Here is a 113,229-nt window from a genome sequence, read left to right as displayed (position 1 = left end):
CGGGACGACGTAGGTCATCAATTGCATGATGATCGATGCCGAGATGTACGGCATGATCCCCAGTGCAAACACGGTGAAGCGCGAGAGCGCTCCGCCCGAGAACATGTTGAACAGGTTGAGAATGCCACCCTGTTGGCTATTGAACAGCTGCTGCAACTGGTTGGGATCGATACCAGGCACCGGAATGTGAGCTCCGATGCGGTAGACGATCAGCGCCAGCAACAGAAAAACCAAACGACGACGCAGATCGCCGTATTTACCGGTCTTTGCAATAGTTGCGGTGTTCGTAGCCACTGATGAATCTTTCAGAAAGTGTTAGGCGACGCTACCGCCAGCAGCTTCGATCGCAGCCTTGGCACCAGCGGTGGCGCCAATGCCGTTCAGCTTGACAGCCTTGGACAGAGCACCGGTGTTGATCACCTTGACGACCTTGGCGCGTTGGCCAACCAGACCGGCTTGCTTGAGCACTGCCAGATCCACATCCGCAGCACCCAGCAGCTCGAGAGCAGCCAGGGAGACTTCGGCGTTGAACTTCAACGTGGTGGACTTGAAACCGCGCTTGGGCAGGCGACGCTGCAAAGGCATTTGACCGCCTTCGAAGCCTACCTTGTGGTAGCCACCCGAACGCGACTTTTGACCCTTGTGACCACGGCCGGCGGTCTTACCCAGACCCGAACCGATACCGCGACCCACGCGACGCTTGGCGTGCTTGGCACCTGCTGCAGGCTTGATGCTATTGAGTTCCATCATCAATCCTTTCAGAGAACCTTCACCAGGTAGGCGATCTTGTTAATCATACCGCGCACTTCGGGGGTGTCCTTCAGTTCGCTGATGCTGTTCAGCTTGCGCAGACCCAGACCACGCACGGTGGCGCGGTGGTCTTCTTTGGTACCAATCGGGCTACGCACCAGTTGGACCTTCACAGTTTGTTGCGTTGTCATAGTGACTCCGATCAGACGAACAGGTCTTCAACCGACTTGCCACGCTTTGCAGCCACTTCCGCAGGGGTCGTGGAGTTGTTCAAAGCGTCGAAAGTGGCGCGAACCATGTTGTAGGGATTCGACGAACCATGGCTCTTGGCCACGATATCGGTGATACCCAGAACTTCGAAGACGGCGCGCATGGGGCCGCCGGCGATGATACCGGTACCCTTGGGGGCAGGAGCCAACATCACGTTGGCAGCGCCATGGTGACCCATCACTTTGTGATGCAGGGTGCCGTTCTTCAACGAAACCTTGATCATGTTGCGACGGGCTTCTTCCATAGCCTTCTGCACGGCAGCAGGCACTTCCTTGGACTTGCCCTTGCCCATGCCAACGCGGCCGTCACCATCGCCAACCACGGTCAGTGCAGCGAAGCCGAGAATACGACCACCCTTCACAACCTTGGTGACGCGGTTGACCGCGATCATTTTTTCGCGCAAACCGTCGTCATTCGCCTGGTCTTGCACTTTGGGGGAAAATTTAGCCATTTCTATCCACTCCGCTTAGAACTGCAGGCCGGCTTCGCGGGCTGCATCAGCCAGAGCCTTGACGCGGCCGTGGTAGGCGAAACCTGCACGGTCGAATGCAACCTTCTCAACGCCAGCTGCCTTCGCCTTTTCAGCGATGCGCTTGCCGATGAGAGTAGCTGCGGCGGTGTTGCCACCCTTGCCAGCTGCGCCCAGGTTGCTGCGCACTTCGGCTTCTGCCGTAGATGCGGTTGCAATCACCTTGGTGCCGTCGCCGGAAATGATCGTGGCATAGATATGGAGGTTCGTACGGTTCACCGTCAAACGCGCAACGCCTTGGTTGGCAATGCGGATACGGGTTTGCAGGGAACGACGAAGACGCTGCTGTTTCTTGTTCAACATGATGCAGCTCCTTATTTCTTCTTAGTCTCTTTGATCGTGACCTTCTCATCCGCATAACGGATGCCCTTGCCCTTGTAAGGCTCGGGAGGACGAACGGCACGAATCTCAGCTGCCAGCTGACCAACGCGTTGGCGGTCAGCACCCTTGATCACCACTTCCGTAGGGGTAGGGGTGGCCACGGTGATGCCAGCAGGCATTTCAAAGTTGACTGGGTGGGAATAACCAACGCTCAGGTTCAGCTTGCTGCCAGAAGCAGCGGCCTTGTAACCCACGCCGACGAGAGACAGCTTCTTCTCGAAGCCCTTGCTCACACCAACCACCATGTTGTTCACCAGCTGACGCATGGTGCCGCTCATGGCATTGGCTTCACGGGAGTCATTCACCGGCTCGAAAGCCAGCTTACCGTCGTTGTTGGAAACCTTGACCAGGGCGTTAGGGGTCAGCAGCAGCGTGCCGCCTGCGCCCTTGACGCTGATTTGGTCTTCCTTGATGGAGACATCCACACCTTGGGGGATGCTCACAGGCATTTTTGCTACACGGGACATGTCAGTATTTCTCCTTCAATGCCGCGTTAAGCCACATAGCAAAGCACTTCACCGCCGACACCGGCAGCGCGCGCTTTACGATCGGTCATCACACCCTTAGGCGTGGTCACGATTGCAACACCCAGGCCGTTTTGGACTTGAGGAATTGCAGTGCAGCCCTTGTACACACGCAGGCCAGGACGGCTTACGCGCTCGATACGCTCGATCACTGGGCGACCGGCGTAGTACTTCAAGGTAATTGCGAGTTCAGACTTGCCATCTTCGGTCTTCACTTCGAAGCCATCGATGTAACCCTCGTCCTTCAAAACCTGTGCAATGGCAACCTTCACTTTGGAGGAAGGAACCAGCACGGTGGCTTTGGACACCATTTGTGCGTTACGGATACGGGTCAGCAAGTCAGCGATTGGATCACTCATGCTCATGTTTAATCTCCTGACTGCTTACCAGCTGGCCTTGGTCACGCCAGGGATGGCGCCGACGAATGCCAGTTCACGAATCTTGGCGCGGCCCAGACCGAATTGACGGAAAGTGCCACGGGGACGACCCGTGATTTCGCAACGTGCACGTTGACGAGTGGGGTTTGCATTGCGAGGCAGCTTTTGCAGGCCCAGACGGGCTGCATCACGCTCTTCGTCGGAACGCTTTGCGTCGCCGGCGATGGCCTTCAGTTCTGCATACTTGGCTGCGTACTTGGCAGCCAGCTTTTCACGCTTCAGTTCGCGTTGGATCAGTGCTTGTTTAGCCATGCATCACCTCAGTTCTTGAACGGGAAGCGGAAAGCCTGCAACAGTGCCTTGCACTCGTCGTCATTCTTCGCAGTCGTCGTAATGCTGATATTGAGACCACGCAGTGCGTCGACTTTGTCGTACTCAATTTCAGGGAAGATGATTTGTTCTTTGACGCCGATGTTGTAGTTGCCACGGCCATCAAAGGCGCGGCCAGAAATACCACGGAAGTCACGCACGCGGGGCAGAGCCACGGTGACGAAACGGTCCAGGAATTCATACATCTGAACGCCACGCAGGGTCACCATGCAGCCGATAGCTTGGCCTTCGCGGATCTTGAAACCAGCGATAGCCTTCTTGGCCTTGGTCACCACAGGCTTCTGACCAGCAATCTTGGTCAGGTCAGCCACGGCGTTGTCCATCACCTTCTTGTCGGAGACGGCTTCGCTCACACCCATGTTCAGGGTGATCTTCGTCAGGCGAGGCACTTCCATGGAGGAGGTGTAGCCGAACTTCTTCATCAGTTCGGGAGCGATTTGCTCACGGAATTGTTTTTGCAGTCGTGCAACGTTTGCCATGTCTTACTCCTTAGGCTGCGATTTCAGCGCCATTGGACTTGAACACGCGAACACGTGCGCCGTCGGCGTTCACCTTGATGCCCACGCGATCAGCCTTGCCGGTTGCCGCATTGAAGATAGCCACGTTGGATTGGTGGATAGGCATGGCCTTTTCCACGATACCGCCGTTGGTGCCCTTCATGGGGTTTGGCTTGACGTGCTTCTTCACCATGTTGATGCCTTCGATCACCAGGTGGGAGTCATCCGCACGCAGGGTCACGGTGCCACGCTTGCCCTTGTCACGGCCGGTCAGCACGATAACTTCGTCGCCCTTGCGAATCTTGTTCATAGTGCTATTCCTTTAGAGAACTTCGGGGGCCAGCGACACGATCTTCATGAACTTTTCGGTACGCAGTTCACGGGTCACGGGGCCAAAGATGCGGGTGCCGATAGGCTCCAGCTTGGCGTTGAGCAACACAGCGGCGTTGCCATCGAATTTGACGAGCGAACCGTCAGCACGGCGAATACCCTTTGCGGTACGCACCACCACTGCACTGTAGATCTCGCCTTTTTTGACGCGTCCACGTGGAGCAGCTTCTTTCACGCTCACCTTGATAATGTCACCAACGCTCGCATAGCGACGGTGCGAACCACCCAGCACTTTGATGCACTGGACAGACTTCGCGCCGGTATTGTCGGCAACCTCGAGTCGAGATTCTGTCTGGATCATTTCAATATTCCCAACTTGCACCAGCAGACCAGACAGCCCAATAAGAATTAATCCTCATGGACAGCCAAGCAGCCAGTCAGTCTTGGGCCCGTCGTCCACACCGCAACCATTTACGATGCTTCTCCTGGGCAGAAACCTCGCGCATTAAACGCGAAGCCCTCCATTGTGTCAGAGCTAGCACACCTCGTCAAGGGCGCGCACCCAAACCAGCGGTAAATTTGTATTTTTACGCCACTTTTTCGCCGGCGTACTGCTGCGCCAGCACCAGGAAGGCGGTCAGGGCCGTATCCGACCCCAATTCTTCCTGCAAGATCTCGGCCACGCGCGGGGCCAGCTTGGCGGCCAGGCGGGCATCCAAAAACAGCAGGCGGCTGCGGCGGGCAAGCACGTCTTCGACAGTGCGTGCATATTCATAGCGCGCAGCAAAACGCACCATGGCCTCGCTCAGGCCATTGGCCAGCCAGACATCGGCACCCGGCAGCGTGGCAACAAACTCGGCCTCGCTGCCATAGGAGTGCATACCTTGGGCCATGTGCATGCTGTGCTGGGCGCGGCCCGATGCGGGCGTGCCCACCAGCGGCAGCTTCACGGTCACGCCACCGGGCTTGCGCGGCAGGCGCTGGGCATCGAAGCAGGCGTTGAGCACGTCTTCTGCCATTGCGCGGTAGGTGGTCCACTTGCCACCGGTCACCGTCACCATGCCGGACTTGCTGGTCAGCACCGTGTGCTCGCGGCTGATGCCCTTGGTGTTTTCGCCATCGTCATCCTGCGGCTTGACCAGCGGGCGCAGGCCGGCCCACATGCTGCGCACATCGGCCATCGTGGGGGCGCGGCTGAGGTACTTGCCCGCCTCGCTCAAGATGAACTTCAGCTCTTCGTCAAAAGGCCGGGGTTCGCGCGCCAGGTCATGGCGCGGGGTGTCGGTCGTGCCCAGAATCACCTTGCCCAGCCATGGCACCGCAAACAGCACCCGGCCGTCGGCCGTCTTGGGCACCAGCAGGGCATGGTCCGAGGGCAGGAAATCGCGGTCCACCACCAGGTGCACGCCCTGGCTGGGCGCCACCATGGGCTTGACGGGCTTGCCCATCATCTCGGCATCCTGCTGGCGCAGGTGGTCCACCCAGGGCCCCGTGGCGTTGACCACGCAGCGCGCACGCACCGTGTAGCGCTGGCCGGACTCGGCATCCTTGCAGACCACGCCAGCGACCCGGCCCTCTTCCTGGATCAGCTCCATCACCGGGCAGTAGTTGACCAGCAAGGCGCCCTTGGCTGCGGCCGTGCGGGCCAGCGCGATGGCCAGGCGGGCATCATCGAACTGGCCGTCCCAGTATTTGACGCCGCCCTTCAAACCCTTGTCCTGCACCGTGGGCAGCAGGCGGCGCGTGGCGCCGGCCGACAGAAACTGCGTGGATCCCAGGCCCGCCTTGCCCGCCAGCGCGTCGTACATCTTGAGGCCAATGCCATAGAACGGCGTGTCCAGCATCTTGTAGGACGGCATCACAAAGGCCAGCGGCTGGGCGATATGCGGCGCGTTGTTCAGCAAGGTCGTGCGCTCATGCAAGGCCTCGCGCACCAGCGAGATATTGCCCTGCGCCAGGTAGCGCACACCGCCATGCACCAGCTTGGTGGCGCGCGACGAGGTGCCCTTGGCAAAGTCCATCGCTTCAAGCAGCGCCACCTTGAAACCGCGCGCGGCCGCATCAAGCGCCACCCCCAGCCCCGTGGCCCCGCCCCCCACCACCACCAGGTCAAATACCGGCGTGGCGCCCAGGCGGGCCAGCAAATCAGTACGGTGAACAGACAGCGGAGCAGCAGCAGTGGACATGCGAAATAGAAAAGAAGGTCTGAGGGTTGCGGCGCGCCAGGTCTGGCCAGGAACGCCGCAAAGTGCCAAAGCCTGGAAGCGAGATTCGCTTTTGCGCTTTTGTCTCTAAATTTTATTCGTTTTTGATCTTTTTTGTTCGTTATTGGCAAATTTGCTGTGGGCGAACCCCAAGATCTCAGCGGCGCAGCATGCCAGCCTGGCATGCCAATCTGATGACAAAACCAGCCGCCAGCCATGGGCTGCTGCGGTGGCTGCGCCCGGGGGCGGGCGGCAGGCACCCCGCCGAACTGTTGCGTTTTGCACTATATTGGCGGGAGTTTTCGTTTTTATTCGTTTCAGACCCACGCCATGACGGAGCTCTACAACAGCAACCCTCGCCAACTGCTGCTCTTGCAAGAGGTGCAGCGCCGCAGCTCGGCCACCGTCGAAGAGCTGGCCGCCTTTCTGGGCGTGACCCTGCAGACCGTGCGCCGCGATGTGCAGCGGCTGTCCGAAGCCGGGGTGCTCACGCGCTTTCATGGCGGCGTGCGCGTGCCCAACTCCACCACAGAAAATCTCGCCCACCAGCAGCGCGAAGCCCTCAATGCCGACGGCAAGACCCGCATCGCCCAGGCCGTGGCTGCCCAGGTGCCGCACAACTGCTCGCTGATCCTGAACATCGGCACCACGACCGAGGCGATTGCCCGCGCGCTGATGCAGCACCGGGGGCTGCGCATCATCACCAACAACCTCAATGTGGCAGCGACCTTGAGCAGCAATGCCGATTGTGAAGTGATCGTCGCTGGCGGCGTGGTGCGCGGCCGCGACCGGGGCATCATCGGCGAGGCTGCGGTGGACTTCATCCGCCAGTTCCGCGTGGACATTGCGCTCATCGGTATTTCCGGCATTGAATCGGACGGCAGCCTGCGCGACTATGACTTCCGCGAAGTGAAAGTGGCCCAGACCATCATGGACCAGGCACGCGAGGTCTGGATGGCGGCCGACCACAGCAAGTTTGGCCGCCCGGCGATGGTCGAGGTGGGCCCGCTCTCGCGCATCGACCGGCTGTTTACCGATGCCCCGCCGCCCGATCCTTTCCCCCGGCTGCTGCAGGAAGCCCATGTGCGCTGCACCGTCGCCTGACGGTGGGGCACCGCCCCCGGCCCCTTTGTTGACTTGATTGAATACCGGCTCAGACCGGCCTTGAGACATGACCTATCTGCTCGCTCTGGACCAGGGCACCTCCAGCTCCCGCACCATCGTGTTTGACCGCCAGGGCGCCATCGTGGCCCAGGCGCAGCGCGAGCTACCGCAAATCTACCCCCGCCCCGGCCATGTGGAGCACGACCCGATGCAGATCTGGGGCACGCAGCTGGCCACCGCGCAAGAAGCGCTGAAGGCCGCCGGCATCAGCGCCAGCCAGGTCACCAGCCTGGGCATCACCAACCAGCGCGAGACCACCATCGTCTGGAACCGCAAGACCGGCCAGCCCATCCACAATGCGCTGGTCTGGCAGGACCGCCGCGCCGAGCCCGTCTGCGCCCAGCTGCGCGCCGATGGCCATGCCGCGCTGATCCAGGAAAAAACCGGCCTGCTGGTCGATGCCTATTTCTCGGGCACCAAGCTGCAGTGGCTGCTCGACCATGTGCCCGGCGCGCGCGCCGCTGCCGAGCGCGGCGAGCTGGCCTTTGGTACGGTCGACACCTGGCTGGTCTGGCAGCTGACCCAGGGCCAGCGCCATGTCACCGATGTCAGCAACGCCAGCCGCACCATGCTGTTCAACGTGCACAGCAATACCTGGGACCAGGAACTGCTGGACCTCTTGCACATCCCGCGCTCGCTGATGCCCGAGGTGCAGCCCTCGGCCAGCCATTTTGGCGATACCGCCGCGCAGGTACTGGGCGCGGCCATCCACATTGGCGGCATGGCCGGCGACCAGCAAAGCGCGCTGTTTGGCCAGGCCTGTTTTGCGCCGGGCATGGCCAAGAACACCTATGGCACCGGCTGCTTCATGCTGATGCACACCGGAGCGCAGTTCCACCCCTCGCGCAATGGCCTGCTGACCACCAGCGCCGCGCAGACCGACACCACCCCGCAGTTTGCACTCGAAGGCAGCGTCTTTGTCGGCGGCGCCGTCGTGCAGTGGCTGCGCGATGGCCTGCGCGCCATTGAGCACAGCGGCCAGGTGCAGCAGCTGGCCGAGAGCGTGCCCGACAGCGGTGGCGTGATGATGGTGCCCGCCTTTACCGGCCTGGGCGCGCCCTACTGGGACGCCGATGCCCGAGGCACCATCACCGGCCTGACCCGTGGCACGACGGTGGCCCATATTGCGCGGGCTGCGCTGGAATCCATTGCCTACCAAAGCGCCGCGCTGCTGCAGGCCATGAGCCTCGATGCCGTCGCCAACGGCGGCCAGCCGGTGACGGAATTGCGTGTGGATGGCGGCGCCAGCGTCAACAACCTGCTGATGCAGTTCCAGGCCGATCTGCTGGGCATTCCGGTGGTGCGCCCGGCCTGCGTGGAGACCACTGCGCTGGGCGCCGCCTACCTGGCGGGCCTGACCACGGGCATCTACCAAAACAGCGAAGAGCTGTCGGCGCTATGGAAGGCCGAGCGCCGCTTTATGCCCACGCAGGACAAGGCGCGCGCCGATGCGCTGATGGCACGCTGGGAACAGGCGGTGCGCCAGACCACGGCGCGCTAAACGGCTTTTCCCAAAACGACAACAGGGGCCGCAGCCCCTGTTGTTGTCTATGCCTTCAATGGGATCCGCTTATTCCTCGTCGCCACGCAGCAAGGCGCGGTGGATCAGCGCACCGATCACGGCACCCACAATCGGCGCCAGCCAGAACAGCCACAGCTGCTCCAACGCGATGGCGGGGCCAAACAGCGCAGGACCGGTGCTGCGTGCAGGATTCACCGAGGTATTGGTCACGGGGATCGAGATCAGGTGGATCAAGGTCAGGCACAGGCCAATGCTCATGCCGGCAAAGCCCACGGCCGCCTTCTTCGTGGTCGAGCCCAGGATCACCAGCAGGAACACCGCCGTCAGCACCACCTCGGTCAGCAGCGCGGCCAGCATCGAGAACTTGCCTGGCGAGTGTTCACCAAAGCCATTGGTGGCCAGATCGGTGACCTGCGCGCCTGCCTTGCCGCTGGCAATCAGGTACAGCAGGCCGGCCGCCACGATCGCACCCAGCACCTGGGCAATGATATAGCCCGGCAGGTCCGAAGCCTTGAAACGCCCGGCCACCGTCAAGCCGACCGAGACGGCCGGGTTGAAATGGCCGCCCGAGATCGGGCCAAAGGCATAGGCGCCGGTCAGCACCGTCAGGCCAAAGGCCAGCGACACGCCCAAAAGGCCAATACCCAGCTCAGGAAAAGCAGCGGCCAGCACCGCGCTGCCGCAGCCGCCAAAGGTCAGCCAGAACGTACCCAGGCATTCTGCCGACCATTTTTGCAGGTTGGATGTCATTTCTCTTACCCCTTCATCAGTCAGACCCGCGGCATGCAACGCACACACAGGCGAGCCCTAGTAGCCGAGATGATAAGGAGCGAGTCGCGTTTGAAAATGTCAACAATTGCCGGTGCAACAAGCGCGCTACACTTGCTGAAAATGCTATGAAAATCAATATTCAAATACATTATTCGTTCGGTCTATTCAACGCGCTGTCGCTCTCTGTTGTGCTGCTGCTTTTGACTGGCTGCAAGACCTCTCCCGAGCCCGCCCAGGCCCCCATCTCTCCATCCCCCAACACCCCAGGTGCCGTCGCCTGCCATGCCCCGGGCAGCCCCGCCTTGCAGCTGCTGGGCGAGCAGCGTTGGCCACTGGACACCCACTGGGCCGGTGTGCCCATCGGCGGGCTCTCGTCGATCGATTACAACCCTGCCGATGACAGCTACTACCTGGTAAGCGACGACCGCTCGGCCAAGGACAGCGCCCGCTGGTACCAGGCCCGTATCCGCTACAACACCAGCGGCCTGCAGCAGGTCAGCATCACCGGCCAGCAGTACCTGCAGACACCGGCAGGCAGGCCCTACCCCAGCAGCCGGACGGCGGCAGCGGACACGGCCGTGCCTGACCCCGAAGCGCTGCGGCTGCTGCCCGGCGGGCGCAGCGTGGTCTGGAGCAGCGAAGGCGACTTTGCACGCGGCTTTGGCCCCTCGCTGCAGCAGGCCGGGCTCGATGGCAGATGGCAAAAAACCTGGCCGCTGCCCGCGCTGCTGCAAGGCCCGCTGCAGCCCGAAACCGGCCGGGGCCCACGCAACAACATGACCCTGGAGGGCATCGCAATCAGCGACGACCAGCGCAGCCTTTGGCTATCGATGGAAGGCGCCTTGCGCCAGGACGGCCCGCTGCCGCGCCGGGGCCAGACTGGCGGGCCGCTGCGCATCACCCAGTACGACCTGGCCAGCCAGCAGCCTGTGCGCCAGATCGCCTATATCCCCGACGCGCTGCCCAAGGACAACCTGCTGCTGCCGCTCATTGCGATCAATGGCGTGAGCGAAATCCTGGCCGATGGGCCCGACCACCTGTTGGTGCTCGAGCGCGCCTATGTGCTGGGCGCCGGTTTTTCTGCACGCCTCTACCGCATCAACACCCAGGAGGCCAGCGACACCTTGGCCATCGATGCGCTGCAGGACGCGGCATACACCCCCGCCCACAAGGAGTTGCTGCTGGATTTTGCGCAGCTGGGCCTGCGCACCGTGGACAACCTCGAAGGCATGACCTGGGGCCCGCGCCTGGCCAGCGGCGAGCGCGTGCTGCTGCTGGTCAGCGACAACAACTTCAACCCAGCCCAAGTCACGCAGTTTCTGGCGCTGGTCGAGACACCGGTCTGCGCCAGCGCATCGGGCAACACATCCGGCCAGGCCGAGCAATCGCATCGCAATTGAAATTGATAGCAAAACCTGTGCGCCCCGCATGGCTTGCCGCGCCAGCGGTTTGAGCTTTGCGCGGGCCGCCGCTATAGTGGCAGCCACAGCAGCACGCGCTGGTTTTTGCCCCTCTCTCTTTGTTTGCACCTGCCGCCATGTCCACTACCGATCTGTCCCAATTTCCCGCCATCGCCTTCATCGGCGGCGGCAACATGGCCAGCGCCATCATCGGCGGCCTGATCCGCCAGGGCCTGCCCCAAGACCGCATCCAGGTCGTCGAGCCCTACGAGCCCCAGCGCCAAGTGCTGCAGCAGCAATTTGGCATCACCGCGCTGCCCGCCGCTGACAGCAGCCTGGCGCAGGCGCAGGTCATTGTCTGGGCCGTCAAGCCGCAAACCTTTGCCCAGGCCGCTGCCGCCGTGGCCGACCACAGCCGCCATGCGCTGCACCTGAGCGTGGCCGCCGGCATCCGCAGCGACAGCATTGCCCAGTGGCTGGGCAATGACCAGATCGTGCGCGCCATGCCCAACACCCCGGCGTTGGTGGGCCAGGGCATGACGGGGCTGTTTGCGCGCCCGCAGGTGAGCGCTGCCCAGCAGCAGCTGGCCGAGCAGATCATCACCACCACCGGCCAGCTGGTCTGGGTGCAGCAGGAGTCGCAGCTCGACGCCGTCACCGCGCTCTCGGGCTCGGGCCCTGCTTATGTGTTCTATTTCCTCGAGGCCATGCAGCAAGCCGGCGTGGAGATGGGCCTGCCCGCCGAGCAGGCGCTGCAGCTGGCCATCGGCACCTTCAGCGGCGCATCGGCCCTGGCCGCGCAGTCGGGCGAAGCCCCTTCGGTGCTGCGTGAGCGCGTTACCAGCAAGGGCGGCACCACCTTTGCTGCGCTGGAGCACATGCGGGCTGCCGATATCGCCGCCCACTTCATCGGCGCCATGCATGCCGCCGAGCGCCGCGCCAAGGCGCTGGGCGACGAGTTCGGCGGTTAAAACGCCGCAGCCAGCGCGCCGCCCCGGGTGAAGGCGGCGCGCCCTGGCATTGCGGCCTGGGGCCTGGCCCCCCGGGCCTGCAAGGGCCACCGTGCCATCTGCGACAAATTAAAAACGCATTGCGTATATTTCACACAGAAGTCAAACGCAAAGCGTATAATTCAGCCGCATTCACACCTTTGCACGGAGCCAGGTCATGGACAGCCAACAGGATTTTCTTCGCGACGCAATGCGCCGTTTGAACTTGACGCGCGACGCTTTTGCCGAGCGCCTGGGCGTGCGCCGCCGCACCTTGGACACCTGGCTGCTGCCCGAGGCCTCGGGCGAAGCCCGCGCCATGCCCGACATGGCACAGAAGTTTGTCTCCGAGATCCTGTTCCGCGAAGCCGAGGGCCATGACGCCCAGAAGCACCACCGCCCGCTGGCCGAGCGCATGTCGGCCGATGGCCGGCCGCAGCTGCTGTCGGTGGCCCAGCTCGAGCGCGAAAGCCTGGAAGAATTGTTCCGCATCGCCGATGTGATGCAGCCCATTGCCCGCCGCCACAAGGTCTGCCGTGTGCTCGAAGGCGCCGTCATGGGCAGCCTGTTCTTTGAGGCCAGCACCCGCACCCGCGTGAGCTTTGGCGCCGCCTTCAGCCGCCTGGGCGGCTCGGTCTGCGACACCACCGGCTTTACCTTCTCGTCGATGGCCAAGGGCGAATCGATCTATGACACCAGCCGCGTGATGGCCGGCTATGTCGATGCGCTGGTCATTCGCCACCCCGAGCAAGGCTCGGTCGCCGAGTTTGCACGTGCGACCAACATCCCCGTCATCAACGCCGGCGACGGCCCCGGCGAGCACCCCAGCCAGGCGATTTTGGACATGTACACCATCCAGCGCGAGTTCTCGCGCCTGGGCAAGCTGATGGACGGCGCCCATATCGCGATGGTGGGCGATCTGAAGTACGGCCGCACGGTGCATTCGCTGATCCGCCTGCTGTCGCTCTACAAGGGCATGAAGTTCACCCTGATCTCGCCCAGCTCGCTGGAGATGCCCGCCTACCTGATCGAGCTGGCCTCGACCAATGGCCATGTGGTGGAGGTCTCGACCTCGCTGCAAGACCTCAAGGGCGCCGACGTGGTCTACGCCACGCGCATCCAGAAGGAGCGCTTTGCCGGTGAGAACATCGAGGGCTACACGCCCGAGTTCCAGGTGCAGAAATCGCTGGTCGATGCGGTCTGCAAACCGGACACCATCATCATGCACCCGCTGCCGCGCGATGCCCGCGCCGGTGCCAACGATCTGTCCACCGATTTGAACCTGGATCCGCGCCTGGCGATCTTCCGCCAGACCGACAATGGCATCCCTGTGCGCATGGCTTTGTTTGCCGTTTTGATGGGCGTCGAGAGCCAGATTGCCCGTAATTTGCGCGATGTCACCTGGCGTTCTCCGGCTTTTGTAGGCCCGGATGATGCAGTGTTTGATACTTTGGATTAAACTCTGCCTTACACAACACCATGATTTGAGACATTTTTTCGAAGCCTCCACGACCTGCTTCGAAAAAATTAACGTTTTTTTCCTGCGACTCCAGTGTTAGCGGCCATCTATCGATGGCCGCTTTTTTGTCTGCGCTCGGTGCGTTTTTCGCCGCTACCCCACGGCCAGCCCGGCATGAAAAAAGGACTTGCAAGCAAGTCCTGGGTAGCGGGTGAGCCCCTGCGGCCGAGGGCCGCAAGGGCTGCTTGCGCTTAGCGGCTCAAACCGAGGCGGCGGCGGCCCGCAGCCAGCAGACCCAGCAAGCCGCTCAGGCTCAGCAGGCTCCACAGGCCCAGGGTCGGCACCGGCACAGCGCTGCCAGCGCCTGGCGTGCCGGGACCGACGGGAGTGCCTGGATCGACCGGCACATCGGCCAGCCAGCCAGCACCACCTGGATCCGCGATCTGGCCGTTCGCAACCATGTCGTCATCACCATCACCACCATCGACGATCTGCACGGTCAGCGTATTGCCGTTTACGGTCGATGGCAGGTTGTACCAATGCGGCGTGGTGTTGGCCTTGGTGGGGCCGTACTTCCAGTACTTGGCATTGGCCGGCAGGGCTGCTGGGTACTCGATGCTCATCGTGCCATTGCCACCCATCGCGCAGCCGGTGGCCGTCCATTGCAGGGCGCCGTAAGGCACGCTCAGGCCTTGGGGCAAGGTGCCCAGCGAGGCAGCCGAAACAGCGACCGGGGCTTGGGCCAGGCGGCAGGCGTCCGCGCTGGTCCACTGCACCGCAGCGCTGCCGCCAGCGGCTGGCAGCTCCACCTCAAAGTTCTGCTCTGGCTCGGGATCGACAGGCCTGCCCTCCAGGTTCAGGCCCAGCACAATCGGGTTGTGGTCGCTGGAGCGGTAGGCATCGGCCGCGTAGAACGAGCTGACTTGCGCAGCGCTCTTGAAGTTGGTGTTGTAGTCGATGACCGGAGGCTCTTCCGCATTGATCTGCCACTTCACCACATTGCCCACCTGGCTGGCGAGCGCCGAGCTGACCAGCACATGGTCGAGCGATCCCCACAGCGTCTGGAAGCTGTACGAGTACTGGCCCGCGCCCAGCTTCTGGTAGCCATGACCTTCCAGATAGGAGATGGGGTCTTCCTTGGCATAGGCGTTGAAGTCGCCCATCAGCACATTCTTGCCATTGCCCGCTTGCGTCGGGTTGCCTTGCAGCCAGGCTTGCAGCTGCTCGACGGCACGTTTGCGCGACTGGTTGTTGGCACCCTGGCCGTCACCGATATCGGGATCGTTGACACTGCCCTTGGACTTCAAGTGGTTGACCACCACGGTGAACTGGTCCTTGCCGCCGCCGGCCAGCGTCTTCTCGAAGGTCTGGGCCAGGGGCACGCGGTTGCCATAGGTGGCGTTGAAGGCATCGTACTGCGCCTCATCGGGCACGGCCGGCACGCCCACGGGGGCGACGCGGTCCTTGCGGTAGATCACCGCGACGGAGATCGCATCATGGCCGGCAGCGACTGCCGTCTTGCCGCCACCCGCATTGAAGGGGCCCTTCACATAGTCATAGACCTCGCTGCCATGCTTGTCGTTCAGGGCTTTGGTCAGCGCAGCCAAGGCACTGCCGGCACCAAAGCCGTTGTTCTGGATCTCCATCAGACCGTAGACATCGGCATCCAGACCCAGCAGGTTGCTGACGATCTTGTCGGTTTGGCGGGTCAACTCAATCGCATTGTCCGCACCCCGGCCTTCCAGCGAATCGCCATAGGGGTTGCTGAACTTGGTGGTACCCAAGGTGCTGAAATAGTTCAGCACATTGGCCGAGGCCACCTTGACCGTGGGGCTGCCGATGGCCTGCTGCAGGTCCGCCACCGTGGGGCGCGCTGCGCCGGTAAAGACCGGCTTTTGCAGCGGCTGCACGCGGTAGCTGGTCTGGTGGGCGCCGACCGTCGTGTCGACGAACTGGTCCAGAATGCCCTCAATCGCCGGGGTGCTGTCGCCCGCACGCAAGGTGTTGCTGGCACTCAGATCCTGGCCATTGCGCCCCAGTACGGTGGCCGGGTTTTGCTTGCTGCTGCCATCGTCCAGCACGATATGGCTGCGCTTGACGGTCTCCATGTAGGCGCTGTTACCCGCCACACTGGGCGCATTCAGCTCGGTGTACTGCACCAGCTTGGCGGAGTCACTCAGGCTGACGGTGCCATAGCGGCCCAGGTAGTAGTTGTCCGTCACCACCAGCGGGCCGGTGCTGCCGGTGATGCGCACACGCATGCCTTCGTAGCGCTCCCAGTTCGCATAGGCGGGCATCGGCAGACTCAGCTCCACCATCGCAGGCAGCGCCTGCTTGGCGCCGCCATTGAGCACGCTGAAGTTCAGAATGCTGCCGCCCAGTTGGGTCAGGCCCCTGTACTCGGTGACCGAGGCGGTCAGTTGCACAGCCTGGCCTACGCTGTCGGCGCTGATGCCGGCAATGGGCGTGTTGCCGTAGAACACAAACACGGCTTCGGAGGTCTCGACATTCTTGTCGTCGTCTTCAGGCAGCGACTGGATGTAGAAGCCGCTGAGGTCAGGCAAGTAGGCGGTCACGATGCCGCGCACCGTTACAGACTGGCCCATCAGTGGCGACTCATCGCCCGAGCCTTGCACGGCCGAGATGGGGGTCGTGACCACGGGCGCCAGGTTCTGCGCGTAGCCGGGCGAGCCAATGTTGGCGGGCGTCGAAGGCTGGGCAAAGCCGTCAAGCACACCGACAGCAGCAGCGGTATAGCGCGGCTCGGACGTAGACTTGCCATCCCAAACGGCCGACACCCCATTGCCTACCGTGGTGCCCGCATTGCGCACCGCAGCGCCAGCGTGGTCACTGGTCGAGACGGCCGTTCCGCTGGAATTCTTGGCAGGCGCCACAGTCGAACCGTCAGTCGCCGGAAGTGCTTTGTTGCCATAGTTCATCGCCGCAGCAACGAAGCCATTCGCGTCGTACACCAGGACGGCATCACCCTTGCCCAGGCCTTGGCCGGCGACCAGGATGACGGCCGTGCCGGCATCCAGACCCCAGGCAGTGCGAAAGGCTTCGGGCGTGGTCTCGTTCAACACCACCAGTCGCGCACCGGCCGCCAGGCTGGTGCCGACAGGGAAGCTGCTCGGCACTGCGCCGCTGCTGTCGGTCCAGCCCCAGTTCGTCAGGTCCACGGGCGTGGTGCCGTAGTTGTACAGCTCAAAGAAATCGCCACCATCGGCATTGGAGTTGACCTCGGAGATCAGCACCTTGGCAGTCGCTGCCACGGCATTGCTGATGGTAAAGCTCAGCTTCTGCTCGGCGGCCAAGGCATTGCCGGCCGTGTCCTGCACCGCAGCGGCGGGCAGCACCAGGCTGTAGGTCTTGCCGGGCTGGTAGCCCGCGCTGTACTTGAAGCTCAGCGCGCTGCCATCGATGGTCACTTGCGCATCGGTCATCGGCACCGTGGCGACCACCGTGCTACCGTCCATCAGCGAGATATTGCCGCTGCCGCGCTGCACGGTTTCGCTGAACTGCAGGCGCACCACCGCCGTCTTGCCGACCTCCACCGCATTTTGCAGCGGGCTGGTGCTTTGCAGCACGGGGGCGGTGGTGTCGGCAGCGACGGGGCCACCGAGCTTGACGGTATTGCCCTGGAACTGCTGGTCTGCAAAAGGCAGATCCTTGGAGACCGAGCCCTTGCCCGGCCAGATGGTGTCGCCATTGTCCTGCAGCAGCTGCACGGTCGTGCCTTGCGCGGTGCTGGTGGGGCTGACCAGGGTCTCAAAACTGCCGCCGGTGCTGCGCAGCAGGTTGTCCAGCACATTGTCCAGTTGCTGCACAACGGTGGTGCCCGGGCCATCCCAGACAAAGAATGCAAAGTTCGTGTTGACAGCGGGATCGGCCTTGCCCGGAGGGCCGGCCAGGATCAGGAACTTGCCGTCATCGGTACGCTGCATATCGCGAATGCCGCGCCCGCCCAGGTTCAGCTCGATGGGCGCGCCCAGCACAGGCGCCGTGCCCGCCACCATGGCGGCAGGGTTGGTGATCGGGATGATCAGTGCGCGGTTGCGCAGCTGCGCGCTGGCCAGCGGCGCGCGGAAGCCCAGCAGCAGCTGGCCATCAGCAGTGGCCGCCATGCCTTCGATCGAGAAACCTGCAGCGGACTCGGGTGGCACCTTGTCGGCCGACGAGGCCACAAAGCCGTAGTAGTTGGCGCCCTTGCCATGGGCATTGGTGCGGTCCCAGGTGGTCAGCTGCGTCTCCAGAGCACCGTAGGAGCCTTTGAAGGTAAATTCCGTGTTGGCGCCGGTGCCCGATACATCGACCGCAAACAGGTGCTCGCGGTTGTCTGCCTCGCTGCCATCGGACTTGTTGCTGTGCGAGCCGGTGAAATACAGCGTGTTGCCGATGCGCGTGCCGGCCTCCAGATCCAGCTCCTTGCTCAGCCCCAGCAGGCTGCCAAATTCCCACTCCTTGATCGCCACACCGCCGCCACGGGGGTAGACGCGCAGCACATTGCCTTCGTCGTCACCCACCACCATGTAGCTGGCATCCAGCGCAATGCCGGCAGAGGCGTCCGAGCTGCCGGCCGTGGTGGCGGGCAGCGGGGTGAACATTGCCGTCTCACCAGCATCCGGGTCGACCACGGTCATCGCCGTAGGCGCCGTGCCGCCACCCTTCCAGTTCGCGGCGGTGCTGATGGCAGACAGCAGCTCGGTGGCGGTGCCTTCAGTAGCGCCCTTGGTGGTGTCGTAGGCAAAGTTGTTTTGTTTGACCAGTGCAATCGCGGTACTGCCATTGACCAGACCTGGTGGCAACGCCGAGGTGTTGGTATTGGTGGCATCGCCGTCCCAGGTGCCGCCCGTCACGTTGTTCAACGCATACAGAAACTTGGGAGCTGCCTCATCACCCTGGTAGACCAGCAGACTGTCGCCAGAGCCGGACAGATCGAAGGCGCCCTTGACTGCGATAGAGCCATAGTTGACGGCGCGAGGGTTCTTGTCTGCGGAGGTAATGGTTACGACCGTGCCAGCAGACAGTGCCGTGGTAGCCTGCCAGGTCAGCACGCCTTCGCCGGTACGAAATGCGCCAGCACTGGTCCAGCCGTTATCAGTAATACGGATCTCGGTACCCGCCTCCACATCACGCAGCAAGACCAAGCTGACCGAATCGGGTGAGGTAGAAGCAAAACCGACAACAGCCACTTCACCAGCGGCAAGGGTGGTCTGTGCAGAAGCGGGCAGCACGCTGGCAGCCAGCAGCAAGGCAGCGGCGAGCGACAGGCCCTGGGATGCACGCACGCTGGCGCGGCATGCAGACGAAATGGAGCGAAGAGCAAACATGACAGCTTAGGAGGGAGTGGCAAACAACCTCCGTTTGTCGCCGCTGGCGATGAAAGCTCCGTGTCAGGAACTGTAAGCGTTCCCAAAAACCGACATTGCCGCCCTTGTCACCACCCGGTCACAGCCAGGTCACAGCGCAAAGGCAAGCGCCACACCGGCAAACAGGCTCACTCCAATCCAATGGCTTTTGCTGAAGGCCGTAAAGCAGCCTTCGCGCGTGCGCTGGCGGATAAGGCTGTAGTGCCACAGCATCTGCGCGGCTGCCACGGCCACACCCAGCCACCAGGGCCAGGCCAGCTGCAAGGGAGCCAACGCCAGCACCGTCAGGCCCAGGCAGACCACAAAGAAGGCCATGATGGCGGCAACATCAAAACGGCCCAAGGTGATGGCCGAGGTCTTCATGCCGATTTTCAGATCGTCATCGCGGTCGACCATCGCGTACTCGGTGTCATAGGCCAGCACCATGCACATATTGGCGAGCCACAGCAGCCAGGCCATCATCGGCACCTGGCCTTGCACGGCAGCAAATGCAATCAGCACCCCAAAGTTGAAGGCGATACCCAAGAACGCTTGGGGCATTGCAAAGAAGCGCTTGGTAAATGGGTAGAGGATGGTGAACAGCACCGCAGGCACCGACCAGGCCACCGCTTCCCAGCGCGTGGTCAGCACCAGTGCCAGCGACAGCAAAGTGAGGACCACGCCGACCATCGCCGCCTCGAACACCGAAATCTTGCCCGTGGTGATGGGGCGCTGCGCCGTGCGTTTGACATGCAGGTCGAACTTACGGTCGGCAATGTCATTGATGCAGCAGCCGGCGCTGCGCATCAGAAATGTGCCCAGCACAAACACCAGCACCAGATGCCAGCCCGGAAAGCCCCCCGACGCCGCCCACAGCGCCACCAAGGTAGGCCAGACCAGCACCAGCCAGCCGGCAGGCCGGTTGAAGCGGATCAGATCCAGGTACAGCGCAAAGCGCTCAGACAGCGAGATGGAGGGATGGGCAGCAGCAGACATAGGCGGCAAGCATAGCCTCACAGCGCTACCCTGTGCCCTCTCTTTGTCAATTTTGGCGCCCGCCCCGCCCCAGCACGATGGCCGCCAGCGCGCACCAGGCCAAGCCCAGCAGCGCGCCCGCCAGCACATCGCTGGCAAAGTGCGCCTGCAGCAGGATGCGGCTGAGCGCGATGGTGGCCACCAGGACAGCGCAGACCCAGGCCAGAGCGCGGCTTGCAGCAGGCGAGAGCCGGCCGCGCAGCACCAGCCACAGCAGGCCATAGACCACCACGGCGCCGGAGGTGTGGCCGCTGGGAAAGCTGGCGCCCGATGTCAGCATCTCATGGAGCACCTCGGGGCGGGCGCGGTCCAGCAGGTTTTTCAAAAGGCGCACCGCCAGGCCATTGAGGCCGATAAAAAACACCCAGGCCCACAAGGCATGCCACTGCGCGCCCAGCGCCAACCAGCCCGCCACCAGCAGCACCATGACCACCAGCCAGCGCACATCGCCCGCAGCGGTCAGCACATGCAGAACCTCACGCACCGGCGCCGAGACATGGTCTTGCGCCCACTGCTGAGCCCCTGCATCGGCCGCCATCAAGCGGGCATGGCCGGCATGCTCCGGGTAGACCACCACCCAGGCCAGCATCGCAAACACCAGCAGGCAGCCCGCTGCCACGCTCAAGGGCATGCCCACGGACTGCTTGGCGGCATACAGCACGGCCGTCTGCCTGCGCGGCAGCCAGCGCCAAACCAGCGCCCCTGCCAGCAACCAGGTAACCAGCAGCGCCGGCATCCAGGCATCCAGCATGGCCAAGACCTGAAAGACAATGCCCGATCCCCCAGGCAGCTGACTGCTCTGGGCCATCGCTTGCTCGGCACCGAAAAGCATCAGAGCAGCAAAACTCAGACCCTGGCGGCACAGACCTCGGCCGGCGGCCAACGACAACAGCCGCCGCAGCGGCAACAACACAGACAACACGTTCACAACACCCCAGAAAATACAAAACCCCATGCAGGCATGCCGTGCATGGGGTCCAAAAGAAACCGTGCAGCGCGCTTTAGGCTTGCAGCATGGTCACGCCTGGCAGGTTGCAGGCGAAGATGGCATTGCGCAGCGCGGCAATGGCTTCGTAGCGGGTAAAGCTGCGGCGCCACACCAGCACCACGCGGCGCTTGGGTGCCTCGTCGTTGATCTCGTCGGTCAGCGGGATGTAGCGGATATGGGTCTCGTCCGACTTGCGGCGGCGCACACCCTTTTCCAGCGCATCCTTGGGCACCGACAGACGCGGCACCAGGGTCACACCCATGCCGGCAGCCACCATGTGCTTGATGGTCTCGAGCGACGAGCCTTCAAAGGTGCGGCGGATGCCTTCGGTGTTGCTGGAGTAGCGGGCGAACTCGGGGCAGACTTCGAGCACATGGTCACGGAAGCAGTGGCCAGCGCCCAACAGCAGCATGGTTTCGTTCTTCAGCTCGCTGGCCGAGATGCTGTCACGCGTGGCCAGCGGGTGCACGCTGGGCACGGCCGCAAAGAATGGCTCGTCATACAGCGGGGCCATGGCCAGACCGGTATCGGGGAAGGGCTCGGCCACGATGGCGCAGTCGATCTCACCGGTACGCAGCATTTCCAGCAGCTTGGCGGTCATGTTCTCGTTGATCATCAACGGCATCTGCGGCGTGCGCTCAATCGACTGGCGCACCAGCTCGGGCAGCAGATAAGGGCCGATGGTATAGATCACACCCAGGGTGAGCACACCGGCGAGCGGGTCCTTGCCGCGTTTGGCAATTTCCTTGATCGCTGCGGCCTGGTCCAGCACGATTTGCGCCTGGCGCACGATCTGGTCACCCAGACTGGTGACCGACACTTCCGAGGCACTGCGTTCAAACAGCTTGACCTCGAGTTCTTCCTCCAGCTTTTTGATGGCGACAGACAAGGTTGGTTGCGACACGTAGCAGGCATCAGCGGCGCGGCCGAAATGCCTTTCACGGGCGACAGCAACAATATATTTGAGCTCTGTAAGTGTCATGTCAGTTTTTAGTGCGAATCGCGTATTGTGCATGGCCTGTGCACCGCCTGGCTATAGCGCCAAGAGGACAAAGTGCCACACTGTGTTTCATCAGAACCGCAAGCTATGAGTTGTACTCTATTCCGGAGCACCATGGGTACCAATGATCGACAACAAAAATAGCATTAATCTATTATGCGTCAAATGCAAGCGCTTGCTCACCGCCCACGTAGGTAAATATGGATGCTGGTATTTACACAATGCTACATAGTCATGCACCTACTTGCTTCGCTACCTCCCTGTTTCATAAGACATATTTGCGATTTTTGCCACCGCAATACGCCATAAATCCAGTGACAGGATGCGTTTACCATCCTCTATTCAAGCAACACCATCATCATTTTGCGCAGCACCCATAGCACGAATCAATCAATATTTACCTAAATTTCGTCGTGTTTTTGCAACTTTTGAATCTTGTTTGCAATGCTGCCATGCAACCTAACTGGTAGCTATGTACTAGTTTTCAAGCTTTGAGGTACTCGGCCTTGCCGCCCAGCCAGCGCAAAACATGGCTGGCCGCCAGATCCGGCCAGCGGTCCAGCATATGCGGTGCCAGCTCCCGCGCCCATTCCAGCAGATGCTTGTCGGCCTCCAGATCGGCAAAACGCAGCAACGGCGCCCCCGACTGGCGCGCGCCCAGAAACTCCCCCGGCCCCCGGATTTCCAGATCGCGCCGGGCAATCTCGAAGCCATCCGAGGTTTCGGCCATCGCCCGCAGGCGCTCCTTGGCCGTTTCGCCCAGTTTGCCGTTGTCTCCCACCGCGTACAGCAGCACACAGGCCGATGCGGCAGCGCCCCGGCCCACCCGGCCGCGCAGCTGGTGCAGCTGGCTCAGGCCAAAGCGTTCGGCATGCTCGATCACCATCAGGCTGGCATTGGGCACATCGACGCCCACTTCAATCACCGTCGTGGAGACCAGCACGCCCATCACCCCTTCGCTGAACAAAGCCATGACCGCCTTTTTCTCGGCCGTCGGCATGCGCGAATGCAAGAGACCCACCATGACCCCGGGCAGCGCCTCGCTCAGATCGGTATGGGTCGCGGTGGCATTGGACAGGTCCAGCGCCTCGCTCTCCTCGATCAAGGGACAGACCCAGTAGACCTGCCTCCCTTGGGCAATCTGGTCGGCGATGCGCGAGACCACCTCATCGCGCCGGCTGTCGCTGATCAGCTTGGTGACCACCGGCGTGCGGCCCGGCGGCAGCTCGTCGATGGTGGACACATCGAGGTCGGCGTAATAGCTCATCGCCAAGGTGCGCGGGATGGGCGTGGCACTCATCATCAGCATATGCGGCTCCATGCCGGTGGACAGCAGCTTTTGCCGCAGCGCCAGGCGCTGGGCCACGCCAAAGCGGTGCTGCTCGTCGATGACGGCCAGCCCCAGCTTCTGGAACTGCACCTGGTCCTGGATAACGGCATGCGTGCCCACCACCAGCGCAGCCTCGCCGCTCTCGACCAGCGCCAGCATCTCAGCGCGCTGCTTCTTCTTTTGCGCACCGGCCAGCCAGGCCACCTTGAGGCCGCGTGGCGCCAGCAGGGGCTCGAGCCAACCCACCAGCTTGGCAAAGTGCTGCTCGGCCAGGATTTCGGTCGGCGCCATCAACGCGCACTGCCAGCCCGCATCGATGGCGATCACCGCCGACAGCGCCGCCACAATGGTCTTGCCCGAGCCCACATCGCCTTGCAGCAGGCGGTGCATCGGTATGTTGCGCCCTAGGTCGCGCGCAATTTCCTCGCAGACCCGGCGCTGCGCCCCGGTCAGCGCAAAGGGCAGCGCAGCCAGAAACTGCTCATGCAGGTTCAGGCTGCCATCGGCCATGCGCTGCGCCACCAGCGCCGGTGCGCGCAGGCGGTCACGCTCGCGCTTGGCCGTCAGCTGCGACAGCTGCTGGGCCAGCAGCTCCTCGGCCTTGAGGCGCTGCCAGGCCGGGTGGCTGTGGTCCTCCAAGGTCGCCAGCGCCACATCGGGCGTGGGGTGGTGCAAAAACTGTAGCGCCTCGCGCAAGGTGTAGGCACGGCCCAGGCCGCCCTCGCCCTGGTAGCGGGCATAGGGCAGGTCCACACCGGGTGGCAGGGTTTCGCTCAGGTCCGCGCGCTGCACGCCGCTGATCACCGCGCGGCGCAGATAGGGCTGGGGCAGCCCAGCCGTGGTGGGGTAGACGGGGGTGAGCGACTGGGGCAGCTCGCCACCGGCCAGGCGAAAGGCCGGGTGCAGCATTTGCCGGCCCCAAAAGCCCCCCTTGACCTCGCCCCGGATGCGCAAGGTATTGCCCACGGCCATGGTCTTTTGGTGCGAAGGGTAGAAGCTGAAAAAGCGCAGCTCGCAGGGGTCGCCATTGGCGTCTTCCACCCGCACCACCAGCTGGCGGCGCGGGCGCAGCTGCACATCGGCCGACACCACCGTTGCCTCGATCTGCGCGACCTCGCCGTCGCGCGCATTGCGCAGCGCAATGATGCGCGTCTCGTCCTCGTAGCGCAGCGGCAGGTGCAGGGCCAGATCGATATCGCGCGTCAGCCCCAGCTTGGCCAGCGCTTGCTGGGCCGGGTTCTTGGCAGGGGTCTTCGCTGGGCCATTTGCGGTATTGGTGGCGCTGGCGGCAGGCGCTGCACCAGGCGTCGCCACCGCTAGCTTGCGCGGCCGGCCAGGCTTGCGCCCCTTGGCGGGCGCGGCGTCATCAGCAGAGTTGGCGGGCGTGGCAACAGACATGGAGGCAGTTTCAGCAATGCTGCATTCTGGCATGCTTTGCCGCACGACTGGTTAAAAAGACAGTGCCTCTGCAGGCCGCCCGCAGCATCAGCGCCGCACGCGACGGCGCCGCAGATAGCGCTCCCAGAGCTCAAACACCAGCTCAGACAGCAGCGCCAGCGCCGCAGCCGGCAAGGCGCCAGCCATCATCAGCGCGCTGTCGTTCAGTGCCAGACCCGTCACAATGCGCTCACCCAGGCCGCCTGCACCAATAAAGGCCGCAATCGTGGCCGTGCCAATGCCGATCGCGCAGGCGGTGCGGATACCCGCCACCACGGTGGGCATCGCAATCGGCAGCTCCACCCAGCGCATGCGCTGCGGCCGCGTCATGCCTAGGGCCGAGCCCGCGCTGCGCAAACCCGGCGATACCTCCACGAGGCCCGCGCAGGTGTTGCTCAGAATAGGCAAGATGGAATAGGCCGTCAGCGCCACCAGCGCCGGCAGCCGCCCGATCACGCCAAACCAGGCGATCAGCACCGCCAGCAGCGCCAGCGACGGAATTGTCTGCAGCACCCCGGCAGCGCCCAGCGCCAAGGCCCGCGAGCGTGCATGCGGAAACAGCATGATGCCGGCAGGCACCGCCATCAGCGCCGCCACCCCTACCGATATGAGCACCAGCGCCAGATGCTGCGCGGTCAGCCGCCACAGATCGGGGGCGACCAGACGCGCCCACAGCCTTGAGGCAAAGCTGGGCTGTGCTGCAGCCTTCTGGTCGCTTGCCGTCGATCCCTGGGCTTGGGACGCCCCACCCGCCAGAAACTGCTTGGCAATCTCGGCAAAGCCCTGGCCCTGCAGCTCGGCCTGGGCGTTCATGCCAATCATCGCCGCTTCGCTGATCCGGCCCTGCAGCTTTTGCAAGGCCGCCCAGGCCACCGGCTTTTGCAGGGGCAGGTCCTGGCGGTAGAGCAGCAGCGCGTCATAGCGCGGGAAATAGGCCTTGTCATCCTCCAGCACCAAGAGGCCCAGGTGGTCGATCTTGGCATCGGTGGTGTAGATATCCATCACATCGATGTGCTGCTGCGTGATGGCTTCATAAGCCAGGCCATGGTCCAGCCCCTGGGGCTTGGCCTGCAAGCTATAGCGCTGGGCCAGGCCCGGCCAGCCGTCACCCCGGCCGATGAATTCGTTCGACAGGCCATAGCGCAACTCGCTGTGGCGCGCCAGATCGCCAAGCGTGCGGATGCCCAGCTCCTCGGCCTGCTTGCGGCGCATCGCCAGCGCATAGCCGTCGTTAAAGCCCAAGGGCACACCCACCGCCAGGCCCTGCGGCGCCAGCGCTTCGTTCAGCGATGCCAGGTCGCTGCCCTTGGCATGCTTGGCAATCTCCAGTGCAATGGTGCCGCTGTACTCGGCATAGACATCGATCTGGCCGGAGCGCAAGGCCTCGTAGACGATGGCGGTATTGCCCAGACCCTGGCGCACCTGGGTCTTGACGCCAGCGGCCTGGGCCTGCTGCGCCATGATCTCGGCCAGCACATAGGATTCGGTAAAGCGCTTGGAGCCCACGCGCAGCGTTTCCTCCTGCGCGGCACTGGCAGCGGGGCCCGCCAGCGCGCCCAGAACCCAGACCAGCCAGACGGTCATCAAGTGGCGAAGAGCTTGCATCGGGCAACTATAGCAACTGCGCCGCCACAGCACGTAGGAGGCCGCCACCAACACCCCCAAGCCCGCGCAGCCTGCTACGCCTCTGCGGCGGTGGCACAATCGCCCCCTTGTTTTGATCCCTGTGAGCTGCGGGTGTGTTCCGCCTGCATGAGCCAACGATGACTGCCTTCTCCGGTGCCCGCCGCACATTTCAGCTGAGCGATTTCGATTTCGACCTGCCCGAAGCACTGATTGCCCAACACCCGGCTGCCGAGCGCAGCGGCTCCCGCCTGCTGGATGCACGCGAGCCCGGCCTGCTGGACCGCCGCTTCCACGAGCTGCCCGATCTGTTGCAGGCCGGTGACCTGTTGGTCTTCAACGACACCCAGGTGATCAAGGCGCGCATCTTTGGCGAGAAATCCAGCGGCGGCAAGATCGAGCTGCTGATCGAGCGCGTGCTGCAGGACAACGAAGTCGTGGCCCATATGAAGGTCAGCAAGAAGCCGGCCGTGGGCGGCGTGCTGCACATGATGGGCGGCAAGAAGGCCGGTGGCTTTGACGCCACCTTGCTGGGCCGCTGGCCCAACGAGATGGGCGCACTGTTCCGCCTGCGCCTGAGCGGCCCCAACGGCGAATCGCCCTGGGAGCTGATGCAGCAGCACGGCCACATCCCCCTGCCCCCTTATATAGAGCGCGAGCAGCAGACCGGCCAGGACCCCAACCAGGCCGAGGACGAGCGCCGCTACCAGACCGTGTTCGCCAAGAACCCCGGCGCCGTGGCGGCCCCTACCGCGGCACTGCACTTTGATGAAAAGGTGCTGGCTGCCTTGGAGGCCAAGGGCGTGGAACGCGCCAGTGTGACCCTGCATGTGGGCGCGGGCACCTTCCAGCCGGTCAAGACCGAGAACCTCAAAGACCACCAGATGCACAGCGAGTGGTACAACATTCCCCTGCCCACCTTGGCAGCGCTGGAGCGTTGCCGCCTGCGCGGTGGCCGGGTCATTGCGGTGGGCACCACCACGGTGCGCACCCTGGAATCCTGGGCCCGCACCGGCCAGCTCTCGGACGACACCAACATCTTCATCACGCCCGGCTTCCCGTTCCGCGTGGTCGACATGCTGGTGACCAACTTTCACCTGCCCAAGAGCAGCCTGATGATGCTGGTCAGCGCCTTTGCCGGCTACGAGCACATCATGGGTCTGTACCAGCACGCGATTGCGCAGCAGTACCGCTTCTTCAGCTATGGTGACTCGATGCTGCTGCAGCGCCAAAAGGAGCCGGCTGCGGCCGACGCGGCCACCGAGCAGCCGCCTGCTGCGTCCTGACGACCACGGCCGGGTTCCAGCCGGTCCCAGGCCCACTCAAGCCCGGCCACTGCCCAGCGCAGGCCCGGGCTGCCCCTGCGCGGCCGATCCCTGCAGGATATAGAGCTGGAAATCGCCGATCTGCACCACATCGCCGGCGAAGAGAATCTTGCGTTTGACCGGCACGCCGTTGACCAAGGTGCCATTGGTGCTGCCATGGTCCTCGATGGTCAGCACACCGGCGCGTTCGCGCAGAAAAAACGCACCGTGGCTGCGGCTCACACTGGGGTGGTCCAGCACAAAGCGGCTGCCGGGGTCGCGGCCAATGGTCGAGAAGCCCTCCTCCACGCTCCAGGTGTGCAGGCTCAGTCGCTTCTTGTCCTTGACCAGAATATCTTTTGCCATCGCAGGTGCCTTCTGTGGTTGCCGTTGCAGGGTGGCATGCGCCGCCGCCAATCTACCAAACAAAGGCGCAATTCAGAAATAGTCGCAAAAGCGGCGTCCGCCCACCTCATGCACCTGCACGGGGATTTCATAGAGGTCGCTGAGCACCTCGTCACGCACAACCCGCTCGGGCGGGCCTTCGCAGTACAGCGCGCCAGCCTTCATCGCGATGATGTGGTCGGCATAGCTGGCGGCAAAGTTGATGTCATGCAGCACCACCACCACCGTCTTGCCGGCATCCTGCACCGCCTGGCGCAGCAGCTTCATCATGCCAACGGCGTGGGCCATGTCCAGGTTGTTGAGCGGCTCGTCAAACAGGATGTAGCGCGTGTTCTGGCACAGCACCATGGCGATGTAGGCGCGCTGGCGCTGGCCGCCAGAGAGCTCATCGAGAAAGCGCTCGGCCAGCGGCTGAAGCTTCAAGTAGTTCAGCGCCGCATCCACATGCACGCGGTCCTCTTCGGTCAGCCGGCCCTTGGAATGCGGAAAGCGGCCAAAGGCCACCAGATCGCGCACCGTCAGGCGCAGCGCGCTTTGGTTGTCCTGGCGCAAGATGGCCATCACGCGCGCCAGCGCATCGCTGGCGGTGGTCGTGATGTCCTGGCCCTCGATGCGCACCGAGCCCGAGGTCATCGGCATCAGCCGGCTGATGAGCGACAGTGCCGTCGATTTGCCCGCGCCGTTGGGCCCGATGATGGCGGTCAGCCGGCCTTGGGGAATGCGCAGGCTCACATCATGCAGCACCGTCGTGGTGCCATGGGTCTTGCGCAGCTTGTCGGTTTCAATCATGGCTGGTCACCGCGCTCAGCTCTTGGCCTTGCGCACTAAAAGATAGATAAAGGTCAGTCCGCCCAGGAACTCCACCACGATGGACAGCGAGGTGTTGAAGCCAAACAGGCGCTCGAGCACCATCTGGCCGCCCACCAGCAACAAGCCCCCCAGCAGCACCGAGCCGGCCAGGGTGTAGCGGTGCTGGTGGCTGTGCATCAGCTGGTAGGCCATATTGCTCACCAGCAGGCCAAAAAAGGTCACCGGCCCGACCAGCGCGGTCGAGATGGACACCAAAATCGCCACCACCACCAAGACGCCCATCACCGAGCGCTGGTAGTTCACGCCCAGGTTGACGGCCACCTCGCGCCCCAGCGCCAGCACATCGAGCAGATGGCGCTGGCGCCAGACCCAGACGCCCACCAGTGCAATCGCCGGCAGCGACAGCAGCAGCAAGGGCAGCGAGACGGTGTTGAAGTTCGCAAACAAGCGGTCTTGCAGCACGGTGAACTCATTGGGGTCCATCACGCGCCAGACAAAGTTATTGAGGCTGCGAAAAAAGATGCCCGCGACAATGCCCACCAGCAGCAGCAAATGCAGGTTGCTGGCCTGGCCCCGGAACAACCAGACAAAGAGGCTCGTCGACAGCAGCACCATCAGCCCCACATTCATGCCAAAGCGCGAGAGCTCCGGAATCTGCATGGCCGCTGCGCCCAACGTAAAGGCCAGCACCGACTGGATTAGCTGGAACAGCGCGTCAAAGCCCATCACCGCCGGCGTCAGGATGCGGTTGTTGGTCACCGTCTGGAACAGCACGGTGGAGACGCCGATGGCAAAAGCCACCGTCCACATGGTTGCCAGCTTCTTGCCGCGCAGCGGCAGCACAAAGCTCCACTCGGCCTGCACCTGGCTGGTCATGAAGTAGAGGCTGGCGAGCAGCGCCAGCGCCAGCAGCAGCCACAGGCGCCGCGCCGGGGTGCCCAACCAGGACACGGGTGCAGGTGTGGGCGCCGCCACCGCAGGCGAGGTAGACAACGTATTCATCTCAGCCTCCCATGCGCTTGCGGCGCGACAGCAGCAGCGCCAGGAACATCGCACTGCCCAGCACCCCCATCACGGTGCCGATCGGTATCTCGTACGGGGCGATGACCACGCGGCCAATCAGGTCACAGGCCAGCGCCATCAAGGCCCCCGCCCAGGCCACCCAGAGCACCGATTTGCGCACGTTGTCGCCCACCACCAGGCGCACCAGGTTGGGCACGATCAGGCCGACAAAGGGAATGATGCCGACGGTGACGATCACCGAGGCGGTGACAACGGCCACTACCAGCACGCCCTGGGCCACCAGGCGCTTGTAGTTGAGCCCCAGGTTGGTGGCAAATTCCTGGCCCATGCCGGCCACCGTGAAGCGGTCTGCCGCCAGCATCGCCAGCAGCGTGATGCCCAGCGACAGCCAGAGCATTTCGTAGCGGCCCTGCACGATGGCCGAGAAATCAGCCGTCATCCAGGAGCGCGCCGCCTGCATCAGGTCAAAGCGGTAGGCGATAAAAGTGGTGGCCGATTCGATCACGCCCGACAGCACGAGGCCCACCAAGGGCACGATCAGCGCCGAGCGCAGCCGTATGCGGCTGAGCACCGCCAGGAACAAGGCCGTGCCCGCCAGCGCAAACACTGCCGCCAGGCCCATCTTGCCGAACACCGGCATATCGGGCCACCACAGGATGCCGAACAGCATGCCCATACCGGCCGATTCGGCCGTGCCCATGGTCGTGGGCTCGACATAGTGGTTGCGCGCCAGCATCTGCATCAGCAGGCCGGCCACCGCCATCGCGCTGCCGGCCAGCAGCAGTGCCAGCGTGCGGGGCACGCGGCTGGCCACCAGCACCTGGGTGGCCAGGTCATCGTCGTTGTGGGAGAACAGGCGCAGCAAGGTCGTCACCGACACATCGCTGACGCCCACCAGCAGGCTGACAAAGGCCAGCAACGCCAGCAAGGCGATGGCTGGCAGCGCAAAAGCCAGCGGCCGCAGCGCAAGGCCGCGCCCGCCGCCTGGCGCTTTCTCAATCGTGGTCGTCATGCTGTGGCTCGCAACAGGGGCTGGCTCAGCACGCCAATCAGGCCTTGGAGAAGGCGTTGATCAGCTGCGTCACATCGTCATGCAGCGAGCCGGGGCTGGCATTGCCCAGCAGGTACCAGTTGGCCGAGTTCAGGTAGACGATCTGCTTTTTCTTGGCCGCCTTGGTAGCGTTGACCAGCGGGTTGTCCAGCAGCTTGGCAGCCGATGCGCCTTCGCGGCCAATGGCGGCATCGCGATCCAGCACAAACAGCCAGTCCGGGTTGGTCTTGAGGATGAACTCGAACGAGATCGCCTGGCCGTGGCCGGCCACCTTGATATCCTTGTTGGCGGCGGGAATACCATAGACATCGTGCAGCATGCCAAAACGCGAGCCCGGGCCATAGGCGCTGAGCTTGCCGCCATTGGTCATCACCATCAGGCCGGCGCCCTTGTTGGCCGTCAGGCCCTTGAGCTTGTCGATATCGGCCTGCATCGCGGCCATCAGGGTCTGGGCCTGGGCCTCGTTGCCTACCATCTCGCCCAGGATCTTCAAATGCTTGAAAGCGCTGGCCACCGGCTGGGTGTTGTCCACCGTCAGGTCCAAGGTCGGCGCAATCTTGGCCAGCTCGGCCACCTTGGCGGCCGAGCGGCCACCGGCGACGATCACATCGGGTTTGAGTCCCTTGACCACCTCGTAGTTGGGCTCGAACAGGCTGCCGATGCGGGTGTAGTCCTTGCTGGCGTACTGCTCCAGCACCGGCGGGAACTTCACGACCTCGGGCACGCCCTTGACCTCGGCGCCCAGTGCGCGCAGGCAGTCGAGCGCGGCCAGGTCAAACACCAGGATGGTCTTGGGCTTGACCGGGATCTGCACCGGGCCGCCCGCTTGCTGCACCGTCAGGGTCTGCTGCGCCAGTGCGGTGCCTGCCGCCCAGGGCAGGGTCACCAAGGCACCCAGTTGCAGCAGCGACTGGCGGCGGTTGACGGTGGAGCGAGCGGAGCGCGACATGGAACATCCTTTGGTCGGAAAGCCGGCAGCCCCTGCATGCACCCGACCCAAGACCGTATCGCTACTGTTTTTCTTGCGCCCGCACGCTGAGCCCCAGCGGTTGATGGAATGGAGATATCGCCTGATGCCTGCCAAGCTGCTGCGCCCGGGGGCTTTACACAACTGACACATTTGCGAATCGTTCTCATTTGAATGGTAACACGCTGTTTTGTTCCCCTCGGTTCAAGGCGGGTACAAACCCGCAGAAGGATCCAGCAGCCGCCGGACTGTCCCTGATCGGACAGTGGGGCGCAAAAAACTGCAGCCACAGCGCCACGCCGGGGCCCCCAGCAGACATCCGCTTTCTACAATGGAGCTACACCAAGCCAGCCCTTCGACTCCGCAGGAGACCGGCCGCCGCATGGTGCCCCTGCCCGCGTGACTCCCCCGACAGCCCCTGCCACTGCCTCTGCCCCACCCGGCAAAGGCCTGATAAGCCCCCCCACCCTTGCCGCGGACAGCGCCGCCCGCCTGCCCGAGACGACCCGCACCCCGCCCCCGCGCCGCCCTGGTGAAGGCTCGGCCCTCACCGGCATTGTGCTGACGGTGTTTGCCTGCGCCTGTTTCTGCCTGCTCGATACCGGCTCCAAATATTCGGGGGCGCTGCTGCCGCTCCTGATGGCGTTGTGGCTGCGCTATGTATTGCAATCGGTGTTCACCGTCGGCTGGGGCGTCTACCAGTACGGCAGTGCGGCGTTTCACACCAGCCATCCGCGCTTCCAGGTGGTGCGCGCTGCGCTGTTTTGCGGCAGCAATGCCTGCGCGATGATGAGCCTGCGCTACCTGCCGCTGGCCGAGTTCACGGCCGTCGTCGCGATGACGCCGCTGGCGATGACCCTGGTGGCAGCCCTCTGGCTCAAGCAGCCCGTCAGCCCGCTGCGCTGGGTGCTGGTGGCCATGGGCTTTCTGGGCACCGTGGTCATCATCCGCCCGGGCAGCGCCAATTTCAGCGGCGGCGCGCTCATCTGGCCGGCGCTACAGCTGGCAGCCAACACGGCCTACCAGATCGTCAGCAGCCAGATGGCCGGCCGGGAGCGGCCGGTGACCACGCAGATCTACACCAGCTTGCTGGCGCTGGTGCTGACCAGCGCCAGCCTGCCCTGGTTCTGGCAGATGCCGACCACCACCGCCCTGTGGCTGGCGGCGCTCGCCATGGGCGTGGGCAGCACCATTGGCCACCTGATGCTGCTCAAGGCCTATGAGCATGCCAAGCCGGCCACGATATCGCCCTTTCTCTACAGCCAGATCCCCTTTGCCGTGTTCTCGGGCTGGCTGCTGTACGGCCATATCCCCGACCACTGGGCGGTGCTGGGCATGGTCGCGATTGCACTGGGCGGCGCGCTCAGCGCCTGGCTGTCGGTGCGCGAATCACGCTGATCCCGGCGGGCGCATACCGACGCAAAAAAAGCGCCACCGAAACCAGTCCGGTGGCGCCCTGGGTGTGTTTAGGGCTCTGTCTGCGCGTCAGTAGGCAACCGCCTGGCCATCCTTGCGCGGATCGGAGCCGGCCACATAGTGCCCGCCTTCGCGCAGGATCAGCTGCGCACCGCCAAAGGCGAACACGCCATGGCCTTCTTCGATGGTCACTTCATGGCCCAGCGCACGCAGCGCGGCAATCACCTGCGGATCAAAGCCGAGTTCGACAGAGACCTGGTTGCCTCCGGTCACGCGCCAGCGCGGCGCGTCAGCAGCGGCCTGCGGGTTCTGGCCATAGCGCAGCACGCGCACAGCCATCTGCACATGGCCCTGGCTTTGCATCGGGCCGCCCATCACGCCAAAGGCCATCTGGGGTGTGCCATCGGCATGCATAGCAAAGGCAGGAATGATGGTGTGCGAAGGGCGCTTGCCCGGTGCCACCTGGTTGGCGTGGCCCGCCTCGGTGCTAAAGCCTGCCCCCCGGTTTTGCAAGCTGATGCCAGTGCCCGGCACGACCACACCCGAGCCAAAACCCATGTAGTTGGACTGGATGAAGGACACCATCATGCCGCTCTCGTCGCAGGCCGTCAGATAGACCGTGCCGCCCGGCTTGGGCGCGCCGTAGCTGGCGACGCTGGCCTTGCTCGGGTCAATCAATTTGGCGCGTTCAGCCAGGTAGGCGGGGTTGAGCAGGTCTTGCTGAGGGTGGACACGCATATGGTCGATATCGGCGTTGTACTGGGCCAGGTCGGCCAACGCCAGCTTCATCGCCTCGATCTGCAGATGCACGGTCTCGGCGCTGTCCAGCGGCTGGTCGCCCATGCCGATGGCATCGAGCAGGCCCAGCGCGATCAGCGCGGCAATGCCCTGGCCATTGGGCGGAATCTCATGCACCACCGAGTCGCCAAAGGGCTGGGCCACCGTGCCCACCCAGTCGCAGCGGTGGGCGGCCAGGTCCTCGGTCGTCATCACGCCGCCGTTGGCCTGGCTGTGCGCCGCCATCTTTTGCGCCAGTGCGCCCCGGTAAAAGGATTCACCCAGGGTCTCGGCGATCTCTTCCAGGGTGCGGGCATGGGCCTCGCTTTGGAACCAGCTGCCCGCCTGCGGAGCCTGGCCGCCCGGCGCAAAGCATTCCTTGAAACCGGGCTGGTCGCCCAGCTTGGCCAGGCCCAGTGCCCAGAGCTTGGCAATCGTGGGCGATACCGCAAAGCCGTGGCGCGCATAGTCGATCGCCGGTTGCGCCACCTGCGCAAAAGGCAGCTTGCCAAAGCGCTTGGACAGCTCCACCCAGCCCGAGACCACGCCGGGCACGGTGACCGCATTCCAGCCTTTTTCCGGGATACCGCCGAGCTTGTCAAAGTACTCCGGCGTCCAGCCCGCTGGCGCGCGGCCCGAGGCGTTCAGGCCATGCAGCTCCTGGCCGTCCCAGACAATCGCGAAGGCATCGCTGCCAATGCCGCAGCCCGTGGGCTCCACCACCGTCAAGGTCATCGCCGCGGCCAGCGCCGCATCCACCGCATTGCCGCCTGCTTGCAGCATGCGCAGGCCCGCTTGCGCGGCCAGTGGTTGCGAGGTGCTCACCACATTGCGGCCCAGGATGGGCGAGCGCTGCGAGGCATAGGGCTGGGCCCAGTCTTTCACGGTGGTCATGTCTTGTCTTTCTGAATGCAATCGGGAGGGCAGCCGGGGCGGCAACGACCGCCCCGGTCTGGTGGTGGCAAGGCTTATTCGAGCGTGATGTGGTTGTCCTGGATCACCTTGGCCCAGCGGGCGCTGTCAGCCTTGACCAGGTCCGCAAACTGCGCAGGCGTATCGGGCTTGGCCACATCGGCGCCCAGCTTGGCCAGGCTGGCCACCACATCGGGATTTTGCATGGCCTTGTTGAAGGCGGCATTGATCTTGGCGGTCAGCTCGGGCTTGAGGCCTGCCGGCGCATAGACGCCAAACCAGGTCACCGACGAATAGCCGGGCAGGCCCGATTCGGCCACCGTGGGCAGCTGGGGCGCGAGCTGGGTGCGCTCGGCGCTGGTGACGGCCAGCGCACGCAGACGGCCGCTGGCCACATGGGGCATGCCGGTGGGGATGGAGTCAAACAGCAGATGCACCTGGCCGGTGGCCAGATCGCTGATCGACTGGGCCGTGCCCTTGTAGGGCACATGGGTCAGGGTGATGCCCGCCTGGGCCGCAAAGGCGGCGGTGTTCAGGTGCACGATGGTGCCATTGCCGCTGGTGGCGTAGTTCAGCTTGCCGGGGTTGGCCTTGGCATAGCTGATCAGTTCCTGCACGGTCTTGACCGGCAGCGAGTTGGTGACCAGCAGCACGCTGGCCGCATCGGCCACATGGGCGATCGGTGTGAAGTCCTTGTCCGCACGGTAGGCCAGCTTGGGCATCAGGTGCGGCGAGATCGCATGGGTGCTGCTGGTGGTGAACAGCAGGGTGTAGCCGTCAGCGCTGGCCTTGGCAGCCTCGGCCGTGCCGATAGTGCCGCCCGCCCCCGGGCGGTTGTCGATCACCAGCGACTGGCCCAGATCCTGCGACACCTTTTGCGCCACGACACGGGCCACCAGATCGGTCGCGCCACTGGGCGGAAAGGGCACGATGACGCGGATAGCGCGCTCAGGCCATGGGCCGCCCTGCGCAGCGGCAAACGGGGACAGCACAGCCAGCGCCGTGCCAGCCACCAGGCCGGCGAGCAGTGTCCGGCGGCCAGGCATGCGAGAGAAAAGAGAAGAGGTAGTTGGCATGGTGGTAAGCGTGTTGCAAAACATCTGCGAAGCACTCTGCGCTTGTGGCGCGGGCCAGAACAACCGGTTCTTTGCGCCCATGGCGGGTGTGCCATGCGCGCTGGGGCAAAGGCGCCTGCGTGAAGCCTTGCATATTAAAAGCCTGTGACAGCAGGCACCACCACCGATTTGGCAAGGTAGGTTTGCCGATACGGCAATGGGTTTATGCTTAGACCATTCATTTGCGCAATACCACCATGCCCAACCGCCCGCCTACCCATCTGCAGGACACCGCGCTGCGCTACTTCCACGAGGTGGTGCAATGCGGCTCGGTCAGCGCTGCATCCCTGCGCCTGCATGTGGCCAGCTCGGCCGTCAGCCGCCAGATCAGCGGGCTGGAGGCCCAGCTGGGCACGGCGCTGTTCGAGCGCCATGCGCGCGGCATGCAGCCCACGGCGGCCGGGCAGATTCTGGCCGAGTTGGCGCGCCGCATCAGCCTGGATGCCGAGCAGGCCATCGATGCCATCCACGCCCTCGACAGCCTGCGCGCCGGCATGGTGCGCATCGCCACCTCGGATGCCTTTGCCAATGAGCTGCTGCCCCAGGCCTGCGTGGCCTTTGCGCGCCGCCACCCGGGCTTGCGCTTTGAGGTGAGCATGGTGCCGACCTTGCAGGTCTCAGCCAAGCTGCTGGCCGGCGAGGCCGATATTGGCCTGCGCTTCAGCATCTCGCCGCTCAAGAACATTGCCGTGGTGCACCGCCAAAGCGCGCCGGTGCTGGCCGTGTTGCCGCCCGGCCATGTGCTGGCGCGCCAGGCATCGCTCACTTTGGCCGAGCTGGCCCGGCATCCGCTCGCCTTGCCGCCGGCCGAGACAGCGATCCGCCAGATGATCGACCTGGCCTGCAGCCGCCAGGGCCTGCAGCTGGACCCGGTGCTGACGACCAACCATGCCAAGACCTTGCTCAATTTCGCGCTGCATGGCGGGGGCGTGACCGTCTCCAGCGAAGTGGGGGTGCGCCATATGCTGGCAGCGGGCAGCCTGGTGGCCCGCCCCTTGACTGACGCCGGCCTGGACCTGCGCGATATCGAGGTGCAAACCCTGGCGGGCCGCCAGCTGCCCGCCGCCGCCCAGGCCTTTTTGGGGCTGCTGGTGCAGGAGCTGCAGGCGCTGCCGGGCCCGCGCTAAAACAGGTTCTTACAGACCCAGCTGCTTGCGAAACGCCTGCGCCTGGCTGAAGTGCCCATTGCCGATAAAGGGCACCGGTGGGCGCAGCGCCGACAGCGGCGAGGGGTGGTTGCTGGTCAGCACCAGGTGGCCCCGGTCCTGCGGGATCAGCACGCGCTTGCTTTGCGCATGGCTGCCCCAGAGCATGAAGACCACCGGGTTGTCGCCCTCGGCCACCTGGCGGATCAGCGCATCGGTGAGCAGCTCCCAGCCCTTGCCACTGTGGCTGGCGGCCTGGCCTTCTTCCACCGTCAAACAGGTGTTGAGCAGCAGCACGCCATGGGTGGCCCATTTGACCAGGCTACCGCCTGGATCGGGGAAAGGCGGAAAAGGCACGCCCAGGTCGCGCTGCATCTCCTTGAAGATGTTCTGCAGCGATGGCGGCAGGCGCACACCGGAGGCCACGGAAAAAGCCAGGCCCTCGGCCTGGCCGCGCCCGTGGTAGGGGTCCTGCCCCAGGATGACCACGCGCACGCTCTCGGGCGGGGTCAGGCGCAGAGCGCGCAGCGGCTCGGGCGGGAAGACCACCGCGCCTTCGTCTAGGCGCTGCTGCAGGTACTGCGACAGCTGCTGGCCCTTGGAGCTTGCAAAGAATTGGTCCACCGTGGCTTGCCAGCCGGCAGCCACCTGGTGGTCATGGAGCGCTTCAGATGTCAGTTGCATGCCCGCATTGTGCACGCTGCGCGGGCGCCTCTGCACTATCGCCCTTGGCAGACGGCTTGTTGCCTAGGCAGTGCTGCGGGGTTGAGCAGCGCCACCAGGCCGCAGGCGATGGAGCCCTGCCAGTGCACATAGTCGTGGCCGGTGCTGTGCTCCCGCTGGGTCACGCGGTAGCCCTGGGCGCGCAGCACATCGCCCAGCTCGCGGCTGGTCTCCAGAATGCCAGCCTGCCCGCCGCGTGCGCTTTCGTAGAGGCCCGCATCCAGGTAAAAACGGATGTCCTTGCGGGGCGCTTCCGCCCACCAGCGCGCCATCGCATTGGGCGCTTCAGCCTCCGGCGCCCACCAGTAGGAGCCCGACAGGCTCAGCACATTGCCAAAGCGCTCCGGATGGCGCAGCGCCATATAGCTCGATGCCAGCCCGCCATAGCTGGAGCCGGCAATCACCGTGCGCGCAGCGGGCACATCCAGCCCTTGCGTGGCCAGCCAGGGCATCAGCTGCAGGCCCATGAAATCGGCAAACGCCGGGTTGGGCGGCAGCTCGGTATTGCGCAGCTCGCTGCTGGCATTGGCCACCAGCACCACGGCCGTGGCCGGGATCAAGCCCTGCGCCTGCAGCCGCTCGGTGATCTGCGGCGTGGGCACCTGGCGCAGATAGGCATGGGCATCGAACAGCACCAGCAAGGCGCGCTGCTCCGGGGCGGTCTGGGCCCAGCTAGCCGGGCGGTAGATCCAGACATCACGGCCATGACCCAGGGCCGCCGAATGCAGCCAGTGGCGCTGCAGATCGCCCGGCAACGGCCCGTTGGCCGGCTGCGACCAGGGCTGCGCCGGCGCATCGGGCAGCTGCAGTACCGAGCGGCCCTGGTATTGGTCCACCGCTGCAGCGCCATCGTCCGACGCGGCCCAGCTGCGCGGGTTCAAGGGGTCGCGCTGCAAGGTCGCCAGAATGCTGCGGCGCTGCTCAATGGCCGTGCCTTCGATATTGGGCACATCGGGCGCCATGCCATAGCTCAGGCGCGCATCGCTGGGCATCACAAAGCTGCTCCACCAGACATCCGAGTTGCCCAGGCGCTGCAGCGATTCATGGTTGCCCGAGGGGCTGCCAAACAGGCGCACGCTGTGCTGCGCGCCCCGCCACAAAAAGGTGACCAGCCGCTTCTTGTCGCTCCAGGGCTCCACCAAGGGCGTGCCGCTCTTGGCCATCTCTTGCCAGAATGCATCGCTGCTGCCGCCACCTTCCAGGTCGCGCGCCAGGGCCTGCAGGCGCGGGCTTTGCAGCGGCTGGTTGGGCAAGGCCACCGACTGGTCGGCGCGCGGGACCCAGGCGCGTTGGATCTCCAGGCGGTAATGCCCGGCAGTCGCCTGCGCGGGCAGCTGGCCGGCCTCGGCGTTGCTGCTGGCATAGGCCACTGCCGGCTGGGCATTCCAGTGCAGCAACAGCTGGTCGCCCGCCTGGGCCTGCCAGGTAAAGCCCTCCCCCACACCATCGCTGCGCAGCAGGCGGCGCAGATGCCGGCCTGCCGCATCTTGCAGATCCAGCTGCACACCGCTGCCATCCACCTCCGCACGCACCACGCTGCCGGCGGGGACCTGCTGGGCGTCGAGCTGCCAGCGCTGCTGGGCGCCAGGGGCCAGCTGGCCTTGCACCGTTTGCCCGATGTGCAGCAGCTGCGCAGGCGCTGGGTGCTCGGGTGCGCTGGCGCAGCCGCCCAGCACGGTCAGCCCCAGCGCTGCACTGGCAGCGAGCCCGCGCAGACGCGATGGTGGTAGGACAAAGGCGCTGGGCGCTGGGGGGACTTGGCGATCATGGATACTCATGGACAAACAAGGGCAAACAGGCCGGCGCCCCTTGCTGAGCAGGGGGCCGCTGGCCAGGTAGGAGGGGATAGAGGCGAAGAAAAACCCATTTCTGAGTTTAGAAATGGGAATTATTCGCAATTGATACTAGCACAGCGCCTGCGCTGCCAGACCCACCACACTGCTTGACGCGCTATGCCCCAACAACGATACCCCTGGAGCCAGGCCCTGGCGGCAGCCTGTTTGCTGTACAGCCTGGCAGCCGGCGCGCAGACCGCCAGCAGCGACACCAGCACCACCGAGCGCGAGATTCATGCGCTGTTCAAGGCCTTGCAGCAGTCGGGCTGTGAATTTGCCCGCAATGGCCAGTGGTACAGCGCCAGCGAGGCCAGCGCGCATTTGCAGCGCAAGTACAGCTACCTGCAAAAAAGAGCATTGGCGCCCACGGCCGAGGACTTTATTGCGCGTGCGGCCAGCCAAAGCAGCATGTCGGGCAAGCCCTATCTGGTGCGTTGCCCCGGCCAGCCTGAAACGCACAGCCAGCGCTGGTTTGAGGACCAGCTGGCCAAGGCGCGCGCTGCGCAGTAGCGGCCTTGCACCGCTACCGGTTGCTTTGCTGCTTTAGGCGAACAGCTTGGCCAGTGCGTCGCCCGGCTCATCGGCGCGCATAAAGGCCTCGCCCACCAGGAAGGCGTGGATGCCGGCCTCGCGCAGCGTCTTGACATCGTCCGGGCTGGCAATGCCCGACTCGGTCACCAGCAGGCGGTCGGCAGGCACCTGCTTTTGCAGATCCAGGGTGGTCTGGATGCTGACTTCAAAGCTGCGCAGGTTGCGGTTGTTGATACCGATCAGCGGCGTCTTGAGCTTGAGCGCACGCGCCAGCTCGGCGCCGTCATGCACTTCAACCAGCACGGCCATGTCCAGGCTGCGTGCGATCTGCTCCATCTCGGCCATCTGGGCGTCGTCCAGGCAGGCGGCGATCAGCAGCACGCAGTCGGCGCCCATCGCCCGCGATTCATAGATCTGGTAGGGATCGACCATGAAATCCTTGCGCAGCACCGGCAGCAAGGTGCTGGCCCGGGCCTGCTTCAGAAAATCAGGCTCGCCCTGGAAGAACTGGCGGTCCGTCAGCACCGACAGGCAGGCGGCGCTGGTCTTGCCATCGCCCACCATATAGCTCTGGGCAATGTCGGCCGGGTCAAAGTCGGCACGGATCACGCCCTTGCTGGGGCTGGCCTTTTTCACCTCGGCGATCACGGCGGCCTGGCCTTGCGCGATCTTGGCGCGCAGCGCGCCGACAAAGTCACGGGTCAGCACACGGCTTTCGGCGTCGCGGCGCATGGCCTCGAAGGGGATGCGCTTCTTGGCGTCGGCCACTTCGATAAGCTTGGCGTCGCAGATGGTTTTGAGAATATCGGACATAGTTTTCCTTGTGTAGGGCGGCCCGCTCAGGCGGCCAGTTGGCGCGTCAGCGCCACCAGGTCCTGCAGTTTTTGCAGCGCCGCACCGCTGTCAATGGCGGCGCGGGCGCGCTGCAGGCCATCTTCGATCGAACTGGCCACATTGGCCGCATAGAGTGCCGCGCCGGCGTTGAGGCAGACGATATCGCGGGCGGGGCCCAGCTCGCCTTGCAAAATACCCATCAACATGGCCTTGGACTGCTCGGCATTGTCCACGCGGAAGGCGCGGGTGCCCACCATCTGGATACCAAAGTCTTCCGGATGGATCGCGTATTCGCGCACCACGCCGTCCTTGAGCTCGCCCACCAGCGTGCTGGCACCCAGGCTGATTTCGTCGAGGCCGTCGCGGCCATAGACCACCAGCGCATGCTCGGCGCCCAGGCGCTGCAGCGCACGCACCTGGATACCGACGAGGTCCTCGTGGAAGACGCCCATCAGGATATTGGGTGCGCCGGCCGGGTTGGTGAGCGGGCCCAGGATATTGAAGATGGTGCGCACCCCCAGCTCCTTGCGCACGGGGGCCACGTTCTTCATCGCCGGATGGTGGTTGGGCGCAAACATGAAGCCGATGCCCACCTCGGCAATGCTCTGGGCGATCTGCTCGGGGCTCAGCTGGATGTTGACGCCCAGCGCTTCCATCGCATCGGCACTGCCCGATTTGCTCGAGACACTGCGCCCGCCATGCTTGCTGACCTTGCCGCCAGCCGCGGCAATCACAAACACCGAGCAGGTCGAGATGTTGAAGGTATTGGCGCCATCGCCACCGGTGCCAACGATGTCGACCAGGTGCTGGCGATCAGCGACATGGACCTTGTTGGAGAACTCGCGCATCACCTGGGCGGCGGCGCTGATCTCGCCAATGGTTTCCTTCTTGACGCGCAGGCCCGTCAGGATGGCGGCAGTCATCACCGGGGAGAGTTCGCCCTGCATGATGATGCGCATCAGGTGCAGCATCTCGTCGTGGAAGATTTCGCGGTGCTCGATGGTGCGCTGCAGCGCTTCTTGGGGAGTAATCGACATGGGGTTCTCGCTGTATCTGGGGGGGAGGTCAGGCACTGGGCTTGTCGCTCAGCGCCAGCTTGAGGCCAAAGCCAATGAACATGGCGCCGGCCGCGCGGTCGAGCCAGTGCAGCCGCTGGCGCAGCCAGCCCGCGCGCCGCGCCATGCCAGCACCCATCCCCACCCAAAGCACATTGACGGGTATGGCGTTGAGGTTGAAGAGCAGCCCCAGCGCGGCAAAGGCCAGGCTCTTGTGGGCATAGTCAGCGGCGATGAACTGCGGAATAAAGGCCAGAAAGAAGATCGCGACCTTGGGGTTGAGCACATTGGTCCAGAAGCCGCCCCAGAAGATGCGCGCCAGGCTGGTATCGGGCTCGGACAAGCCCGGCTCCGTACCGGCAGGTGACACCAGCTTGCTATTGTTTTTGCTGCGCAGCATCTGCACGCCCATCCACAGCAGATAGGCCGCGCCCAGCCACTTGAGCACGCCAAAAGCCGTGGCGGAGGCCGCCAGCAAGGCACCGACGCCCAGCGCAGCGGCCGCCACATGCACCATGCAGCCGGCGGTGATGCCGGCGCTGGCCACCAGGCCGGCACGCCAGCCCTGGCGCGCCGCATGGCTGAGCATGTAGAACACGTCCGGGCCCGGGGTGAGGTTGAGCAGCCAGCCAGCTGCCATGAACATCAGCAACTGGTGCAGCTCGATCATCAGCGCTGCTCCAGAAAGTTCTTCAGCATCGCGTGGCCATGCTCGGTGAGGATGCTCTCGGGGTGGAACTGCACGCCCTGGATCGGCAGGCTCTTGTGGCGCACGCCCTGGATTTCGCCATCTTCACTGGTGGCAGTCACCTCTAGGCAATCGGGGCAGCTGCTGCGCTCGATCACCAGCGAGTGGTAACGGTTGACGGTGAATTGTTCAGGCAAATCGGCAAACACGCCCGCTTGCGTGGTCGTGATCACGCTGGTCTTGCCATGCATTTGCTGCACGGCCCGCACCACCTGGCCGCCAAAGGCCGCGCCAATGGCCTGGTGGCCCAGGCACACGCCCAAAATCGGCAGCTTGCCGGCAAAGTGCTGGATCGCCGCGATGGAGATACCGGCTTCAGCCGGCGAGCAGGGCCCGGGCGAGATGACTAGCCAATCGGGCTGGTGGGCAGCGATGGCCTCGAGCGAGGTCTCGTCATTGCGCACCACGACGACCTCGACCCCCAGCTCACCGAAGTACTGCACGATGTTGTAGGTGAAGCTGTCGTAGTTATCGACCATCAACAGTTTTTTCATCGTCACTCCCGGGGTGTGCCGCCCGCCTGCAGGCGGGCCAGTTCGCGGTGCTCGTAGGCGATATAGGCCTCCATCATCGCGCGGTAGATGGCCTCGATCACATCGGGCTGGCCGCCTTCGAGCGCCGCGCGTTCACGCACGCGGGCAACGATGGTTTCGATGCGCTCTTCGTCGCGCACCAGCTCGGGGTTGTTCTTGACCTTGGCGGCCTGGGTCATGTAGCCGCCGCGCTCCACCAGCAAAGGCACCAGGATGTCGTCGAGCGCATTCACATTGCGGCGCACATCGGCCATGGTGTTGCAGTCTTCTACTTTGTCGATAGCGCGGGTCATTCCAGTCCTTCCTCAACGAGTTCAGCGGCACGCAACAGTGCGCGCGCCTTGTGTTCAGTCTCTTTCCACTCCAGCTCGGGCACCGAGTCGGCGACCACGCCGGCCGCAGCCTGCACATAGAGCATGCCGTCCTTGATGACGCCGGTGCGGATCGCAATGGCCAGGTCCATGTCGCCGGCAAAGCTCAGGTAACCGCAGGCGCCGCCGTAAATGCCGCGCTTGACCGGTTCAAGCTGGTCGATCACCTCCATCGCATGCACCTTGGGTGCGCCCGACAGGGTGCCGGCCGGGAAGGTGGCCTTGAGCACATCCATGCTGGTCATGCCGTCGTTCAAAATGCCTTCGACATTGCTGACGATGTGCATCACATGGCTGTAGCGTTCGACCGCAAAGGCCTCCGTCACCTTGACCGAGCCAGTCTTGGCAATGCGGCCGATATCGTTGCGCGCCAGGTCGATCAGCATCACATGCTCGGCGCGCTCCTTGGGGTCGTTCACCAGCTCCTGCTCGGTGGCCCTGTCTTTCTCTGGCGTGGCCGCGCGCGGGCGGGTGCCGGCCAGCGGGCGGATGGTGATCTTCTGCCCTTCTTCGACCTGCTCCTGGCGCACCAGAATCTCGGGGCTGGCCCCCACCACCTGGAAATCGCCAAAGTGGTAGTAGTACATATAGGGGCTGGGGTTGAGCGAGCGCAGCGCGCGGTACAGCGACAGCGGGTTCTCCGTGTAGCGCTTCTGGATGCGCTGGCCCACCTGCACCTGCATGAAGTCGCCCGCGGCAATCATCTCCTTGGCGTCGAGCACGGCCTGGAGGTAATCGGCTTTCGCAAAGCTACGCTCGGAAGGGTAGCTGTCACCGGCCTTGATCTGCGGCACGCTGACCGAGTAGCGCAGCTGCTCCTTGAGCTGGCGCACGCGCTTCTTGGCCTTTGAATAGGCCTCGGCCTCGGCCGGGTTGGCGTAGACGATCAGGTAGAGCTTGCCCGAGAGGTTGTCGATGACGGCGACTTCTTCGCACTGCAGCAGCAGGATGTCGGGCGTGCCCAGGCTGTCGGGCGGGCAGCTGTTCTCGAGCTTTTTCTCGATGTAGCGCACCGCGTCATAGCCAAAATAGCCGGCCAGACCGCCGCAAAAGCGCGGCAGGCCGGGCGACAGCGCGACCTTGAAGCGCTTTTGGTAATCGGCAATGAAATCCAGCGGATTGCCCGCATGGGTCTCGACCACCTGGCCATCGGTGACGACCTCGGTGCGGGCCTCGGCGCCAAAGCCGCTGGCGCGCAGCAGGCTGCGGGCGGGCAGACCAATAAAACTGTAACGGCCAAAACGCTCGCCGCCGACGACGGATTCGAGCAAAAAGCTGTGCTTGCCATCGTCATGCGTGTGGCATAGCTTGAGGTACAGGGACAGAGGGGTTTCCAGATCCGCAAACGCTTCTGCGACGAGAGGAATGCGGTTGTAGCCTTGGTTGGCCAGACTTTTGAATTCGAGTTCGGTGATCACGAAGAACCATCCCCAGCTTGAGCAGCGCACGCTGGATGTGTGCGTATCGTGCGCTGCAGTTCATCTTTGGTGGACTGGTCTTGCAACCAGCCCTCGGGCGCACGCTGGGGCGTGTTACCCAGCGGCAGTCAAACAGTCATAGATACAGGCTTACGCCAGGGCCAAGCTCCCCGGTCGGAACGACCTGTAATGACTGCGTGATGGATGAACATGGCGCCTAGTGTAGCAAACGAATCTGCAAACGACGGTGTAAAAACCAGAAAACCGGGGATTAACCAGAAAACGGGGGATTTCAGCGCGGCAAGCCGGCAGTTGCCCCCCCGCTGGCCTGCAGACTGCCCCGCTGCAGCCGCTGGTGCTGGCAGCGCATAGGCTGCAAGGCGCCCACCAAGCGATCGACGACCTGCTGCGCCTTGGCCGAGTTGTCGCCCGAGAAATTGCAGACATAGACATCGAGCGTGACATGGCCCAGCTCCGGCCAGGTGTGGATCGCCACATGCGACTCGGCCAGCAGCACCACGCCAGTGACGCCGCCGGGCTGGCCGTTGTGGCTGGGAAACGGCACCCAGCTGTCATGCATGCGCGTCAGCCCCGCATCGGCCACTGCCTGGTTGCACAGCGCAGCGAGCGCCTGCGCATCGACCAGCCAGGCCGCAGGGCACTGGCAGTCATACAGGTCGGCGGTCAAATGCAGTCCGTCCACGTCTTGCTCTTCTCAGTACCGGTCTGGGCGGCGGGGCCGCCTTAGGCCTGCAGCTCGCTGAGCGCATCGACATAGCCGGTCGCCGCCACCTGGCGGATCGGCTGGCCATGGTTGTAGCCATAGCTCACCAGCACCACCGGGCAGCCCGCGTTGTGCGCCGCCTCGGCATCGTTGCTGCTGTCGCCCACCATCAAGGTCTGGGCCGGCTTGCTGCCCAGCGCCTCGCAGGTCTTGAGCAGCGGCAGCGGATCGGGCTTCTTGCGCTCAAAGGAGTCACCGCCAAACACATGGTCAAAATAGTCGCGCAGGCCCTTGGCGCGCAGCAGCGGCTCGGCAAAGGACAGTGGCTTGTTGGTCAGACAGGCCATCTTCAACCCCTTGGCGCGCCATTGCGCCAGCCCCTTCTCCACCCCGTCATACACGCGGGAGAAGCGGCCATTGATGGCCAGGTAGTGGTGCTGGTAGCGCTCCCAGGCCTGGGCATAGCGGTTGTCGATCTCGGTGGCCGGCACCGGCTGGCCGATCGGTTGGTGCACCTGGGCCAGCACATGGGTCAGCACCGCCCGCAGCAAATGCTCCGAGCCCTTGCCCACCATGGGCTCGATGGTCTGCACATCAATCGCCGGCAGCTGCAGATCGGCCAGCATGCGGTTGAGCGCCTCGGCAAAGTCCCCCATGGTGTCGACCATGGTGCCGTCGAGGTCGACGATGACGGCTTCGCAGCCAGGGAGCATTTTCTTCAGATCAAACATGGCATTCAGCCCACGCAGGGGCTCGGTAGACAGTGCCGCGCCATTCTGCCCCAGTTTGCGTAGAGGCTGAGAAATATCTCCCCAGCGCTGCGCTGCACCGTTTATCACGCCGAAGCCGCCACTGGCTCCGGCCGGTCACCCATCTGCGCTCGATTGCTTTAATGTCACCAAACTCGCAAGTTATAACAACATAGCTGTTATCAATAAACAAAGTCATGGTGATTGCATGATCCGCAAGCTCTCCTCCACCCGACCCTGGCAACAGGGCTTTACGCTGATTGAAGTCATGATCGTGGTGGCAATCATCGGTATTCTGTCCGCCATTGCACTGCCCTCATACCGTGATTACGTGACACGAGGACGCATCCCCGAGGCCACGGCAGCCCTGTCCACCTACCAGGTAAAGATGGAGCAGTGGTTCCAGGACAACCGCAAGTACCGCAATACCGACAGCGCTTGCGGCGCACTGCCAGCAGACAACAACAGCGGCAAGTATTTCAATATCAGCTGTTCGGCCAGCTCGGATACCGTTTACACCTTGACCGCGACCGGCAAGGGGCCCATGAGCGGCTTCACCTATACCGTGAACCAGGCGGGAGGCAAAGCCACGACGGCCGTGCCCAGCCGCTGGACCACCTCCGACACCTGCTGGATCACCGGCAAGGGCGGCACATGCTAGGCCTTGTGCGTCCACGTGCCCGGTCGCGCATGCGCGGCATGACCTTGATTGAGTTGATGATCGGTCTGACCATCGTGGCTATCGTGCTGATGCTCGGCATGCCATCCATGGTCGTGTGGATGAAGAACTCCCGCATCCGCACCGCCGCCGACAGCCTGCATAACAGCATGCAGGCAGCCCGGGCCGAGGCCGTGCGCCGCAACCAGGTAGTACGCGTTCAGGTGGTGGACAACTTGAACAATGACTGCAGCCTTAGCTCCAGCGGTCACTATTGGGTTACCAGCCTGGGATCCGCATCCAACCCTGCATCCAGCTGCGCCAGCGCCATCGATGACAGCACCGAGCCCAAGATCTTGCAAAAGGGCGCCGTCGCCAATTCTGCCAACGTCAAGGTCAATGCGTCGCAAACCGTATTTGCGTTCAATGGTCTTGGCCAACAGGCCAGTACCACCGAACCCACCACCACGGCACCGGAAGCCATGACTGTGCAAATCACCGCCACCGAAGGCAGCTGCGTCCAAGCAGGTGGCGAAATCCGTTGCCTCAACATCACCGTCAGCCCCGCAGGTCAGGTGCGCATGTGCGACCCGGCCATTTCGACGGCAGGCGACGCGCTCAAGTGCTGAAGGAGAGTGCCATGAAGTCATCCATCCCTTTGCCGCGCATGCAACGCCGCCAGCAGCAGCCTTCCCAGCAGCGCGGCGTCTTGTTGCTTGAAGCACTGATCGCCATTCTTATCTTCTCGCTGGGGATTTTGGGCGTGGTGGGCCTGCAAGCGGCGTCGATCAAACAGGCTACCGCTGCGGAAGACCGCGCCAAGGCGGCGTCCCTCGCCAACGACCTGATCAGCCGCATGTGGTCCAGCAACCATGCCACGCTCAGCACCAACTTCAGCTCTACCGGAGATGGCTTTACCCATTGGCTCACGACGGTAGAGAACTCGCAGCTGCCCGGCGTCAAAGGCAGTGACAGCTTAAAGCCCACCATCAGCTTTACCGATGGGCCCGCCAGTGCCACCGGCATTGCGGTCAGCACACAGGCGGAGATCGTCATCAAGTGGCAGGCCCATAACGAGAGCTCCGCGCACCAATACACCGCTATCGCTGTCATCAAATGACTACTTCCCTCTCTCGCTCGCGCCAAGCGGGCTTCAGCCTGATCGAAATCATGGTGGCCGTGGTGATTGGCATGATCGGGGTCATCATCATGACCCAGGTGCTGATGCAATCCGACGGTGCCCGGCGCAACACCACCAGTGGTGACGATGCCCAGATCAATGCCTCCATTGCATTGTCGGGTCTTGAGCGCGATATCCGCATGTCCGGCTATGGACTCAACTCGCTGAACCTGCTGGGTTGTACCTTGACTTTTACACCGTCTAAAGAAAGCGGTGTGCTTACCACGGGCCTGAGCATTGGGCCGGTGGTCATCAATCCAGCCACGAACCTGGTGCCCGCTGGTGATGCGAACACCGACACGCTGCTGGTGATGTACGGCAGCAGCAACAGCCCAGGGGAAGGCGATGCCCTGATAGCGGCCAGCTCCAGCACCAGCTACAAGATGACCACCGCCCCCTCCTTCGCGGAAAATGACAGGACCATCGCTGTATCCCTTCCGCGCACTGCGACCTGTGCCGTCAAAACCGACCGCGTTACCAATGTTCCCGGCGATGGGACCATCGCCGTGGCAGCCGGCGTGAGCGGTATCAAGGCTGGCGACGTTATCTACAACCTGGGGGCAAGGCCCGTTGTCCGCGCCTACGCAGTACGCAATGGCAATCTCACAGTCTGCGACTACACCGCCTACAACTGCAGCAAGACCTCGTACACCAGCACACTCAACAGCGATGTCTGGGTTCCGGTAGGCAACAACGTCGTGAGCTTGCGTGCGCAATATGGGCATGACAAGACTGCAGGCACGATGACCGGAGTGGTGACGGATTTTGACCGAACGACCCCCAGCTCCAGCACCTTTCCCGCCTGCGAATGGGCTCGTCTGCTGACCTTGCGCCTGGCCGTGGTAGCCCGTGGCGGTCAGTACGACAAGGAGGTGGTGACTGATGCCGTGCCCACCTGGGCCGGCAGCGAAGGCATTGCTTTCACCTTGGGCGATGGCTCCGACTGGAAGCACTACCGCTACAAGACCGTGGAGACCGCCGTACCCTTGCGCAACATGCTCTGGCAGGGCGGCCAGCCCAGTTACCAAGGAGGAGAAAGCGGATGCTGAATCGCTCCCATAGCTTTGTACGCCGTCAAGAACGCGGTGTCGTCATGATTGTTGCGCTGATCGTGCTGGTGGCACTGATCCTGGGCGCCCTGGCGCTCACCAAGTCGGTGTTCACCTCCAACCTGATTGCCGGCAATCTTTCTTTCCAAAAGGCAGCCACCAACTCGGCCGACCTGGGCGTGGAAAACGCCATCTCCTGGCTTGAGCAACAGAACGGCAAGGCAGGCAGCTGCGACCCGGGCACCAAGGTGCTGGCCTGTGACCACAAATCCAACGGTTACCTTGCCGTGGCACAAAACCCCACGGCGGGAGAATCCTGGTCCGACTTCTGGGACAAGACATTGGTACCCGCCAATGCCGTCAAGACACTGTCGGCCGATGGCGCGGACAACACTTCGGCCTACGTGATTCAGCGCATGTGCAGCGCCGCTGGCGACAGCGGCAGCACAGGCGTGTTCTGCTCCACCTCGCCCAATTCCTCAGGCGGCACCTGTACCAGCGGCAGCAGCTGCGACACGCAGGGCATCAACCTGTACTCCGTCAGCCAGGTGTACTACCGCATCACCGTGCGCGTGCAGGGCCCCAACCATACCGTGAGCTTTGTCCAAGCCATGGTGGCCATGTAGACCCATTTTTTTAGCATCTATCTTTGGATCCGCTGCCATGACCTATTTATCTACCCCGATGGCACTCGGCAGGCCCTTAATGCAAGCCATCAGTGCGGGCATGTTGCTCATCGCCGTACAGGCTTTTGCCTCTACTGATCTAGCCACCGCTCCGCTGCAAACCTCGACCGCCACCCAGGTCAAGCCCAATATCTTCTTTGTGCTGGATGACTCGGGGAGTATGAAGTGGGACTTCATGCCCGACTGGGTCAATCAGGGCCAGGGCGACGACACCGCCAATCCTCCAGAGTTGATTCGCAACAGCGGCTATAACGGCATCTACTACGATCCGGCCATCACCTATACGCCGCCTAAAAAGTACGATGGAACCAGCTTTGCGAGCTATACCTCGGGCTGGACCCGGGTTCCTTACGACGGTTTCGGTGTGCAGACTGCTGCAACCCAGTTCTCAGACCGGAACTCCTCCGTGCAGCGCAACCTGTTCACGCGCACCGATGCCGGCGCTACGCAGGATCTGACGGGCACCACGTATGCGGCTCAGCACTACACCTTTGTGTCTGGCGAATACTGCAAGTCCGCGAACCTGAAGGAGTGCAACACCCAGACGACAGCATCGACGGAATACCCGATTGCTGCCAAATTGCGCTGGTGCAGTGATGACACCATGACGGATTGCCAAGCCTCTCGCATCGAGACAGACCCAGGCGATGGCAAGACCTATACCATTGCGCGCTATCCGGGCAAGCCCATTGCGGCTGCCTCAGCGACTGCACAGTTGACGGTTTCACAAGCCAGCAGCAGCCGCAGCGTTAGTAGCATCAAAGTCAATGGTCTTGAAATTCTGTCGTCCAGTGCCAGCGGCAGCAGCAATAACAACCTTGCGGCGTCCATTGTCACCATGATCAACCGTTGCACTGCGAGTATTCCTCTGTTCAGCAGTTGTACCGTCGCCGGTTACTCAGCGACCAGAAGTGGCGCCGTAGTGACCATCACCGCACCAAGCAGCCTGGGCAACCTGACAGCCACCCCGGCGGTGACGAAGACCAGCAGCTTGACCGTCGATGCCACGGCATTCTCGGGTGGCAGAGCCACCTCGAATGTACCTGGCCGCAATATCCTCACCAACATCGTCAGCGGCAGCACCTACCCGTATCCAGGTACCACCGCCAAAGCATCCTCCCGCAGCGATTGCGCTGGCAATGTCTGTACCTACAACGAGGAGATGACCAACTACGCCAATTGGTGGGCCTACTACCGCACCCGCATGCAGATGACCAAGACGGCCACATCCAATGCGTTCGCCACACTGGATGACAGCTTCCGCCTGGGCTACATGACCATCAACAACAACAATGGCAACAACAGCAATACCGGCAGCAAGAATACGGACGACGCCAACAGCGACTTCTTGAATGTCAATACCTTCAACGCCGAAGCAGGTCAGCAAAAGTCTAAATGGTACGCAAAACTCACTGCTGCTGTACCCAATAACGGCACGTCGCTGCGTGTGTCGCTGTCGGTTGCAGGGCAGCTCTATGCGGGCAAGCTCAATGGCGTGCAACAGCTGTGGACGTCAGCATCAAGCGGCAAGAAATCAGGTGTTACCGTCACCGACCCCATGCAATATGCCTGCCAGCGCAACTACACCATGCTGTCTACCGATGGCTATTGGAACGGTAGTGGCGGCACCCAGGTGGATGGCAGCACCAGCATCGGCGATGAGGACGGCAGTGCAGCGCGCCCTTACAAGGATGGCAATAACCGCTCCAACACCTTGGCGGACGTCGCCGCGTACTACTACAACACGGACCTGCGCACCACGGCGCTGAACAATGCGACCGGCAGTGGTGGCACCGATGTTGCCTCAAACAATGTGCCCGATGGACAGCAGCGCATGTTTACCTCCACCGTGGGTCTGGGTGCGTCAGGCTACATGCGCTACCAGAGCAACTACGCCAGCGCTACCAGTGGCGACTATTACGACATTCTCAAAGGAACCCAGACCTCGGCGGAGACCCGCGCCAAGGGCATTTGCAGCTGGCAAAACTCAGGCCAGTGCAATTGGCCCACGCCCGTCTCCGACACCCAGACCACCATCGATGACCTCTGGCACACCGCCGTCAACGGCCGCGGAACCTATTACAGTGCTAGCAACCCTGCCGCGCTCAAAACAGGCCTGAGTAACTTCTTGCAAAGCGTCTCGGCGGCTACCGGCAATGCTGCAGCGGCCACCACTAGCAATCCCAATACCGTTCAGGGGGATAACTTCGTGTTCCAGTCCACTTTCCGGTCGGTCGACTGGTATGGCGAACTGGCACGCTATCGCCTCGATTTGGACACGGGCGCCCAGATCCCCGATGCCGATTGGTCGCAGTCGGGCACCGTCTATTCCAACGCCGCCAACCGTACTCTGGCTACCCCCTCGCTGGACAACCGGACTTACAGCCAACGCAGCATCTACACCTACGATGGCAGCGCTCGCGTCGCTTTTGACTGGTCATCCATGGGTGCGACCATGCGCAACCTGTTCAATCTCAGCGCCATCAGCTCGCTGTCCCAGATGTGCGACGCCGGCGATACCTGCCTGGATGCCGCAGCCAAGGCCAACAGCACCACCGCCGGCACCACCACAGGTGCAGCAGGTATCAACCTGGTGAACTTCCTGCGCGGTGACCGCAGCAATGAAGGGCCGGACAAGACCACTTACTACCGCCAGCGCGCACATGTGCTGGGCGATATCGTGGATTCGCAGGCTGTCTACATCAAGCGCCCGATGTACAACTACGCGGACACCGGTTACACCACCTTCAAGTCGGACAAGGCCAGCCGCCAGGGCATGGTGTATGTCGGTGCCAATGACGGCATGCTGCATGCATTCAATGCCGACAATGGTTCCGAATCCTGGGCCTATATTCCGTCGATGCTGCTGTCGCGCCTCTACAAGCTGGCCGACAAGAACTACAGCAACAACCACCAGTACTATGTCAATGCCACCCCCCAACAAGGCGATGTCTATTACGATGATGCTTGGCATACCATTCTGGTGGGCGGCTTGGGCCGTGGTGGCCGCGGCTTTTATGCACTGAACGTGACAGACCCCGCTGCACCTGCCGTGTTGTGGGAGTTCACTGCTGACACCGCAGCGGGCAATGGCTATACCCGTGATGCCGATCTGGGCTACTCGTTTGGCACGCCGGTCATCACCAAGCTCTCGGATGGCACCTGGGTGGTGCTGGTCACTTCGGGCTATAACAACAACGAGGCCACCAATGCCACCGGCGGCGGCTTTGTCTGGGTGCTGAACGCCAAAACCGGCGCCATCATCAAGAAGATCTCCACCGGAGAAGGCTCACGAGCCAACCCCTCGGGTCTGGCGCGCATCCTGGCCTATTCAGAAACGGCCATGACCAACAACAAGGCCACCACCGTGTATGGCGGTGATCTGTTGGGCAATGTCTGGCGGATGGACATCAGTGCACTGACCTCCGCCGGCGGCGATGCACCCGTCACCAAGCTGGCCACCTTGCAGTACAGCAGTACGGCACAAGCCATCACCGCCCGCCCGCAGGTCAGCAAGGTCGGAGACGCCCGCGTCGTCTTTGTCGGAACCGGTCGCTACCTCGGTGTTTCCGATATCGCCAATACCGATGTGCAGTCGATCTACGCGATCAAGGACGCCAATAGCGCCTATGGCAATCCACGTGAAAGCACCTGCTCGGGCACCAGCAAAGTCAACTGCTTTGTCAAACAGACCTACACCGACAGCAACAACAAGCGCACAGCCAGCTCGACGGTCAGCTATGACGTGGACTTCGACACCATGCGCGGCTGGTATGTGGATCTGCCGACCTCAGGTGAGCGCGCCAATACCGACCCCGCCTTGCAACTGGGTACGCTGGTGTTCACGACCAATGTGCCGAGTGACGACAGTGCCTGCAGCCCTGGCGGTACCAGCAATATCATCTATGTCAATTACCGCACGGGTCTAGCGGTGCCCGGCAGCAACGACATCGGTGGTCTGCTGTCGAGCAACGGCATCTCGGCGCTGGCCAGTGCCGCCACCTTGGTGCGCCTGCCCAATGGCAAGGTGGTGGCCGTCATCAACCTGTCCAATGGCACCACGGTGACCATCGAGATCCCGGTGGCATCTAGCAACCAGAAGACAAGACGCGTCTCCTGGCGCGAGCTGATCACCGGCCAATAAGGGGCATTCCCCAAAGCAAAACCGCAGTTCATGGCTGCGGTTTTTGTTTTTTACGGCTGCCAACAGCCTGCCCCCTCAGGGGCTCAGTTCTGGCCTACCCCAACGCCCCCCGCATCTGCTCAATCACCCCCTTGTAATCAGGCTTGCCAAAAATCGCACTGCCCGCCACAAAGGTGTCCGCCCCCGCATCCGCCACGCGGCGGATATTGGTTTCCTTGATGCCGCCGTCGACTTCCAGGCGGATGTCCTTGCCGCTGGCGTCGATGCGCTTGCGCGTTGCTTCGATCTTGCGCAGGGTCGAGTCGATGAAGCTCTGGCCGCCAAAGCCGGGGTTGACGCTCATCAGCAAGACCAGGTCGATGTCCTCGATCACCCAGTCCAGCACGTCCAGTGGCATCGCCGGGTTGAACACCAGGCCAGCCTTGCAGCCCTGCGCCTTGATGGCCTGGATGCTGCGGTGTACATGGGCCGAAGCATCGGGGTGGAAGCTGATATAGTCGGCGCCTGCCTGGGCAAAGGCGGCGGCCAGCTCGTCCACCGGCTGCACCATCAGGTGCACATCGATAGGTGCCGGCGTACCGTCAGGCTTGATCGCATGGGGCTTCAGGGCCGCGCAAATCATCGGCCCGAAGGTCAGATTGGGCACGTAATGGTTGTCCATCACGTCAAAATGTATCCAGTCCGCGCCAGCGGCCAGTACGTTGCGCACTTCCTCGCCCAGGCGGGCAAAGTCTGCAGACAGGATTGAGGGGGCAATTCGGTAGGTGGAGCTCATCCCTCTATTGTCGCAGTTAGTATTTCTACCTGACTTCAATCCAGTTTCACATGCCAAAGTTCCAGTTTGAGGTGTCGGTGACACCACAGTACCTGCCTGAGCAGTCCCTGCCCGAGGCCGGCGTATTCCACTTTGTCTATAGCATCATCATTCGTAACAGTGGTGAGGTTCCCGCGCAGCTGATCGCGCGGCACTGGATCATCAAGGACGCCACCGGCTTGGTCCAGGAGGTCAAAGGCCTGGGGGTGGTGGGCCACCAACCGCTGCTCGCTCCCGGCGAATCCTTTGAGTACCAGAGCCAGTGCCGCCTGGCCACCCCGCAAGGCAGCATGGAAGGCAGCTACCTGTGCATCAGCGATGAGGCCCAGACCTTTGACTGCCCGATCCCCCGCTTCACGCTCGACGCCACACAGTACCCCGCCCAAGACGACGACCTGGCGCAAGGACGAGTGCTGCATTGATGTTCAGCAAGAAGAAACCAGATCCGCTGGCGCAGCTGCTCGCAGCGCTCGACCCTGATGCCCCGCTGGCCGAGCGCAACCTCTGGATCATCGAGATCGCCGCCTGGATTCGCGGCCAGCAAAACTCGGTCGACGCGGCCGTGGCCCGCGTGAGCCAGTTGCTGGACGCCATCGATGGCGATGCCGCGCTGCGGGACAAAGTGCAGCGCTGGTGGGCCGTGCAACTGCAGACGGTGGACCTGACGGCGCTGCTGGCCGATTTTGGCTTTGCGCCCCGCACCGCCTTCTTCAATGAGCTGGCCGAGCGCCTGCGCTGGAAGCTGCTGCCCTCCACGCCCGAGACGATCGACGCCACCGTGCTGTTCTCGATGGTCCTGCACACGCCTTTCGATGCCCAGTGGCTCAAGGCCATGGACAAGCCCTTGCTCGAGCGCATCGCCCAGCTGCTGTCGCCCGGCTTTGTGTCGCTGGAGGTGATGGTCGTCCCCACGCAGATTGCGCAAAGCGATGTCGATGCCGGCAGCATTGCCGGGCTGGAGCACTACGGCAACCGCCTCTCGCCCTGGCAGCACCTGGTGCTCAATGCCCTCACCTATTGCGCCGGCCAGATTCTGGCGGCCGGCTTTGCGCCGGAGCTGCGCCTGCGCATGAGCGGCAGCGCCAAGAACACCCAGCCCTTCTACAGCCTGATCAGCGGCGTCGAAGAGCTGCGCCGCGCGATGCTGCACCCCAGCCCCAAGGCCGCCGATGTGCTGGAGGCCGAAGAAAACGTGCGCCGCAGCCTGGACGAATGCCGCACCGCCGTGGCCTCGATCTACGAACACTTTGAAGACAATGGCGTCTCGGTCGGCGTCGTGTTCCGGCTGCGCCAGCTGCGCATGCGCATCTTGCGGGTGCGCGAGCTGCTCGACTGCCTGCTGTCGGCCAACCCCAAGGTCATCACCGCCAAGCTGCTGGCCCACCTGGTGGCCGTGGGCCTGGAGCGCCAGAGCATCCGCGCGCTGATCTCGTCCAACTCGTCGCTGCTGGCCTCCAAGGTGGCCGAGCGCAGCGCCGAGACCGGTGAGCACTACATCACCCGCGACAAGCGCGAGTACGCGCAGATGGCGCGCAAGGCCGCGGGCGGCGGCCTGGTGATGGCCTTCACCACCTTGATCAAGTTCGCGCTGCATGCGGTGGCCATCTCCGCGTTCTGGGGCGGCTTCATCGCCGGCTTCAACTATGCGATCAGCTTTGTGCTGATCCAGCTGCTGCACTTCACCGTCGCCACCAAGCAGCCGGCGATGACGGCACCGGCGATGGCCGCCAAGCTCAAGGAGTCGGGCGATACCGAGGCCGGCATTGCGTCCTTTGTCGACGAGGTCAGCTACCTGGTGCGCTCCCAGGTGGCCGCCGTGCTGGGCAATGTGTTCACCGTCTTCCCGATGGTGCTGCTGCTCACCTGGGGCTGGGCGCGTGCCACCGGCTCGCCCTTCATCGACCAGCACGAGGCCGAGCAGACGCTGAAGTCATTGACCCTGCTGGGCCCCTCGGTGTTCTATGCCGCGTTTACCGGCGTGCTGCTGTTCTCCTCCAGCATCATCGCCGGCTGGACCGAGAACTGGTTCGTGCTGCACCACATGGATTCGGCCATCCGCTACAACCCGCGCATCACCGGCTTTTTGGGCAAGGCACGCGCTGCGCGCTGGGCGGGCTTTATGCGCCGCCATATCTCCGGCTTTGCGTCCAACATCTCGCTGGGCTTCATGCTGGGGCTGATTCCGGTGGTGGCACAGTTCTTTGGCCTGCCCATCGATATCCGCCACGTGACCCTCGCTGCCGGTCAGATCGCCGCAGCCGCCACCAGCATGGGCTTTGAGGTGCTGCACTTCCACGGCTTCTGGCTCTGCGTGGCGGCCCTGCCCTTGCTGGGCGGCTTCAACATTCTGGTGAGCTTCTATCTGGCGTTCCGCCTGGCCCTGCGCGCGCAAAACGTCAGCAATGTCGAGCGCTCGCACATCTACAAGGCGCTGCTCAAGCGGGTGCTGACCCGGCCGCTGAGCTTTTTGCTGCCGCTGCGTTTGAGCCGCAACGCCAGCCCGGGAGGGCGCTGAGATGGCACAGGGCGAGTTCGAACTGATTGCGCAGTACTTCCAACGGCCGGTGCAGCGGGCCGTGCTTGGCGTCGGTGACGACTGCGCCTTGCTCGCGCCCCGGCCCGGCATGCAGCTGGCCATCTCCAGCGATATGCTGGTGCAGGGCCGCCACTTCTTTGCCGATGTGGACCCGCGCACCCTGGGCCACAAGGCGCTGGCCGTCAACCTCAGCGACCTGGCTGCCACGGGCGCCCAGCCGCTGGCCTTTACGCTGGCGCTGGCCCTGCCCGCTGTCGATGGGCCTTGGCTGCAAGCCTTCTCGGAAGGCATGTTTGCCTTGGCCGATGCCCATGGTTGCGAGCTGGTGGGTGGTGATACCACCCAGGGCCCGCTGAACATCTGCATCACCGTGTTTGGCGAGGTGCCAGCCGGCCAGGCGCTGCTGCGCAGCGGCGCCCAGCCCGGCGACGACATCTACGTCAGCGGCCAGCTGGGCGATGCCCGCTTGGCGCTGGAGGCCTTGCTTGGCCAGGTACAGCTGCCCGCCGCTGCGCTGGCCGCAGCCCGCCAGCGGCTCGAAAGCCCCAGCCCGCGCGTGGCCCTGGGCACCGCGCTGCGCGGCATTGCAAGCAGCGCGCTGGACTTGAGCGATGGCCTGGTCGGCGACCTGGGCCATATCCTGCAAGCCAGCAAGGTGGGTGCCGAGCTGCAGGCGGACCGGGTGCTGGCGTGCATGGCAGCGACCGCAGGCGCTCCGGGCGCGGCACTCAACCTGCCCATCGACCTCCAACTGCAATGCTGCCTGGCGGGTGGCGATGACTACGAGCTGTGCTTTACGGCCGCCGCAGACCTGCGCGATGCCGTGCAGCAGGCCAGCCTGGCCGCGCAAACCCCCGTGCAGCGCATTGGCCGCATCACCGCCGCAGCAAGCCTGCGTGTGCACGATGCGCAAGGCCAGCCACTAGCGCAGCACTGGGCCTCGTTTGACCATTTCAAGGCCTGACGGGTCTGGTGGCCCGGCGCTGGCTGGTGCTGCACAGCGCCTTGCCGCAGGCTTATGATGGCGGGCATGAGCGACTCGCCCTTTTCCCCTTCCGCGCCCGGCGCAGCAGGCCCCGTTGCGGCGCCCCGCCGCGCCAACTGGTCCTTCATGCTGCGCAATCCCCTGCACTGGATGGCGCTGGGCTTTGGCTCGGGCCTGAGCCCGGTGGCACCGGGAACGGTGGGCACCTTGTGGGCCTGGGTGGCCTACCTGGTGTTGCAGCTGTGGCTGACGCCAGCGGCGATTGGCTGGGTGATTGGCGCATCGCTGGTGCTCGGCTGGTGGGCCTGCACGGCCACCGCGCGCAACCTCGGCGTGGCTGATCCGGGCGCCATTGTCTGGGATGAGATCATCGCCTTCTGGCTCATCTTGTGGCTGGTCATGCCCACGGGCTTCTGGGGCCAGCTGACCGCTTTTGTGCTGTTCCGCTTTTTCGATGCCGTCAAACCCCAGCCGGTGCGCTGGGCGGATCGCTGCTTCAAAGGCTTTGGCTGGGGCGGCGGTTGGGGCATCATCTGGGACGATCTGGTCGCCGCTTTCTGCACCTTGCTTGTCATCGCCATCGGGAGACATCTGCTATGAACGCCACCGCTGCCTTGCTGACCAAAGATGGGCTGCCCATCCCGGAAACCGTGGCCCAGCTGGCCCAGCACCTGAGCCACCGGGGCTGGATGATGGCCACGGCCGAGAGCTGCACCGGCGGCCTGATTGCCGGCGCCTGCACCGAGCGGCCCGGCTCCAGCCAGTGGCTCGATTGCGGCTTTGTCACCTACTCCAACCGCGCCAAATCCGCGATGCTCGATGTGCCCGCTGCGCTGATCGCCGCCCATGGCGCTGTCAGCGAGCCGGTCGCCCGCGCGATGGCCCAGGGCGCGATTGCGCAGTCCCAGGCCCAGGTCAGCGTGGCGGTGACCGGCGTGGCCGGGCCCGATGGCGGCAGCGCCAGCAAGCCCGTTGGCACCGTCTGGTTTGGCTGGCAGGTGGCCGGGCAGCTGCACAGTGAAGTGCAGCGGTTTGACGGCGACCGCCACGCAGTGCGCCAAGCCACCGTGCAGCATGCGCTGCGCCGCCTGCTGGCGCTGGTGCAAGCCATTACCAACCCATAGAAAAATGAGATCGCTGTTAGGTTGGATACATCAGTTAGGGATCTTTTGCGAAGACACTGATTTCAGAGCTGAGAGTTAGCGCACTGTCGATTTTAAGCCGCAGTGCAGTTTTACATTAAGAGTCTATATGGACGCCCCGGTTTGCCAAGCCTTCAATTCGTGATGCCGTGAAGGTCAAGAGTGCACGCGTATATCCGGACTTTTGCGGCAGCTCGCTGCTGCGGTCCCTGATGGAATTCGCTGACCAAGGTCCCATCGGCTACGCGCACTCGAAGTGCTGTACTCTTATCGAACTGTCTTGGCCCCGGTCTGACCTGTCTTGCCATCACTGCATGACTGCCTGAGCAATCGGTGGTATCTTCTCCCGGTTCGAAGTTGATCGGGCAGAGCCTTCAGTGTTTCAAACGCTGGTTGTTCTACCCCGTTCGTCATAGTCCTTGTCCCCGCGAGCAAGGCCCAGCAGATTCGTGCGTTCTTGTTGGCTAACGCCACGGCAGCGATGTTCTTGTTGTGTCTCTGCGCAACCCCGCACACCCACTGACAGGTGGCACTTGCCGCCTCTCGATTTGGCTGGTCTGCGTGATAGACCACTGACCGAGCCCCTTGTATCAGCAGCGTGCGCAGGTAAGTGTCGCCAAGCTTGCTGATGCCCAGCATATTCTGTTTGCCGCCGCTGGAATGCTGTTTGGGCACCAGGCCCAGCCCCGCGGCAACCTGCCGGCCATCCTTGAAGTTTCTCGCGTCGCCCAGAGAGGCAATCAACGCACTTGCGGTTATCGGGCCGATGCCGGGGATCTGTTCGAGTCGTTTGCTGGCCGCATTGCTACGGTGCCAAGTAAGGTGGGCTCACTGTGCTCCGATAAAGGAGGGGCGTCCATTCCATTGGCAAATGCCATCTGTCCACGACAGCGCGCATAAATGATCGCAGCGGCCAACTTCTGCAGTGCTTCGTGGCTGTCCAACCGTCTTTCAATCCGGATTTATAGCTTGCCAAAGCCGGCAAACCCGCTGTGCGGTCTCTCCATCTCCCAGTGGTGCAGGCCCAGGCGCTCGCTGCCTTTCAACCCCACCTCTACCGATCCGGCTGGCGATACTCCTTTGCCTCAGGTGCGGGCAACGTTTGTAGTCGTAGCCCTTGTCGGCATGCAAATTTGCAGGCCTCTTTCGTGCGTCCAGACACAGCTGAAATCACTTGGATTGAGCCCCCACACTCCTCAAACATCTTGGAGTCAGCCGATGGCCACACCGAGCAAGGTCACCAGCGAGATGCCTCTAGCATCTACAACGATGTGCCGCTGGAGCTAAGCTTTCCTTTGCCCGTGGGGCTTGGACCCGTTTACTGGCCCCCCGGGGGCTTGGTACCCAGGAGCCATCAACGCTCGCCCGGCTCCAATCAACCTGGCCATGCTCACTCAAGCGAGTGAGCATGGCTTGTTGCAACTGATCCCGGACACCAGCAGCGCTCCAATCGCGCAGGCGCCGCCAGCAAGTCATGCCACTGCCATACCCAAGAGATTGGGGAAGGTCTTCCCACGCAATACCTTTGTGCAGCACAAACACAATGCCGTTGAGGACATCTTGGTCGCTCTCAGCTAGCTTGCGCGCACCGTCTTTGGCAGAGGGCACAAAGGCTGGAATCAGGGGTTGTAGCTGTCGCCGCTGCTCCTTGTTTACGGGTCGTCGTGCGATGAGGGAAGCAAGCATAACTAGGGAATCCCAGCCCCATCCATAAGATAGGCAAAACAAACATCGTTTGCAGATTTTTATGCTTTTGAATTCAGTGATTTTGCAGAACCTCCCTAAACCTGCGCAGCTGTGAATGCTTTTTCATCCAATAACGGAGACCCAACTATAGAATTGAGTAAATCATTTGACAAATCGATTAAAAAATCCACAACTAACCCTCTAAAAAAACGCCTGCACTTCAACAAGCAGGCGAATTTAGCGAGTATTAGTTTAATTTTTAATGATTGTCAAATAATTGTATCTTTTTACGTTGTAATAAGTCTTTTTACCATAAGCGGTATAGGAATTAAACGACGACACACAGTCCTCAGATGGCGTGAATATCTCACTTATAGACCATCCATTTCGTATCAACTTATCGTTCACCTCTGGTGTATGGCAAACATTTACCCTTGCCCCCTTTGGTATTGATGGATCACTGATGTCAACATAAGCTTTTCTCAATATCTCATACGGCTCTCTTCCTTGTATCGGGCAGCTCATAATACTACTCATCGAAGTTTTGGTGAATGCATAGCGCGAGTCATTCCATAACGGATCGGGAACACATCGCCCCCAATATTCATATTTAAAATCATAATATGTGGGACTCCATATTTTCACACCTCTCGCCCTCCCTCCCTCAACATTGGGCGAAAAATTATCCATCACCAATGTGACATATACATCTCGCCGCTTGTAGTTGTTTCCACGGCTTGCATTTTGTGCAACATCGTCTGGCACAGAAACCCAACCAGAATAACCATGTGCGGTAGTTCCCCCGCAGACCTGCGCTAAATCTGCACGTTCCTGGTTTGCTGGCAATGCGGAGATAAACTGATTATTAACTGTGAAATGCACCCAACCTGTTGCATGAGGCTGATTAGGATCACATGCCCAACCTTGCAGGTAGATTTGACCAGGTGAGTTATCAATTACGTTATCCACCCATCCTGCTGCATTTGCAGAAGTTCCAATCGCAAGCGTAATTAGAGAGAGATTTTTTAGCAACATAGTACCTCCATTTCGTTACCAGAGATCTCTTTATACCATTTTCCAAAATTCAAATATAGAGAAATGTTATTTTTTGCAAACCTCAATCATCAATAACCGATCGCCCTCCACCCACTGGAAATAGATACAAAGATTTCATTCTATTTCTGATATATCAACACAATATATCCATCATTATCCGATATGAATAATTATATTTATACTTATTAGAGCATAGGGGGAGTTGATAACTAAAATTAGTTCAATCCATAAATTCACCAAATTATTCTGATTTCACAAGACCCCAGACTCGCAGCCAATGACACAGACTCGCAGCCGGGCTTACATATTCTGACTTTAGTCAACACCGTCATGAACGACTAGAAGCTGCTACAGTTACACGACGCCATGGTCAATATCACCCTGATGGCAACACCCAGCCGACCAAGAATGCAAACAGTGAGTGTGAGCAGTAAAAACACAGGGAGCAAGTAAGGCAACCATTCGCTCCTCGCCTGAAGTACAGAGTTTTACGTCTCCCGAATTCCGGACGCTTGAAACTACAGTTGAACTTGCTCCCGGGCTGTGCTAAACGGCGCCAAGGAGAAGCAATGAAGACGTCAAATTTTCCGACGAGCAGGCATTGTGCTTGGTTGAGGCAGGCACACGCATCGCCAATTTCTTTTGCCAGATGGGTGTATCCGAGGCAATGTTTATGCCCTGAAGAAATATGGAGAATTTGGCATTACTAACGAACTCAAAGGGCTGAATGGGATATTGCCGGTTTCAGGGACACCTTGTTAAGGCGGAAGATGAAACAGGAGGTGGCGAAGCACAGAGAGGAATGGCCGGTCAATCTGATATGTGTGGCGCGATGTGCTGGAGCAGGGCCAACCTTGTGGCCCGTACCGCATCAAGCGGCTCGTGTGAGAGCAGGCTCTTCGTGCCCTTCCCAGGCGCCGGGGCTTACCCAAGGACTGCGGCGAGCGCTGCGTGGAGGCCGACAACGTGCGGGTCCGCCAGTTCCAGGCCGATGCACCGAACCGGAAATGGGTGGCCAACTTGCGCCGTCATCTGGACAGCCGAAGGCTGGCTGTAAGTGGCAGCAGTGCTGGACATGTACTCGCGTCGCATCGTGCGCTGGTATGCAAGAGAGCATGACCTCGCAGTTGGTGGTGGACGCGCTGATGATGGCAGTCTGGCGCCGGGGAAAACGGGTGGCACTGCTGCATCACTCGGACCAAGGAAGTCAGTACACCAGCGCGCACTTCCAGAGATTGCAGCGCGAACAGGCATCACCTGCAGCATGAGCAGAGCATGTGAGGTCTGGGATAATGCGGCGATGGAGAGCTTCTTCAGCTCAATGAAGACCGGGCGCAAGGCCAGGAAGGTGTACTGCGGCTCGCCCCGACGTGTTCGACCACATCGAGCGCTCCTACAAGCCAACGCGGCGGCATTCGATGCTCGGTTACCTCAGTCCCGTACAGCTCGAAAAAGCACAACAAGCTTAAATCGGTCTCAACGAGACCAGCAGCAGCCTAAACCTCTTTCTGAAACCGTGGAGAACACTTCAAATAGAGGCTAAGCCGCAGAAACCCTACGGGTATGCCCAGTAAGCGCTGTCCCACACCCAAACTTAGCCTTGGCCGATGCGGCAAGCGCGTGCGCTGCGCCACACTTCAACCATGGCAATCCGGTTTGCAGCACTCTTCCGACTGACAGCCGATGCGACCAAGAGGAGAACCCTAATGAAACGACTTGCAATCACCACCGCTTCCATCGTGCTGGCGCTGAGCGGCCTGACCGCTTGCTCCAGCAACCCCACCAATGCCCAGATCGGTACCGGCGTGGGCGCCGTGGCCGGTGGTGTGCTGGGTGATGCCGTGTTCGGCTCGACCCTGGGCACCATTGGTGGTGCAGCAGCCGGTGCCTATTTTGGCAACCAGGTCGGCGACAACATGGATGGCAACCGCCGCCGTCGCTAAGCACTGAACACCAAAGGGGTGTTCCACCCCCTGCATCCTGCCCTCTTAACGGCTGGCTGCCATCAGTAACACCAGTACCAAGAGCACCGCCAGTGCGGTGAACAGAATTTTTACCCAGCTATAGGGTTGCTCACCGGCCAACTGGCCGGTGTAGCCATTGGCAAGAATCTGGTAGCTCTTGCTGCCATAGGTATAGCCCACCAGCCATACGGGCACCAGCACATGCTTGAAGCTGCGGCCCTGGTACTGGCGCTGCACCTGCAGGTTGCGGTAAGTGTCGCCCGGAATCTGGCGCGCACACAGCGCCTGCACCTGCTGGTCCATATCCCCTTCGTTGATCGTGGCGGCCCGGTTCAGGTCGACCTGGTAGCGCTCGACGGTCCAGCCGCGCACAAACTCGGGCGAATAGGGTTTCAGATCCGTCCGGGTCGGGAAAGGCTCCACCTTCTGCAGCAGCCCCTGGTGCACCCCAACCGTGCCAGCGACCAGTTCATCGTCAAAGAAATGCTGCAGGCTGCCCGAGGCCGGCTCCCAGCGCACATGGCGTACCTGGCGCGTGCTGATATTGCCATTGGCATCGCGGTACTGCTCGGTGGTGTAGTAGTAAAAGCCGGCGTCCGCCCGCCACTGGGCCTGCACATGGGCGTCAAAGGTCCAGTACGGCAAGTAGATGCCTTTGAGGGTATCGGTCAGCGCCGCGTTCTTGAACTTGTTGGGCGCAAACCAGCGGCTGCCATACCATTTGCGGATCAGGTCGCGCACCTGGCCGTCGCTCACCTTGAACGGCAGCAGGCTTTGCGGCGTGATCGCGTCGTTGCGTTCTTCATGCGCCTGGATCGCGGGTGAGCCGCAGAAATCGCAGCGCGACGCGACCCGCCCATCGACAAACACCGAAATCGCGCGGCAGTTCTGGCACTGGTACTCGCGCCGCGCTTCGCCCCAGCCGCGTCCGCTGGCGGGGTTGGCCAGCGCGGCGGCCAGGTCCTGCTCGACGATCTCACCCCCCAGCTGTTGCTGCTGCTCCTCGGTCCAGGGCACCACCGTGCCGCAGTAGGGGCACTTGAGCGACTGCGCCTTGGCATTCCATTCCAGATTGCCACCGCATTCGGGGCAGACATGCTTGGCCACCATCGAGGTCGGTGGCGGCGCAAAGGGGTCAGTGGCGGGAGTGGGTGAATTCACGGTCAAACTCAGCGTTGGCGCACAGCAGGTCTGCGCCACAGGCTCTCAAAACGGGGTCACACCAACGCGCATGCACCGGCCAAGGCAGCGGTGCATGTGCAATCAGCGCAAATTTATCCGCGCAGGAATTCGTTCAGCGATTCCTGCGAGATGCGCCAGGCGCTGCCAATCTTGCGGCCCTTGAGCGCGCCCGACTCCAGCTCGGTCACGACATCCTGCACCGTCACGCCCAGCGCCTGCGCAGCCTGCTCGGGCGTCAGCACCTGCAGGCCGGCGCCGGCAGCCGCAGCAGCAGCGGGGGCCGCTTGCGCCGCCTGTGCGGCAGCGGGCGAGAAGGGGTCGCTGGCAGCCCCACCGGACGGCTGCTGCATGCCCTTCATCATCTCCTGCGCCATGCCAAAGCCCATCGCCATCGTCGCGGGGATGGTGGCCGCTGCCGCGCCTTCGCCGCCATTGGCCATGGCCTGGCCCATCTGGTACTTCACATAGTCGTTGAGGTTGCCGATCGCGCTCATCGACGAGCGCTTGTCGATCGCCTGTTCCACCTCGGGCGGCACGGAGACGTTTTCCAGCAGGAAGCTGGTGATCTCCAGGCCGTACTTTTCGGTGACGGCCGGGTTGATCAGCTGCAGCAGCGCATCGCCCATCTCGGTGTAGCGCTGGGCCACATCGAGCACGGGCACCTGGGCCTTGGCCAGCGCTTCGCTGAAGATGCTGACAATGCGCGAGCGCATCGTGTCGGCAAACTCGTCGAGGCGGAAGTTCTGGTCCGTGCCCGCCACTTCCTTGAGGAACTTGGCCGGCTGCACGATGCGGAAGTCATAGGTGCCGAAGGCGCGCAGACGCACGACACCAAAGTCCTTGTCGCGCATCATCACCGGGTTGGAGGTGCCCCATTTGTTGCCGGTAAAGAGGCGCGTGTTGATGTAGTAGACATCGCACTTGAAGGGCGAATTGAAGCCGTACTTCCAGCCGCGCAGGGTCGACAGAATCGGGATGTTCTGCGTCGTCAGCTGGTGGCGGCCGGGGCCGAACAGGTCGGCAAACTGGCCTTCGGAGACAAACTGCACCTGCTGCGATTCGCGCACGATCAGCTGGGCGCCGTTCTTGATTTCCTTGTCCTCATCGGGCCAGCGGTACGACAAGGTATCGCGCGAGTCATCGGTCCACTCGATGATCTCGATCAGTTGCTTGGTGATGATGTTCATGAGGTTCATCGGTGATCCTTGGCCAAAAGAGGATGAAAACCAGGCCATTCTAGAGCCACTGCCCGTCCATGGCGATGACCCTGAGCGGCCTGACGGCAAAACAGCCGCAAAAGCGGCTGTTCTCAGAGCGGATGGTGAACGCCTGCTATCAGGCGCCGCAACATTTCTTGAACTTCTTGCCGCTGCCGCAGGAGCAGGGGTCGTTGCGGCCGGGCACCTCGCCCTTGACGATGGTGGCCTGGCGCGGGCCCATGCTCTTCCAGATCTGGCGCAGGTCATACACCGCCCAGATCGCTTCGCCAAAGGTCTCCACGCGCTCCTGGCTGGTGCTGGCCGGGCCATTTTCGTCGTACATGCAGACCGTGGGGGTGCCGGTGTCGTCCTCGGTCAGGGCCACCACCGATTCGAGCGCATCGTTCAGCCAGCGGGCCGCTTCCTTGTCGCGCGGTGCGGTCCACTCATCGGCCCAGTTTTCCACGACGAACATGAAGCCCAGCGCCCAGACCTGTCCAAACGAGGGGATCTCCTGGCCGTCCAGCTCCTGGCGCTCTTCCTCGGGCAGGCTGGCAATGGCGCCGCGCATGTCCATCGCATCGGGCTGGAAGGTGTCGTCATCTTCGAGGCTCTTGACATCGGCGTCGAGCTGGGCAGTCACCTCGTTCCAGCGGATCTGCCAGAGCTCCAGAAAACGGTCCTGCTGGGCCTGGTCCTGGAAGGCCGGCAGCTGCGGCAGCTTGCCGTCCGCATCGCGCTCCAGCAGCTCGCCATCGCCCACCAGCATCGGCAGAAACTCTTCGACCGGCACCGCGCGGCGCGTGCAGACCAGCGCGGTGAGCGCGCCGTCGGCAAATTCCCACTGCGGAATTTCTTCGGCGCGCGTGCGCATGTCTTCCAGGATCTGGTCAATCTCGGTCAGCTGGTCGTCATTCAATCCATCGGGGATCTGGGGCTGGGTCATCGGAGCTCTCTCAATAGGGGGCCGCACAGCACAAACCCCTGCACGCTTGCAATGCCACCAGCGCCCCCTATGATGGGTCTGGTTTTGTAACAACATTGCAATGGCAGACGGCCGCTGCGCCAGGCAGGGCCTGCAGTGTAGCGCCAGCCAGGCGCCTGTGCTGCAGCCCGGGATTTGTGCGCGCTTTTGGGCGGTCTGACCTGCACCCCACACCCCATGAACCAGCTCAACAAGATTTTCCCCGTCCGCTACACCGTGATGGCGCTGTGCATGCTCTTGCTGGTCGTCGGCATCATTGCGCTGGTGCTGCAGGCCAGCGCCTGGTGGTGGCTGGCCGTGCTGGCCGGCGCCGCACTCACGCTGCTGGGCCTGCGCGACCGGCGCCAGACGCGCCACGCCATCCTGCGCAACTACCCGGTCATCGGCCATATGCGCTTTTTTCTGGAGTTCATCCGCCCGGAAATGCGCCAGTACTTCATCGAAAGCGATACCGAGGCCCTGCCCTTCTCGCGCGCCCAGCGCTCGCTGGTCTACCAGCGCGCCAAGGGCGACCCGGACAACCGCCCTTTTGGCACTTTGATGGATGTGGGCGCACGCGGCTATGAATGGGTCAACCACTCGATGGCGCCCACGCGGCTGGACGGCCATAACTTCCGCGTCTGGATCGGCGGCTCGCCCGATGCGCCGTCGCAATCGGTCGCGCCCTGCACCCAGCCCTACCATGCCAGCGTCTTCAACATCTCGGCGATGAGCTTTGGCGCGCTGTCGGCCAATGCCATCCTGGCGCTGAACAAGGGCGCGCAGATCGGCGGCTTTGCCCATGACACCGGCGAAGGCTCGATCAGCCAGCACCACCGCGTGCATGGCGGCGACCTGATCTGGGAGGTGGCCTCGGGCTACTTTGGCTGCCGCAACGACGACGGCAGCTTCAGCGAAGAGCGCTACATTGCCAACGCCACCCAGCCCCAGGTCAAGATGATCGAGCTCAAGCTCAGCCAGGGCGCCAAGCCCGGCCATGGCGGTGTGCTGCCCGGCGCCAAGGTCACGCCCGAGATCGCGGCGGCACGCGGCATTCCGGTGGGCATAGACTGCATCTCGCCGGCCCGGCACAGCGCCTTCTCCACGCCCGAGGAGATGATGCATTTCATCGCCCGGCTGCGCACGCTCTCGGGCGGCAAGCCCACCGGCTTCAAGTTCTGCCTGGGCCACCCCTGGGAATGGTTTGCCATCGTCAAGGCCATGCTCAAGACCGGCATCACGCCGGACTTCATCGTCGTCGACGGTGCCGAAGGCGGCACTGGCGCAGCGCCGGTCGAGTTCACCGACCATGTCGGCGTGCCGCTGCAAGAAGGCCTGCTCTTGGTGCACAACACCTTGATCGGCGTGAATCTGCGCGACCGCATCAAGCTGGGCGCCGCCGGCAAGGTCATCACCGCCTTTGACATCACCCGCATGATGGCGCTGGGCGCCGACTGGTGCAATGCCGGCCGGGGCTTCATGATGGCGCTGGGCTGCATCCAGGCCCAGACCTGCCACACCGGCAACTGCCCCACTGGCGTGACCACGCAAGACGGCGTGCGCCAGCAGGCCCTGGTCGTGCCCGACAAGGCCACGCGTGTGGCCCAGTTTCACAAAAGCACCTTGCATGCGCTGCAGGAGCTGGTGCAGGCCGCCGGCCTCCAGCACCCTTGCGAGCTCAATGCCCACCATATCGTGCGCCGCATCAGCGACACCGAGGTGCGCCTGCTGTCCAACCTGCTCTTGCAGGTGCGGCCTGGCGCGCTGCTGGACGACCTGGCGCACCAGCACGACGTCTTTCGCACCTACTGGCCGCTGGCCAGCGCCGAGAGCTTCCAGCCACTGGCGCAGCCCCATGTCAAACCCTCGGCACCGGCCGACCACCAGGACATGGTGCCCCAGGCGGCCGAGGCCTCTTGAGCGGGCAGCGATAATGCAAGGTTTTCACTGTTGCTGGAGTGGCCGCTGCGGCGTGCGCCCCGCTTGCGCATGACCGATACCGCTTCCCCCTTACAGCCCCCTGCCCCCGCTGGCGCCCCGCCCGGCACCTTGCCCGCCGAGCGCCCGGACTATGCCGCGTTTTTGCAGCAGCATCTGGCCAGCCAGGCCTTCAATGTGGTGCGCTATGAGCTGCCGGGCGAATCGGTCTGGCTCAAAAAAGCCGGCCCGGCGATAGCGGCCTGGCGCTACCGGACCTTGGGCCTGCTCTCGCGCCTGCTGGATGTGCCGGTGCTGCAGCCCGTGGTCAACCCCGGCGGGCAAGCCGCCATTGCGACAGAGGTGCGGCGCCTGCGCGACCTGCATGCACGCGGCCTGCGCGTGCCGCTCGTGCTGGCCGATGCGCCCGAGGGCTTTCTGATGCGCCACCTGGGCCTGCCCGGCGGCGATACGCCGTCGCTCAGCGACGAGATCGAGGCCGCCGCGCGCCAAGCCCCCGCCAGCACCTTGGCGCTGTGGCAGCAGGGCTTTGCCGCGCTGCAGCGCGTGCATGCCAGCGGCACCTGCCTGAGCCAGGCCTTTGCCCGCAACATGGTGCGCTGCCCCGATGGCGTCATCGGCTATATCGACTTTGAGGACGACCCGCTGGCGACCTTGCCGCCTGCGCTGTGCATCGTCAAGGATGCGCTGTGCTATGCGCATTCCACCGCGCTGTTCCTGGACAATGCCGGCACCCTGGAGGCCGCGCGTGCCGACTGGCATGCCTGGCTGGCGCAGACCGAGCCTGCCGTGCGCGCCGCGCTGGAACGCACCGTGCAGCAGATGCGCTGGGTCGGCAAGCTGCCCAACCAGCGCAAGCTGGGGCGCGATACCCTGCGCCTGCGGGCGATGTATGGCCTGCTGCACCCGCTGCCCTGAGAAACTTTTCTCTGCATTTCACAGACAAAGAAATGGCCTGCATCTGCAGGCCATTCCTTTTGGAGCGGGGTGTTGATCAGCCCTTGGCGGTATCCACCACGGGCACCTGCACGGGCGCGTTCTCCAGCACCGGCTCGTTGTTCAGCACCGCGTTGAGCTTGGTGTAGTCCAGCGCGTTTTCCCAGCGCGAGACCACGACGGTGGCCACGGCATTGCCGATGAAGTTGGTCAGCGAGCGGCATTCGGACATGAAACGGTCCACGCCCAGGATCAGCGCCATGCCGGCCACCGGCACTTCCGGCACCACGGCCAGGGTAGCGGCCAGCGTGATGAAGCCCGCGCCGGTCACGCCCGCAGCGCCCTTGGAGCTCAGCATCGCCACCAGCAGCAGCGCAATCTGGTGTCCCAGGGTCAGGTGGGTGTCGGTCGCCTGGGCGATGAACAGCGCCGCCAAGGTCATGTAGATGTTGGTGCCATCGAGGTTGAACGAGTAACCGGTAGGCACCACCAGGCCCACCACCGACTTGCTGCAACCGGCCTTTTCCATCTTGTGCATCAGCGATGGCAGGGCCGATTCGGACGACGAGGTGCCCAGCACCAGCAGCAGCTCATCCTTGAGGTAGCGGATCAGCTTGAGCACCGAGAAACCGCAGGCACGGGCCACGGCACCCAGAATCACCAGCACAAAGAGCAGCGAGGTGATGTAGAAGGTCGCGACCAGCTCGGCCAGGTTCAAGAGCGAGCCCAGACCGAACTTGCCGATCGTGAAAGCCATCGCACCAAAGGCACCGATGGGGGCGAGCTTCATCACGATGTTGACCAGCTTGAAGACGGGCTTGGTCAGCGATTCGAGCAGGTTGAGCACGGGCTTGCCGCTGTCACCGACCATCGCCAGCGATACGCCGAACAGCACCGCCACCAGCAGCACTTGCAGAATGTTGTCGCCGACAAAGGGGCTGATCAGGGTCTTGGGGATGATGTCCATGACAAAACCGGTCAAGGTCATGTCATGCGACTTGGCCACGTAGGAGCTGACTTCCTTCTGGTCCAGATCGGCCACATTGATGTGCATGCCGGCGCCCGGCTGCATCACATTGGCCACGATCAGGCCCACGATCAGCGCCAGCGTCGAGAAGGTCAGGAAGTACACCATGGCCTTGCCAAACACACGGCCCACCGTGCTCAGGTGCGTCATGTTCGCAATGCCGGTCACGATGGTCAGGAAAATCACCGGAGCGATGATCATCTTGATCAGCTTGATGAAGGCATCGCCAAAGGGCTTCATCGCCGCACCATATTGGGGCTCGAAATGCCCCAACAAGACACCGATGGTGATGCCGATAATCACCTGGAAGTACAAAGTCCGGTAAAAAGGCGGTGCCTGTACAGGCGCCTGGCTGGCGGTGGTATCGATCTGCATGGTGGGGCTCCAAAGATTCTCGGCACCAACTCGGTGCGCTGAGGCGCGTTTGTATCCCAGCCCTTACAGATTGCCCATTAGACATTAGTATTAGGCGTTGCCTTCCCAGAGCTACGGAAAACCCAAACCCAGGGAAACTACCTAGCCCGTTGTTACACCTTAGCCATGATTCCCCGCCGCTCCCTGCGATCCCTGTGGACCTTCTGCGCCGTGCTGCTGAGCACGGCCGCTGCTGCTGCGGGCGCCTGGCACTGGATGCTGCAGCACAGCCTGGCCGAGGAAAACCTGCAGGCCCACCGCCAGCTCGTCCTGTATGCGCAGGCGCTTAGCCAGCGCCTGGACCGCTACCGGGTGCTGCCCGATGTGCTGGCGCTCGATGCCGAGCTGCGCGAGGCGCTCACCCACCCGCAAAGCCCCGAGCAGGTGGTACGCCTCAACCGCAAGCTGGAGCAGGCCAACGGCGCCAGCCTGGCCTCCACCCTCACCTTGATCGATGCCCAGGGCGTGGCACTGGCCGCCAGCAACTGGCGCACGCCGTCCAGCAATGTGGGCGAGGACTACAGCTTTCGCCCCTATGTGCAACTGGCGCTGGCGCAGGACAAGGGCAGCTTCTACGGCATCGGTGTGACCACCGGCGAGGCCGGTTACTTCCTCTCGCGCGCCATCAGCAGCGATGCCGGTGGCCAGCACCGGGTGCTGGGCCTGATCGCGATCAAGATCGTGCTGCTGGAGCTCGAGCGCGAATGGATCCAGAACCCCGACATCGTGCTGGCCAGCGATACCAACGGCGTCGTTTTTCTGGCCAGCAACGAGGACTGGCGCTACCGCAAGCTCAAACCCATCGATGCCCTTGCGCAGCAGGAGATGGACCGCACCCAGCAGTACCGCAGCCAGCCGCTCAAGCCCATGCGCTATGCGCAGGAGCAGCCGCTGGACGAAGGCGGCGCGCTCGTGCAGTGGCAGGACCCGGCCGTGGGCCGCAAACTCTGGCAAACGGTGACCTTGCCCGAAACCAGCTGGCAGCTGCATATCCTGCACGATGTGGACAACAGCCTGGCCTCTGCCTGGTGGGCCGCAGGGGCGGCGGGCGGCAGCTGGCTGGCGCTGTCGCTGCTGCTGCTCTATGCGCGCCAGCGCCAGCGCCTGTCGGCCTTGCGCCAGCGCAGCCGCGAAGAGCTCGAAGCGCTGCTCAAGCAACACGCCCAAGAGCTGCGCAGCGCGCAAGATGGCATCGTGGCCGCTGCCCACCAGGCCGATGCCGGCCACAGCCAGAGCCTGGAACACCTGCCCCAGGGCGTGGTGGTGATCGATGCCGCGCTGAACCTGGTCGCCTGGAACTCGCGCTACATGGAGCTGTTCCGGCTGCCAGCGGGGCTGTTGAAAGTGGGCATGCCGGTCGAGGAGCTGTACCGCTACAACGCGCGCCGGGGCCTGCTGGGCACCGGGCCGATCGACGAGGCCATCGAGCGGCGCATGCAGTTTTTGCGCAGCGGCAAGCCCCATGCGCGCGAGAGCGAAAAGGCCGACGGCACGGTGCTGGAGATCCGGGGCAACCCCCTGCCCGATGGCGGCTTTGTGACGAGCTACGCCGACATCACCAGCTACAAGAACGCCGCGCGCGAGCTGCGCTCGCTGGCCGATGCGCTGGAAAAGCGCATTGCCGACCGCACCGAAGACCTGGCCCAGGCCAAGCGCGAGGCCGAGCAGGCCAACCGCTACAAGTCCAAGTTTGTCGCTGCCGCCGTGCATGACCTGCTGCAGCCGCTGAACGCTGCGCGCGTGTTTGCATCGCTGCTGCGCCAGCATGTGCAGAGTGACAAGGCCTTGCAGCTGGCCAGCGATGTCGAAGGCGCGCTGGCCTCGCAGGACGACATCCTGAACAGCCTGCTCGATATTGCACGCATGGAATCGGGCCAGCTTGAGGTGAACCGCCGCGACTTTGCGCTGCAGCCCATGCTGGCCCAGCTGGGCAGCAGCCTGGGCGTGCTGGCCCAGGGCCATGGCCTGCAGCTGCAGGTCGTTCCCTGCCGCGCGGTGGTGCACAGCGACGAGGCGCTGCTGCGCCGCATCGTGCAGAACTTTCTCTCCAACGCCATCCGCTACACGCGCCAGGGCCGCATCGTGCTGGGCTGCCGCCGCGTCGGCCAGCATTTGCGTATCGAGGTGCATGACCAGGGCCCGGGCATCCCCGAGAGCCTGCACCGCGAGATTTTTGAAGAATTCCGCCGGCTGGAGACAGGCCGCCAGCATGAGCGGGGCGCCGGCCTGGGCCTGGCCATTGTCGAGCGCCTGGGGCGCCTGTTGCAGCACCCGATTGGGCTGCGCTCGGCGCTGGGCCGGGGCTCGGTCTTCTGGGTCGAGGTGCCGCTGAGCCAAACCGCCTTGGCCCCGGAGCCCGCGCGCGAGCCCCCGGAGGCAGCACCTGCGGTCGCCAACGCCGCACCGCTGCAAGGCGCCAGCGCCTGGTGCATTGGCCCGGCCGCCATCGCCGGCGCCGCCCCACTGCTGCAGCGCTGGGGCTGCCAGGTGGTGCCGCAGGCCGATGCCGAGGCGGCCTTGGCACAGGCCCAAGGCAGCCAGAACGCATGGCCGGCCTTATTAGTGGTGGATGCGGCGTATGCCACGCCAGCAGCGGTCCGCGCCTTGCAGGCCTGCGGGCCCAAGGCACCGGGCGTCGTCTGGCTCAGCACGGATGCGGACAGCCAAGATGCCGCCAGCCAGCAGGCCATTGCGCTGGGCTGGGGGGTGCTGACGCAGCCTGCGCGGCCGGCGGCGCTGCGTGCACTGGTCGGCCAGCTGCTGCTACGCCAGCGCTGAGTCGTCCGTGGGCAGGCCGCCATCGGCCTCCAGGTTGCGCACCAGCACGGCGACCTGGGTGCGGCTGTGGCAGCCGAGCTTTTTCAGGATCGCAGTCACATGCACCTTCACCGTGTGCTCGGTCACGCCCATCTCCTGCGCAATCTGCTTGTTGAGCAGGCCATCGGCCAGGTACAGCAAGGTCTTGAACTGGTGCGGCGTCAGCTGCGCCATGCGCGCAGCCAGCTCGGCATCTTCCTGCGACAGCTCGGCGGCCATCGAGGGAAAGACGGTGTCACCCTCCAGCACCGCCTCGATCGCTGCGGTGATCGCGTCGGCCGCTGCGGCCTTGGAGATAAAGCCCGAGGCGCCAAACTGCTGGGCGCGGCGGATGATGCGCGGATGGTCGTTGGACGAGATGACCACCACCGGCAACTGTGGGTAGGCGCCGCGCACATGCAGCAGCGCCGAAAAGCCATGCGTGCCCGGCATCGTCAGATCGAGCAGCACCAGCTCGATGCCGGGGTGGGCCGCCAGCGCTGCGCTGAGCGAGCTGGCACTGGAGGCTTCGAGCACCTCGAAGGCGCCAAAGCGCCCTCGGATCACCTGCACCACGGCAGCGCGAAACAGGGGGTGGTCATCGGCAACAAGCAAGGCGGGAGGGGACATAGGCGCTAGTCTGCCATGGCTGGGCTTCTCCTGTACTGCGCCACCTCCCTGAAGTCCCGCTAAAGCGCTGTGTTTTCGCGTCAATCCATCGAGATCTTCGCCGCATCGACAATCGATTTCCAGTGCGCCGCATCGCGCGCGAGCAGCGGCTTGAACTCCGCCGGCGTCGAGCCCACAGGGATCAGGCCCATGTCCAGCAGGCGCTTGCTGATCTCGGGCATCTTGACGATGGCAGCCAGCTCGTTGCCCAGCTTGTCCACAATCGGCTGCGGGGTGCTGGCCGGCACAAAATAGCCAAACCAGCCATTGGCCTCAAAGCCGCTGTAGCCGGCCTCGGCCATCGTTGGCACATCGGGCAGCGCGGGGTGGCGCGGCGCGCCGGTCACCGCCAGGATGCTGACCTTGTCCGATTTGATATGTGGGTAGGCAGCGGCCGCATCGATAAAGGCCGACTCCAGCTGGCCGCCCAGCATGGCCGCCATCTCCGGGCCCGAGCCCTGGTAGGGGATGTGCACCATGTCGATGCCGGCCTTGAGCTTGAGCTGCTCGCCATGCAGGTGCGACGAGGTGGCATTGCCGTAGGAGCCGAAGTTGAGCTTGCCGGGTTGGGCCTTGGCCTTGGCGACAAACTGCTGCAGGCTGGTGATACCCGAGCTGCGCGGCACAAACACCAGGTCGGCCGACTTGACCGCCTGCGACACGGGTGCCAGGTCACTCAGCTGGTAGGGTACCTTCTTGTACAGCGCGGGGATCTGCACCAGCGCGGTGATGCCCAGCAGCACCGTGTAGCCGTCGCCGGGCGCCTTGGCCACCAGGTCGTTGCCCATCATGCCGCTGGCACCGGGCTTGTTGTCCACAATCACCGGCTGGCCCCAGCGCTGCGACAGCTGGGTGCCCATCAGGCGGGCAATGATGTCGGTGCCGCCCCCTGCCGGGTAGGGCACCACCAGGCGGATGGGCTTGCTGGGGTAGTTGTCGGCGGCCAGGGCGCTGCCGGTGGCAAGCACCAGGGCAGCGCAGGCGGCAGTGGTGAGCACACGGCCCAGGGCCGAGCGGCGGTTTTGCATGGTTTGTCTCCTTGTTGCTGGTTATGCCGCTGGCGCGCTCTGTGGCGTGCTCGGGGCGCTGGTCATGGTCAAAGCGTTCGGGCAATGATTTCCTTCATGATCTCGTCGCTGCCGCCGTAGATGCGGCCAATCCGGGCATCGGTCCAGGCCCGGCCGACCTGGTACTCGGTCATGTAGCCGTAGCCGCCGTGCAGCTGCAAAAATTCGTCAAGCAGCTTGTTTTGCAGCGCCGTCGCATTGAGCTTGACCATGGCCGCGCGGTCCGGTGTCAGCTCGCGCGTCAGGTGCAGGCGCATGCAGTCATCGACAAACACGCGCAGCATCGTCGCCTGGGCCTTGGCCTCGGCCAGCTTGAAGCGGGTGTTCTGGAACTCGAACACCGTCTGGCCAAAGGCCTTGCGCTCACGGGTGTAGTCCACGGTCTTCTGCAAGAAGGCCTCGATCGACATGGCAGCGCGCACCGCCACCACCAGGCGCTCCTGCGCCAGCTCGTGCATCAGGTACTTGAAGCCCATGTTCTCTTCGCCCAGAAGGTTGTCCACCGGCACGCGCACGTTGTCAAAGAACAGCTCCGAGGTGTCCTGCGCCATGAGGCCAATCTTCTCGAGCTTGCGGCCCTTGGCAAAGCCGGGGGTGCCGTCTTCGACGACGATCAGCGACACGCCCTTGGCCCCCAGATCGGGCGCCGTCTTGCAGACCACGACGACGATCTCGGCATTGATGCCATTGGTGATAAAGGTCTTGGCGCCATTGATCACATAGTGGTCGCCGTCGCGCTTGGCCGTGGTGCGCACCGATTTGAGGTCGCTGCCCGCGCCGGGCTCGGTCATCGCAATCGCGCCGATCATCTCGCCCGCTGCCATCTTGGGCAGCCAGCGGTCCTTTTGCGCGGTATTGCCATAGGCATGGATATAGGGCGCGACGATGTCCGAGTGCAGCGGAAAACCCAGGCCGCTGGCGCCTGTGCGGGCAATCTCCTCGATCAGCACCGCCGCATGGCCAAAGTCGCCACCGCTGCCATAGGGCTCGGGCAGCATGGTGTTCAAGAGGCCCTCGCGGCCGGCCTTGCGCCAGACCTCCTTGGGCACAATGCCATCGCGCTCCCACTGCGCATGGAAGGGCACGATCTCCTTGTCAAAGAAATGGCGGACGGCATCACGAAATTGCACATGGTCTTCGCGGAACACGCTGCGTTGGGTCAGGTCTTGCATGGTGGTCAAAGGGTGAAATGAAGTGGAATGAATGAGGGGCATCAGCCCTGGGCGCCGCTGCTACTGCGCAGGCCAAAGCCCGCCTGCGGCGCCTCCTTGAAACGGTCCTTGAGCACGCGGCGCAGCAGCTTGCCGGTCTCCAGCCGGGGCAGGCTGGGCTCGAACACCAGGCGCTGGGGCCGCTTGACCTTGGACAGGCTGCCAGCGGCCTGGTCGACAATCGCGCGTGCCATGGCCTCGTCGGGCGCAAAGCCGGGCTTGAGCACCACGACGGCCAGGGTCTGCTCGCCAAAGTCCTCATCGGGCACGCCGACGACGGCCACCTCTTCCACGGCCGCATGCCGGGCCAGCGCGTTCTCGATCTCCTGCGGGTAGAGGTTGACCCCGCCCGACAAAATCAGATCGGCGCGCCGGTCGCTCAGGAACAGAAAACCTTCGGCATCGACATGGCCGATGTCGCCATAAGTGGCCCAGCCACGCGCATCGATGGCCTCGCGCGTCTTGCGCTCGTCATTGAGGTACTGGAAAGCGCCGCCGCCCGAGAAATACACCCGGCCCACTTCGCCAACCCCCAGCTCCTGGCCGTCGTCGCCAACGATATGCAACTGGCCGCTGATGGCCCGGCCGACCGAGCCCGGCCGTTCCCGCCATTGGGCCGAATCGATCAAGGTGGTGCCGCAGCCTTCGGAGCCGGCGTAGTACTCCAGCAAGATATCGCCCCACCAGTCCAGCATGCCTTGCTTGACGGCCACGGGACAAGGCGCTGCCGCATGGATCGCCACGCGGTGGCTGTCCAGCCGGTAGCGGCGCTTGACCTCATCGGGCAGCTTGAGCAGGCGCCCCAGCATCGTTGGCACCCATTGGCTGTGGCTGACCTGGTAGCGCTCGATCAGCGCCAGCGCCTGCTCGGGGTCAAAGCGGCTCATGATGATGGCCGAGCCGCCGACATCCAGGGTGCGCAGGCTGTAGCGCAAGGGCGCTGCATGGTAGAGCGGCGCGGGCGAGAGGTAGACGGCGTCTTGATCAAACCGCATGCTGCGCATCCAGGCTGCGACCTCGGGGTCGCGCTGCTGCCGATAGGCCGCTGCCAGCAGCGGCTTCTTGATGCCCTTGGGCCGGCCGGTGGTGCCGCTGGAATAGAGCAGATCGCGGCCCAGTGGGCGCGTGGCCAGGTCGATCTGCGCGCCCTGGGGCACGGCGGCCAGCGCATCGGCCAGGGGCGCCACACCGGGCGTATCGCCATCGACCGAATAGCAGGCCAGCGCCAGGCCCTGCACCGCCTCTTGCGCAGTCGGCCAGGTCTTGCTGGAGACCAGCAGCATCTTGGCACCACTGTCCTGGGCGATATAGGCCACCTCGGCAGCGGTCAGGTGCGTGCTGATGACGGCGGCATACAGGCCGGCCAGCCGCGCGGCCAGCACCAGCTGCATGATTTCATAGCGGTTCTCCAGCAGCACCGCGATGGTCTCTTCGGCCTGCAGCCCCTGCTGCGCCAGCCACTGCGCCATCTGCTCGGCCCCCTGCGCTATCTCGCCTGCGGTGTAGCGCCGGCCGGTGTCGGCCTGCGTCAAAACCACCCGCTCGGGCTGGGCCTGGGCCCAGCTGAAGAAGTTGTGCATCTCCTCGGTCTCCGTGGTGCACAGGAGAGCGCTGCACGCAATCACCTGTGTTACATCTTTACTCTAATTTTGAATCAGTCGTCTCGAATTTCGAGATTTCACGGACAGTATCTGGCGTTTACTCGGAAATTTACTGCGGGTAAATACCAGTAGGTATTCGGTTTTTTGAAACCTATTATTAATTTAATGATCCACAAGTCTCATTAAATGATGAAAACACCCGTCATAGTCGATGCCATCCGCAGCCCCATGGCCCGGGCCAAGCCCGATGGCGCCCTGGCCGAACTCCACCCGGTCGACCTGCTCTCGCAGGTGCTGGAGCAGCTGGTGGCCCGCAACCAGCTCGACCCCGCGACCGTCGATGACGTGATCTGCGGCTGCGTCAGCCAGGCTGGCGAGCAGGCCGGCACACCCGGGCGCCTGGCCTGGCTGGCCGCCGGCCTGCCCGCCCATGTGCCCTCGACCACTATCGACCGCAAGTGCGGCTCCAGCCAGCAGGCGGTGCACTTTGCCGCCCAGGCCATCATGTCCGGCACGCAGGACATCGTCATCGCCTGCGGTGTCGAATCGATGAGCCGGGTGCCGATGGGCAGCTCGCGCATGGGCAAGAACACCACCGGCGCGCGCTTTGACGAGCGCTATGCACCGGGCCTCGTCGGCCAAGGGGTATCGGCCGATCTGGTGGCCGCCAAATGGGGCCTGTCGCGCAGCGATCTGGATGCCTACGCGGCCCGCTCGCACCAGCGCGCCCATGCCGCCCAAAGCAGCGGCGCGTTTGCACGCGAGATCGTGCCCATCCGCAGCCCGCTGGGCCTTGTCAGCGCCGATGAAACCATCCGCGCCAGCACCACGCCCGAGAAGCTCGCCGGGCTCAAGGCCGTATTCGAGAACGAGGAACTCTCGGCCCGCTTTCCACAGATCCAGTGGAGCACCACCGCCGGCAATGCCTCGCAGATGACCGATGGCGCCAGCGCCATGCTGATCATGAGCGAGGAGCGCGCCTTGCAACTGGGCCTGCGCCCACGCGCCCGCTTTGTGGCCTTCGATGTCGTAGGCGACGACCCGCTTTACATGCTGACCGCCCCCATCCCTGCGACCCAGCGCGTGCTGGCCAAGGCGCGCATGCAGCTGGGCGATATTGCGCACTACGAGATCAACGAGGCCTTTGCCTCGGTGCCGCTGGCCTGGCAAAAGGAGCTGGGCGCCAATGGCGAGCGCCTGAACCCGCGCGGCGGCGCCATTGCGCTGGGCCACCCGCTGGGCGCATCGGGCATCCGGCTGATGACCACGATGCTGCATGCGCTCGAAGACAGCGGCCAGCGCTATGGCCTGCAGTCGATGTGCGAGGCTGGAGGCATGGCCAACGCCACGATTATTGAGGTGCTGCGCTAAGCGCCTCAAGGCCCTCCGGGCTCCATCGGATTGAACGTTTGAACTGACAAGGATTGTTGAGATGCAATTGACTAAAGGAATGACCGCCCTCGTGACCGGCGGCGTATCGGGGCTGGGCGAAGCCAGCGCCGTGGCCCTCTTGGAGCGCGGCCTGAACGTGGTGGCGGTGGACCTGAACGAAGAGCGCGGCGCGGCGATGGAAAAGCAGTACGGCGGCCAGCTTAAGTTCATCAAGGCCGATGTGGCCGATGCCGAGCAGATGCAAAAGGCGGTGTCTGCCGCCCAGGCCTGGGGCCAGTTCCGTGCGCTGGTGCATTGCGCCGGCATTGGTGGCCCGGTGCGTTTGATCGAGAAGGACGGCAGCCCCGGCTCGCTGGAAAAGTACACGAACATCATCCGCACCAACCAGATCGGCACCTTCAACACCTTGCGCCTGTCGGCCGTGGCGATGGCGCAGAACGAGCCGGTCGAAGGCGAGCGCGGCGCCTGCGTGCTGACCGCGTCGGTCGCGGGCTACGAAGGCCAGATCGGCCAGATTCCCTATGCCTCGTCCAAGGCCGCCGTCATCGGCATGACCATCGTTGCCGCCCGCGATCTGGCCTCCAAGATGATCCGCGTCTGCACCATTGCGCCCGGCCTGTTCGACACCCCCATCCTCGCCAAGCTGCCCGAGAATGTGCGCCAGTCGCTGGCCGCCTCGGTCCCCAACCCGGCCCGCCTGGGCCGCCCGCCCGAGTATGCGATGACGGCGCTGCACATTCTGGAGAACCCGATGCTGAACGGCGAAACCATCCGATTAGATGGCGCGATCCGCATGCAACCGCGCTGACCCCCCTGCCCTGCAGCACCCTTTGAAAGGCCCCCATGTCTGGCTCTGAAACCGCAGAACTCCTGGTCGAAACCCGTGGCCCGGTGCTCATCATGCAGCTCAACCGCCCCCAGGCGCGCAATGCCGCCACCCTGGAGATGGCAGAGGCGATGGCCAGCGCACTCGATGCGCTGGACAGCCAGCCAGAACTGCGGGTGGGCATCATCACCGGCGCGGGCGGCAGCTTTTGCGCAGGCATGGACCTGAAAGGCTTTTTGCAGGGCAAGCGCCCCAGCCTGCCGGGGCGCGGCTTTTGCGGGCTCACCATGCGGCCGCCGGCCAAGCCACTGATCGCGGCGGTCGAAGGCTATGCACTGGCTGGCGGCTTTGAGGTGGCGCTCGCCTGCGACCTGATCGTCGCCGCGCGCGATGCCAAATTTGGCCTACCCGAAGTCAAGCGGGGCCTGGCCGCATCGGCCGGTGGCCTGCTGCGCCTGCCCAAACGCCTGCCCTACCACGTGGCGATGGAGTGCATTCTGACCGGCGACATGTTTGGCGCCGAGCGCTTTGCCCAGCTGGGCCTGGTCAACCGCCTGACCGAGCCCGGCGGCGCACTCGATGCCGCGCTGGCACTGGCGCAGGCCATTGCCGCCAATGGCCCGCTGGCAGTCGCTGCGAGCAAGCAGGTGGCCAGCCAGTCGGGCGAATGGCCGCTGGCGGAGATGTTCGACCGCCAGGCCGTCATCACCGCACCGGTCTTCAGCTCGCAGGACGCGCGCGAAGGCGCAGCCGCCTTTGCGGAAAAACGCCCACCGGTCTGGAAAGGTGCCTGAACCCCGTCCAGCCCGGAACTCGTAGTTGCACAGCCCTTAGACGCGCCACAGAAGCGCGCAGCAGGAGACAAAACCATGCCACGTACCAGCCATCCACGCCAGCCCCTGCGGGCCTTGGCGGCCCTGGCGCTGCTCGCCAGCGCGCTCAGCGTCCATGCCGAGGCCCCCTGGCCCACACGCACCATCACCTTGATCGTGCCCGGCGCCGCAGGCGGGTCGACCGATATCCCGGCGCGCCTGCTGGCGCAAAAGCTGGGCCAGCGCCTGGGCCAGTCGGTGATCGTCGACAACAAGCCGGGCGCCGGGGGCAGCCTGGGCGCCAGCCTGGTCGCGCGCGCCCAGCCCGATGGCTACACCGTGCTGGTGGGCAACAGCGGCTCCAATGCCATCAACTACACGGCCTATAAAAAGCTCAGCTACAAGCCCGGCGACTTTGCCCCGCTGACCGACATGATCTCGTTTGCCAACGTGCTGGTCGTGCCCGCCAAGTCGCCGATCCAGAGCCTGGATGCGCTGGTGGCGGCGGCCAAGGCGCAGCCGGGCAAGCTGTCGTTCTCGTCCGCCGGTGTGGGCCAGACCACGCACCTGATGGGCGAGCTCTTCAAGGAGCGCACCGGCACCGACGTGGTCCACATCCCCTACAAGGGATCGGCCCCCGGCACCATGGCGATCGTGACCGGCGAGACCCAGTTCATGTTCGACAACATGACCGCCTCCCTGGTCCATATCAAGGACGGCAAGCTGCGCCCCTTGGCGGTGACTGGCGACCAGCGCGAGCCCGATCTGCCTGAGGTGCCGACGATGACCGAGCTGGGCATGCGCAACTTCAACCAGGTCGGTTGGATGGGCTTCTTCGTGCCCGCCAAGACCCCGCCCGAGGTGCAGAAAAAGCTGGCCGAGAACCTGCAAGCCGTGCTGCAGGACCCCGACATCATGCGCCGCTACCGCGAGCTGGGCGGCCGCCCGGGCGGCATGCCGCAAGCCGGTTTTGCCAAGCTGGTGGCCGATGACCAGCAGACCTGGGGCGCGCTGATCCAAAGCCAGCAGCTGCAGCTGGATTGAGGCGAGCTGCCGATGCCTGACACCTCCACCTCCACCGCCTCCCCACGCCCTGCGCTGCCCTTCTACTGGCCCAAAGGCGTCTCGCGCGATCTGCGCGTGCCCCGCATCACGCTGGACGACAACCTGAGCGCCTCGGCCCAGCGCTACCCCGACAAGGCCGCCATCATCTACGCGGGCGCCAGCATCAGCTATGCCCAGCTGCTGGACCAGGTGGAGGCGCTGGCCGGCTTCTTGCAGCAGCGCCTGCAGCTGGCACCGGGCCAGCGCGTGCTGCTGCAAAGCCAGAACTGCCCGCAGTTCGTCATCGCCTGCTATGCCATCTTCCGCGCCGGCGGCGTGGTGGTGCCGGTGAGCGCGATGACCACCGCCACCGAGCTGCGCTACTACGCAGACAACAGCGGCGCCCGCCTGGCCATCGTCGCCCAGGAGCTGCTGGCCAGCGCCCAGCCCTGTGTGGACGAAGGCCTGCTCGATGCGGTGGTCGTGCATGCCTATAGCGATGCGCTGCCCACTACGCCACCGCCCGATGCCCTGCCCGAGGTGGTGACCGCGCCGCGTTTGCCGCTGCCCGCCGGCCCCTACCATGGCTTTGCCGCAGCGCTGGCGCTGCAGCTGGCGCCCGGCCCGCGTGTGGCGCAGGCCGACATGCTGGCCACCATCCCCTACACCTCGGGCACCACCGGCCACCCCAAGGGCTGCATGCACAGCCACCATTCGGTGCTGGCATCGCTCACTGGCTCGCGTCTGTGGCGCGGCTTCAATGACGACCTGGTGTTTCTGTCGGTCGCGCCGATGTTTCACATGCTGGGCACGCAGTACGGCATGAACATGCCCATTGCCGTGGGCGGCACCGTGGTGATGATGCCGCGCTGGGATGCGCTGCTGGCCGCCCGGCTGATCGAGCGCCACCAGGTCACCGCCTGGACCGCGCCGCCCAGCATGGTGATCGACCTGTTCAGCCAGGCCGCTGCCCATGGGCTGGACCTGTCGAGCCTGGCCATGCTGGCCGGCGGCGGCGCGGCCATGCCCGAGGCGGTCTCGCAGATGCTGGCCGAGCGCTATGGCCTGCACTACAGCGAGGGCTATGGCCTGACCGAGACCGCCGCGTTCTTGCATGCCAACCCGCCCGGCCACACCAAGCGCCAATGCCTGGGCGTGCCCACCCAGGGCGTGCATTCGATGATCGTCGACCCCGAAACGCTGGAAGAACTGCCCGCTGGCGAAGTGGGCGAGCTGGTCTCCAGCGGCGAGCAGGTGATGCAGGGCTACTGGCGCAATGACGAGGCCAACCGCGAGGCCTTTTTCGAGCGCCATGGCCGTCGCTACTTTCGCACCGGCGACCTGGCCTCGGTGGACGCGGATGGCTACTACTTCATGCGCGACCGCTTGAAACGCATGATCAATGCCAATGGCTACAAGGTCTGGCCCGCCGAGGTCGAGAACATGCTCTACAGCCACCCAGCCGTGCTGGAGGCCTGCGTGATCGCCGTGCCCGATGCCAAACGCGGCGAATCGGTCAAGGCCCTGGTGGTGCTGCGGCCCGGCGCGCAGAGCTCCGAAGACGAGATCATCGGCTGGAGCCGCGCGCAGATGGCCGCCTACAAGGTGCCGCGCGCGGTGGACTTTCTCGCCGCGCTGCCCAAATCTGCCACCGGCAAGATCCAGTGGCGCGCACTGCAGGAGGCGGCGCAGCAAGCCGCTGCCTCCTCCCTTTATTTGCATACGGAACACCCATGAGCTCTTTCTCCTTTCGCCACCAGCATGTGTTTGTCGCAGGCGGCAGCAGTGGCATCAACTTGGGCATTGCCAAGGCCTTCGCCCGCGCGGGCGCGCATGTCGTGGTCATGAGCCGCTCGGCCGACAAGGTGGCCCAGGCCGCCGCCGAGCTGGAGGCGCTGGGCGCGCAGGCCCTGGGCCTGAGCGCCGATGTGCGCGACCCGGCTGCCGTGCAGGCCGCGCTGGAGCAGGCCCATGCCCGCTTTGGCCCCATCGATGTGCTGGTCTCGGGCGCGGCGGGCAACTTCATTGCGCCGGCCAAGGACCTGTCGCCCAATGGCTTCAAGACCGTCGTCGACATCGACCTCAATGGCAGCTTCCATGTGCTGCGCCTGGCCTACCCGATGCTGCGCAAGCCCGGCGCCAGCGTCATCAATATCTCGGCACCGCAAGGCGTCAACCCGACCATGTACCAGGTCCATGCCTGCGCGGCCAAGGCTGGCATCGACATGATGACCAAGGTGCTGGCGCTGGAATGGGGCGAGGACGGCATCCGCGTCAACAGCATCTCGCCCGGCCCCATCGGCGATACCGAGGGCATGCGCCGCCTGGCGCCCACCGCCGATGCGCTGGAGCGCGCCGTCTCCACCGTGCCGCTGCTGCGCATGGGCAGCACCGACGATGTCGCCCACATGGCCCTGTTCCTGTCGTCCGAGCTGGCCAGCTATGTGACCGGGGCCATCATCCCGGTCGATGGCGGCGCCGCGCTGCGCGGCGGGCGCGACATGCGCGCCTCCTATGTCCCCCGGAGTGCCGCATGAGCCGCCACTACGAACGCATCATTTTTGAGCGCCAGGATGGCGTGGCCACCTTGCGCTTTAACTACCCGGCCAAGCGCAATGCCTTTGACCCGCAGATGCGCGAGGAGATGGCCGAGGTGGTGCGCCTGGTGCAGACCGATGCCAGCCTGCGTGCGCTGGTGCTGACCGGCGTGGGCGAGCACTTTTGCTCGGGCGGTGACCTGGGCAATATTGCGGCCTCGGGCCTGGACAATGCCGGCTGGCGCGCGCGGCTGTCCAGCCTGCACCACTGGCTCAAGGACCTGATGCTGCTGGACAAGCCGGTGATTGCGGCGGTGGACGGTGCCGCCTATGGCGCGGGCTTTAGCCTGGCCTTGGCGGCGGACTTCATCATTGCGTCCGACCGGGCGCGTTTTGCGATGTCCTTTATCCGCGTCGGCGTGGTGCCCGACTGCGCGGCGTTTTACACCTTGCCGCGCGTTGTTGGTGTGCAGCGTGCGCGGGAGCTGATGCTCTCGGGCCGCGAGGTCTCGGCGCAAGAGGCCTTGCAGCTGGGCATTGCCAGCGAGCTGGTCGCCCCCGAGCAGCTGCAGGCACGGGCCCAGGCGATTGCGCACAGCTTTGTGGGCGCATCGCCGGTGGCGCTGAGCTTGATCAAACGGTCGCTGGCGATGGCGGCGAACGACTTGCCGGCGCTGCTGGAGCAAGAGGCGAACGCCCAGGCGCTGGCGATGGGTACGGCCCAGCACCGCGAGGCCGTGCAGGCCTTTTTGAACAAGCAGCCTGCCCCTTTCCAGTGGCCTGCGCGAAGCTGAAAAATCCGGCTTATTCGTTGCTGGCGCTGCCGCGCGTTTTGGGCGGCTCCATCGCATTGCGGCGGCTCATCCCTGCCCGCCCGGCCTTGCTCCAGTCATAGTGCTCGCCATCGGGCGTGCGGCCGTCTTCGACGGCGGCCACCCCTATTTGCCCGACCATGTCGCGCAGCTCGGACGACATCACCACATGCGCATGGCGCGGGTCGGCGCGCAGGCGCTGGCATTGCGCCAGTGCCTCGCTCATCTGCTTGTCGCTATAGGCCAGGCACTGCGGCTGCCAGTCAGGCGGCCCGCCCTCGGCCTCCTCGGCCATGTTGCGCAGGTAAAAAACCACGATGCCCATTGGCAACTCCCTTGATCTGAGCCCGGTCAGGCGCTGCCCAGGCAGGGCAGCATTGTCGCACCCCGGCGCGCTCAGCGGCGCCAGGCAGCGCTCGCATCTCCTGCCGTGACCTGCGCCAGTACGGCCTCGGTATGCGCGCCTGCGGCGCACATCGCCGGCGTGTCATAGGCCTGGCCGTCAAAGCGCGGTGCGGGCGCTGCCTGCAACACGCCGCCTTGCTCGTGGTAGACGCCACGCGCCTGCATATGCGGGTGGGCAGCCGCCTCCAAGGGGCTCAATACAGCGCCAAAGCAGACATCGCTGCCCTCGAACACCTGCTGCCAGTGCGCGCGCGACTCGGTGATAAACAGCGCCTGCAGGCGTGCACGGCGGCGCGGCCACAGCGCCTTGTCCCATTGCGACTGGGGCGCGGCAAAGTCCGGGTCCTCCGCCAGGCCCAGGGTCTGCAGCAGCAGCGCATAGAACTGCGGCTCGATGCTGCCAATGGTGATGTGCTCGCCATCGGCGCAGACATAGGTCTCGTAGAACGGTGCGCTGTCGTGGATACTCTGGCCGCGCACATCGGCCACGATGCCGCGCTGGCGGGCGCTGAGCGCCAGGTTCAGCATATGGGCGGCGCCATCGACAATGGCGGCATCCACCACGCAGCCCTTGCCGCTGCTGCGCGCCTGGATCACGCCAGCGAGCAGGCCGGTCATCAGGTAGAGCGCGCCGCCGCCGATATCGCCCACCATCGCAAACGACGACACGGGCCGAGCATCGGCCGGACTGCAGCCCCAGAGCGCACCCGAGACCGCTGCGTAGTTGTTGTCATGGCCGGCGCGCGGGGCCAGCGGGCCGGTCTGGCCCCAGCCGGTCATGCGGCCATAGACCAGCTTCGGGTTCAGCGCCTGGCATTCGGCCGGGCCCAGGCCCAGGCGCTCCATCACGCCGGGGCGCATGCCTTCGATCAGCACATCGGCCTCCTGCACCAGGGCCAGCACCAGGGCCTTGCCCTCGGGGCTTTTCAGGTCGGCAAACACCGAGCGCTTGCCCCGGTTGAGCAGGTTGCCGGTGGGGGCTGCGCCCTTTTCCTCGCGCACGATGGAGATCACATCGGCGCCCAGGTCGGCCAGGTGCATCGCGCAGAACGGGCCCGGTCCCAGGCCACCAATCTCCAGCACCTTGATGCCGTCCAATACTTTCATGCTTGTCTCCTGTGGTTGTTTTTTGCGATGCGCTGCCCGCTCGGATCAGGACAGGCTGGAGGTGCCGATCAGCCCTTCGAGCGAGCGCACCAGGGTCACCAGGCGCGGGCCGATGTCGGTCTCCAGCTCGCGGCTCTTGGGGTTGTAGGTGGGGACGGAGGCGCCAAACACCCAGCGCTCGCCATCGATGGGCTGCGACAGCGGCACGGCGATCGACAGAATCTCGCGGTGCAGGTCACCATGGCTGCGGCAAAAGCCGTGCAGGGCCAGGTCCTGGCGCGCATCGTCCAGGCGCTCGCGCAGCAGCGCAGCACGCTCGGGCGCGCGGCCATCCAGTTCGTCCAGATAGGCCTGGCGTTCGGCTTCGCTCTGGCCCAGCAGGTAGGCGCGGCCAGTGGCAGTGCGCACCAAGGACACGGCCACGCCGATCTCTGGCGTGAAGACCTTGTTGTCCATGCCATTGGCCAGCTCGGCCAGCACCAGGCGCCGGCCTTCGCCGACGGCCAGCTGGATCTGGCCGCCCATGTAGTTGGCCAGCTCCTGCATCTGCGGGCGGGCAAACTGGCGCACCGTCATGCGCGAGAGCAGCGGCGAGGCCAGGTTCAGCACGCCAATGCCCAGCACGTATTTGGACAGGCGCTCCGAATAGCGCAGCAGGCCCAGCTCGCACAGCGTCTCGGTCAGGCGGAACAAGGTCGGTTTGGGCAAACCCGTCAGGTCCATCAGCTCTTTGCCACTGAGTTCTTGCTGCTTGTTGTTAAAGCACTGCAAAATACTGACGCCGCGCACCAAGGCGCTGACCAGTTTTCCATCCGCTTCAGAATTCATATTTCAGTATATAAGTTACTTATTACGAGACTAATGTCTCAATTTATGAAATTCTAATCGGGATTGATCCGATATGGGCAGCTTGCATGCCCGCTTGCTGCCCCTAGCCGCCTACGTGGCGGTTATCTGCAACACTCCCACCGATGAGCCTGAACCAATACGGCATGCCCTCGCGCGTGCCCGCCATTGCCGAAATCGGCCGCTTGCTGGCCGAGCAGCAGCTGTCTGCCGCTGAGCAGCAGCGGGCGCTGGATCTGCTGGTGCAAGACCATGCCGATCTGGACGAGGTCGAAAGCCAGGCCGCGCTCTGGGCGATTGCCCAGCTGGGGCGCAGCGAGGCCGCATGCGCAGCGCTGCTGGCCTGCGCCGATACCTGGTTGCACAGCGCCGAGCTGGCGTCCTCGTTTTTAGATGGCTATAGCCAGGTCTGCGGCAACCGCATCGTGCCCGCTGCAGCGCCGGCCTTTGCCCAGCTGCAGCAACTGGCGCAGCACGACGCTGAACTGGCCGCCCGCCTGCCTCTGTTTGAGAAAGCCCCTTGATGTCCCTGCTGACCACCACCGCCTTGTTTGTGCTGACGGCGATTGCCGAGATTGTGGGCTGCTACCTGCCCTATCTCTGGCTCAAGGACAAGGCGCCGGCCTGGGTGCTGCTGCCAGCGGCCCTGGCGCTGCTGGCCTTTGTCTGGCTGCTGAGCCTGCACCCGACCGCATCGGGCCGGGTCTATGCCGCGTATGGCGGGGTCTATGTGACGACGGCGATTGCCTGGCTGTGGCTGGTTGACGGCATCCGCCCCAGCAGCTGGGACATCGCCGGCGTGCTGCTGTGCCTGGCCGGCATGGGCGTGATCATGCTGGGCGCGGCGCAGCGTTAACCTGCGCCTGCCTTGTTTTAGCCTTGGTTGGCAGCGCGGCGCGCCTGCACCGCTTGCGCCAGCTGGGCCAGCACCGGCACGGTCTGCTCCATGCTGATGCAGGCATCGGTGAGCGAGACGCCATAGGCCAGCGGCTGGCCTTCAACGATGTCCTGGCGGCCTTCGTGGATATGGCTCTCGATCATCACGCCGGTGATGCGGCGGTCGCCCCCTTCCACCTGCTGGGCCACATCGGCGGCCACCTCGATCTGGCGGCGGTGCTGCTTGCTGCTGTTGGCATGCGACAGGTCGATCATCACCTGCTCGTGCAGGCCGGCCTTGGCCAGCACCTCGCAGGCGGCCTGCACATCGGCCGCGCTGTAGTTGGGCTGCTTGCCGCCGCGCAGGATGATGTGGCAGTCCTGGTTGCCCCGGGTCTCGAAGATGGCGCTCTGGCCCATCTTGGTCATGCCCATGAAGGCATGCTCGGACTGCGCCGCCAAAATCGCGTCGCTCGCCACCTTGACGCCGCCATCGGTGCCGTTCTTGAAGCCCACCGGGCAGGACAGGCCGCTGGCCAGCTGGCGGTGGCTCTGGCTCTCGGTGGTGCGCGCACCAATGGCGCCCCAGCTGACCAGATCGCTGATGAACTGCGGCGACAGCAGGTCCAGAAACTCGGTGCCGGCTGGCAGGCCCAGCGCCAGAATATCGAGCAGCAGGCGGCGCGCCAGCTCCAGCCCCTCGTTGACGGCAAAGCTGCCATCGAGGTGCGGGTCGTTGATATAGCCCTTCCAGCCCACCGTCGTGCGCGGCTTTTCAAAATACACGCGCATCACCACCAGCAGGTCGTCCTTCAAAGCCTCGGCCTGCACCTTGAGCTGGCGGGCATAGTCCATTGCCAGGTCATGGTCGTGGATGGAGCAAGGGCCCACCACGACGACCAGGCGGTCGTCCTGACCATGCAGGATCTTGGAGATGGCCGCGCGGCTCGATTCCACCAGCTGGTAGGCCTCGTCGGTGATCGGCAGCCACTCCTCGAGCAGGGCGGGCGTGATCAGCGGCCGCACCACCTTGATGCGGGTGTCATCGATGCGGGTCTTGTCAACCGTGGAAAGCCGGGACGGGGACTTGCGAGGCACGGTGCCTGCAGCGGTAGAGGAATCGGTCATCCCGCTATTGTCGCAGGGCCTGCAAACACGTTCACAGGCCTAAGGCATCCCCGCTGCAGCCGCCCGCAGGCCATTAGGAAGAGGACAGCTTCATCAGTACCAGACCGCTGACGATCAGCAAGGCCGCTACCACACGCATCGGCGTCAGCGCCTCGCCCAGCACGGTGATGCCCACGATAAAGGCACCCACGGCGCCAATGCCCGTCCAGATGGTGTAGGCCGTGCCCAGCGGCAGGCTGCGCATCGCGACCGACAGCAGGCCAAAGCTGGCGATCATCGCCACCAGCGTGATCGCGCTGTATTTGATGTTAGTAAAACCATGGGACTGCTTCATCGTGAACGCCCACACCACCTCCAGCACACCGGCAACCAGCAAATACACCCAGGCCATATCGAACTCCTTGAACAAACGGAATATTGGAATGGCCAGGCCGTCCTGGCGGAGGTGCGCGCCGCTGCTGCAGCGCCATGCAGGGCCGTCCCTGCGCAATGGGTCCCATGATAGCGGCGCGCGCCCAGACGGGCCGCATAGGCCGCGCATCGCCCGCCAGGCCATGGGTGGTTGGGGCGCAACAGTTGAAGCCGCGCCCGCCCTGTGCTGGCGCGGGCGCTCAGGCCAGCGCTTGGGCCTCGGCAGGCTCCAGCTGCAGCAGGTTGCCCACGGTGGCGCCGTAGTAGGTGGCCACCCTTTTGCGCTGCTTGAGCACCGCCTTGTCCTTGCTCACCAGCAAGGCCTGGTGCTGGCTGGCCAGGTCCAGAAAATGCTGGTCGTCCGGGTCGGTGCAGCTAAAGCGGATCTTGGGCGCGGCATCGACATACTGTACGGCCGCATCGAAGGCGGCCATCACACCCTCGGGCGTCTTGCCGTAGAAGCTCACGCGCGGAGCGATCTGGCTGTAGTGCAGGACGCGTTCGAGCTCGATGCGCTGGGCCTCGTCGGCAATCCAGCGCAGCGCGCCTTGGGCCACCAGCGTGCGGATCGGCGGGATATGCGGGTCATCAAAGATCAGCATGTCGAGCACCACATTGGTGTCCAGCACCACCGGCCGGGGAAGCGGTCCGGCGTAGCCTTCATTGCACGATGGCCACTTGAGCACCACCTTCATGGTTGACCGCCTGGCGCGGGCTGCTCTCCCCGGGGCTTGAGCGCCCCCTTGATCATGTCAAAGCGGAACAAGCGGCACTCGATGGGGCCATTCCACATGGGGGTGCGGCGCGATTCCTTGAGGCGCATCTTGCCGGGCAGTTTCAGGTCAGGCGTCAGCATCCAGGCACTCCAGCCGCTGTAGTTCTTTTTCCAGTGGCTGGCCAGCTGGGTGAAGAACTCGCCGCCATCTTCGGTCTGCGCCGTCTCGCGCCCTGCGCGCTCGACATGGCCCATGCGCTCGGCCGCATTGCGGCCCGCAGAGCCCGCCGCCGCGATACGCTCGCCGTACGGCGGGTTGAGCAGCATCATGCCGGGCTGCTCGCAGGGGGGCATGCGCTGCAGCGCATCGCCGCCGCGCAGCTCGATGGTCTCGGCCACACCGGCGCGCTCGGCATTGCGCTGGGCAAAATCGACCATGCGGAACGAGATGTCCGAGCCATAGATGCCCACGGGGCTCTGGGGCAGGATCTGGCGCTCGGCCTCGTCGAGCATCGCTTCCCAGACATGGCGCTGGAAGGGCACCAGCTTTTCAAACGCAAAGCGGCGCAGGATACCGGCCGGGATCTTGCGCGCGATCTGGGCCGCTTCAATCAGCACCGTGCCGCTGCCGCAGCAGGGGTCGTAGAGCGGCTGCGGGTCGTCGCCATGCGGGTCCCAGCCGCTCGCGGCAATCATCGCCGCGGCCAGCGTTTCCTTGAGCGGGGCATCGCCCTTGTCCTCGCGCCAGCCGCGCTTGAACAGCGCCTCGCCCGAGGTGTCGATATAGATGGTGGCGCCATCGGTGGTCAGGTGCAGGTGCACGCGCACATCGGGGTGGTGCGTCTCCACACTGGGGCGCACGCCGTGGCGCCGCTCGCGGAAGCGGTCGGCAATCGCATCCTTGACGCGCAGCGCGGCAAAGTTCAGGCTGGTCAGCGGGCTGTGCTGGGAGGTGACCTCGATCTTGAAGGTCTCCTTGGGCGAGAACCAGATCTCCCAGGCCACCTCGCTGGCGGCACGGTAGAGGTCGTTCTCGTTGCGGTACATGCTGTGCGAGAGCTCGACCAGCACACGCTGGGCCAGGCGGCTGTGCAGGTTCAGCAGCAGCGCATCGCGCCACATGCCGCGCAGCATGACGCCGCCGCGCGCCACCAGGAGGTCCTGGCCGCTGGCGCCGGTGATGGCATGGACTTCGTCCGCCAAAAGGCCCTCGACGCCGGCGGCGCAGGGCAAAAACAAATGCAGTTGGTTCATAAGCAGGGGGGCAAGCATACGCGCTTGCCCCATTGTCTGCCAAGCGCACGGGAATGTGGACTGTGCCAGTGGCATTCGCCAGCCCGGCTCCCATAGCGCAGGCGTAACGGGTGGCTGGCTGCTATAGTCTGGCCCCAGAGCGGGCCGCAGCCCTCGGTGCAGCCGCCCTTCCCCTCCATCACTCAGAGAGAATGCGGATGCCCTACCTCGGAGCCGGCGTACACGTCATCATTGCACTGTTTTTTGCGGTCCACGCCGTGCGCAGCGGCCAGAACAACTACTGGCTGTTTGTGCTGCTGGCCTTCCCCTTCCTGGGCAGCGTGGTGTATTTCTTTGCCATCTACCTGCCCAATTCGCGCCTGCAGCGCCATGCCCGCAGCCTGGCGAGCAATGCCGTCAAGGCGCTGGACCCGACCCGCGAAGTGCGCGAAGCCCAGGCCGCCTACGACTACAGCCCCACCGCGCAGAACCAGATCCGCCTGGCCCAGGCCCTGCTGGCCAATGGCCAGGCCGAGCAGGCCTTTGGCCACTTCGAGGCCAGCATGAAGGGCCCGTTTGCCAACGACCTCGATATCCGTTGGGGCGCTGCGCAAGCGGCCTACCAGGCCGGCCATCCGCAGCAGGCGCTGCAGCAGCTGCGCGTGATTGCCCAGGCCGATGTGCACTTTCGGGCCGAGGCCGTGGGCCTGCTGGTGGCCAAGGCCTATGCCCAGCTGGGCGACCAGGCGATGGCACGCAAGAGCTTTGACTTTGCGCGCCAGCACTCGGGCAGCTTCGATGTGATGGCCGAGTACGCGATCTGGGCCGCAGGCCAGGGCGACTGGCAGACCGCCAACGCACTGCAGGCCGAGCTGAACAAGGCGATGACGCACTGGAGCGGCCAGCAGCGCCAGCTCAACCGCGAGATGCTGCAGCGCCTCAAGACCGCCTTTGCCGCCCAGCCCAGGTAAGCCCACCCGGCCTGCCGTTGACAAAACCGCAATAGGCCTGCTGGCAGCAGGCCATCCCACCGCCCCGCAGCCCTTGCCGCGCGCCAGTTTGCGCTTGCGCAGACCGCCGCCACAGCGCAGTCGCTAAAATCGCTGTCTATGGCAAAAATCATCGTTCTGGCCCTGGTGCTGCTTTTCTTTGGCTGCGGCCTCTACATGCACCTGCGCGGCAAGGTGCGGCACAAGCTGCTGCGCCAGCTGTTTGACCACTCCACCTTCACGGCGCCGTTCAATGTGTTCATGCTGATGTTCAGCAAGGTACCGCGCACGCCCTACCTGCCCACCAGCACCTTCCCCGACCTGGCCCCACTGCAGGCCCACTGGCGCGAGATCCGCGAAGAGGCCATCGGCCTGCACCAGGCCATGCAGATCAAGGCGGCGGCCAACAACGACGACGCGGGCTTCAACTCCTTCTTCAAGACCGGCTGGAAGCGCTTCTACCTGAAGTGGTATGGCCAGGCCCACCCGTCTGCGATGGAGCTGTGCCCCAAGACCACGGCGCTGGTGCAGTCCATCCCCGGCATCAAGGCCGCCATGTTTGCCGAGCTGCCACCCGGCGCCAAGCTCAACCTGCACCGCGATCCCTATGCCGGCTCGCTGCGCTACCACCTCGCCGTGCTGGCGCCCAATGATGACCGCTGCATGATCGAGGTCGATGGCACGCCCTACAGCTGGCGCGAGGGCGAAGGCGTGATCTTTGACGAGACCTTTATGCACTGGGCCGAGAACGGCTCCGAAGGCAACCGCATCGTGCTGTTCTGCGATGTCGAGCGCCCGATGACCAATGGCTTTGCACAGTGGCTCAACCGCTGGCTGGGCACGCATGTGGTGGCTGCTGCCAGCTCGCCCAACAACGAAGGCGATCCGCGCGGCTTCATCAGCCGCATCTTCAAGATCTCGTTCTACATGGGCCAGTACCGCCGCCGCTTCAAGGCCTGGAACAAGACCGCCTACAAGCTCACCAAGTTCGGCCTGATGCTGGCCGTACTGGCCTTGTTCATCTGGTGGCTGTGGCCGAAGTAAAACGGCGCCATCCGAAAGCAAAAACCGCAGTGCATAACGCAACTGCGGTTTTTTTATGGGCCCGGGCTGCTTGCGTTTACAGCGCCTTGCGCAGGCTGGCCGGCGGGATGCGCATCGCCTCGCGGTACTTGGCCACCGTGCGGCGCGCGCATTCAATGCCCTGGGCCTGCAGCAGATCGGCGATTTTTGCATCCGACAGCGGCTTCTTCGCGCTTTCCTCGTCCAGCAGCTGCTTGATCAGCGCCTTGACGGCCGTGCTCGACGCGCTGCCGCCTGTCTCGGTGCCCAGGCCCGAGCCAAAAAAGTACTTGAGCTCAAACGTGCCCTGCGGCGTGGCCATGTACTTGGCCGTCGTCACGCGGCTGATGGTGGATTCGTGCAGGCCCAGCTCATCGGCAATCTCGCGCAGCACCATGGGGCGCATCGCCAGCTCGCCATGCACAAAGAAATTGCGCTGGCGCTCGACGATGGCCTGCGAGACGCGCAAGATGGTGTCAAAGCGCTGCTGGATGTTCTTGATGAACCAGCGCGCCTCCTGCAGCCGCTGCTGCAGCGCGCCATGGCCTTCGCTGCCCTTGTGGCTGCGCAAGGCATTGGCGTAGACATCCTGCACGCGCAGGCGCGGCATCACCTCGGCATTGAGCTGCACGCTGAAACCGGGCACCGGCAGGCCGCGCTCATTGCTGGGTCGCACGATGACATCGGGGATGATGGTGTTGCGGTCCACATCGGCATAGGGCCGGCCGGGGCGGGGTTCGAGCTTGGCGATCAGCGCCAGCGCGCTGCGCACCGCCGCCTCGTTACAGCCGGTCAGCTGCACCAGCTTGCGCACATCACGGCGCGCCAGCAGATCAAGGGACTCCTGGCAGACCAGCAAGGCAGTCTCCAGCGCCAGCGCATCGGCCTCGGGCGTGTCCGAGCCCTCTTCATCCAAGAGGCGCTGCTGGGCCTTGATCTGCAGCTGCATGCACTCGGACAGGTTGCGCGCGCCCACACCAATCGGCTCCAGGCTTTGCAGCAAGCGCAGCGCCACGGTCAGGTGGTGCAGCAGCGCCTCGTAGCGCTCGGGGTCCGAGGCATCGCCAAAGCTTTGCGCGAGCTCGGCCAGCGTTTCTTCGAGGTAGCCGTCGTCGTTCAGCGATTCGATCAGAAAGTAGAGTGCGGCCCGGTCTTCCTGGCACAGGCGCAGCGACAAGGCCTGGCGGTGCAGCACATCCTGCAGGCTCAGGTGCTCGCTGCGCCGGTCGGACATCGGCGTCTCGTCGTCGTCATCGCCTGCGCTGGAGCGGGCGGGCAGATCGCCGCCCCACTCTTCCCAGTCCGATGCCGAATCGCCGGCAGCGGCCTCGGCATCGACGCCGGTTTCCTTGCCCGCAGCAAAATCCAGCGGCTGGTCGGAGGTTCCGGGCTCGAAATCGCTGCTGTTGTTGGTGTCGGCGCTGGCAGCAGTATCGGCAACCTTGTCGGCTGCTTCTGCAGCTTCGGCAGATTCAGCGGCTTCTTTACCGGCTTCGGCCTCGGTTGCCTCTTCGCCCTCACGCTCCAGAAACGGGTTTTCGTCGAGCATCTGCTCGACTTCCTGCGTCAGCTCCTGCGTGGACAGCTGCAACAGGCGAATCGACTGCTGCAGCTGGGGCGTCAGGGTCAGATTCTGCGATACGCGCAGCGACAGCGACGGCATCATGGCTGCGCCTTTGCAGCGGCTGCGGCAGTTGGCAACAGATCAGCCCTACCGGGCCCGCAACGCGGGTCGGTAGCTTGGCTGGCACGCCCGCCAAGGCGTGCGGTGTCACATACGGAAATGTTCACCCAGATACACCCTCCGGACCTCTGCGTTCTCCACAATCTCTTGCGGCGTCCCGGCGGCCAGCACCTTGCCATCGCTGATGATGCAGGCATGGTCACAGATACCCAGGGTTTCGCGCACATTGTGGTCGGTGATCAGCACGCCAATGCCGCGCTCCTTGAGGAAGGCGACAATGCGCTGGATCTCGATCACGGCGATGGGGTCGATGCCGGCGAAGGGCTCGTCGAGCAAGATGAAACGGGGCTGGGTGGCCAGTGCACGGGCGATCTCGACGCGGCGGCGCTCACCGCCGGACAGCGCCACCGACGGTGACTCGCGCAGGTGCTCGACCCGCAGCTCCTGCAGCAGCGCGGTGAGCTGGCGCTCGACCTCGGCGCGCGAGAGCGGCTTGCCATGCTCATCCTTTTGCAGCTCCAGCACGGCGCGCACATTGTCCTGCACGCTGAGCTTGCGAAAGATCGAGGCTTCCTGCGGCAGGTAGGACAGGCCCAGCTGCGAGCGCTGGTGGATCGGCATATTGGCCACCGACTGCCCATCGATGCGGATATCCCCGCCATCGCTGCGCACCAGGCCCACGATCATGTAGAACGAGGTGGTCTTGCCCGCGCCATTGGGGCCGAGCAAACCCACCACTTCGCCTTTGCGCACCGACAGCGATACATCCTTGACCACCTTGCGGCTGCCGTAGGACTTCTCCAGGTGCAAGACCTCCAGCTGGCTGCGGTGGTCGCTGTTGGCGACCCGGGCATTGACGGAAATGGTCGACGAGTTTTCTGCCACGGTTACTTGGCTCCGTCGTTCAGTTGGGTGCTGGGGCGCAATGGCGTCTTGTCATCGGCAGCGGGCTTGGCCGGGGCGCTGGCCTTGTCGTCCGCCTTGGCGTCGGCCTTGGGCGTCAGGATCACGCGCACGCGGTCCTTCTTGGGCGCGCCGGGCTTGGGATCGGCCGCCGCCTGGGCACCCTTTTGGCCGGAGACCGTGAAGGTGTCGCTCAGGTTGTTGTAGACGATCAGCGGGCCACTGACCTGGTCGGTCAGCGTGGTCTCGCGGTAGCGGCGCAGCTCGCCACGGCGCTCAAAGTGCACGGTGTCGTCGCGGCCGTTATAGGTGATGACCTCGCCTTCGCCTTCGACGAACTCGTCGGGCGCGCCAGGGGCGGAATCCCGCTTTTGGCGGAAGAACGCGAGCTTGCCCGGCGCAGCGGTGACCACGCCGTGCTGAAAGCCGTCGCGGTCCTGGCTCACGGTCAGCTGCGCGCCACGGATGATGATGGTGCCCTTGGTCACCACCACATTGCCCGTGAAGACACTGGTCTGCTTGAGTTCATCGTGGCGGCCATCGTCCGCCTCGATGTTCATGGGCTTGGTGCGGTCTGCACGCTCAGCGTGCGACAGCAGCGGCACGGCCAGGGCCACTGCCACCAACAAAGTGTTAAAAATACGGTGTCTCATAAGGCATGAATCTTGCTCTGCCCCATTGTAGCCATGCTGGAGCGTTGGGCCGTTTTTGGCACAAAAAAGCCCGCGCGTGCGGGCTCTGTCTAAAGCGTTGGGGAGGCCGCTCAGCCTTGTGCCGCCAGGAACTCTACCACTTGCAGCACGTTGCTCATCGAGCCGGCACGGGTGCCGTCGGTGTAGTACTTGCCCGCCACGCCCAGCGATGGAACGCCTTCGACGCCATAGGATTCTTGCAGCTGGGTGGCCTTGCGCACCTGGCCTGCGACGCTGAAGGAGTTGTAGGCTTCCTTGAACTTGGCCAGGTCCACGCCGTTCTTGTCCATCCAGGCAAAGATCTCGTCGTCCTTGTTCAGGCGCTGGCGCTCCACGTGGATCGCACGGAAAACCTTGACATGCACGTCAGGGATCAGGCCCATCGACTCCAGCGCAAAGTAGATCTTTTGCTGGGGCACAAAGGTGTTGTTGAAGGCCACGGGCACGCGGCGGATCTGCAGGTTTTTGGGGGCAGCCTTGGCCCAGGCTTCAAACTGCGGCTCAAAGGCGTTGCAGTGGGGGCAGCTGTACCAGAAGAATTCGATCACCTCGACCTTGCCAGCGGGCGCATCGGGGGTGACGGGCTTGGCCAGCTTCAGGTAGTCCTTGCCTTCCTTGAACTTGGCCTGTGCGTTGGCGCCAGTAGCGAAAGGCAGGCTCAGCGCGGAAGCGGCAGTAGCGGAAGCCGCCAAAGTGGAAAACTCACGACGTTTCATGTTTTGTTAACTCCAGTGACAAGTTGCGGTTAGGAGTGTCCTGCACCGCCAAAAGTTCAACGCTGCACGCGGACGATTTGCGCATCCACGCCGGCGCCATCGAGCTTGCCTTTGAGGCCATCGGCATCATCGCGCTTGTTGAATGGGCCCACGCGCACCCGGTATACCGTGCGGCCATTGACTTCGCGCTCGCTCACGCGCGCTTCCCAGCCCATCATCGCCAGCTTGGCGCGCTGTGCATCGCCATCGGACTGGCTGCGAAAAGCGCCGGCCTGCACAAAGTACTGGAAGCCGTCGGTGCCATCGGCACTGCGCGACTTGGCCAGATCGCCCAGCGGATCGGCGCCCTGGCCGGCCTTGGGGTCGAGCTTGGCGACCTGGGTCTTGTCCGCTGGCTTGTCGGCGGGCTTGGCTGGATCGGGCAGCACCACCTCGGGCTTGGCGGGCTTGTTTTCCACCGGCGGGGTGGCGTTGTCAGCCACGGTGCGCGGCGGCTCTGGCACCACCACGCCCTGCGCGGCCGGCGCCACAGCCGCTGGCGCTCGCGCGGGGTTCTTGCCATAGAGCGGCGAGTTCGGGTCCCAGTTCTGGTTGCGCTGCGCCTCGGCCTTGTCCTTGGCCTCGCCCTTGACGCCACCTTTGTTGACAAACGGCACCGGCACATTGGTGACGTACACGGCCACGGCCAAGGCCGCGCCCACGCCCACCAGCAGCCCCAGGATCAGGCCCAGGATGGTTCCACCACGTTGATGTCGTCGCATTGCAGTTATTACCTTTGTTCGCAAAATCACATGCGCTCTGGTGCACTCACACCCAGCACGGCCAGGCCATTGCGCAGCACCTGCGCGACCGCCGCCACGAGTGCCAGACGGGCCAGTTTGGTGGCTTCGTCATCCACCAAGATACGCTCTGCATCATAGTAGCTGTGGTAGGCCGAGGCCAGGTCACGCAGATAGAACGTAACATCGTGCGGCGCATTGCCTGCGGCGGCGTTGCTCAGCATCTCGGGGTACTGGGCCAGCATCTGCATCAGTGCCTGGGCCTGTGGGCCCTGCAGCGCGCCCAGGTCAATGCCGCTCAGCGCAGGCAGGCCAGCGCCGCCCTGCTCCTGCCAGCCGCGCAGCACCGAGCAGATGCGCGCATGGGCGTACTGCACATAGAACACCGGGTTGTCGTTGTTCTGGGCCACGGCCAGGTCGACGTCGAAGGTGTACTCGGTATCGGGCTTGCGCGAGAGCAGGAAAAAGCGCACCGCATCCTTGCTGGTCCACTCGATCAGGTCGCGCAAGGTGACATAGCTGCCGGCGCGCTTGCTGATCTTGACTTCTTCACCACCGCGCACCACGCGCACCATGGTGTGCAGCACATAGTCGGGGTAGCCCTGGGGGATGCCGACATTGACCGCCTGCAGACCGGCGCGCACGCGGGCGATGGTGCCGTGGTGGTCCGTGCCCTGGATGTTGACGGCCTTGCCGTAGCCGCGCAGGAACTTCTGCGTGTGGTAGGCCACATCGGGCAGGAAGTAGGTGTAGGTGCCATCGGACTTGCGCATCACGCGGTCCTTGTCGTCCCCGAAATCAGTGGTGCGCAGCCACAGCGCGCCATCCTGCTCATAGGTGTGGCCGCTGGCGATCAGGCGCTTGACGGTCTCTTCCACATGGCCGTTCTGGTACAGGCTCGACTCGAGGTAGTACTCGTCAAACTTGAGGTTGAAGGCCTGCAGGTCCTTGTCCTGCTCGTTGCGCAGGTAGGCCACCGCAAAGTTGCGGATGTTGTCGTAGTCCTCGACATCGCCATTGGCGGTGAACGCGCGGTCGTCGGCCTCGATGGTCTGCTTGGCGAGGAAGGCCTGGGCAATATCGCCGATGTAGTCGCCGTTGTAGAAGTTCTTGGCCAGCGGGTTCTCGCTGTCGGTGGGCCAGCAGTCGTCACCGGGCTTGAAGCCCTTGGCACGCAGCTGGGTGCTCTTGGTCAGGGTATCGATCTGCACGCCCGCGTCGTTGTAGTAGAACTCGCGGTGCACGCTCCAGCCCTGGCTGCCGTAGAGGTTGCAGATCGCATCGCCCAGCGCGGCCTGGCGGCCGTGGCCCACGTGCAGCGGACCAGTGGGGTTGGCCGAGACAAACTCGACGATGATCTTTTCATCGCGCTGGGGCTGCATGCCAAAGCGCTCGCCCTGGGCCAGCACTTCCTGCACCACCTGCTGCTTGGCAGCGGGCTTGAGGCGCAGGTTCAAAAAGCCGGGGCCGGCGATCTCGACCGCTTCCACCCATTGCGCAAAGGCGGGCGCTGCCTCCAGTGCGGCCTTGAGCTGCTCGCCCAGTGCGCGGGGGTTGGCCTTGAGCGGCTTGGCCAGCTGCATCGCGGCGGTCACGGCATAGTCGCCGTGGGCGGCCACCTTGGGCGTTTCAAAGGCCGCACGGCTACCTGCGCCAGGCGACAATTTCTCGAGCTCGGCAGCAAGCACTGCGAGCAAATCTTTTTTGACTTGCAACATATTTGAAACTTAGACGAAGCAGTTACCAGCGCCAGGCCGGTTTACCAGCCCCGGGCATAAAACACGGCGACGGCGGCGATCACGGGAATCAGATGGGCTTGCCACATGACCCATTTACGCGTGGCGCGCACCTCGGCGTCCCCGGGCAAAGCGCCATTGTCGCGCAATTGCCGTAACCAGCGGCGGAACACGGCTGTCGGCTTGAAGGACAGCACCACGCCGACGACGACCAAGGTCATCTTCAGGTGAAACAGCGGCTGGCTGACATACCAGGTCACGCCCTTGGCGCCCAGAAACAGGCGCAGCAGGCCGGTGGCCAGCACCGCCAGCGCGGCAAAGGCGTAGATCAGATCGAGGCGCGCCAGGCGCTGCACCACAGCCCCATTCATCCACTCGGCGCGGCACAGCGCCGCCTCGCTGGAGAGAAAAACCACCATGGTCAACAAGGCCAGCAGGTGCAGGCAGGCCAGAACAGCTTCCAAAGTCATCGTGTTACTCCATCTTTTTCCAGAAATCGGCTCGTTCGTAGTGCTGCTTGACGAAATCGATCCACAAGCGCACCCGCAGCGGCAGGTGCTTGCGCTGCTGGAACATCACATAGATGCCGTTGGGCGGCGCGGCAAAGTTCTCCAGCACCTCGACCAGGCGGCCGGCGGCAATCTCGGACTCGACCTCCCAGGTGCTGCGCCAGGCAATGCCCCAGCCTTGCTGGCACCAGTCGTGCAGCACCTGGCCGTCCGAGCAATCGAGCGGGCCGCCGGGCTTGAGGTAGACCACCTCGCTGGCGCCAGTGGCTGCCGGCATGCGAAACGCCCAGCCCCGCGTCTGCGAGGCCTCGCTCGACAAGGTCAGGCAGTCATGCTGGCTCAGCTCGCTGGGGTGGCGCGGAATGCCCCGGCGGCGCAGGTACTCGGGCGTGGCCACGCACAGGCGCCGGTTGTCCGCCACGCGCACGCTCACCAGCGAGGAATCGGGCAGGTCGCCCACGCGGATCGCGCAGTCATAGCCCTCACCGGCCAGGTCGACCAGGCGGTCGCTCAGGTTCAGCGAGATCGTCACGTCGGGGTGGCGCGCATGGTAGAGCGGCAGCAGCGGCGCCACATGGCGGCGCCCAAAGCCGGCCGGCGCGGTCACGCGCAGATGGCCTGTGGCCTTGATGCCGCCGGCGCTGACGCTGGCCTCGACACTGGCCAGCTCGGCCAGCAGGCGCTGGCAGTCTTCCAGAAAGGCCGCGCCCTCGTAGGTCAGGGTGAGCTTGCGGGTGGTGCGCACCAGCAGCTTGACACCCAGGCGCTCCTCCAGCGCATCGAGCCGGCGGCCCATGATGGCCGGGGCCACGCCTTCGGCCTTGGCAGCGGCCGTGAGGCTGCCGCGCGAGGCGATGGCGACAAATGATTCGAGCTGCTTGAGGCGATCCATACCAGACAGAACACAGAAAATACGCAAAGCCCGCTGGCCGCCGCTTGTGCGACGCGCTGGCAGGGCCACAGCCTATTATCATCGGGGCTCCGGCCTGGCGGGCGCATGAAAGCGCACATCCCGCTGCGACATCATTGACAGCCGCTCTTTTCCTGCGCCCCCGCTCCTATGCCGCCAGCTTCAACGCCGCCCACCAGCACCCCCTCCAGCGCCGACGCCCTCTGGTACGCCCCCGCCCAGCTGCTGCGCCTGTTTGGCAGCAGCCCCGTTGCCATGGCCTACTGGGGCCGTGACCAGCGCCTGCGCCTGGCCACACCGCAGTGGTGCGAATGGTTTGGCGTGCCCACCACCGGCATCGTCGGCCAACTGCTCGACGAAGCGCTGCCGCCCGACTTTGCCCAGCAGCACCACGACGCGTTGCAGGCCGCCGCCCAGGGCCTGCGCCAGCAGTTCGACACGCGCAAGACCGATGCCCATGGCCATGTCGCCTGGCGCCGCATCAGCCTCTCACCCCACCTCTGGCCCGGGCCGGCAGGCAACAAAACCGCCCAGGGCGTGCTGATGCTGATGCAGGACTGCAGCGCCGAATACGCCAACGCGGCGCAAACCGACGACCTGCGCGCGCAGCTGGCCTCCCTCTCGTCCACCGATCTGGAGCGCACCGAAGAGAAAAGCGAGCTGCTCAAGCTGCGCACCTTGCTGGACTGGCGCACCGCCATGCTCACCGAGCACAGCGAAATGCTGCAGCTGCTCTCGCATGAGATCCGCCAGCCGCTCAACAACGCTTCGGCCGCAATGCAGGCCACCATGTCGGCCATTGCCGAGCTGCAGCTGAGCCAGACCACCCCGGCCACCAAGGCCTTGCTGCGCGCCGAGCATGTGCTCCAGCAGGTCATCGGCACCCTGGACAACACCTTGGCGGCCGGCACCATTCTTGCCGTGGGCGGGCGCGCTGGCGCCTCGTCCGATACCGACCTGCCGACCCTCGTCAACCTGGTGCTGCACGACATCGCTGCCGATGCCCGCCCGCGCATCCAGGTGGTCTGGGATGCCGAGGCGCGCACGGTGCAGCTGCACCCGGCGCTGATGCGGCTGACCATCCGCAACCTGCTCAACAATGCGCTCAACTACGCCCCGGCTGACAGCCCGGTGCTGCTGCGCCTGGCCGATTCGGACGACCCGTTGGCGCTGATCATCGAGGTGATCGACGAAGGCCCGGGCATCCCCGACAGCCTGCGCCCGCGCCTGTTCGAGAAAGGCACGCGCGGCACCGAACACCGCCACCGGGCGGGCGCGGGCCTGGGTCTGTTCATCGTGCGCTCGGTGGTGCAGTTGCACCAGGGCACCGTGCAGGCCTTGCCGCGCCAGCCAAACGGCACCATCATGCGCATGGAGTTGCCCCAAGGGCTGGACGATTAGCCAGCCACGCGATGGCCACCGGCCGCTTGCCCCTGCAGAAGCTGGCACCGCGCTTCTCAGGACTTTTCACCGACTGCACCATTTCACGGAACCACCATGCTCCCCGCCACGCTCGCCCTGGTCGACGACGACCCCGAATACAGCGAATTTCTGGCCCAGCACTTGCGCAACCAGGGCGTTCAGGTACAGGTTTACAACGACAGCAGCGACCTGCTGGCCGACATCGAGCCCTACCGTTTTGACTTCTATGTGCTGGACCTGATGCTGCCCGGCGTCAACGGCACCGAGCTGCTGCGCATTCTGCGCAAGCGCAACCAGGCGGGCGTGCTGATCGTCTCGGGCCGGCTGGGCCCCGAGGTGTTTGCCGAGGTCATCAATGCCGGCGCCGACATGTACCTGACCAAGCCGGTGACCTTCGAGCAGGTGGAGCTGGCCGTGCGCGCCGTGCACCGCCGCATCATGACCACCGCCCAGGTCGCCACGGCCTGGAAGCTCGACAGCCACCGCAGCCTGCTGCTGACCCCCGATGGCCAGAGCGTGGATCTGAGCCCCACCGACCTGATGCTGATGCAGTGTTTTCTAAAAGCCCAGGGCGCCGTCGTGGGCCGCGACCAGATCCGTGAGCTGCTGGGCTACCCGACGGCCAGCGACTCCGACAACAGCCTGCACGCCACCATCTACCGCCTGCGCCGCCGCATCGAAAAGGCCACGCCGCTGGCGGTGCCGCTGCAATCGCAGCAAAAAGTGGGCTACCAGTTCCGCGCGCCGCTGGTCTCGGCCTAGCCTGCGCAGCACGGGCGCTGCAAAAGCCAACGGGCCCATCGGGGCCCGTTGTGCGGTGGCGGCCAACGCCGCTTAGCGTGTATTTACATGCTCATGTTCGACTCGACATCGGCCACCTTACGGCGGGCCAGCGCCAGGTTGGAGCGGGCCTTGTCCAGCACGTAGTAGACGAAGATGCCAGCCAGCTTCTGCGATGGGCGGATGAGGTGGTACTGCTTGCCCAAGGTGATGAGGATGTCGTCGATGTTGTCGTTCAGGCCCAGGGCCTTCATCGTCTTCATCTTGGCGCGCACCACTTCGGTGTTGCCAGCCGCTGCCAGCTCCATGTCCACACCGCTGCCGATGCTGCCCAGCATCATGCCGCTGCTGTAGTCCACCACGGCAGCGCACAGCGCGCCGTCCATCGTCATCAAGTCGCTCAAGCTGTCGTTCAGATTTGCCATGTCGATCTCCAATCCATGTGATCTATATCAAGCACTACCACCTTATTAAGGTATAGATGATTCTAATAAGTCACTTCTGATCAGAGCAATCATTCTCTGCATGCGGCTGTCACCCAGGCAGGTGCAGCCGGCGCAGGAATCTGACATTTGGATAGCAGCCGCGCATGGGCTGGCTTGTGCCCGCCTGCAAAAACAGCGGGCAGCAGCGCAGCCCGCAACTCGTAACAAAGCGTATGTTATTTGCGACGCGGCGGCGCCATGGTGGTACGCCAGGTAACAACCATGGCCGCTCAGCAGCGCTGGCGCGGCCTAGCGCGGCCGGCCTAGCGCGGCGCGGCCCACCCTTACATGGTCATCGCGCTTTCGACGTCGGTCACCTTGCGGCGTGCGAGCGCCAGGTTGGCGCGCTTGTTGTCGAGCACGTAGTACACAAAGATGCCGGCCAGGCGCGAGCAAGGACGGATGATGTGGTACTGCTTGCCCAGGGTGATGAGGATGTCGTCGATGTTCTCGTTCAGGCCCAGGGCCTTGATGGTCTTCATCTTGGCGCGCACCACTTCGGTGTTACCGGCAGCTGCCAGTTCCATGTCCACGCCGGTGCCGGCGCTGGCCAGCATCATGCCGCTGTTGTAGTCGACAACCGCTGCGCACAGAGCGCCTTCCAGAGACATCAGATCATTCAAGCTGTCGGTCAAATTCGCCATGGAAACACTCCTGAAAAGCGAAGGCGCGTGGAAAATTATCGCCTCCTGATGAAAATGATTGTATCTGATCATTTCTGATTTTCATCAAGCTTTGCGCGCTTTTTCTGATCGCTTGCTACTTTTGGGCAACAGCTGTGCTAGGGCGCTGCAGCGAGCCAGCGCTTACGCCGGCAACGGTCCTGACAGAGGCTTGATATATAAATACGCTGGATCGGATCATTCAAACCATCACATCCACACCCACCTAACGAGGCGTTGGCAGTCGTTGATTACCTCCATAAAAGTCATATATCAAAGTGTTTTTAATGGATTGATTGCCATGGTGGGTATGGAATAAAGTGTGCTGATGGGTGCTCCCGCGCACCTGCAGTTGTTAAGTATTGAAAGGTAGACACCATGACTGAACGCACCACCGTCCACGGCCTGCAAGTGGCCCAGGTTCTGTATGACTTTGTGAACACCCAGGTGCTGCCAGGCACGGGCGTGGAGCCCGCTGCGTTCTGGCAAGGTTTTGATGCCATCGTCTCTGACCTGGCGCCCAAGAACGCGGCCCTGCTGGCCGAGCGCGACCGCCTGCAGGCCGAGCTGGACAGCTGGCACAAGGCCCACCCCGGCCCCATCACCGACATGCCGGCCTACCGCCAGTTTCTGACGCAGATCGGCTACCTGGTCGAGCAACCCAAGGAAGTGAAGGCCAGCACCGAGAACGTGGACTCCGAGCTGGCCGTGCAAGCCGGCCCCCAGCTGGTGGTGCCCATTCTCAATGCCCGCTATGCACTGAACGCCGCCAACGCCCGTTGGGGTTCGCTGTATGACGCGCTCTACGGCACCGATGCCATCAGCGAAGACGGTGGCGCAGAAAAGGGCAAGGGCTACAACCCGGTGCGCGGCGCCAAGGTGGTCGCCTATGCCCGCCAGTTCCTGGACCAGGCCGCGCCACTGGCCCAAGGCTCGCATGCCGATGCCACCGGCTACGCTGTTGAAGGCGGCCAGTTGGCCGTCTCCCTGAAGGACGGCAGCAAGAGCGGCTTGAAGGACGCCGCCAAGTTTGTCGGCTACCAAGGTGATGCGGCCGCACCCCAATCGGTGCTGCTGAAGAACCATGGCATCCATATCGACATCATCATCAACAAGGCCACGCCCATCGGCAGCAGCGATGCCGCCGGCGTCTCCGACGTGGTGGTGGAAGCGGCGCTGTCGACGATTCTCGATCTGGAAGACTCGGTGGCGGCGGTGGATGCCGAAGACAAGGTCAACGGCTATGCCAACTGGCTGGGCATTCTCAAGGGCAGCCTGACCGAGTCCTTCGACAAGGGCGGCAAGACGGTAACCCGGGGCCTGAACGCCGACCGCGAGTACACGGGCGCCAATGGCGACCGCCTCAAGCTCCATGGCCGCTCGCTGATGTTCCTGCGCAATGTCGGCCACCTGATGACCAACCCGGCCATCCTCTGGGGTGCCAACAAGCAAGAGATTCCCGAAGGCATCATGGATGCGGTGGTGACCACGGCGATTGCCATGCACGACCTGCAGGGCAAGGGCGCCCAGGGCATCCGCAACAGCCGCACCGGCAGTGTCTATATCGTCAAGCCCAAGATGCACGGCCCGGCCGAAGCGGCCTTTGCCAACGAGCTGTTTGGCCGCGTCGAGCAGATGCTGGGGCTGCCCGCCAACACCGTCAAGCTCGGCATCATGGACGAAGAGCGCCGCACCACGGTGAACCTGAAGGCCGCCATTGCCGCAGCGCCTGCACGTGTGGCCTTCATCAACACCGGCTTCCTGGACCGCACCGGCGATGAAATGCACACCGCCATGTACGCCGGCCCCATGGTGCGCAAGGCCGACATGAAGACCTGCGCCTGGCTGCCCGCCTATGAGAAGAGCAATGTGCTCGTGGGCCTGACCATGGGCCTGCGTGGCCGCGCCCAGATCGGCAAGGGCATGTGGGCCATGCCCGACCTGATGAAGGCCATGCTCGAGCAAAAGATTGCCCAGCCCAAGGCCGGCGCCAACACCGCCTGGGTGCCCTCGCCCACCGGCGCCACCCTGCATGCGCTGCATTACCACCAGGTCAATGTGGCCGAGGTGCAAAAGGAGCTGGAAAAGACCAGCGCCGATGCCGAGCGCGACAACCTGCTCAATGCCATCTTGCAGGTGCCCGTGGCCGCCAACCCGAACTGGAGCGATGCCGACAAGCAGCAGGAAGTGGACAACAACGTCCAGGGCATCCTGGGCTATGTGGTGCGCTGGATCGACCAGGGCGTAGGCTGCTCCAAGGTGCCCGACATCCACAACGTGGGCCTGATGGAAGACCGCGCCACCCTGCGCATCTCCAGCCAGCACATCGCCAACTGGCTGCAGCACGGCATCGTGACCGAGGCGATGGTGCGCGACAGCTTTGCCCGCATGGCCAAGGTGGTCGATGGCCAGAACGCTGGCGATGCGGCTTACAAGAGCCTGGTGGCCAACCCGCAGGGCACCGCCTTCCAGGCCGCGCTGGACCTGGTGTTCAAGGGCAAGGAGCAGCCCTCGGGTTACACCGAGCCATTGCTGCACGCCTGGCGCCTGAAGGTCAAGGCCGGCGCCTGAATAGAGCTTGTGGCGCTCAGCGCCAGCGCCCAAGGTGCACCCTAGGGTAAACACCAAGAGCAGCCCCCTGGGGCTGCTTTTTTTATAGCAACTCAGCTAATCCTCTTCTAAGCCTGCCCAGTTGGAGCAGGCTTTTTTTACGTATTCGTAAAAACAAAGCTCAAAAGTAAAGCGAGTTGCCAATTTGCAGATCTTTGTAAAGAAATTGCCTACGCATCGATTCAGTTTATAGCCTCATATGTAATTCACTTGTTACCTGCATATTTGTTTTCTATAGGCAGTTTCAAAAAACAAAATCTGATTGCTACTAGATATTTCTTATGTCATGAAATATTCATGAATCACCCGGTTTCAACTCGTCATTTCTCCGTGCCGGACTGCAGTTAAAAACACGCCTTAGCAAGTTTTCGTCTATCGGCAAGGAGCTATTGACCATGGGCCATCAATCCATTACAGGCGCCAAGCAGGCATTCATCCAGGCACTGGCAAAACAGCGGCATCTGCTGCTGTGCGCAGGCCTGGGGCTGAGCGCCTCGGTATTCGCCCAAAACAACCAGCAGGTGGTGGTCAATGGCGGCATCGTCAATATCTCCGGCCCAGCGGCCCAGGCGGTGATGAATATCTCGTCAAACAAGAACATTCGCCAGATCCGCGGCAACAACCAGGTGACCTCGGTCAATGGCGTGGTCGCGAACATGGCCAGTTTCGGGGCCTATAGCGAATTGAATATTGCGTCGCGCAATGGCGGTGTTGGCAGTGGCAGCCAGGTGGTTTCCGTCGGTGGCCCCGTGGTCAACCAGGCCACCGGCACCGGCATGCGCAGCGTAGTGAACATTGGCGGACGGTAGCAGGGCGCCCTGCGGCCGCACGCCGATGAACGGTTCGGTTTCTCCGACAGGGGAGCTGACTGCAGAGGTGCATCACAAGGATGTGCACCATATTCTTTCAGTAACGAGGAGATTTTTATGAAGAAGTTTTTCGCAATTCTGGTGTCGGTTTCGGCTATCGCCATGTCTGCCCAGGCAGAAGTGAAGATCAAAGGCAACAACGACCAGAAGGTCACCGTGAAAAACGGCGCTGTCGCCAATATGGCCATTGGCGCTGGTGCCACTGCCACGCAAAACCTGGCCTCCAACAAGGGCAACGTCAATATCGGCGGCAATAACAAGCAGGAAGTCTCGGTCACCAATGGTGCCGTGGCCAATATGGCGATCGGCGCGATGACCAAGGCCGAGCAAAACCTCGCATCCAACGACGGCAAGTAATCCCCATCCCTTCATCCCGCTGGCCGCCGAATGCGTCTGGAGACCATTTGCTGGCCGGCCCCTATCAAAAAGATCTTCTGCAGAGCATTCGTCAGCGCTATAGGATGCGGCCGCATTTCTTAGCCTGCCGACCGCTGTGCAGAGGGTCCCTCCAGGAGACTGCGCATGAAAGCCAGCTATGCCGGGGTATGGGTTCTCGCCCTGTTGTGCGCCGCCGCGCAGGCGCAGCAAAAGCCACCCGCAGGCCGCACCGGGCTCGACCCGGCCTCACGCAACAAGGTGAGCAACGCCATGGCCCGCAACTACCTGACGGAGCAGGACTCCAGATCCGCCATCGAGCGTGAAATGGTCACCGGCCCCTCGGGCAAGAACTGCAATACCAATGTGGGTGCCGCCCCCCAGATCAACGAAGGCACGGCCGGTATCGGTAACCGCTATGGGGCGGGCAATGCCGACCAGGTGACCGTCGTACGTGGCTCCGTCATCAATATCTGCAAATAAACACGATGGCTTCTGCGCCAGAGTCTGAGACCTCTGCGCAGCTACCCCGGGACGAGGGAGCCCGGCAGGACGCTGACCCCAGCGGCAGCCCCACCATCGCCATAACGAACAACCACCATGCATCTTTCATCGATTCGCCGCCTGGCGCTTGCGCCCTGCGTGCTGGCCTTGTCTGCCTGCAGCATCCAGCCCACCTTGTCCGACCGCAAGGACATCATTGAAAAGGGCATCACCGAGCAGTCGCCGCTGGTCACGCCCACCAAATCCGCATCGGCGATGCGCGAAGGCCTGGCCTGCATGGACCGCATGCTGGCGGCCGAGCAGGTGCCCTCGACCCTGGTGGCGGTCAAGAGCATCCCCGATCCCTCGGGCCTCTTTTCCACCGGCACCAAGGAGATGGTGATCACGGCGCTGTCGCGCATGTCGCGCACCAGCCAGGCCTTCCGCGTGGTGGACTATGAGGTCGATGCGCTCAAGCAGGACACCGTGCAGACGATGACCAGCCTGCTGCTCAACAACGGCCAGATCGAGCTGCGCAAGCCGCAGATCTATGTCTCGGGCGCCATCAGCTTTGGCGACAAGACGGTGGTCTCCAAGCGCAGCAGCCTGGGCGTCTCCACCGCCAATACCGACACCGGCTACAGCTGGGACTTGCTGGGCACGGTCGTGGGGCTCGACCTGCATCTGGGCGACATGAACTCCCGCACGCTCTACCCCGGTCTGGATTCGGCCAACGAGCTGGTCGTCGCCACCGGCGGCCGCTCGGTCGAGATCGGCGGGCGCGCCACCGGCCTGCCCAAGCACATCTACCGCCTGGGCGTGCAGTACGAAGTGGCTGCCGATGTGAACCAGGGCGCAGGCGCGGCCGTGCGCCTGCTGGTCGACCTGGCCACCATCGAGCTGGTGGGCAAATGGGCCAAGGTGCCGTACTGGGAATGCATCGACTACGAGCAGAACCACCCCGAATTCAAACGCCAGATGCGCACCTGGTTTGACGAGCAAGGCGCGGCCGACCGCATCACCCTGGCCCAGCGCGTGCTGCAGGCCGAAGGCGCCTGGAGCGGCCCCATCGATGGCAACGACTCCACCGCGCTGCGCAATGCGCTGGCGCTCTACCAGGCATCGCTGGACCTGACCCCGGTTGGCGTCGTCAACTTCGAGACCTATATGGGCCTGCTGCGCCTGTATGCCGGCATGTCGGCCGATGACAAAATCGCCTCCAGCTACTCGCCGCAAAGCGACGAGCTGAAGCCGCGCCCGCATGGCCTGCCGGACAACGAGCCGACCACCGACGCGTTGGCGCTGTCCTTGCTCGGCCACAAGGAGCTGGCATCGCAGCTGCCCATCGGCACCTCGGTGGTGCTGCGCGTGGCACCGGCCCGTACCGGCTTCCTCTACTGCTACTACCAGGATGCCGCCCAGGTGGTCACCCAGGTCTATCCCAACCCGCAGCAGCAGGCGGTGGTGGCCCAGGGTCGCATCGGCCTGATGGTGCCCGATGTGTCGCAGGCCAACTCCTTCCTGATCGAGACCGCCCGCCCCGGCGTGGAGCAGGTGTACTGCGCCCAGACCACCAAGCCGCTGACCGGCCGCGTGCCGGTGGCCCTGACCCAGGCCCAGCTCGCGCCGATCGAGGGCCTGACCACAATCGAAGCCGTGCAGCAGCAGATTGCTGCGCAGACCGGCGTCATCGCCCAGTCGCAGCTGCGCTGGGAAGTGGAAGGCCCCGTGGCCGCTGTTCCCGCCCAACC

105 protein-coding genes and 3 pseudogenes (1 of these 108 only partly in view) are annotated in these 113,229 nt (G+C 63.8%); 43 read left to right on the top strand and 65 right to left on the bottom strand.

The annotated features are described in order from the left end of the window. The 12 genes from secY to WH265_RS21725 all read right to left on the bottom strand — a co-directional run. On the bottom strand, window positions 1–294 hold the 5' end (the start) of the coding sequence (secY, locus tag WH265_RS21780) for a preprotein translocase subunit SecY (protein ID WP_021028316.1). It extends 1,026 nt beyond the left edge of the window; only the first 294 of its 1,320 coding nucleotides appear in the window; it begins with the start codon at window positions 292–294; its stop codon lies off the left edge, out of view. 21 nt (window positions 295–315) lie between these two features. Continuing rightward, window positions 316–747 carry a 50S ribosomal protein L15 gene (gene rplO / locus WH265_RS21775; RefSeq protein ID WP_027011218.1) on the bottom strand — a complete coding sequence of 144 codons (432 nt, stop codon included), beginning with the start codon at window positions 745–747 and terminating at the stop codon, window positions 316–318. An 11-nt stretch (window positions 748–758) separates the two neighbouring features. Then, complete coding sequence (gene rpmD / locus WH265_RS21770; protein ID WP_021028314.1) at window positions 759–941, bottom strand: 50S ribosomal protein L30; 183 nt, start codon at window positions 939–941, stop codon at window positions 759–761. 11 nt (window positions 942–952) lie between these two features. Beyond that, complete coding sequence (gene rpsE / locus WH265_RS21765) at window positions 953–1,471, bottom strand: 30S ribosomal protein S5 (RefSeq protein WP_027011217.1); 519 nt, start codon at window positions 1,469–1,471, stop codon at window positions 953–955. Between the two features lie 15 nt (window positions 1,472–1,486). Then, window positions 1,487–1,852 carry a 50S ribosomal protein L18 gene (rplR, locus tag WH265_RS21760; RefSeq protein ID WP_021028312.1) on the bottom strand — a complete coding sequence of 122 codons (366 nt, stop codon included), beginning with the start codon at window positions 1,850–1,852 and terminating at the stop codon, window positions 1,487–1,489. 11 nt (window positions 1,853–1,863) lie between these two features. Beyond that, window positions 1,864–2,397 (bottom strand): 50S ribosomal protein L6, encoded by a 534-nt coding sequence (gene rplF / locus WH265_RS21755; RefSeq protein ID WP_027011216.1) that lies wholly within the window; start codon window positions 2,395–2,397, stop codon window positions 1,864–1,866. A 26-nt stretch (window positions 2,398–2,423) separates the two neighbouring features. Further along, entirely contained in the window at window positions 2,424–2,819 is a 396-nt protein-coding gene (rpsH, locus tag WH265_RS21750) for a 30S ribosomal protein S8 (protein ID WP_021028310.1), read from the bottom strand. Between the two features lie 18 nt (window positions 2,820–2,837). Next, window positions 2,838–3,143 (bottom strand): 30S ribosomal protein S14, encoded by a 306-nt coding sequence (gene rpsN / locus WH265_RS21745; protein WP_021028309.1) that lies wholly within the window; start codon window positions 3,141–3,143, stop codon window positions 2,838–2,840. Between the two features lie 8 nt (window positions 3,144–3,151). Continuing rightward, window positions 3,152–3,700: a 50S ribosomal protein L5 gene (rplE, locus tag WH265_RS21740; RefSeq protein WP_021028308.1), complete on the bottom strand. Its 549-nt coding sequence runs from the start codon at window positions 3,698–3,700 to the stop codon at window positions 3,152–3,154. Window positions 3,701–3,710: 10 nt separating this feature from the next. Further along, the gene (rplX, locus tag WH265_RS21735; protein ID WP_021028307.1) at window positions 3,711–4,028 is read right to left on the bottom strand and encodes a 50S ribosomal protein L24; all 318 of its coding nucleotides are present in this window, start codon (window positions 4,026–4,028) and stop codon (window positions 3,711–3,713) included. A 12-nt stretch (window positions 4,029–4,040) separates the two neighbouring features. Continuing rightward, window positions 4,041–4,409, bottom strand: coding sequence for a 50S ribosomal protein L14 (rplN, locus tag WH265_RS21730; RefSeq protein ID WP_003050500.1), 369 nt, complete (start codon window positions 4,407–4,409; stop codon window positions 4,041–4,043). A gap of 226 nt (window positions 4,410–4,635) precedes the next feature. Continuing rightward, window positions 4,636–6,234, bottom strand: a complete 1,599-nt coding sequence (locus tag WH265_RS21725; protein ID WP_312986262.1) for a glycerol-3-phosphate dehydrogenase/oxidase — start codon at window positions 6,232–6,234, stop codon at window positions 4,636–4,638. Window positions 6,235–6,582: 348 nt separating this feature from the next. Here WH265_RS21725 and WH265_RS21720 point away from each other — a divergent pair, with 348 nt between their 5' ends. Both WH265_RS21720 and glpK read left to right on the top strand, forming a co-directional pair. After that, window positions 6,583–7,356, top strand: coding sequence for a DeoR/GlpR family DNA-binding transcription regulator (locus WH265_RS21720; protein WP_021028305.1), 774 nt, complete (start codon window positions 6,583–6,585; stop codon window positions 7,354–7,356). Window positions 7,357–7,423: 67 nt separating this feature from the next. After that, the gene (gene glpK, locus WH265_RS21715) at window positions 7,424–8,917 is read left to right on the top strand and encodes a glycerol kinase GlpK (protein WP_339559634.1); all 1,494 of its coding nucleotides are present in this window, start codon (window positions 7,424–7,426) and stop codon (window positions 8,915–8,917) included. 69 nt (window positions 8,918–8,986) lie between these two features. On the opposite strand, the gene aqpZ is transcribed toward glpK, so the two are convergent. Beyond that, entirely contained in the window at window positions 8,987–9,688 is a 702-nt protein-coding gene (gene aqpZ / locus WH265_RS21710; RefSeq protein ID WP_339559633.1) for an aquaporin Z, read from the bottom strand. A 146-nt stretch (window positions 9,689–9,834) separates the two neighbouring features. Here aqpZ and WH265_RS21705 point away from each other — a divergent pair, with 146 nt between their 5' ends. From WH265_RS21705 to WH265_RS21695, 3 genes are all read left to right on the top strand, one after another. After that, window positions 9,835–11,109 (top strand): esterase-like activity of phytase family protein, encoded by a 1,275-nt coding sequence (locus WH265_RS21705; RefSeq protein ID WP_339559632.1) that lies wholly within the window; start codon window positions 9,835–9,837, stop codon window positions 11,107–11,109. Between the two features lie 137 nt (window positions 11,110–11,246). Then, entirely contained in the window at window positions 11,247–12,080 is an 834-nt protein-coding gene (gene proC / locus WH265_RS21700) for a pyrroline-5-carboxylate reductase (RefSeq protein ID WP_339559631.1), read from the top strand. A gap of 196 nt (window positions 12,081–12,276) precedes the next feature. Further along, window positions 12,277–13,557 carry an aspartate carbamoyltransferase gene (locus tag WH265_RS21695; protein ID WP_021028302.1) on the top strand — a complete coding sequence of 427 codons (1,281 nt, stop codon included), beginning with the start codon at window positions 12,277–12,279 and terminating at the stop codon, window positions 13,555–13,557. Window positions 13,558–13,808: 251 nt separating this feature from the next. On the opposite strand, the gene WH265_RS21690 is transcribed toward WH265_RS21695, so the two are convergent. The 6 genes from WH265_RS21690 to WH265_RS21665 all read right to left on the bottom strand — a co-directional run bounded on the left by WH265_RS21690 (window position 13,809) and on the right by WH265_RS21665 (window position 26,300). After that, window positions 13,809–18,887, bottom strand: coding sequence for an ExeM/NucH family extracellular endonuclease (locus WH265_RS21690; RefSeq protein WP_339559630.1), 5,079 nt, complete (start codon window positions 18,885–18,887; stop codon window positions 13,809–13,811). Between the two features lie 129 nt (window positions 18,888–19,016). Then, window positions 19,017–19,901, bottom strand: a complete 885-nt coding sequence (ubiA, locus tag WH265_RS21685) for a 4-hydroxybenzoate octaprenyltransferase (RefSeq protein WP_021028300.1) — start codon at window positions 19,899–19,901, stop codon at window positions 19,017–19,019. A 46-nt stretch (window positions 19,902–19,947) separates the two neighbouring features. Continuing rightward, a complete protein-coding gene (locus tag WH265_RS21680) occupies window positions 19,948–20,748 on the bottom strand; it encodes a phosphatase PAP2 family protein (RefSeq protein ID WP_339559629.1) in 801 nt (266 codons plus the stop codon). A gap of 193 nt (window positions 20,749–20,941) precedes the next feature. Further along, window positions 20,942–21,910, bottom strand: coding sequence for a LysR substrate-binding domain-containing protein (locus tag WH265_RS21675; protein ID WP_021028298.1), 969 nt, complete (start codon window positions 21,908–21,910; stop codon window positions 20,942–20,944). 502 nt (window positions 21,911–22,412) lie between these two features. Further along, window positions 22,413–24,656, bottom strand: coding sequence for an ATP-dependent DNA helicase RecG (gene recG / locus WH265_RS21670; RefSeq protein ID WP_339559628.1), 2,244 nt, complete (start codon window positions 24,654–24,656; stop codon window positions 22,413–22,415). A gap of 87 nt (window positions 24,657–24,743) precedes the next feature. Then, window positions 24,744–26,300: an ABC transporter permease/substrate-binding protein gene (locus WH265_RS21665; RefSeq protein WP_339559627.1), complete on the bottom strand. Its 1,557-nt coding sequence runs from the start codon at window positions 26,298–26,300 to the stop codon at window positions 24,744–24,746. A gap of 158 nt (window positions 26,301–26,458) precedes the next feature. On the opposite strand from WH265_RS21665, the gene queA reads away from it, so the two are divergent. Continuing rightward, window positions 26,459–27,604, top strand: a complete 1,146-nt coding sequence (gene queA, locus WH265_RS21660; protein WP_339559626.1) for a tRNA preQ1(34) S-adenosylmethionine ribosyltransferase-isomerase QueA — start codon at window positions 26,459–26,461, stop codon at window positions 27,602–27,604. Window positions 27,605–27,640: 36 nt separating this feature from the next. Here queA and WH265_RS21655 read toward each other — a convergent pair whose 3' ends face one another. The 5 genes from WH265_RS21655 to WH265_RS21635 all read right to left on the bottom strand — a co-directional run bounded on the left by WH265_RS21655 (window position 27,641) and on the right by WH265_RS21635 (window position 31,860). Beyond that, window positions 27,641–27,988, bottom strand: coding sequence for an FHA domain-containing protein (locus tag WH265_RS21655; protein WP_148293259.1), 348 nt, complete (start codon window positions 27,986–27,988; stop codon window positions 27,641–27,643). Between the two features lie 72 nt (window positions 27,989–28,060). Then, on the bottom strand, window positions 28,061–28,816 hold the full coding sequence (locus tag WH265_RS21650; RefSeq protein WP_339559625.1) for an iron ABC transporter ATP-binding protein: 756 nt from the start codon (window positions 28,814–28,816) through the stop codon (window positions 28,061–28,063). A 15-nt stretch (window positions 28,817–28,831) separates the two neighbouring features. Next, window positions 28,832–29,830: an iron chelate uptake ABC transporter family permease subunit gene (locus tag WH265_RS21645; RefSeq protein WP_445228567.1), complete on the bottom strand. Its 999-nt coding sequence runs from the start codon at window positions 29,828–29,830 to the stop codon at window positions 28,832–28,834. Between the two features lie 10 nt (window positions 29,831–29,840). Next, the gene (locus tag WH265_RS21640; protein ID WP_339559623.1) at window positions 29,841–30,872 is read right to left on the bottom strand and encodes an ABC transporter permease; all 1,032 of its coding nucleotides are present in this window, start codon (window positions 30,870–30,872) and stop codon (window positions 29,841–29,843) included. Window positions 30,873–30,909: 37 nt separating this feature from the next. Next, entirely contained in the window at window positions 30,910–31,860 is a 951-nt protein-coding gene (locus tag WH265_RS21635) for a siderophore ABC transporter substrate-binding protein (RefSeq protein WP_339559622.1), read from the bottom strand. Between the two features lie 510 nt (window positions 31,861–32,370). Between WH265_RS21635 and WH265_RS21630 the strand changes: the two genes are divergently transcribed. Further along, window positions 32,371–33,276, top strand: coding sequence for a DMT family transporter (locus tag WH265_RS21630; RefSeq protein WP_339559699.1), 906 nt, complete (start codon window positions 32,371–32,373; stop codon window positions 33,274–33,276). Between the two features lie 87 nt (window positions 33,277–33,363). On the opposite strand, the gene WH265_RS21625 is transcribed toward WH265_RS21630, so the two are convergent. Both WH265_RS21625 and WH265_RS21620 read right to left on the bottom strand, forming a co-directional pair. Further along, window positions 33,364–34,965 carry a gamma-glutamyltransferase family protein gene (locus WH265_RS21625; RefSeq protein ID WP_339559621.1) on the bottom strand — a complete coding sequence of 534 codons (1,602 nt, stop codon included), beginning with the start codon at window positions 34,963–34,965 and terminating at the stop codon, window positions 33,364–33,366. A 74-nt stretch (window positions 34,966–35,039) separates the two neighbouring features. Next, entirely contained in the window at window positions 35,040–36,029 is a 990-nt protein-coding gene (locus WH265_RS21620) for a Bug family tripartite tricarboxylate transporter substrate binding protein (RefSeq protein WP_339559698.1), read from the bottom strand. A gap of 266 nt (window positions 36,030–36,295) precedes the next feature. On the opposite strand from WH265_RS21620, the gene WH265_RS21615 reads away from it, so the two are divergent. Next, window positions 36,296–37,225 (top strand): LysR family transcriptional regulator, encoded by a 930-nt coding sequence (locus WH265_RS21615; RefSeq protein WP_339559620.1) that lies wholly within the window; start codon window positions 36,296–36,298, stop codon window positions 37,223–37,225. Between the two features lie 9 nt (window positions 37,226–37,234). Here WH265_RS21615 and WH265_RS21610 read toward each other — a convergent pair whose 3' ends face one another. Together WH265_RS21610 and WH265_RS21605 are read right to left on the bottom strand one after the other, a co-directional pair. Further along, complete coding sequence (locus WH265_RS21610) at window positions 37,235–37,927, bottom strand: uracil-DNA glycosylase (RefSeq protein WP_339559619.1); 693 nt, start codon at window positions 37,925–37,927, stop codon at window positions 37,235–37,237. Between the two features lie 35 nt (window positions 37,928–37,962). Continuing rightward, window positions 37,963–39,744: an enterochelin esterase domain-containing protein gene (locus WH265_RS21605; RefSeq protein ID WP_339559618.1), complete on the bottom strand. Its 1,782-nt coding sequence runs from the start codon at window positions 39,742–39,744 to the stop codon at window positions 37,963–37,965. 174 nt (window positions 39,745–39,918) lie between these two features. Between WH265_RS21605 and WH265_RS21600 the strand changes: the two genes are divergently transcribed. Continuing rightward, a complete protein-coding gene (locus WH265_RS21600; protein WP_339559617.1) occupies window positions 39,919–40,311 on the top strand; it encodes a DUF5329 domain-containing protein in 393 nt (130 codons plus the stop codon). A 33-nt stretch (window positions 40,312–40,344) separates the two neighbouring features. Here the strand turns inward: WH265_RS21600 and trpC are convergent, their stop codons facing one another. The 8 genes from trpC to gph all read right to left on the bottom strand — a co-directional run bounded on the left by trpC (window position 40,345) and on the right by gph (window position 46,746). After that, window positions 40,345–41,145, bottom strand: a complete 801-nt coding sequence (gene trpC / locus WH265_RS21595) for an indole-3-glycerol phosphate synthase TrpC (RefSeq protein WP_339520148.1) — start codon at window positions 41,143–41,145, stop codon at window positions 40,345–40,347. Window positions 41,146–41,171: 26 nt separating this feature from the next. Then, window positions 41,172–42,203, bottom strand: a complete 1,032-nt coding sequence (gene trpD / locus WH265_RS21590; RefSeq protein ID WP_339520150.1) for an anthranilate phosphoribosyltransferase — start codon at window positions 42,201–42,203, stop codon at window positions 41,172–41,174. 28 nt (window positions 42,204–42,231) lie between these two features. Further along, window positions 42,232–42,891 (bottom strand): LysE family translocator, encoded by a 660-nt coding sequence (locus WH265_RS21585; RefSeq protein ID WP_339559616.1) that lies wholly within the window; start codon window positions 42,889–42,891, stop codon window positions 42,232–42,234. After that, window positions 42,891–43,463 carry an anthranilate synthase component II gene (locus WH265_RS21580; RefSeq protein ID WP_339559615.1) on the bottom strand — a complete coding sequence of 191 codons (573 nt, stop codon included), beginning with the start codon at window positions 43,461–43,463 and terminating at the stop codon, window positions 42,891–42,893. Before WH265_RS21580 ends, WH265_RS21585 begins: the two co-directional genes overlap by 1 nt. 2 nt (window positions 43,464–43,465) lie before the next feature. Beyond that, a complete protein-coding gene (locus WH265_RS21575; protein WP_021025706.1) occupies window positions 43,466–43,795 on the bottom strand; it encodes a chorismate mutase in 330 nt (109 codons plus the stop codon). Next, a complete protein-coding gene (gene trpE, locus WH265_RS21570; RefSeq protein ID WP_339559614.1) occupies window positions 43,792–45,291 on the bottom strand; it encodes an anthranilate synthase component I in 1,500 nt (499 codons plus the stop codon). The genes WH265_RS21575 and trpE overlap by 4 nt, the downstream gene beginning before the upstream one ends. A 292-nt stretch (window positions 45,292–45,583) precedes the next feature. After that, window positions 45,584–45,994 carry an adenosylmethionine decarboxylase gene (speD, locus tag WH265_RS21565; RefSeq protein WP_021025704.1) on the bottom strand — a complete coding sequence of 137 codons (411 nt, stop codon included), beginning with the start codon at window positions 45,992–45,994 and terminating at the stop codon, window positions 45,584–45,586. A gap of 41 nt (window positions 45,995–46,035) precedes the next feature. Further along, window positions 46,036–46,746, bottom strand: coding sequence for a phosphoglycolate phosphatase (gene gph / locus WH265_RS21560; protein WP_339559613.1), 711 nt, complete (start codon window positions 46,744–46,746; stop codon window positions 46,036–46,038). Window positions 46,747–46,972: 226 nt separating this feature from the next. Here gph and WH265_RS21555 point away from each other — a divergent pair, with 226 nt between their 5' ends. The 6 genes from WH265_RS21555 (at window position 46,973) to WH265_RS21530 (ending at window position 54,481) form a co-directional block, all read left to right on the top strand. Next, complete coding sequence (locus WH265_RS21555) at window positions 46,973–47,425, top strand: type IV pilin protein (RefSeq protein WP_339559612.1); 453 nt, start codon at window positions 46,973–46,975, stop codon at window positions 47,423–47,425. A gap of 29 nt (window positions 47,426–47,454) precedes the next feature. Then, window positions 47,455–48,051 (top strand): pilus assembly FimT family protein, encoded by a 597-nt coding sequence (locus tag WH265_RS21550; RefSeq protein WP_339559611.1) that lies wholly within the window; start codon window positions 47,455–47,457, stop codon window positions 48,049–48,051. An 11-nt stretch (window positions 48,052–48,062) separates the two neighbouring features. Beyond that, a complete protein-coding gene (gene pilV, locus WH265_RS21545) occupies window positions 48,063–48,542 on the top strand; it encodes a type IV pilus modification protein PilV (protein WP_339559610.1) in 480 nt (159 codons plus the stop codon). Beyond that, the gene (locus WH265_RS21540; RefSeq protein ID WP_339559609.1) at window positions 48,539–49,651 is read left to right on the top strand and encodes a PilW family protein; all 1,113 of its coding nucleotides are present in this window, start codon (window positions 48,539–48,541) and stop codon (window positions 49,649–49,651) included. Before pilV ends, WH265_RS21540 begins: the two co-directional genes overlap by 4 nt. Next, window positions 49,645–50,277 carry a pilus assembly PilX family protein gene (locus WH265_RS21535; RefSeq protein ID WP_339559608.1) on the top strand — a complete coding sequence of 211 codons (633 nt, stop codon included), beginning with the start codon at window positions 49,645–49,647 and terminating at the stop codon, window positions 50,275–50,277. The genes WH265_RS21540 and WH265_RS21535 overlap by 7 nt, the downstream gene beginning before the upstream one ends. Before the next feature lie 100 nt (window positions 50,278–50,377). Beyond that, window positions 50,378–54,481 (top strand): pilus assembly protein, encoded by a 4,104-nt coding sequence (locus WH265_RS21530; protein ID WP_339559607.1) that lies wholly within the window; start codon window positions 50,378–50,380, stop codon window positions 54,479–54,481. 94 nt (window positions 54,482–54,575) lie between these two features. Here WH265_RS21530 and rpe read toward each other — a convergent pair whose 3' ends face one another. Beyond that, window positions 54,576–55,256, bottom strand: a complete 681-nt coding sequence (gene rpe / locus WH265_RS21525) for a ribulose-phosphate 3-epimerase (protein WP_021025696.1) — start codon at window positions 55,254–55,256, stop codon at window positions 54,576–54,578. 50 nt (window positions 55,257–55,306) lie between these two features. Here rpe and apaG point away from each other — a divergent pair, with 50 nt between their 5' ends. From apaG to WH265_RS21500, 5 genes are read left to right on the top strand one after another with little or no spacing between them, the layout of a single operon-like run. Beyond that, window positions 55,307–55,717 (top strand): Co2+/Mg2+ efflux protein ApaG, encoded by a 411-nt coding sequence (apaG, locus tag WH265_RS21520; RefSeq protein WP_021025695.1) that lies wholly within the window; start codon window positions 55,307–55,309, stop codon window positions 55,715–55,717. Continuing rightward, entirely contained in the window at window positions 55,717–57,810 is a 2,094-nt protein-coding gene (locus tag WH265_RS21515; protein ID WP_339521131.1) for a site-specific recombinase, read from the top strand. The genes apaG and WH265_RS21515 overlap by 1 nt, the downstream gene beginning before the upstream one ends. Window position 57,811: 1 nt before the next feature. Then, a complete protein-coding gene (gene thiL, locus WH265_RS21510; protein WP_339559606.1) occupies window positions 57,812–58,795 on the top strand; it encodes a thiamine-phosphate kinase in 984 nt (327 codons plus the stop codon). A gap of 57 nt (window positions 58,796–58,852) precedes the next feature. Then, window positions 58,853–59,416 carry a phosphatidylglycerophosphatase A family protein gene (locus tag WH265_RS21505; protein WP_445228564.1) on the top strand — a complete coding sequence of 188 codons (564 nt, stop codon included), beginning with the start codon at window positions 58,853–58,855 and terminating at the stop codon, window positions 59,414–59,416. Continuing rightward, window positions 59,413–59,940: a CinA family protein gene (locus tag WH265_RS21500; protein WP_339559605.1), complete on the top strand. Its 528-nt coding sequence runs from the start codon at window positions 59,413–59,415 to the stop codon at window positions 59,938–59,940. The genes WH265_RS21505 and WH265_RS21500 overlap by 4 nt, the downstream gene beginning before the upstream one ends. Before the next feature lie 444 nt (window positions 59,941–60,384). Here WH265_RS21500 and WH265_RS21495 read toward each other — a convergent pair. The 3 genes and pseudogenes from WH265_RS21495 to WH265_RS21485 all read right to left on the bottom strand — a co-directional run. Beyond that, window positions 60,385–60,777 (bottom strand): annotated as a pseudogene (locus WH265_RS21495) (transposase); the annotation flags it as partial. A gap of 71 nt (window positions 60,778–60,848) precedes the next feature. After that, window positions 60,849–61,644, bottom strand: a pseudogene (locus WH265_RS21490) (IS5 family transposase); the annotation flags it as partial. Between the two features lie 252 nt (window positions 61,645–61,896). Then, window positions 61,897–62,679, bottom strand: a complete 783-nt coding sequence (locus WH265_RS21485) for a hypothetical protein (protein ID WP_339559604.1) — start codon at window positions 62,677–62,679, stop codon at window positions 61,897–61,899. Window positions 62,680–63,522: 843 nt separating this feature from the next. Between WH265_RS21485 and WH265_RS21480 the strand changes: the two are divergent. Together WH265_RS21480 and WH265_RS21475 are read left to right on the top strand one after the other, a co-directional pair. Further along, window positions 63,523–64,169, top strand: a pseudogene (locus WH265_RS21480) (IS3 family transposase); the annotation flags it as partial. A 237-nt stretch (window positions 64,170–64,406) separates the two neighbouring features. Beyond that, complete coding sequence (locus WH265_RS21475) at window positions 64,407–64,643, top strand: glycine zipper domain-containing protein (RefSeq protein ID WP_027010612.1); 237 nt, start codon at window positions 64,407–64,409, stop codon at window positions 64,641–64,643. 45 nt (window positions 64,644–64,688) lie between these two features. On the opposite strand, the gene WH265_RS21470 is transcribed toward WH265_RS21475, so the two are convergent. The 3 genes from WH265_RS21470 to WH265_RS21460 all read right to left on the bottom strand — a co-directional run bounded on the left by WH265_RS21470 (window position 64,689) and on the right by WH265_RS21460 (window position 67,991). Beyond that, a complete protein-coding gene (locus tag WH265_RS21470) occupies window positions 64,689–65,774 on the bottom strand; it encodes a TFIIB-type zinc ribbon-containing protein (protein ID WP_339521144.1) in 1,086 nt (361 codons plus the stop codon). A 164-nt stretch (window positions 65,775–65,938) separates the two neighbouring features. Further along, window positions 65,939–67,042, bottom strand: a complete 1,104-nt coding sequence (locus WH265_RS21465; RefSeq protein WP_339559603.1) for an SPFH and helix-turn-helix domain-containing protein — start codon at window positions 67,040–67,042, stop codon at window positions 65,939–65,941. A 139-nt stretch (window positions 67,043–67,181) separates the two neighbouring features. After that, entirely contained in the window at window positions 67,182–67,991 is an 810-nt protein-coding gene (locus tag WH265_RS21460) for a UPF0149 family protein (RefSeq protein ID WP_339559602.1), read from the bottom strand. A gap of 216 nt (window positions 67,992–68,207) precedes the next feature. Between WH265_RS21460 and WH265_RS21455 the strand changes: the two genes are divergently transcribed. Both WH265_RS21455 and WH265_RS21450 read left to right on the top strand, forming a co-directional pair. Further along, entirely contained in the window at window positions 68,208–69,929 is a 1,722-nt protein-coding gene (locus tag WH265_RS21455; RefSeq protein ID WP_339521126.1) for an FMN-binding glutamate synthase family protein, read from the top strand. A 69-nt stretch (window positions 69,930–69,998) separates the two neighbouring features. Then, the gene (locus WH265_RS21450) at window positions 69,999–70,865 is read left to right on the top strand and encodes a hypothetical protein (RefSeq protein ID WP_339559601.1); all 867 of its coding nucleotides are present in this window, start codon (window positions 69,999–70,001) and stop codon (window positions 70,863–70,865) included. Window positions 70,866–70,941: 76 nt separating this feature from the next. On the opposite strand, the gene WH265_RS21445 is transcribed toward WH265_RS21450, so the two are convergent. Next, window positions 70,942–72,285: a dicarboxylate/amino acid:cation symporter gene (locus WH265_RS21445; protein WP_021025447.1), complete on the bottom strand. Its 1,344-nt coding sequence runs from the start codon at window positions 72,283–72,285 to the stop codon at window positions 70,942–70,944. A 165-nt stretch (window positions 72,286–72,450) separates the two neighbouring features. On the opposite strand from WH265_RS21445, the gene WH265_RS21440 reads away from it, so the two are divergent. Next, window positions 72,451–75,102: a PAS-domain containing protein gene (locus WH265_RS21440; RefSeq protein WP_445228563.1), complete on the top strand. Its 2,652-nt coding sequence runs from the start codon at window positions 72,451–72,453 to the stop codon at window positions 75,100–75,102. Here the strand turns inward: WH265_RS21440 and WH265_RS21435 are convergent. From WH265_RS21435 to WH265_RS21420, 4 genes are all read right to left on the bottom strand, one after another. After that, window positions 75,088–75,750 carry a response regulator gene (locus tag WH265_RS21435; protein ID WP_260718283.1) on the bottom strand — a complete coding sequence of 221 codons (663 nt, stop codon included), beginning with the start codon at window positions 75,748–75,750 and terminating at the stop codon, window positions 75,088–75,090. The genes WH265_RS21440 and WH265_RS21435 overlap by 15 nt on opposite strands. Before the next feature lie 80 nt (window positions 75,751–75,830). Then, window positions 75,831–76,817, bottom strand: a complete 987-nt coding sequence (locus WH265_RS21430) for a Bug family tripartite tricarboxylate transporter substrate binding protein (protein WP_339521123.1) — start codon at window positions 76,815–76,817, stop codon at window positions 75,831–75,833. 68 nt (window positions 76,818–76,885) lie between these two features. After that, window positions 76,886–78,028 (bottom strand): acyl-CoA dehydrogenase family protein, encoded by a 1,143-nt coding sequence (locus WH265_RS21425; RefSeq protein ID WP_339537072.1) that lies wholly within the window; start codon window positions 78,026–78,028, stop codon window positions 76,886–76,888. A gap of 41 nt (window positions 78,029–78,069) precedes the next feature. Further along, complete coding sequence (locus WH265_RS21420; RefSeq protein ID WP_339559600.1) at window positions 78,070–79,647, bottom strand: AMP-binding protein; 1,578 nt, start codon at window positions 79,645–79,647, stop codon at window positions 78,070–78,072. A gap of 210 nt (window positions 79,648–79,857) precedes the next feature. On the opposite strand from WH265_RS21420, the gene WH265_RS21415 reads away from it, so the two are divergent. The 7 genes from WH265_RS21415 to WH265_RS21385 all read left to right on the top strand — a co-directional run bounded on the left by WH265_RS21415 (window position 79,858) and on the right by WH265_RS21385 (window position 87,073). Further along, entirely contained in the window at window positions 79,858–81,039 is a 1,182-nt protein-coding gene (locus tag WH265_RS21415; protein ID WP_339559599.1) for a thiolase family protein, read from the top strand. Between the two features lie 61 nt (window positions 81,040–81,100). Beyond that, the gene (locus WH265_RS21410; RefSeq protein ID WP_339559598.1) at window positions 81,101–81,868 is read left to right on the top strand and encodes an SDR family NAD(P)-dependent oxidoreductase; all 768 of its coding nucleotides are present in this window, start codon (window positions 81,101–81,103) and stop codon (window positions 81,866–81,868) included. 35 nt (window positions 81,869–81,903) lie between these two features. Continuing rightward, window positions 81,904–82,680 carry a crotonase/enoyl-CoA hydratase family protein gene (locus WH265_RS21405; RefSeq protein WP_339559597.1) on the top strand — a complete coding sequence of 259 codons (777 nt, stop codon included), beginning with the start codon at window positions 81,904–81,906 and terminating at the stop codon, window positions 82,678–82,680. Between the two features lie 75 nt (window positions 82,681–82,755). Beyond that, window positions 82,756–83,742 carry a Bug family tripartite tricarboxylate transporter substrate binding protein gene (locus tag WH265_RS21400; protein WP_339559596.1) on the top strand — a complete coding sequence of 329 codons (987 nt, stop codon included), beginning with the start codon at window positions 82,756–82,758 and terminating at the stop codon, window positions 83,740–83,742. Window positions 83,743–83,754: 12 nt separating this feature from the next. Then, window positions 83,755–85,479 (top strand): long-chain-fatty-acid--CoA ligase, encoded by a 1,725-nt coding sequence (locus WH265_RS21395; RefSeq protein ID WP_339559595.1) that lies wholly within the window; start codon window positions 83,755–83,757, stop codon window positions 85,477–85,479. Then, window positions 85,476–86,279 (top strand): SDR family oxidoreductase, encoded by an 804-nt coding sequence (locus WH265_RS21390; protein WP_133855895.1) that lies wholly within the window; start codon window positions 85,476–85,478, stop codon window positions 86,277–86,279. The genes WH265_RS21395 and WH265_RS21390 overlap by 4 nt, the downstream gene beginning before the upstream one ends. Next, complete coding sequence (locus tag WH265_RS21385; RefSeq protein ID WP_339559594.1) at window positions 86,276–87,073, top strand: enoyl-CoA hydratase/isomerase family protein; 798 nt, start codon at window positions 86,276–86,278, stop codon at window positions 87,071–87,073. Before WH265_RS21390 ends, WH265_RS21385 begins: the two co-directional genes overlap by 4 nt. A gap of 10 nt (window positions 87,074–87,083) precedes the next feature. On the opposite strand, the gene WH265_RS21380 is transcribed toward WH265_RS21385, so the two are convergent. The 3 genes from WH265_RS21380 to WH265_RS21370 form a co-directional block, all read right to left on the bottom strand. Further along, window positions 87,084–87,416, bottom strand: coding sequence for a hypothetical protein (locus WH265_RS21380; RefSeq protein ID WP_021025039.1), 333 nt, complete (start codon window positions 87,414–87,416; stop codon window positions 87,084–87,086). A 71-nt stretch (window positions 87,417–87,487) separates the two neighbouring features. After that, a complete protein-coding gene (locus WH265_RS21375; RefSeq protein WP_339559593.1) occupies window positions 87,488–88,603 on the bottom strand; it encodes a CaiB/BaiF CoA transferase family protein in 1,116 nt (371 codons plus the stop codon). A gap of 45 nt (window positions 88,604–88,648) precedes the next feature. After that, window positions 88,649–89,431: an IclR family transcriptional regulator gene (locus WH265_RS21370; RefSeq protein WP_116926261.1), complete on the bottom strand. Its 783-nt coding sequence runs from the start codon at window positions 89,429–89,431 to the stop codon at window positions 88,649–88,651. A gap of 143 nt (window positions 89,432–89,574) precedes the next feature. On the opposite strand from WH265_RS21370, the gene WH265_RS21365 reads away from it, so the two are divergent. Further along, complete coding sequence (locus WH265_RS21365; RefSeq protein WP_339559592.1) at window positions 89,575–89,973, top strand: hypothetical protein; 399 nt, start codon at window positions 89,575–89,577, stop codon at window positions 89,971–89,973. Next, entirely contained in the window at window positions 89,973–90,305 is a 333-nt protein-coding gene (locus WH265_RS21360) for a YnfA family protein (RefSeq protein ID WP_021025043.1), read from the top strand. The genes WH265_RS21365 and WH265_RS21360 overlap by 1 nt, the downstream gene beginning before the upstream one ends. Window positions 90,306–90,322: 17 nt before the next feature. On the opposite strand, the gene WH265_RS21355 is transcribed toward WH265_RS21360, so the two are convergent. From WH265_RS21355 to WH265_RS21340, 4 genes are all read right to left on the bottom strand, one after another. Beyond that, on the bottom strand, window positions 90,323–91,453 hold the full coding sequence (locus WH265_RS21355; RefSeq protein ID WP_339559591.1) for a 3-deoxy-7-phosphoheptulonate synthase: 1,131 nt from the start codon (window positions 91,451–91,453) through the stop codon (window positions 90,323–90,325). Window positions 91,454–91,526: 73 nt separating this feature from the next. After that, window positions 91,527–91,844: a DMT family transporter gene (locus WH265_RS21350; RefSeq protein WP_027010449.1), complete on the bottom strand. Its 318-nt coding sequence runs from the start codon at window positions 91,842–91,844 to the stop codon at window positions 91,527–91,529. 220 nt (window positions 91,845–92,064) lie between these two features. Further along, window positions 92,065–92,559, bottom strand: coding sequence for a putative toxin-antitoxin system toxin component, PIN family (locus WH265_RS21345; protein WP_339559590.1), 495 nt, complete (start codon window positions 92,557–92,559; stop codon window positions 92,065–92,067). After that, complete coding sequence (locus WH265_RS21340; RefSeq protein WP_312986201.1) at window positions 92,556–93,833, bottom strand: THUMP domain-containing class I SAM-dependent RNA methyltransferase; 1,278 nt, start codon at window positions 93,831–93,833, stop codon at window positions 92,556–92,558. Before WH265_RS21340 ends, WH265_RS21345 begins: the two co-directional genes overlap by 4 nt. A gap of 197 nt (window positions 93,834–94,030) precedes the next feature. Here WH265_RS21340 and WH265_RS21335 point away from each other — a divergent pair, with 197 nt between their 5' ends. Beyond that, window positions 94,031–94,783, top strand: a complete 753-nt coding sequence (locus WH265_RS21335) for a hypothetical protein (protein ID WP_021025048.1) — start codon at window positions 94,031–94,033, stop codon at window positions 94,781–94,783. Window positions 94,784–94,930: 147 nt separating this feature from the next. Continuing rightward, window positions 94,931–95,845, top strand: coding sequence for an aspartyl/asparaginyl beta-hydroxylase domain-containing protein (locus tag WH265_RS21330; protein ID WP_445228566.1), 915 nt, complete (start codon window positions 94,931–94,933; stop codon window positions 95,843–95,845). Between the two features lie 76 nt (window positions 95,846–95,921). Here the strand turns inward: WH265_RS21330 and WH265_RS21325 are convergent, their stop codons facing one another. From WH265_RS21325 to WH265_RS21290, 8 genes are all read right to left on the bottom strand, one after another. Beyond that, on the bottom strand, window positions 95,922–97,529 hold the full coding sequence (locus tag WH265_RS21325; protein ID WP_339559588.1) for an RNA polymerase factor sigma-54: 1,608 nt from the start codon (window positions 97,527–97,529) through the stop codon (window positions 95,922–95,924). A gap of 105 nt (window positions 97,530–97,634) precedes the next feature. Continuing rightward, window positions 97,635–98,411: an LPS export ABC transporter ATP-binding protein gene (lptB, locus tag WH265_RS21320; protein ID WP_116926389.1), complete on the bottom strand. Its 777-nt coding sequence runs from the start codon at window positions 98,409–98,411 to the stop codon at window positions 97,635–97,637. A gap of 23 nt (window positions 98,412–98,434) precedes the next feature. Beyond that, entirely contained in the window at window positions 98,435–99,103 is a 669-nt protein-coding gene (gene lptA, locus WH265_RS21315; RefSeq protein WP_339559587.1) for a lipopolysaccharide transport periplasmic protein LptA, read from the bottom strand. A gap of 110 nt (window positions 99,104–99,213) precedes the next feature. Further along, window positions 99,214–99,858, bottom strand: coding sequence for a thiol:disulfide interchange protein DsbA/DsbL (locus WH265_RS21310; protein ID WP_339559586.1), 645 nt, complete (start codon window positions 99,856–99,858; stop codon window positions 99,214–99,216). A gap of 56 nt (window positions 99,859–99,914) precedes the next feature. Then, window positions 99,915–100,619, bottom strand: a complete 705-nt coding sequence (locus tag WH265_RS21305) for an SPOR domain-containing protein (RefSeq protein ID WP_021025054.1) — start codon at window positions 100,617–100,619, stop codon at window positions 99,915–99,917. 26 nt (window positions 100,620–100,645) lie between these two features. Then, window positions 100,646–102,355: an arginine--tRNA ligase gene (gene argS / locus WH265_RS21300; protein WP_339559585.1), complete on the bottom strand. Its 1,710-nt coding sequence runs from the start codon at window positions 102,353–102,355 to the stop codon at window positions 100,646–100,648. A gap of 41 nt (window positions 102,356–102,396) precedes the next feature. Next, window positions 102,397–102,843, bottom strand: coding sequence for a DUF2214 family protein (locus WH265_RS21295; RefSeq protein WP_021025056.1), 447 nt, complete (start codon window positions 102,841–102,843; stop codon window positions 102,397–102,399). 4 nt (window positions 102,844–102,847) lie between these two features. After that, window positions 102,848–103,774 carry a LysR family transcriptional regulator gene (locus WH265_RS21290; RefSeq protein ID WP_339559584.1) on the bottom strand — a complete coding sequence of 309 codons (927 nt, stop codon included), beginning with the start codon at window positions 103,772–103,774 and terminating at the stop codon, window positions 102,848–102,850. Window positions 103,775–103,942: 168 nt separating this feature from the next. Here WH265_RS21290 and WH265_RS21285 point away from each other — a divergent pair, with 168 nt between their 5' ends. Further along, complete coding sequence (locus tag WH265_RS21285) at window positions 103,943–105,193, top strand: sensor histidine kinase (protein ID WP_339559583.1); 1,251 nt, start codon at window positions 103,943–103,945, stop codon at window positions 105,191–105,193. A gap of 96 nt (window positions 105,194–105,289) precedes the next feature. Next, window positions 105,290–105,976, top strand: a complete 687-nt coding sequence (locus tag WH265_RS21280) for a response regulator transcription factor (protein ID WP_021025059.1) — start codon at window positions 105,290–105,292, stop codon at window positions 105,974–105,976. 83 nt (window positions 105,977–106,059) lie between these two features. On the opposite strand, the gene WH265_RS21275 is transcribed toward WH265_RS21280, so the two are convergent. Continuing rightward, window positions 106,060–106,419 (bottom strand): hypothetical protein, encoded by a 360-nt coding sequence (locus tag WH265_RS21275; RefSeq protein ID WP_027010452.1) that lies wholly within the window; start codon window positions 106,417–106,419, stop codon window positions 106,060–106,062. A gap of 344 nt (window positions 106,420–106,763) precedes the next feature. After that, window positions 106,764–107,123 (bottom strand): hypothetical protein, encoded by a 360-nt coding sequence (locus tag WH265_RS21270; RefSeq protein WP_021025061.1) that lies wholly within the window; start codon window positions 107,121–107,123, stop codon window positions 106,764–106,766. 396 nt (window positions 107,124–107,519) lie between these two features. Between WH265_RS21270 and WH265_RS21265 the strand changes: the two genes are divergently transcribed. The 5 genes from WH265_RS21265 to WH265_RS21245 form a co-directional block, all read left to right on the top strand. Continuing rightward, window positions 107,520–109,712 carry a malate synthase G gene (locus WH265_RS21265; protein WP_339559582.1) on the top strand — a complete coding sequence of 731 codons (2,193 nt, stop codon included), beginning with the start codon at window positions 107,520–107,522 and terminating at the stop codon, window positions 109,710–109,712. A 434-nt stretch (window positions 109,713–110,146) separates the two neighbouring features. Further along, window positions 110,147–110,560 (top strand): hypothetical protein, encoded by a 414-nt coding sequence (locus WH265_RS21260; RefSeq protein ID WP_148293011.1) that lies wholly within the window; start codon window positions 110,147–110,149, stop codon window positions 110,558–110,560. Between the two features lie 117 nt (window positions 110,561–110,677). Then, the gene (locus WH265_RS21255) at window positions 110,678–110,977 is read left to right on the top strand and encodes a hypothetical protein (protein WP_021025064.1); all 300 of its coding nucleotides are present in this window, start codon (window positions 110,678–110,680) and stop codon (window positions 110,975–110,977) included. A 165-nt stretch (window positions 110,978–111,142) separates the two neighbouring features. Then, window positions 111,143–111,478 carry a hypothetical protein gene (locus tag WH265_RS21250; protein WP_021025065.1) on the top strand — a complete coding sequence of 112 codons (336 nt, stop codon included), beginning with the start codon at window positions 111,143–111,145 and terminating at the stop codon, window positions 111,476–111,478. Between the two features lie 117 nt (window positions 111,479–111,595). Beyond that, a partial coding sequence (locus WH265_RS21245) for a DUF4384 domain-containing protein (protein WP_339559581.1) occupies window positions 111,596–113,229 on the top strand: 1,634 nt, incomplete at its 3' end.

Source organism: Comamonas sp. MYb396 (assembly GCF_037479555.1).
In the GTDB taxonomy this organism is placed as follows: domain Bacteria; phylum Pseudomonadota; class Gammaproteobacteria; order Burkholderiales; family Burkholderiaceae_C; genus Comamonas.
The sequence above is the reverse complement of the archived record's forward strand: the minus strand, read 5'-3'. Positions and strand labels throughout refer to the sequence as shown.

Bases quoted from the DNA above. Each gene is read 5' to 3' on its own strand.
- recG (WP_339559628.1), bottom strand. From the start codon at position 24,656: ATGTCTGTTGCCACGCCCGCCAACTCTGCTGATGACGCCGCGCCCGCC.
- WH265_RS21410 (WP_339559598.1), top strand. From the start codon at position 81,101: ATGCAATTGACTAAAGGAATGACCGCCCTCGTGACCGGCGGCGTATCG.
- WH265_RS21620 (WP_339559698.1), bottom strand. From the start codon at position 36,029: ATGCCTGGCCGCCGGACACTGCTCGCCGGCCTGGTGGCTGGCACGGCG.
- WH265_RS21335 (WP_021025048.1), top strand. From the start codon at position 94,031: ATGCCCTACCTCGGAGCCGGCGTACACGTCATCATTGCACTGTTTTTT.
- WH265_RS21340 (WP_312986201.1), bottom strand. From the start codon at position 93,833: ATGAACCAACTGCATTTGTTTTTGCCCTGCGCCGCCGGCGTCGAGGGC.
- WH265_RS21725 (WP_312986262.1), bottom strand. From the start codon at position 6,234: ATGTCCACTGCTGCTGCTCCGCTGTCTGTTCACCGTACTGATTTGCTG.
- WH265_RS21270 (WP_021025061.1), bottom strand. From the start codon at position 107,123: ATGGCGAATTTGACCGACAGCTTGAATGATCTGATGTCTCTGGAAGGC.
- WH265_RS21390 (WP_133855895.1), top strand. From the start codon at position 85,476: ATGAGCTCTTTCTCCTTTCGCCACCAGCATGTGTTTGTCGCAGGCGGC.
- WH265_RS21605 (WP_339559618.1), bottom strand. From the start codon at position 39,744: ATGAGTATCCATGATCGCCAAGTCCCCCCAGCGCCCAGCGCCTTTGTC.
- WH265_RS21505 (WP_445228564.1), top strand. From the start codon at position 58,853: ATGGCGGGCATGAGCGACTCGCCCTTTTCCCCTTCCGCGCCCGGCGCA.
- WH265_RS21690 (WP_339559630.1), bottom strand. From the start codon at position 18,887: ATGTTTGCTCTTCGCTCCATTTCGTCTGCATGCCGCGCCAGCGTGCGT.
- WH265_RS21290 (WP_339559584.1), bottom strand. From the start codon at position 103,774: ATGGATCGCCTCAAGCAGCTCGAATCATTTGTCGCCATCGCCTCGCGC.
- WH265_RS21260 (WP_148293011.1), top strand. From the start codon at position 110,147: ATGGGCCATCAATCCATTACAGGCGCCAAGCAGGCATTCATCCAGGCA.
- WH265_RS21385 (WP_339559594.1), top strand. From the start codon at position 86,276: ATGAGCCGCCACTACGAACGCATCATTTTTGAGCGCCAGGATGGCGTG.
- WH265_RS21440 (WP_445228563.1), top strand. From the start codon at position 72,451: ATGATTCCCCGCCGCTCCCTGCGATCCCTGTGGACCTTCTGCGCCGTG.
- WH265_RS21365 (WP_339559592.1), top strand. From the start codon at position 89,575: ATGAGCCTGAACCAATACGGCATGCCCTCGCGCGTGCCCGCCATTGCC.
- gph (WP_339559613.1), bottom strand. From the start codon at position 46,746: ATGTTTGATCTGAAGAAAATGCTCCCTGGCTGCGAAGCCGTCATCGTC.
- WH265_RS21705 (WP_339559632.1), top strand. From the start codon at position 9,835: ATGAAAATCAATATTCAAATACATTATTCGTTCGGTCTATTCAACGCG.
- trpD (WP_339520150.1), bottom strand. From the start codon at position 42,203: ATGTCGATTACTCCCCAAGAAGCGCTGCAGCGCACCATCGAGCACCGC.
- WH265_RS21255 (WP_021025064.1), top strand. From the start codon at position 110,678: ATGAAGAAGTTTTTCGCAATTCTGGTGTCGGTTTCGGCTATCGCCATG.
- WH265_RS21265 (WP_339559582.1), top strand. From the start codon at position 107,520: ATGACTGAACGCACCACCGTCCACGGCCTGCAAGTGGCCCAGGTTCTG.
- WH265_RS21395 (WP_339559595.1), top strand. From the start codon at position 83,755: ATGCCTGACACCTCCACCTCCACCGCCTCCCCACGCCCTGCGCTGCCC.
- WH265_RS21600 (WP_339559617.1), top strand. From the start codon at position 39,919: ATGCCCCAACAACGATACCCCTGGAGCCAGGCCCTGGCGGCAGCCTGT.
- WH265_RS21555 (WP_339559612.1), top strand. From the start codon at position 46,973: ATGATCCGCAAGCTCTCCTCCACCCGACCCTGGCAACAGGGCTTTACG.
- queA (WP_339559626.1), top strand. From the start codon at position 26,459: ATGACTGCCTTCTCCGGTGCCCGCCGCACATTTCAGCTGAGCGATTTC.
- thiL (WP_339559606.1), top strand. From the start codon at position 57,812: ATGGCACAGGGCGAGTTCGAACTGATTGCGCAGTACTTCCAACGGCCG.
- WH265_RS21580 (WP_339559615.1), bottom strand. From the start codon at position 43,463: ATGAAAAAACTGTTGATGGTCGATAACTACGACAGCTTCACCTACAAC.
- WH265_RS21280 (WP_021025059.1), top strand. From the start codon at position 105,290: ATGCTCCCCGCCACGCTCGCCCTGGTCGACGACGACCCCGAATACAGC.
- proC (WP_339559631.1), top strand. From the start codon at position 11,247: ATGTCCACTACCGATCTGTCCCAATTTCCCGCCATCGCCTTCATCGGC.
- WH265_RS21655 (WP_148293259.1), bottom strand. From the start codon at position 27,988: ATGGCAAAAGATATTCTGGTCAAGGACAAGAAGCGACTGAGCCTGCAC.
- WH265_RS21350 (WP_027010449.1), bottom strand. From the start codon at position 91,844: ATGGCCTGGGTGTATTTGCTGGTTGCCGGTGTGCTGGAGGTGGTGTGG.
- WH265_RS21430 (WP_339521123.1), bottom strand. From the start codon at position 76,817: ATGCAAAACCGCCGCTCGGCCCTGGGCCGTGTGCTCACCACTGCCGCC.
- WH265_RS21295 (WP_021025056.1), bottom strand. From the start codon at position 102,843: ATGACTTTGGAAGCTGTTCTGGCCTGCCTGCACCTGCTGGCCTTGTTG.
- WH265_RS21285 (WP_339559583.1), top strand. From the start codon at position 103,943: ATGCCGCCAGCTTCAACGCCGCCCACCAGCACCCCCTCCAGCGCCGAC.
- lptA (WP_339559587.1), bottom strand. From the start codon at position 99,103: ATGAGACACCGTATTTTTAACACTTTGTTGGTGGCAGTGGCCCTGGCC.
- rpe (WP_021025696.1), bottom strand. From the start codon at position 55,256: ATGAGCTCCACCTACCGAATTGCCCCCTCAATCCTGTCTGCAGACTTT.
- apaG (WP_021025695.1), top strand. From the start codon at position 55,307: ATGCCAAAGTTCCAGTTTGAGGTGTCGGTGACACCACAGTACCTGCCT.
- WH265_RS21355 (WP_339559591.1), bottom strand. From the start codon at position 91,453: ATGACCGATTCCTCTACCGCTGCAGGCACCGTGCCTCGCAAGTCCCCG.
- WH265_RS21250 (WP_021025065.1), top strand. From the start codon at position 111,143: ATGAAAGCCAGCTATGCCGGGGTATGGGTTCTCGCCCTGTTGTGCGCC.
- WH265_RS21500 (WP_339559605.1), top strand. From the start codon at position 59,413: ATGAACGCCACCGCTGCCTTGCTGACCAAAGATGGGCTGCCCATCCCG.
- WH265_RS21695 (WP_021028302.1), top strand. From the start codon at position 12,277: ATGGACAGCCAACAGGATTTTCTTCGCGACGCAATGCGCCGTTTGAAC.
- WH265_RS21535 (WP_339559608.1), top strand. From the start codon at position 49,645: ATGCTGAATCGCTCCCATAGCTTTGTACGCCGTCAAGAACGCGGTGTC.
- ubiA (WP_021028300.1), bottom strand. From the start codon at position 19,901: ATGTCTGCTGCTGCCCATCCCTCCATCTCGCTGTCTGAGCGCTTTGCG.
- glpK (WP_339559634.1), top strand. From the start codon at position 7,424: ATGACCTATCTGCTCGCTCTGGACCAGGGCACCTCCAGCTCCCGCACC.
- WH265_RS21625 (WP_339559621.1), bottom strand. From the start codon at position 34,965: ATGACCACCGTGAAAGACTGGGCCCAGCCCTATGCCTCGCAGCGCTCG.
- WH265_RS21550 (WP_339559611.1), top strand. From the start codon at position 47,455: ATGCGCGGCATGACCTTGATTGAGTTGATGATCGGTCTGACCATCGTG.
- rplO (WP_027011218.1), bottom strand. From the start codon at position 747: ATGGAACTCAATAGCATCAAGCCTGCAGCAGGTGCCAAGCACGCCAAG.
- WH265_RS21375 (WP_339559593.1), bottom strand. From the start codon at position 88,603: ATGAAAGTATTGGACGGCATCAAGGTGCTGGAGATTGGTGGCCTGGGA.
- aqpZ (WP_339559633.1), bottom strand. From the start codon at position 9,688: ATGACATCCAACCTGCAAAAATGGTCGGCAGAATGCCTGGGTACGTTC.
- rpsE (WP_027011217.1), bottom strand. From the start codon at position 1,471: ATGGCTAAATTTTCCCCCAAAGTGCAAGACCAGGCGAATGACGACGGT.
- WH265_RS21530 (WP_339559607.1), top strand. From the start codon at position 50,378: ATGTTGCTCATCGCCGTACAGGCTTTTGCCTCTACTGATCTAGCCACC.
- WH265_RS21380 (WP_021025039.1), bottom strand. From the start codon at position 87,416: ATGGGCATCGTGGTTTTTTACCTGCGCAACATGGCCGAGGAGGCCGAG.
- WH265_RS21540 (WP_339559609.1), top strand. From the start codon at position 48,539: ATGACTACTTCCCTCTCTCGCTCGCGCCAAGCGGGCTTCAGCCTGATC.
- WH265_RS21360 (WP_021025043.1), top strand. From the start codon at position 89,973: ATGTCCCTGCTGACCACCACCGCCTTGTTTGTGCTGACGGCGATTGCC.
- rplF (WP_027011216.1), bottom strand. From the start codon at position 2,397: ATGTCCCGTGTAGCAAAAATGCCTGTGAGCATCCCCCAAGGTGTGGAT.
- WH265_RS21470 (WP_339521144.1), bottom strand. From the start codon at position 65,774: ATGGTGGCCAAGCATGTCTGCCCCGAATGCGGTGGCAATCTGGAATGG.
- WH265_RS21345 (WP_339559590.1), bottom strand. From the start codon at position 92,559: ATGAAGGTGGTGCTCAAGTGGCCATCGTGCAATGAAGGCTACGCCGGA.
- WH265_RS21305 (WP_021025054.1), bottom strand. From the start codon at position 100,619: ATGCGACGACATCAACGTGGTGGAACCATCCTGGGCCTGATCCTGGGG.
- WH265_RS21465 (WP_339559603.1), bottom strand. From the start codon at position 67,042: ATGAACCTCATGAACATCATCACCAAGCAACTGATCGAGATCATCGAG.
- pilV (WP_339559610.1), top strand. From the start codon at position 48,063: ATGAAGTCATCCATCCCTTTGCCGCGCATGCAACGCCGCCAGCAGCAG.
- rplR (WP_021028312.1), bottom strand. From the start codon at position 1,852: ATGTTGAACAAGAAACAGCAGCGTCTTCGTCGTTCCCTGCAAACCCGT.
- WH265_RS21400 (WP_339559596.1), top strand. From the start codon at position 82,756: ATGCCACGTACCAGCCATCCACGCCAGCCCCTGCGGGCCTTGGCGGCC.
- rplX (WP_021028307.1), bottom strand. From the start codon at position 4,028: ATGAACAAGATTCGCAAGGGCGACGAAGTTATCGTGCTGACCGGCCGT.
- WH265_RS21515 (WP_339521131.1), top strand. From the start codon at position 55,717: ATGTTCAGCAAGAAGAAACCAGATCCGCTGGCGCAGCTGCTCGCAGCG.
- WH265_RS21425 (WP_339537072.1), bottom strand. From the start codon at position 78,028: ATGCAAGACCTGACCCAACGCAGCGTGTTCCGCGAAGACCATGTGCAA.
- WH265_RS21420 (WP_339559600.1), bottom strand. From the start codon at position 79,647: ATGCACAACTTCTTCAGCTGGGCCCAGGCCCAGCCCGAGCGGGTGGTT.
- WH265_RS21720 (WP_021028305.1), top strand. From the start codon at position 6,583: ATGACGGAGCTCTACAACAGCAACCCTCGCCAACTGCTGCTCTTGCAA.
- WH265_RS21325 (WP_339559588.1), bottom strand. From the start codon at position 97,529: ATGATGCCGTCGCTGTCGCTGCGCGTATCGCAGAATCTGACCCTGACG.
- WH265_RS21675 (WP_021028298.1), bottom strand. From the start codon at position 21,910: ATGACACTTACAGAGCTCAAATATATTGTTGCTGTCGCCCGTGAAAGG.
- rpsH (WP_021028310.1), bottom strand. From the start codon at position 2,819: ATGAGCATGAGTGATCCAATCGCTGACTTGCTGACCCGTATCCGTAAC.
- WH265_RS21445 (WP_021025447.1), bottom strand. From the start codon at position 72,285: ATGCAGATCGATACCACCGCCAGCCAGGCGCCTGTACAGGCACCGCCT.
- WH265_RS21585 (WP_339559616.1), bottom strand. From the start codon at position 42,891: ATGATCGAGCTGCACCAGTTGCTGATGTTCATGGCAGCTGGCTGGCTG.
- WH265_RS21275 (WP_027010452.1), bottom strand. From the start codon at position 106,419: ATGGCAAATCTGAACGACAGCTTGAGCGACTTGATGACGATGGACGGC.
- WH265_RS21455 (WP_339521126.1), top strand. From the start codon at position 68,208: ATGAACCAGCTCAACAAGATTTTCCCCGTCCGCTACACCGTGATGGCG.
- WH265_RS21640 (WP_339559623.1), bottom strand. From the start codon at position 30,872: ATGACGACCACGATTGAGAAAGCGCCAGGCGGCGGGCGCGGCCTTGCG.
- rplN (WP_003050500.1), bottom strand. From the start codon at position 4,409: ATGATCCAGACAGAATCTCGACTCGAGGTTGCCGACAATACCGGCGCG.
- WH265_RS21575 (WP_021025706.1), bottom strand. From the start codon at position 43,795: ATGACCCGCGCTATCGACAAAGTAGAAGACTGCAACACCATGGCCGAT.
- WH265_RS21665 (WP_339559627.1), bottom strand. From the start codon at position 26,300: ATGCAAGCTCTTCGCCACTTGATGACCGTCTGGCTGGTCTGGGTTCTG.
- WH265_RS21415 (WP_339559599.1), top strand. From the start codon at position 79,858: ATGAAAACACCCGTCATAGTCGATGCCATCCGCAGCCCCATGGCCCGG.
- WH265_RS21635 (WP_339559622.1), bottom strand. From the start codon at position 31,860: ATGTCGCGCTCCGCTCGCTCCACCGTCAACCGCCGCCAGTCGCTGCTG.
- WH265_RS21310 (WP_339559586.1), bottom strand. From the start codon at position 99,858: ATGAAACGTCGTGAGTTTTCCACTTTGGCGGCTTCCGCTACTGCCGCT.
- WH265_RS21450 (WP_339559601.1), top strand. From the start codon at position 69,999: ATGACCGATACCGCTTCCCCCTTACAGCCCCCTGCCCCCGCTGGCGCC.
- WH265_RS21475 (WP_027010612.1), top strand. From the start codon at position 64,407: ATGAAACGACTTGCAATCACCACCGCTTCCATCGTGCTGGCGCTGAGC.
- WH265_RS21435 (WP_260718283.1), bottom strand. From the start codon at position 75,750: ATGTCCCCTCCCGCCTTGCTTGTTGCCGATGACCACCCCCTGTTTCGC.
- WH265_RS21650 (WP_339559625.1), bottom strand. From the start codon at position 28,816: ATGATTGAAACCGACAAGCTGCGCAAGACCCATGGCACCACGACGGTG.
- trpC (WP_339520148.1), bottom strand. From the start codon at position 41,145: ATGTCCGATATTCTCAAAACCATCTGCGACGCCAAGCTTATCGAAGTG.
- rpsN (WP_021028309.1), bottom strand. From the start codon at position 3,143: ATGGCTAAACAAGCACTGATCCAACGCGAACTGAAGCGTGAAAAGCTG.
- WH265_RS21615 (WP_339559620.1), top strand. From the start codon at position 36,296: ATGCCCAACCGCCCGCCTACCCATCTGCAGGACACCGCGCTGCGCTAC.
- WH265_RS21460 (WP_339559602.1), bottom strand. From the start codon at position 67,991: ATGACCCAGCCCCAGATCCCCGATGGATTGAATGACGACCAGCTGACC.
- WH265_RS21485 (WP_339559604.1), bottom strand. From the start codon at position 62,679: ATGTTGCTAAAAAATCTCTCTCTAATTACGCTTGCGATTGGAACTTCT.
- WH265_RS21610 (WP_339559619.1), bottom strand. From the start codon at position 37,927: ATGCAACTGACATCTGAAGCGCTCCATGACCACCAGGTGGCTGCCGGC.
- rpmD (WP_021028314.1), bottom strand. From the start codon at position 941: ATGACAACGCAACAAACTGTGAAGGTCCAACTGGTGCGTAGCCCGATT.
- WH265_RS21680 (WP_339559629.1), bottom strand. From the start codon at position 20,748: ATGGCCCAGAGCAGTCAGCTGCCTGGGGGATCGGGCATTGTCTTTCAG.
- WH265_RS21405 (WP_339559597.1), top strand. From the start codon at position 81,904: ATGTCTGGCTCTGAAACCGCAGAACTCCTGGTCGAAACCCGTGGCCCG.
- rplE (WP_021028308.1), bottom strand. From the start codon at position 3,700: ATGGCAAACGTTGCACGACTGCAAAAACAATTCCGTGAGCAAATCGCT.
- argS (WP_339559585.1), bottom strand. From the start codon at position 102,355: ATGTTGCAAGTCAAAAAAGATTTGCTCGCAGTGCTTGCTGCCGAGCTC.
- WH265_RS21370 (WP_116926261.1), bottom strand. From the start codon at position 89,431: ATGAATTCTGAAGCGGATGGAAAACTGGTCAGCGCCTTGGTGCGCGGC.